Consider the following 115,343-nt stretch of genomic DNA (forward strand, 5'->3'; position numbering starts at 1 on the left):
AGCATCCGTGTTATTTTTATTTATAAATAGAAAAAATAATTTTCAGACAGACCTTTCGTGTCGGTATTGTTCAACTAATGGCAAGTAGCCCGATACATAACTGGGGTATTGAAAACGAAAGCCCGTATCAACAAGCGATTTATTACTAATACGTTTACCCGTTTTTGGTAAAAAGGCTTGAGCATTATCCGGAATATTCGCTGGAACACCCAATAGGTGAGCAATACAGAGTTTGACCTCCCACATGGAAACGGGAGTATGATCTGTCACTTCATAGTGGGCCAACAATGTCTCACCTTGGAACGCACAGTTCGCCAAATGCAGTAACGCTCGCACCACATCATCCCGATGAACCCGATTGGTCCAGCTATTTTTGTCCCAAGACTCAGCCGACATCACTTTTTGTAGCAGACGATAACGACCTGGGCCATAAATACCCGAACAACGTACAGCAACCGAGGGTAATGCTTTTGCCAGTACTTGCTCTGCTTCCAGAATCCATCGTGAAGACGCAGAGTCAGGTCTTTGAGGTTCCGTATGCTCGTCGATCCAATCCCCCTGATTTTGTCCATAGACACTGGTGCTCGACACAAAGAATACTCGCGGCTGAGTCGCACGATACCGTTCTACTATACGAGTTGCCGTCTCGTAATAAGCGGCGCGATAAGCGCTTTCATTATACTCTTGAGGTGTCATGATCAAAAAAATCAGATCCACATCGGGAAACTGTTCATCGCTAAATTGCGTGAGATCACCCGTTATGCCATGGACGCCTGATGGGAAATAGAGGCCCGTACGACGGATCGCACTCACCTGATGGCCTTGCTCCACAAGGGCTGGCGCGATACCCGTCCCTAAATCCCCACATCCGGCGATCAAAATACGTTTCGTTATCATAGAGTCTCCTAAAATAAGCCACACAATTCAAGTAATAAAAGCGCAAACAGGATTAACCGATACACCTTATCAAATTTTGTATTATCATAGTTATTAACAATGAATAGGTTGAGGGATTCGCGATGACATTAACAGAGTTAAAATACGTTGTTATGTTGGCACAGGAAAAGCATTTTGGACATGCTGCTGAAAAATGCTATGTGTCACAACCAACATTAAGTGTTGCAGTGAAAAAATTGGAAGAGGAACTAGGTGCCGCCATTTTTGAGCGTAGCAAAAGCTCTGTGTACATTACACCGCTGGGCGAACAAATTGTCGCGCAAGCAAAACGTGTCTTGGAACAGGCGAATACTATCAAAGAATTAGCCTCATCCGGTCATAACCAGCTAAAAGGCCCGATTAAAGTGGGAGCCATTTTTACCATTGCGCCGTACCTTTTTCCTTTTATGATTCCTACATTGCGCTCTATCACCAATGATATGCCCTTAATCATAGAAGAAGACCTGACGGAAAACCTGCGCCCTAAGCTGCGTAACGGTGAATTAGATGCCATCATCATCGCTTTACCCTTTAGAGAGCCAGATGTGGTAACACAACCTATCTATGAAGAAGAGTTTGTGGTGTTGATGCCTAAAGATCATTCTTGGACAAAATTATCCCACATCCATACCGATCAACTGTCAACCGATAACCTATTGTTGTTAGGTAAAGGTCATTGTTTTAGCGAGCAAGTATTAGAAGCTTGTCCCATGGTCAAAGAAGACGAATTCGGCGAAGGACGTACTATCGTCAACGGTAGTTCCTTGGAAACCATTCGCTACATGGTTGCCTCTGGACTGGGCGTCACTGTGTTACCAAAATCAGCGGTGACCAATATCGATAATAGCCTGCTGGAAATACGCCCTTTTGCGGACCCTGTCCCCAAACGCACCGTAGCACTTGCCTGGCGTGCCAGCTTTCCGCGCCCAAATGCTATTGACGCGGTCAGCCAATCCATTCGTGAAGCCAGCAAAAAACTTGAGCTCTAAGTACGCTTATGATGGATGATCTCGACACGCAAGATGTCAGAGAACTCAAAGGCGTTGGCAATGCAATGGCCGAAAAACTAGCGAAACTGCACCTTAATACGGTGCAGGATTTGCTGTTTCATCTGCCCATTCGCTATCAGGATCGCACTCGCGTGGTGCCTATAGGGCAGTTACGTTTTGGTGATGAAGCCGTTATAGAAGGGGTGGTCACGGGCTGCGAAATCAAAATGGGAAAACGCCGTAGTCTGTTGTGCCGTCTGAAAGACGGAACGGGCTCTTTATGTCTGCGTTTTTTTCATTTCTCTGCAGCGCAAAAGAAACAACTCGAATCGGGGAAAAAAATCCGTTGCTTTGGCGAAGTGCGTCGCGGCAGTACAGGCTTTGAGATGTATCATCCGGAATACAAGCTCGTTGACGAAGGATCAACATATAGTGAGTCAGACCAACTCACTCCCATTTACCCCCTGACAGACGGACTCACACAGCCAAAAATTCGCCAATTATGCGAACAAGCCTTAGCACGCCTAACACCATATAATTTGAAAGAATGGTTACCAGACGAAATTCGCCAGTCATTCAGCCTCCCCAACTTAGCGGACGCCATTCGATTTTTGCACCACCCTACTACCGATGCAAATTTAGAGCAGCTTAAAACGGGAGCGCACCCAGCCCAATATCGCCTGTCGTTTGAAGAATTGATGGCCCATCAATTATCTCTGATCGGAAAGAAGATCAAGGCCAAAGCAGATAAAGCCATTCAAGTCACAGAAAGCGGCACCTTGGCGCAACGCTTGCTCAGTCAGCTCCCCTTTTCGCCGACCAATGCTCAGCAACGCGTCTTTCAAGACATACTGCACGATCTTGCCTCAGGCCACCCTATGTTACGTTTGGTACAAGGAGACGTTGGTTCCGGTAAAACACTGGTGGCCGCCCTAGCAACGGCCGCCGTCGTTCAAGCGGGTTTCCAAGTGGCCATTATGGCGCCAACCGAAATTCTTGCCGAGCAGCATTTAACGAATTTTACTCAATGGTTCGCCCCTCTGGGTTTAAAAGTCGCCTGGATGGCCGGCAAGGTAAAAGGCAAAGCCCGGGAAAGTGAACTGGCTGATATAGCCTCTGGTGCCGCACAAATTGTCGTGGGCACGCATGCCCTATTTCAAGACTGTATCGAATTTGATCGTCTCGCTCTGGCGATTATCGATGAGCAGCACCGTTTTGGTGTGCACCAGCGCATGGCATTACGCGAGAAAGGTCTAAAACAGGGCTTTCAGCCTCATCAATTAATCATGACCGCGACGCCCATTCCTCGTACATTAGCCATGTCGGCCTATGCCGATCTTGACTGTTCCATTATTGATGAATTACCGCCAGGACGTACCCCTGTCAATACCATTGTGGTATCCGATCAACGCCGAAGTGAAGTCATAGAACGCGTCAAACAGGGCTGCCAAGAAGGCAAACAAGCCTATTGGGTATGTACTCTCATAGAAGAATCAGAAGCCTTGCAATGCCAAGCAGCTGAAGACACAGCGATCTTGCTACAAGAACAACTGGGCAATCTAAAAATTGGCTTGGTACACGGTCGCCTCAAGGCACAAGAAAAGGCGGATATTATGGCCCGTTTTAAGGCTGGCGAGCTGCAATTACTCGTCGCAACGACGGTTATTGAAGTGGGCGTAGACGTACCGAATGCCAGTTTAATGGTCATCGAAAACCCAGAACGCCTCGGTTTGGCGCAGCTTCATCAATTACGCGGCCGAGTTGGTCGGGGGCAAGCCGCCAGCCATTGTGTGCTACTTTATAAAGCACCACTTGGTGAACAGGGCAAGGCTCGACTATCGACCATGAGAGAAACCAACGATGGCTTTAAAATTGCCGAGAAAGATTTGGCGTTACGCGGCCCAGGAGAATTACTAGGCACCAGACAAACAGGGTTGTGGGAATTCAAAGTCGCCGATTTACAAAGGGACAAAGCCCTACTCGATGATGTGCAAAAAGCGGCCGTGCAATTACATCAGCGTTACCCAGAGCGCATTCCGCCCATCCTGTCACGCTGGCTGCCTGACCACGCCCGTTATCTGAATGTTTAACGAATATTCACCACCGTGGTATTTTTTACTTCTTCCATCGCAACATAGGTTCGAGACTCTCGAACATGGGGCAAGGTCAGTAAGGTTTCCCCTAACAATTGACGATAAGTATCCATATTAGACACGCGAGCTTTTAATAAATATTCAAAATCCCCCGCAATCAAATGGCACTCTAGAATCTCTGGAATCTCAGAGACCGCCACTTTGAATTCATTAAATCCCTCGGGAGACGTGGTTTTCAGACGAATCTCGACAAATACCAGTAGTCCAGCGTCCACTTTTTTCGGGTCGACTAGAGCACAATAGCCCGTGATGTAGCCATTACGCTCTAAGCGACGTACCCGTTCTAAGCAAGGCGTTGCACTCAGCCCAACTCGGCTGGCAAGTTCAACGTTAGATAAGCGACCATTATCTTGTAATTCTCGCAGTATCTTTTTGTCTAAGCGATCAAGCGGTTTGGTTGAGTTGTCCATTTTGCATGGATCTCCTTACATCACACTAAAGTTTTCTTAAGTCTATCATGGAGATGGCAACTTATGGGAAACGCTTTTTATCAATAGAACAAGAATAAAATACGCGTGCTTTAATGGGAAAGATAACTCTCACGCACCAATAAAGAGCAAAAATAAAAAAACGCACAGTAATGATACATTTTGTATCAGTTTTTGTTTTCCTCATCATTTTTGCGATCTTGCTTGCCCCATAACGAAGCATTTTCAACCTATCCAATTAACAGTATGGAGCACCAAAAAAAGTAAAAAATATGCAAATTTTGTTGGAATACTGTCATTTTATCCTTGACTGGGCCAGTGAAAGAGGCATTCTATACCGTGTAGCAAGCACTTTTCAGGTAAATGTGCTGCTTTTTTTTCGAAAAATATAATTAAATGTTGGCAACTGTTTTGCATAATCCTTACGAAATCTTAGATATTGTAAGTTTTTTGAGAACAACATACTAAAATATGAATATGCCTGGGAGGCGAAAAGATGAAATCGAACGTTGGCAAAATACTCTCAACAGCCGCAATTACTGCAGTCATCAGCACGGGAGCAGCTGCAGGCACACTTGACGATGTGAAAGCGAAGGGTTATCTACAATGCGGCGTAAGCCAAGGTGTACCGGGGTTCTCAAACGCAGACGATAAAGGCAACTGGTCTGGTATTGATGTGGATGCCTGTCGCGCGGTCGCTACTGCTATTTTCAACGACCCTAGCAAAGTAAAATTCACACCGCTTTCCGCTAAAGAACGTTTCACGGCATTGCAATCTGGCGAAATCGATATGCTCTCTCGTAACACTACTTGGACGTTTACTCGTGACGTATCTCTTGGTCTCGATTTCACCGCTATTACCTTTTATGACGGACAAGGCTTTATGGTTCATAAAGAGCTAGGGGTTAAATCCGCAAAAGACCTAGACGGTGCGACCGTCTGTACGCAATCAGGCACCACAACCGAATTAAACATGGCGGACTTTTTCCGTAAAAATAACATGTCTTACGTGCCAGTTATTATCCAAAAGGCAGACGAGGCTGTTGCGGCTTACGACTCAGGCCGTTGTGACGTATTCACCACAGACAAATCTGGCTTAGCCGCTTGGCGTACCAAACTCAAAAACCCAAAAGACAATATCATTCTTCCTGAAACCATTTCTAAAGAGCCTCTAGGCCCTGTGGTTCGCCAAGGTGATGAACAATGGAAAGATTTGGTGACTTGGGTGCTATTTGCACAAGTTAATGCAGAAGAAATGGGCATCAACTCTAAAAACGTTGCTGAAATCAAAAAAACAACGAAAGATCCCGCCATTATGCGTCTGCTAGGTGTTGATAGTGATATGGGTAAAGACCTTGGTCTAAGTGCCGATTGGGCTTATAACGTAATCGCCAAAGTGGGTAACTATGGCGAGGAGTTTGACCGTAACGTGGGTAAAGACTCACCACTTGACCTACCTCGTGGTTTGAACAACCTATGGGACAATGGCGGTATCATGTACGCGCCACCAGTTCGTTAATATAACTCTCTTCGGGTTATTACCCAGCCGCCTAAATCTGCGGCTGGGTGTCTTTCCTCTTTTCCTATACATCTGATGAGCAGTTATTGCCTGAACCAAGATGAATGATATAAAAGATCCTAGTAAAAAAAGCTTTTTGTACGATGCAGGAACACGTTCTCTTGTTTTTCAAGTCGTGCTATTGGCTATCGTTATATACGTTTGCTATTACCTATTTAGTAACCTACAAGCCAACTTAGACAGCCGAGGCATAACCACTGGCTTTGCTTTTTTAAACGAGCCTGCGGGCTTTCCTATTCTTATTCACCTAATTAGTTATACTGAGGCAGATACATACGGACGTGCCTTCCTTGTAGCCTTAATCAATACTTTTGTCATTTCCTTGCTGGGTATTATATTAGCCACCATTATTGGCGTGATAATGGGACTAGCCCGTTTGTCTAGAAACTGGCTAGTCGCCCGCTTGGCAACGGTTTATATTGAAACATTGCGTAATATTCCGCTGCTACTACAAATGTTTTTCTGGTATTTCGCCGTGCTCGCTGCACTGCCTACGCCCAGAAACAGTTATGAATTTGCCGACTTCTTATTGAATAAGCGTGGGATCTATTCTCCCAGTCCGATTACTCAAGAAGGTTTTAGCATCGCAGTAGCAGGGTTTATTGTCTCCATTGTAATCTCTATTGCTTTAATCATCTGGGCCAAAAAACGCCAAACTCGAACGGGGTTATGGTTTCCCGCTTATTGGTCATCTCTTGGCATTATTGTCGTCATTACCTTTTTAGCCTTTGCGGCAGCGGGTTTTCCTTTGGAATTTAACCTGCCTCACAAAACTCGCTTTAACGTTAGTGGTGGCATGGTGTTACCCCCTGAATTTGTCGCAGTATTGGTTGCCTTGTCGACCTATACAGGCTCTTTCATTGCAGAAATAGTTCGTGCTGGTATTTTGTCGGTAAATTGGGGACAAACAGAAGCCGCTCGTTCTCTAGGACTACGCGACAGCTTGACACAGCGGCTCATTGTTTTGCCTCAAGCATTGCGCGTCATCATCCCGCCTTTGACAAGTCAGTACCTAAACTTGGCTAAAAACTCATCATTAGGAGCCGCTATTGCGTATCCTGAATTGGTGTCTGTCGTCATGGGCACCACGCTAAACCAAACTGGCCAAGCGATTGAAACCATCGGCTTATGTATGCTGGTGTACGGTTCATTGAGCTTAAGTATTTCTTTGTTTATGAACTGGTATAACAAAAAAATGTCACTAATTGAGCGCTAGGAGAGGCACACATGGCTATTGAATTTAAACCATCACCCAGCCTCCCACCACCATCCACAGCGGTGGGACCTGTTGCGTGGGTTCGACATAACCTTTTGTCTTCCCCATTGAATATTATTCTGACAATCTTCAGCCTGTACATTCTGTATTTGCTTATTCCACCACTTATCGAATGGGGCGTAATCAATGCCACATGGACTGGCTCATCCAATAAAGCTTGTACTGGCAGCGGAGCCTGTTGGGCGTTTATAAATTCCTACTTTGAACAGTTCATGTATGGCTTTTACCCTTCTGACCAAACATGGCGAGTCAACTTAGCGTTGGTGATTTTGGTACTTTTAGTGGCCATGTTTGCCATTAAAAAAATCAATAGGTTTTACCTGACACTGGTTATTATCCTTCCTTACCCTATCCTAGCTTACTATTTATTTTCTGGAGGTGCGTTTGGTTTAGAGCCTGTCGAAACGGCCAAATGGGGTGGTCTCTTCTTAACCATTCTGCTGGGTGTTATTGGGATTGTGGCATCGTTTCCATTGGGTGCTTTGTTGGCTTTAGGACGTCGCTCTAATATGCCTGTAGCCAAAGCCGTTTGTGTTATCTTTATCGAAACCATTCGTGCTGTCCCATTGATCACCATTTTGTTTATGGCATCGGTGATGATCCCACTCTTTTTGCCTGATGGATTAAACTTTAACAAACTGTTGAGAGTGTTAATCGGTATTGTCCTTTTCTCATCCGCTTATATGGCGGAGGTGATTCGAGGTGGGTTACAAGCCATTCCGAAAGGTCAATATGAAGCTGCAGATGCGATGGGGCTGACCTATTGGCAATCTATGTCGCTCATTATTTTACCCCAGGCTTTAAAATTGGTTATCCCTGGCATCGTCAATACCTTTATTGGTTTATTTAAAGACACAACTCTGGTTTACATCGTGGGTATGTTTGATTTCTTAGGACGTATTCAAGCCGCTAACCACGATACAAATTGGTTGGGCACCACCGTCGAAGGGTATGTTTTCGCTGCTTTCGTTTACTGGGCTTTCTGCTTTGGTATGTCCCGTTACAGCATGGCACTAGAGCGTAAATTAGAAACTGGACATAAGCGGAATTAGTCAAGAATTTGAGGCTTTTATAATGACAGATAGAAATATGGCACTGGCTCAATTGGAGCAAGGCGAACAAGCAATCATTGAGTTTAAAGACGTAAACAAATGGTATGGCGAATTTCATGTGCTAAAAAATATCAACTTTAGCATCAAAAAAGGGGAGCGAATCGTCGTCTGCGGTCCATCGGGATCGGGAAAATCGACAATGACTCGCTGTATTAATCGCCTTGAAGAGCATCAGAAAGGCATCATTACCGTCGATGGTATCGAGATGAATAATAACTTGAAGAACATCGAGACTATTCGTAAAGATGTCGGCATGGTGTTCCAGCATTTTAACTTGTTCCCGCACTTAAGCATTCTTGAAAACCTGACGCTAGCTCCTATTTGGGTACGTAAAATGCCCAAAAAAGAAGCAGAAGAACTGGCCATGCATTATTTGGAACGCGTTAAAATTGCCAACCAAGCATTAAAATACCCAGGGCAACTTTCCGGGGGCCAACAACAGCGTGTGGCGATTGCCCGTGGCCTGTGTATGCAGCCACGCATCATGCTATTTGATGAGCCCACTTCCGCTCTTGACCCAGAAATGATCAAAGAAGTGCTCGATGTTATGGTGAAGTTGGCAGAAGAAGGGATGACCATGGTTTGTGTTACCCATGAAATGGGCTTTGCTAAAACCGTGGCGGATCGCGTGGTCTTTATGGATGCTGGAGAAATTGTGGAGGCCAATGAGCCTCAAGAGTTTTTCAATAATCCACAGCATGACCGTACACAATTATTCCTAAGCCAAATTTTAAACCATTAATATCGGTTCCCCACTAACCGAGCGATTCGGGTTAATCGCCTCATCTTGATGTGCCACCATGACGTTGGGCGCAGTAAGGTGAGGCTTTTTTATGGGCGTTTTCTATGCGACATCACTTCCAAACCTCAATATAATAGCCACGTCACTAATCGAGGTCTTTGAGCGCTACCAGAAACACCAGTGTCGATCAAAGAGCTCTAAACGATTGGCCTAACATGCAACTGAATCATCATCTGACACTTGCCCTGCACTACCGTTGGCAACCCTTAAGACAAATTAACAAACAGCAAATTCCGGCGTCACTTTGGTTTTGGCTCACGACCAGTCAATCCATCACCGCAGAATTGAAAAAAAGAGGCCAACTCACCGTAGAGATCATTGAGGATGGTTGGGGGAAGGCAACACCACGTGAAAAACGTCGACTCAACATGAAGCCACGCGATGCTGCGCGTGTTCGCACGGTATTATTAAAAGTTAATGGACGAACCATTATATACGCTCGCTCCATTATACCAGCCAACGCCTTACGTGGTCATTGGCGACAGGTGAAACATTTGCACAATAAACCATTGGGCGGTTATTTGTTTAAGCATAGGGCCCTTAAACGCAGTCCTATTGAGGTGGCCGCCCTTCCCAAAGGCTTATTTACCAATCACCATACCAAAATCTGGGCAAGACGCTCTGTTTTCCAACAATTTGGCTCTGGTATCTTGGTCAGTGAAGCGTTTTTCGAGACAATGGCATAACATAAAGGCAGTTTCGCCTAATATTGACGACTTAATCAATGGACTCTCATGAACAAGCTTAAAGATTACGCCGATTTAACGCGTTTTAATCGCCCGATTGGCTCCCTACTCTTGCTGTGGCCAACCCTGTGGGCCCTTTGGTTAGCGGCCGATGGCTGGCCACAGTGGCACCTTATTGTCATTTTTGTTCTAGGGGTGTTTAGCATGCGTTCTGCTGGCTGTGTCATCAATGATTATGCCGACCGAAAAGTCGATGGTCACGTTGAGCGCACAAAGAATCGTCCTTTACCATCTGGCCGTGTGTCCGAAAAAGAAGCGCTGGGATTGTTCGCCTTTTTGGTCGCACTGAGCTTTTTGTTGGTGTTGTGTACCGATTTACGAACCATTTTGCTGTCTTTCGTCGGCTTAGGGCTAGCAGCACTGTACCCCTTTATGAAGCGCTACACCCATCTACCCCAGTTATTTCTTGGCTTGGCGTTCTCTTGGGCCATACCCATGGCATACAGCGCCCAAGGTGGAGATCTGCTAGACCCCAAGTTGTGGATGCTGTTTGTAGCAAATTGCTTCTGGACCATTGCCTATGACACCTACTATGCCATGACAGACCGACCCGACGACTTAAAGGTCGGCATTAAATCCACCGCGATCCTTTTCGGCAAATACGATTTACTTGTTATTCTCTGTCTACAAGGTCTAACGTTATCCCTATTGGTCTGGATCGGGATACTGGCCCACCTTAACTGGATCTACTTTGTGTCGCTTATCATCAGTTTGGGATTATTTGGGCTGCAATACCAAAAAGCCAAAGAACGTGACCGACAAGCCTGCTTCCATGCTTTCTTAGATAATAACCGAATTGGTTACTGTATCTTTATTGGCATCGCTGCTAGCTTACTATTTATGTAATATATGGCGAATATGTGACATTTTCATATAACTGTCATACTAAGACGTTTTAATTAAACCGTTCCTGAGATGAGGGTAGATCCTGTGACCGGTAAAAAAGTATTAATCATTGATGATGAGTCTTCCATTCGCGAAATGATCGCCGTCGCCTTAGAAATGGCGGGATACGAATATATGGAAGCAGAAAATAGCCAACAAGCCCACGAAATCATTGTCGACCATCGACCTGATTTGATTCTCTGCGACTGGATGATGCCAGGGAGTAGCGGCATAGAACTGACTCGTCGCCTAAAAAAAGACAGTGCAACAGCGGAAATCCCCGTCATTATGTTGACGGCAAAAAGCGAGGAAGACAACAAAATTCAAGGGCTGGAAGTCGGTGCTGACGATTACATTACCAAGCCCTTCTCGCCACGAGAATTAGTCGCCAGACTGAAAGCGGTGCTACGTCGAGCCACGCCTCAAGGGGTGGATGAGCCAATTGAAATCGAAGGGTTAACCCTTGATCCTATTAGCCAACGCGTTACCATTGACAATAAGCCGCTAGATATGGGGCCGACGGAGTACCGTCTGCTAAAATTTCTCATGACTCACCAAGAAAGAGCCTATTCACGGGCACAATTATTGGATCAGGTATGGGGCGGTAATGTTTATGTGGAAGAACGTACCGTTGATGTGCATATTCGCCGTTTACGAAAAGCCATTGGTAGCAGTCACGACTTTTTGATTCAAACCGTTCGAGGGACTGGCTACCGATTCTCTCCCAAAAGGACTTAGTCATATAATATGAAAGCAGTTTGGCGAAGAGCAATAATTCGCTGGTCTTTAGGGCTTTTGGCCTGCATCGTCATCGGTTTTATCATAAACCACTTACAAGCCGTCGTACTTTTGTTTTTATTGGGAACATTGTATTGGCAGCTGTATCAACTTTACCAATTTCATTATTGGCTACGTCACTCTGGGCGAGGCGCCCCTCCTGAATCGGATGGCATCTGGGGAGATATCTTCGATGTTGTCTACCGTTTGCAGAAAAAACAGCGTAAATCGAAGCGCCGTATGCGCCAAGCTCTGAATCGTATCGAGAATTCTACCGCCGCCCTAAAAGAAGGCGTCATTATGGCCGATAACCAAGGCAACTTAGAGTGGTGGAATAACTCGGCAGGACACTTTTTAGGCCTAATGCGCCCAGTTGATCGAGGGCAGCCCATTACCAATATTGTTCGCAACCCAGAATTTTTTCGTTACTTTACCCAAAAACGTTTTGGAGAACCCCTGGTGATTAAGTCACCGGCCAAAGAGGGCGTTTATTTAGAAGTCCAAACCACCTTGTACGATAAAAATGATCATTTGATTTTTATCCGCGATGTCACAAGACTGCACCTGCTTGAAGAAATGCGCAAAGACTTTGTCGCCAATGCCTCCCATGAGCTAAAAACCCCTTTAACGGTCATTAAAGGTTATTTAGAAACGTTAGAAATGTTCCAAGATTCCCTGCCCGCCAGCATGCAAAAAGGCATCGCAAATATGTCTGAGCAGTCGGAGCGCATGGAACATTTAATCGAAGATTTGTTGCTATTATCGCGTTTAGAAAGCAACGATAAACGAGAAGAAGAACATTGGCATGAGGTGTCTTCTTGGACGGAAGCCATTAAGAAAATTGCGTCACCTCTACTTACTGAAAAACATTCTTTAGACATTGATATTCCAGAAAAAGCACGTCTGTACGGCGCCTACAACGAACTCTACAGTGCGTTTTCTAATTTGGTGGTAAACGCCATCAAGTATTCACCAGATGGCGGTGAAATCAAAGTGAAATGGGAGTCTAATGAATTCAGTGGCGTGTTTTCAGTTGCCGACCACGGCTTAGGCATAGACCCAAGATACATTCCGCGCTTAACGGAGCGATTTTTCCGAGTCGATAAGGGTCGTAGTACCAAAACGGGCGGCACGGGATTAGGCTTAGCCATCGTCAAACATGTGCTCATGCACCATGATGCTAAGTTACAGATTCTTAGCGAACTCAACCGTGGCAGTCGCTTCTCTTGTCATTTCCCTGCCAACCGAGTACGGACGGATGATATTCCAGCGTTTTCTGCAATAGAAAAAAATGTTGAGGATGACAAAGAGCCTATTGCAAAAGACCAATAAACCCCACCCTAACCCTCCCCTTCAATAAGGGGAGGGAACAAGACATTCCTCAGCCCAACCCCTTCCCCTTACAACGGAGCTGGGAGGGAACTGTTTTGCTCCTCCCCCTTGCCAAGGGGGAGGCTGGGAGGGGGTTATAAGGGTTCACTATAAGCTATCAAATAGCTTACTGATAAAGACTTCTTTTTCAGCATCTTGATCAATCAACCCTAAACCAACGGTTAAAAAAGTTGAATCATGTTTCTTCTCAGTGGTAGCGACGGATTGAACATAATAATTTAGGCGATTGACTTTACCCTCAAACTCTAAATCCAAAACCGATTGCCCCAGTACTTGAGGAATCACATCATCGCTTTTTATCAGCATGGTGGCGTCTTGCTTACTAAATTGAATCACCATGCAGCGAAACTGTTTGCCTTCGAAACGCACCATAGTGGGAATTTTCACATCTTTCACTGTGGGGACAGGGGCATCAGGGTTGATAAATTTCGTCGCCTCGACTTTACGAGATGATTTTCCCCCCATTAAAACATCCAATGATGCCGATGCGACACCACCAGCAGGCGAAGCACTTCTAGGTTTTTGCGAGGTCAGCTTGCTTTGCATATTATGCTTTTTGGCGGCGCTCATCACCTTATTCACCAGCTGTTCACTGGAAAACGGTTTCCCCAAATAATCGGTCACACCGGATTTGACCGCCTCCACCACATGGTCTTTATCGCCACGGCTGGTAATCATCACAAAAGGAATATTTTCTTTTTTGTATTCAGGCTGCTCACGGCACCACTGCAAAAGCTCTACCCCAGTCATTTCGGGCATTTCCCAATCACACAGCACCATATCGAACTGACTTTTCGATAGCAATTGTTGGGCCTTGCGGCCATTAACGGCTTCCTCCAATATGGCGGCTGGAAACTCCTTACGCAATGTGCGACGAATTAAATCGCGCGTAAAAGACGCATCATCCACCACCAGTATTTTTATCGACATTCACAAGCCTCTTTCTAGAGCAATCTTACAAGGAAGTGCCATTACCATGCACAGGTTGGAAAACCGAGACCCACAGAAGCGTGGCAGCCAACACAGCAATCGGCATGATCACTAAATTTACAAAAGGAATCGTCAAACAGACCATGACAATACCGCCAAAGGTCCAACACAATAGCGGCTTAGTACGCAACGCCATACGCATGTCATAAAAGGCGACTTTGTTATTGTCAAATGCGTAATCCATGTATTGAAGTGACAACATCCATGCTGAAAATAATAGCAGCAAAACCGGAGCAACGACATTCACCAAGGGGATAAAAGACAACACTATTAACAAAATGAAACGTGGTAAGAAATAGAATAATTTCTGACATTCACGCTGCACACTGCGAGCAATAATAGCAATCACCACTTTCGTGGTCATTTTTTCATCGAACACTTTACCCGTTTGCTTCTCTTCTACCTTCTCCGCCAAGATGGCCATAAAAGGCGACGCCAAAATGTTCACCCCAATAGAAAAACTATAAAACAGCAACACAGCAATAATGGCGGCAAAGATGATATAAAACAGCCAATGCATAAAGGCGAGCCAATGGGGCAAATAGCCCATCGCCATATTAATCAAATCATCAAAGTAATGCAGAGCCACCATGTACAATAACGCCATGAGGATCACATTCGCCACTAAAGGCGCTAAGATAAAAATCCGCAACCCAGGGGAAACAATCAAAGGTAAGGCTTTCAGAAACGCACCGGCGGCTTTAAAAGGCTGTGTAATCACTCTTATTTATTCCTAATCGATCATAATAGCCAAGAGCATAGCATGAGCGGATTATTGGCTCCATGTCATCCGCTTTTCCTTAGTCAGGATCCTCGTAAAACAACTTAAAAAATCATGATTCTCCTTGTCACTTTCACAAAAATGAAGCAAGCCTAACAACCTTTACCTTTATTAGACGCATAACCTGATACGGAATTTCGATTGTGACCTTTTGTAAATTGATTAACTATGAAGGCTGAGCTTAGTTTCGCTCGTCTCATGACTTTATCGTCAACAAGAATAAAAGACCTCACAAAAGCTAACTAATTAAGGTAACGATTATTATGAAGAAGACAAAAACGTTAATCGCCAGCGCCATTCTTGCGGCATCTTTTGGAGCCATGCAAGTATACGCAGCCAATGTGCCTGCGGGTGTTCAACTGGCGAAAAATCAAGTTCTAGTCAAAGGGGGCGAAGGCGAACCTCAAACCATTGATCCACAGAAAGTCTCTGGTACACCGGGATCGCTACGTGACCGTGACCTGTTTGAAGGCTTATACAGTGAAGGTAAAGATGGCGTGTTAGTGCCTGGTGTCGCCGAAAGCTACACAGTTAACAAAGATCACACCGTTTACACCTTCAAATTACGCCATGATGCGAAATGGTCAGACGGCAGCCCTGTTACCGCAGAAGATTTTGTCTTCGGATTTCAGCGTCTTGTCGATCCAAAAACCGCCTCAACCTATTCTTACTATGCCGCATTAGCAGGTATTAAAAACGCACAAAACATCATTGACGGTAAAGATAAAGTATCTTCTTTAGGGGTAAAAGCACTGGATGCCCACACCTTCCAAGTCACCTTGGACCATTCCGTACCGTATTTTGTCAAAATGACCGTAAACTCCTCTCTTTTCCCTGCGCCTAAAAAAGTGGTTGAGAAATGGGGAGACGCTTGGACCAAACCAGAGCATATCGTAAGCAATGGTGCCTATAAACTGGAAAGTTGGGTCGTCAACCAACAAATGGTCTTTGTTCGTAACCACGACTACTGGAACGACAAAAAAACCGTTATCAATAAAGTGGTTGTGTTACCTATTGTCGATGCTGCTGTGGAATACAGCCGTTACATGGCAGGCGATTTGGACATGACATCTAATAGTGGCATTCCAACTAACCGTTACCATGAGTTGTTAAAAACCGTTCCTAACCAGGTAAAAGTTTCTCCTGCTTTGGCGGTTTACTATTACGACTTCAATAATCAAAAGCCACCTTTTAACGACGTGCGTGTTCGTAAAGCCTTGTCTTACGCTATTGACCGTAACATCATCACCAAATATGTAACAGGTACTGGTGAAATCCCTGCTTATTCTTTTACACCACCAGATGTGTCAGGCTTTAAAGCCAAAGAGCCTCAATACGAGAAATGGACCCAAGCAGAACGTAATAAAAAAGCCCAAGAGCTATTAAAAGCAGCAGGCTTCGATAAGAGCCATCCGCTGAATTTCACCTTGCTTTACAACACCAATGAAAACCACAAGAAAATTGCCATCGCAATTTCCGCCATGTGGAAAAAAACCTTGGGCGTCAACGTGACCCTAGATAACCAAGAGTGGAAAACCTTCCTTAACACTCGTCAGCTAGGTAACTACCAAGTAGCCCGTGACGGCTGGTTTGGTGACTATAACGAAGCGTCGACTTTCTTGAGTTTGTTGGACTCTACTTCTAGTCAAAACAATGCTCAATATAAAAACCCAGCGTACGATAAGCTGATGGATGAAGCGGCGAAAGCGAACAACCCAGCGCCTTATTATCAAAAAGCGGAAGACCTAGCAATTGATCAAGACATGGCGGTAGCGCCTATCTATCAATACGTCACTAAGCGCTTGATCAAGCCTTATGTGGGTGGCTACATGCCAAATCTTGAAGACAATATCTATACTCGTGATATGTACATCATCAAGCATTAAGATTGTCTCTTACTTACCCCAGCGCAGTGATGCGCTGGGGTTTATTTCCACTGATGGTTCCCTTGTATTAGCCGCCTAGCGGCGACCTAATCAGGTATTTTTTATGTTCAGATTTATTGTTAAGCGCTTGCTTGAAGCCATTCCAACACTGTGGGCGTTGGTAACACTGTCTTTCTTTTTAATGCGTTTCTCCCCAGGTAGTCCATTTACCTCAGAGCGAGGTATACCAGCGGCGGTATTGGCAAATCTACAAGCCAAGTATCATATGAATGAGCCGTTAATGAATCAATATTTCCATTATCTATGGGATTTATTGCACGGTAATCTGGGTTACTCATTCCGCTTTAGTGACTATACGATTAACCAGTTGATAGCACAGAGCTTCCCCATTTCGGCCGAAATCGGTTTTTGGTCTTTTCTGGTTGCGGTCTCCCTTGGCGTGATATGTGGTGTCTTTGCCGCGCTACGCCAGAACTCTCTTCTCGATTATGGCGTGATGACCTTTGCCAATATCGGAATGGTATTGCCTAACTTTGTGATTGCGCCCTTGTGTATTCTGTTTTTCTCCATTAAACACCATTGGTTACCAGCAGGCGGCTGGAATGGTGGCGCTTGGCAATACTTGATCATGCCTGTCATCGCCATGTCCACCAGCTATATTGCGCAGATAGCCCGTATTACCCGTGGCAGCATGATCGAGACCATGCACTCTCACTTTATTCGTACCGCTCGCGCTAAAGGCTTACCGAAAGCACGTATTGTTATCCAACATGCTCTGCGTCCTGCCATGTTGCCAGTGGTTTCTTATCTTGGGCCCGCGTTTGTCGGTATCGTCACAGGCTCGGTGGTGGTTGATCAATTCTTCGGTACTGGCGGTATCGGCCAAAACTTTGTCAATGGTGCGCTTAACCGCGATTACTCTTTAGTCATGGGCGTGACGATTTTGATCGGTACCTTGACCATTTTGTTTAACGCCATTGTCGACATTCTGTATGTCTTCATTGACCCTAAAATTCGTTATTAGAGCATTTCATTATGATAACCAATAAAGATAAAGTTGCGGCAGTCGAAAAATTTGCCGAACAAGTTGTCGAAGTGGAAGGTCGCAGCTTGTGGCAGGATGCTCGCCGTCGCTTCTTCACTAATAAAGCCGCAGTAATCAGTCTAATAATATTGATAATTATTGCTGCCTTATCCATTTTTGGTCCCCTATTAAGCCGCTGGAACTATGCTGACATCGACTGGAGTGCGTTGTCTGATATCTCTACTCTGGGACGACCCAGTATTGCCAATGGCCATTATTTTGGGACCGACCCCTTAGGGCGCGATATTTTTGTGCGCACCATGCAAGGGGGTCAGATCTCTTTGATGGTCGGGATTTTAGGCAGTTTTGTTGCGGTGATTATCGGCACCCTTTATGGCGCCACATCAGGCTACTTAGGTGGCAAAGTGGACAGCGTAATGATGCGTTTCCTAGAGATTCTAAACTCGTTCCCTTTTATGTTTTTCGTGATCATCTTGATGACGGTATTCGGTCGTAATATTCTGCTGATTTTCGTGGCGATCGGAGCCGTGTCTTGGCTGGATATGGCACGTATTGTCCGTGGTCAAACCCTGAGTTTGAAAAACAAAGAATACATCGAAGCCGCCTACGCTTGTGGGGTGTCAACGCCGAAAATCATTATCCGTCACATCGTGCCAAACGTACTGGGTGTGGTTATCGTTTATGCGACCTTGCTGGTCCCCAACATGATTCTGCTGGAATCTTTTATTAGTTTCTTAGGCCTTGGGGTACAAGAGCCTATGACCAGTTGGGGGGCGTTGATTTCTGAAGGGGCGCCAAACATGGACGTCGCTGTCTGGCAATTAGCCTGGCCCTTGGGCTTCTTGGTGGTCACACTGTTTTGTTTTAACTTCCTAGGCGACGGTTTACGCGACGCTCTAGATCCAAAAGACCGCTAGGAGGATCGTATGACGAAGACTGTGGAGAAAGAAAATATTTTAGAAGTTGATAATCTGCGTGTTAATTTTAAAACACCAGATGGCCTCGTGACGGCTGTCAACGACTTAACATTTAACCTTGCCCAAGGGGAAACGCTGGGCATCGTTGGTGAATCCGGCTCAGGGAAAAGCCAAACGGCGTTTGCCTTGATGGGCCTGCTGGCAGGCAATGGCGTGATTGAAGGCGAAGCCCGCTTTGAAGGGCAAAACATTCTGACCCTTAACGAAAAGGCCATGAATCATATTCGCTCCGAAAAAATTGCCATGATCTTCCAAGATCCAATGACGTCCTTGAATCCTTATATGAAGGTCGGCAAGCAGTTAATGGAAGTGTTGCTTCTGCATAAGGGTATGAACAAGGCGGACGCCTTTGAAGCTTCGGTAAAAATGCTCGATGCGGTAAAAATGCCAGAAGCCCGCAAGCGTATGAATATGTATCCTCACGAGTTTTCAGGCGGCATGCGTCAACGAGTCATGATCGCTATGGCCTTGTTATGCCAGCCAAAATTATTAATCGCCGATGAGCCTACCACAGCATTAGACGTGACGGTGCAAGCGCAAATTTTAACGCTATTGAACGAGCTAAAAGCCGACTTTAACACCTCTATCATTATGATTACCCATGATTTGGGTGTGGTGGCTGGTTTATGTGACAAAGTGTTGGTCATGTATGCTGGTCGTACCATGGAATACGGCCAAACAGAAGATGTGTTCTATCGCCCAACACACCCTTATACAAAAGGGTTATTGGAAGCCATTCCTCGTCTTGATGGCGATGGTGGCGCGCTAGCAACAATCGCAGGTAACCCACCCAACTTACTCAACCTTCCGGCAGGTTGCCCCTTCCAAGAGCGTTGCCTATACGCAGAAGATCGCTGCCGTAAAGAATCGCCTGTTTTGGAAGAATATCAACCTGGGAAATTACGCGCTTGTCACAAACCGGTGAATTGGGAGGTGGCGTCATGAGTACAGCAACTGACAACGTATTAATGGAAGTGAAAGACTTAAAAGTTCACTTCAACATCAAAGCAGACAACGCTTGGCCATGGACGCCAGGACAAGCATTAAAAGCCGTCGATGGTGTCAACCTAACCATTTACGAAGGCGAAACCCTTGGTGTGGTGGGAGAGTCCGGCTGTGGTAAATCCACCCTTGCTCGGGCCCTATTACGTCTTGTGCCCATTACTGATGGTAGCGTGGTTTGGTTAGGACAGGACTTAACCGACCTAGATAAAAAGCAAATGCGAGATAAGCGCCAAGAACTGCAAATGATCTTTCAGGATCCATTGGCGTCGTTAAACCCTCGTATGACGGTTGGAGACATCATCGCTGAGCCGCTACGCACGTTTAAGCCCCATTTGTCTAAGAAAGAAGTCAAAGATCAAGTACGCGCAATCATGGATCGTGTTGGCCTTCTCCCCAACGTGATTAACCGCTACCCACACGAGTTCTCCGGTGGTCAGTGTCAGCGCATCGGCATCGCTCGCGCCTTGATTCTTAAGCCGAAACTTGTGGTGTGTGATGAGCCGGTATCCGCGTTGGATGTGTCCATCCAAGCACAAGTGGTCAATTTGCTAAAAGAGCTACAAGAGGAAATGGGCCTGTCTTTGGTATTCATCGCCCACGATTTAAGTGTGGTAAAGCACATTTCAGACCGTGTCCTTGTGATGTATCTAGGCAACGCGGTGGAGTTGGCAAGCAAGCACTCGCTGTATGACACACCACGCCATCCTTACACCAAAGCTCTATTGTCTGCTGTCCCGGTACCCGATCCGCAACATGAGCGTGGTAAAAAGATCCAGCTACTCGCAGGGGATTTACCCTCACCGATTAATCCGCCTTCGGGCTGTGTTTTCCGTACTCGTTGCCCTCACGCCAATGAAGATTGCGCGAGCCAAAAACCGGTTTTGGAAAACCTGTCCAGCGAACACCAGGCTGCCTGCTTGCGTCTAGCAGAGATTGCCTAACTTGCTCTTAACGGCATAACGAGGCCCTGAAAAAACTGTACTTACGGAGTAGGTGCAGTTTTTTATATTTCCAACCACGATCATGTCTTTAACCCTGACAATGAGCAAGATTACACCCTCTATAAGATTAGGTTTTCATGGAAAACGACACTATGAACCACTATATCTTTAGAATATCTTGACATTGATTTAGAATATAACACTACACTATAAGCTGATCATTCAGCGATGCTTGAATACGTTTTTGCTATCTTTTTGCGATGCTCTTTATGAGGCATCGGGAACGTTGCACGAAGTCGCGAGCAAGATTTTCTAATGAGTACACTCTAAGGGATTTAATATGCGCTTCCTCCTTTTCTTGGTCTGCCTCACAGCCACGTGTTATTTACCAACAGCTGAAGCATTAGAATCCCCAAAAGGCCCTGTCGTGCTATCATTATCTGGCATCCTAGAAAAGACCAATGGCGATCAACAAGCCAATTTCGATATGGCAATGCTTGAAAAACTCCCCCAAAAAAGTTTTACCACCAGCGCCCCTTGGACCAATAAAAAAGATACCTACACAGGCTTTTCCGCTACTGATTTACTCAAACAAGTCGATAGCAAAGGAACTTTATTAAGAATCACAGCCCTTAATCAGTATATTATCGATATCCCTGTGAGCGACTTTGCCAAACATGGCGCCATTTTTGCGATTGAAAAAAATGGTCACCCCATTAGTATTCGGGATTTAGGGCCCATCCTAGTCATCTATCCTTTTGATGATCACCCCAATCTACAAAATGAGGTCTATTATTGGCGCTCCATATGGCAAGCAAGATACATCGAAATCCTCTCAACCCCACAGGACTAATTGCGCATGTTACGCCAATTTAACCGTGAGAAATTGCCCTTTAAAAAGTGGTGCTTACTGAGTTTTATCTCATTGCTTTTCAGCATTGTGTTCTTTGCTGGCGGGATTTTTTTCTATGCTTCCGAAGGCACCAAAGCGACGCAACAGCGCATTTACGAGAGCTCTTTATGGAATGCCTTACAGTTTCAGTTACAATCCTATCGCTTTGTTAATTACCTAATTCAAATCAAACCCTCAGATTTACCTCTTAAAGGCCAAGCATACAATCAATACGAGCTGCTCATGAGTCGGCTTGACTTACTACGAAATGGGGACGTGGGCTACTTGATTCGAGGCATTACTGGCGGAAGAACATTACGACTTCTCAATATCATCACCGGAGAATTAGAACTCATCAGTCTCAACCTGACCAAAGTAGAAAGTGGCGACTTGTCTTACTTAGACGGTATGGTGAATCGCATGCACCATCTCGACAAACAAGTCAACGAACTGACGGTATTGGTCAGCCGAGACACCAATAAATACATCGCAACACAACGGCGTCACCTTGGTGATAACTTACAACATATTCAATGGATGATTGGCGGCTTTTTACTCTCATTAAGTTTGCTTTTAATTTGTTTGATTAAGAGTTACCAACAGTACAAAAAAGCCTTCAAAGAAAACCAGCAATTAACCCAACGGGGTTTGTATATGAAGGAAGAACAAGCCCAAAAACTCGCTATGATAGAACAAGAGATGCGCCCATCTATTCAGGCGTTATCCACCTTATCTGAAAACTTTATCAAAACCGATCATCAGGCTAGCAAGGTGCAAATGTCTAATCATATTAAAGAGTCAAGCCAGCAACTGATGACCACACTCAATATGTTCACCGATATTGCCTTACTGGAAGCAAATAAGCTGGATTTCAAATACACAACGGATAACCTAGAACAGTTTATAGAGAGTCGTGTTCTGTCTATGGCAGCGCAGATTGATAGAAAAGGCTTAAGACTCGCTACGTATGTTGACCCTTTTATTCAATCTACGATTTCATTAGACTTCAAGCGTTTTAATGACATTCTCTCAGCTCTGCTGCAAAATGCCATTACCTATACGCCACAAGGTGGCAGTATCAGTGTCCAAATTCGTCCATCCGATCACGAAACGCCTTCCTCCCAAACGGGCCAACGAATGATGCGCATGGTAGTACAAGACAATGGTATCGGCATGCCAAACAGCATACAAACGGCATTACGTAGCAAAAACCCCTTCTCTCCAAGTAAAGAAGAATCCCCTTTCCATGGGGAAGTTGGCCTTGGTTTGGCTTTTTGCTATAAGCTGGTTGAACATATGCAAGGCGACATTCAATTCACTAGTGAAGCCAACCATGGCAGCGAATTTTGGATCGATATTCCCTATCACCTCACCAGCGATAGCCAACCTCTGCCAATGCCGCCCCAAAGCCATTCCATCAAACGGGCACTACTGTTTGAAACAGACCCCATTTTAACCAACACATTGGTGCTACAACTGTCTAAAATGAATATTGAGGCCATGTTATATGACCCTCAACATTACCCATCAGAAGAGAATTTTGATGTCATCATCGCCCACGGCGATACCCTATCGCAAGAAATGGAAAACGACATTCAACAGTGGGGAGACAGTGGAAAACCCGTACTGTGCGACACATTGACGTCCGCAGAAGAAGAGCAAATTGATGGCAATGGAGAGGCCTTATCCTCGCCATTGACACAAAGCAAACTGGAAAGATTGATTGTACGCTATAGTTAACACACGGCTTCAGAGCAGTCTGCCAACGCAAAACTCAAGGAGTGATGGTGAGTGAAATTGATCAAGATACTTTAAGCACCTTAATTACCATGTTAGATAAAAACATGGTAAATGAGGTACGCCTCGTGTTTGAGAAAGACTGCCAAGAAAAAATGGCTTCACTAGAATCCGCCTGGGTGCAACAAGACCTCGTCACCGTTGCAGAGATCTGCCATGCGCTCAAGTCCTCTTCGGGAAATCTCGCTTTACTTTCCCTGTCAAAAAACTTTGAGACGCTTGAGAAAGACGCGAGAAAAGCCCATACCGAACACTTACCGCTAGCAAATAACCTAAACGCTATCAAAGCCCATGTCAGCAGAGCACTCAGTGAACTCAACACCTACTTTCAGCAGATGCCTTGATCGATATTCGTCTCCAATCCCACTAAAATGACCACTCGAGGTCAGTTGACTCAATAAAAGTCGTGACTAAAGCTTCTAAGCCCTCTTGATCCGCTGGGGAAAAACGTCCGACTTTAGGGCTGTCTATATCAAATACACCGATAAGATCCCCTTCATAAACAATGGGAATCACGATTTCGGACGCTGAAGCGGAATCACAAGCAATATGCCCAGCAAAGGCATGCACATCCTCCACTCGTTGCGTTTTCTGGCTGTGTGCCGCCGCCCCACACACTCCCCGACCAAATGGGATACGGGTACAAGCGACTTTTCCAACATAAGGACCAAGTACCAATTGCTTATCCCGAGCAAAATAAAACCCAGCCCAGTTAAGTTCTGGCAAGGTTTGCATCACAAAAGCAGAAAACTGCGCCGCGTTGCAAATCAAATCCCTTTCGCCACCTAACAAGGACGCTAACTGACTGTTTAGGGTGTCATAAAATACGTCTAATGGGGTGTTTGAATCGATTTCTATCTCAAACATCGTTTTCACCTAGTCCATAAATAAAACCCGATCATAGAGAAAGCGACGCCAAGAGCCAATGATAAAAAAACAAAAAAAAGCCCAGCGGCTTGAACGCTAGGCTTTTCCAATAGAATCTCATCCTTCGTAGACAATCATTCAGATTGCGTTGTGACCTGCTCGTCGATTTTATCCATCGACATATGGCGTACATCAATCCCTTTCACCAAGAAAATAAGATGCTGGCATACATGGCGAGTATGATCACCAATACGCTCTAAAGAACGTAAAATCCAGATCACATGAAAAACCCGTGTAATGCTGCGTGGGTCTTCCATCATGTAGGTCACTAAGGAGCGTAATGCCGTTTTGTATTCCAGGTCCACGGTACGATCTTGCTTAGCCACTTTAACGGCTGCATCAATGTCTAAACGGGCATAGGCATCCAATGTATCATGGATCATTTTCGATACCATGGTGCCGATACGGTTAATCTCGACATAGCCGCGAGGAGATTCCCCTTCATCGATCAACTGCATAGTCAGGTTAGCAATTTTTTTCGCTTCATCACCAATACGTTCAAGCTCGCTCACCGCCTTGCTGATAGACAATATCATACGCAAATCGCCAGCGGCAGGCTGACGCTTAGCGAGGATCCGAGTACATTCTTCATCGATAATGCCGTCTAACTCATTTACCGTCACATCTTTGTTTTTAACGTCTTGAGCGAGCGAGCCATTGCTATCCAAAAAGGCTTGCAGCGAATCCTGTACTTGCTCTTCTACCACACCTCCCATCGTCAGAAAGTGCTGGCGCAAGGTTTCCAGTTCATGATTAAACTGTTGCGAAGTATGATCTGTGGTTAACTCTTTCATAGTATTTATACCCTCCGCCTAGCGTTAGCGGTGTCAGTCAGTTGTTTGCTTACTTGTTTGGTAAACAAGGGGTCGTATCGCCAAAGAAAGTCAGTCGGGTATCGCATACCTTGAGTCTGACGACTCCCTAATGCGTTTTGATATCTTTTCATCAACAGGTTATCAAGACGACTACGGGAGGGTTTGACTGATCGGCACGACCAATCATAACGCATTCCTTTACAAGACTATAAAGTGATCACATGACAAAAATATGACAGCACACTTGCTAACATAAAATTCTCTTGTGAAAACAACCGTATTGCGAAGGAGACAGCTCGAAACAAAACTGCCCATTTAAAAATCAGTTTTTCTGCGTCGCCTGACTTTTTGTCACAGTATCATCTTATCTTCATGACATAAACAACCTTGCTGATGAAGCGAATAGACCTTATTCTCAAGCCATCTATAAATAGTCTTAGGATCATCAAATGAAAGCAATGCAAATCAAGGACTATGGTCCAGCCAGCGACTTAACGCTTAACAACGTCAACCAACCCAGTATTAATGACGATCAAATACTGGTAGAAGTCAGTGCTGCAGGTGTTAACCCTGTTGATACTTATATTCGTTCTGGCACCAATAACTACACAACGACCTTTCCACACACACCAGGTTCTGACGGTGCTGGCACCATTGTACAGCTAGGCCAAAACGTGACAGGCTTTGAGCTGGGGCAACGGGTGTATTTTACCCGTAATCTGACAGGGTCTTCGGCCCAATTTGCGGCCTGTCTACCCTCTCATACCTTCCCTTTAGCCAATGCTTTAAGTTTTGAAGAAGGTGCCTGTATCGGTATTCCCTTTACTACCGCCCACCGTGCTTTGTTTGGTCGAGCTAAAGCGCAGACGGGGTATAAGGTCCTGATTCATGGGGCAACCGGCGCTGTGGGCACCGCCTGCGTGCAATTGGCGCTATTAAACGGCATGGAGGTTTTTGCTAGTGCAGGCACACCTGCAGGGGCAGAGTTATTACGTCAGCTGGGTGTTACCCATGTGATTATGCATAACGAAGAAGGCTACTTAGCCCCTTTCCAAAACCTAGAAAATGGCTTTGACGTGATCATCGAGATGCTCGCCAACCATAACTTATCAGAAGACTTAAAAGCTCTAACCTTAGGAGGTTGCGTAGCGATTGTTGGCAATCGTGGCACCGTCGAGATCAACCCTCGTGACCTGATGGCTCGAGATGCCTCAGTCGTTGGTGTTGCCTTAGCTAATGTAAATCCTGAAGCATTAGCATTGATTGCCTCATCCTTACTGCCACACTTTGAAAGTGGTGAACTCAAACCGGTGATCCGCAAAGTCTATGCCTTAAGCGATTTAGGCCAAGCCCACGAAGATGTCTTGCTTCCAGGCGCCCTTGGTAATCTGGTGGTCAAAGTAAAATCAGGCTTTCATCAATAGTCAGCGGCCTTATCCTTTACATGCCAAAGCGCCTTTGCAGCCCAAGACAAGAGACAATGTGAAGACGCCTTGGCTTTTTAGGCATTCCAATGATGGAGGAATATGAAGTAACTCGTTCCCATTCCGTCTAAAAATGATCCTAACCATTTCGCTGGATAAAAGGGATATCCTTAGAATACCCCTACTCAAGACTCTATAAGACCGCTATACTAAAATATTATTACTCGTATCATAGGTTCGTAATTTTGACTCCTTCTGATTCCGATGTGTTCAGCTTACCTAACGAAGCCGATGCCCATGATCACGATTACCACCAACTGGTTGTGGTCGTGGACGGCAGCACCGACTTCGATATCGAAGGTAACAGCAGAGAACTGCAAACAGGTGGTGGATGTATTCTGCCCTCATCGGATAGTCATGCCTTTGCAGGGCTTGGGGAGAATCGAATCATGGTGGTCAATTTGCCGATTCCACCACAAAAAGCGATTACCGACGAAGAATACGAAATCGTCTCACGTTTGTTCGATAAAGCCGCCTATTTTCAATTAAATCCTCGATTACAAATTCTAGCTTCTGCGCTATCGGGCGAACTTCAACAATACCCAAACGATCCTATTTTAGCCCGCGCCTGCGGCAACACATTATTGAGCGCCATCCGTCACCAACTTAATAACAACAAAGATGTTCGGCAGCGCGGTAACCATCTCGACATTGGTAAGCTGGATCAATTTATTGAGTTGAACTTATCTCGTCGTGTACACATTAATCAATTGGCTAATTTTTGTTTTTTAAGTGTCAGTCAGTTTCACGAACGCTTTAAAGAACGGACAGGCATCACGCCACACCAATACTTAATGCGTAAACGTATAGAGCGCGCACAAAAATTATTGAGCGAAGGCGTTCCCCCCATTCAAACTGCTGAAATGTGCGGTTTTTCTAGCCAAAGTGCGATGACCAACATTTTCTCTCAAACATTAGGGATTACGCCACTGCGTTATCAAAAACAGTTTTCCTAGGGCATGAGAGCCGTACTTTTTTGCCCTGTTTTTGGTCATTGACGACGTATCCCTCTATTTTGCGCTCATTTTCAAGTCTTTTGTAAATTTTAGGGAGATTAGTCGGACTTTCTTATAAAAAAAACCGACTTTTTCGAAAGACAGTTTCTTAGTTCTGTCACTAAAGTGTGTTCACAATCCAGTCGTCCCGTTTCTTGAAAAGTTGAGACCAATAAAAACACCAAAAAACGGGACAGTGCTCTGTAACAACTTACGGTCCAAGCAAGAAAATCGAACTGTTTTTTTGTATTGTCGCGGGAGAATCCGACCATGTTTAAAGCAATTGAAGTGTTAGAACCAACCTTCATTCAGCGGCCACTTAATGAGTTATGGCAACTTATATCCCCTCTTTATAAAGCGGATGAAGAGGCGTGGCTGAATGAATTGTTGCCCTTGGCAAAACCAACTGATATTGAATTAAAAAATTGCACGGATGCAGCGACGCACTTGATTGAGCAAGTTCGTAAAGACGACGACAGCATGTCCATGATCGACGCCTTGTTGTTGGAATACAGCCTTGATACCAAAGAAGGTATCTTGTTGATGTGTCTCGCCGAAGCCCTAATGCGCGTACCCGACAAAGAAACGGCCGATGCCTTTATCAAAGACCGTTTAAGTGTGGCGGATTGGGCATCCCACGCCAAAAACTCAGACTCTTTCTTTGTCAATGCGTCCACTTGGGGACTCTTGCTAACCGGCAAAATCGTCACCATGGATGAAGAAAAAGATGGTAAGCCTGCGAACTTAGTGAATCGCATGATCAACCGTGTGTCCGAACCGGTAATACGTAAAGCGATGAACCAAGCCATGAAAATCATGGGGCACCAATTCGTATTGGGTCGTAGCATTTCAGAAGCCCTTTCTCGTGGTAAAAGCTATCGAGACAAAGGCTACACCTACTCTTTCGACATGTTAGGTGAAGCCGCCTTGACCGCATCGGATGCAGAAAAATACTTACAATCTTATATGCAAGCCATCGAATCCGTTGGCCAGGACACTTACGGAAAAGGCCATCGACCAACGATTTCGATCAAATTGTCAGCCCTTCACCCACGCTACCAAGTGGGTTGTGAAGAACGTGTCATGACAGAGCTGTTTGACAGTGTAAAACGTCTGATTAGCAAAGCTCGTTCACTGAATGTTGGCATCACCATTGATGCAGAAGAAGCCGATCGTCTGGAACTGTCTCTCAAATTGTTCGAAAAACTCTACCGCGATGACGTCACTCAAGGCTGGGGGTTGTTCGGACTAGTGATTCAAGCCTACTCTAAACGTGCCTTACCAGTACTGGCTTGGATTGCAGCCCTAGCGAAAGAGCAAGGTGACCGTATTCCATTGCGTTTAGTAAAAGGCGCTTACTGGGACTCAGAAATTAAACTTTGCCAACAACGTGGCATTAATGGTTACCCTGTTTACACTCGTAAAGAAGCCACCGATGTGTCTTATTTGGCCTGTGCACGCTTCCTACTAAGCAAGCATACCCGAGCGAATATTTTCCCACAGTTTGCCAGCCACAATGCGCACACTATTGCGGCCATCAGCTGCCTAGCAAAAGAGTTAGGAGCAACGAACCAAGAGTTCGAGTTCCAACGTTTGCATGGTATGGGCGACGCCCTTTATAACAGCCTCATCAAAGACAGCGACATTTGCGTGCGTATTTACGCACCTGTTGGTAGCCATAAAGACTTGCTTCCCTACTTGGTTCGTCGCTTATTAGAAAATGGTGCAAACAGCTCTTTCGTTCACCGTTTGGTTGACGCTCGCTGCCCAATTTCCGAATTGGTTGGCCACCCGGTAACCACACTGGAAGGTCGCAAAACTTTGGCAAACCCGTTCATAAAATTACCCATCAATATGTTTGAAGACCGTAAAAACTCCTTCGGTCCAAACATTGAAATCGAATCAGAGTGGCATCCCTTCAAGTCGAAAATCGACACCTTTATGAGCCAAGACACTCAATGGCGCGGCTACCCGATTGTCGGTGGCGAGCCCGTGACTACTGGCCATACACACAGTGTGAAGAGCCCATACAACCACGACGAGACCGCAGGTCAACTTGACTGGGCAGATCAAGCAACCGTCACCAAAGCAATTGACCTTGCTGAAGCCGCTTTTCCCGCTTGGTCCGCTCGTCCTGCGTCGGAGCGCGCGGATTGTCTAGAGAAAATGGCGGACTTGATGGAGGAAAACTACCCAGAGTTGATGGCGCTGTGTCATCGGGAAGCGGGTAAAACCATCCAAGACAGCATCGATGAAGTACGTGAAGCTGCGGATTTTTGCCGCTATTACGCGCAACAAGCACGTAGCCATTTCACAACACCCACCACCTTCACCGACTTTCTTGGCGAAGAGAAAAATGTGCTCTTGAATGGTCGTGGCGTCTTTACCTGCATCAGTCCTTGGAACTTCCCATTGGCAATCTTCACAGGCCAAGTGGTCGCCGCCTTGGTGATGGGCAACACTGTGGTTGCCAAACCCGCAGAGCAAACCAGCTTAATCGCCATTCGTGCCGTTGAAATGCTCCATAAAGCCGGTGTTCCAGGGGACGTGCTACATCTTTTACCGGGCGATGGTGCCTCTGTTGGTGCCCCCATCACCAGCGATAAACGGATTGCTGGTGTCGCATTCACAGGTTCAACTGGTACGGCTCAATTGATCAATCGCACCTTAGCAGGTCGAGGGGTTGCCCCGGTTCCCGTGATCGCCGAAACCGGTGGGCAAAACGCCATGTTAATCGACTCAACTTCGTTACCAGAACAAGTAGTTCGTGATGCGGTTCGCTCTGCTTTTGCTTCTGCTGGACAACGTTGCTCTGCCCTGCGAGTCATGTTTGTTCAAGCAGACATCGCTGATCGTGTCATTCCTATGATCAAGGGGGCGATGGCCGAGCAAAGTGTTGGTTTACCAGCGCTTCACAGTACCGATGTGGGTCCAGTCATTGATAAAAAAGCACAAAAGATGTTGCTCGATCACATAGAACACATGACAAAAGAAGGCAAACTGATTGCTCAATCGACATTGCCAGCGTTTGCGGATAAAGGCACATTCGTTCCGCCGACGGCTTTTGAAATTGCCAGCATTGATCAATTAACCGATGAAAAATTTGGCCCAATCCTTCACGTCGTGCGCTACAAAGCAAAAGACATGGATAAGATCATCGACACCATCAACAACTCAGGTTTTGGTTTAACCATGGGCGTACACAGCCGTAACGAAACCACCTGCGCGCACATTGCCCAACGTGCTCGTGTCGGCAACTTGTACATCAACCGCGACCAAGTAGGCGCCGTTGTTGGCGTACAACCCTTTGGTGGTCAAGGCTTATCTGGTACCGGTCCAAAGGCTGGTGGTCCACACTATCTACAGCGTTTCGCGACTGAACAATATCTTTAAGTCGGCGTATAAGGAGACATGGTAATGACAATCATACAACCTATTCAAATTGATGTCGCTCGAAGCGCCTTTGAAGCTTGGGATTCATTAGGAGTTAATGGCCGCGTTGAGCGCTTAGCTCGCACCATGACCCTATTGCCAGAAGCACAGCGAAAAATGGCAGTTTGGCAACTGAATAATGCCCAACACGAAATTGCAGAAACCCTAGTGATGCCAGGGCCAACAGGGGAAAGAAACGAGCTTTCGACCCAAGGTCGTGGTCCTTTCCTATGCCTGTCGGACTTTGAGACAGACAATGCCAAAGTAGGCTTAGTGGGGCAAATTTTTGCGGCGCTGGTCGCTGGTAACCCGGTTATCACGGTTGGCCTTATGGGCCAGGAAATCATGGATGCCATTCTGGACGCCGTCCCAGAAGGTATTATTCAAAACGTCGCCGAGTCCGCCGTTGATTCATTAATTGAAGCGGATCATCTTGCTGGTGTCGCCATTTTATGCGATGCCGACAAGGCACAGTCTTTGAGTAAACGCTTGGCTGACAAAAGTGGTCTGATTTGCCAATTAGTGGAAGAAACCAATCTAGACACATTAGGTAAAATCGCAACTCCACATTACATTTTGCGTTTTGTGACAGAGCGTGCGGTCTCAATCAACACCACCGCAATCGGTGGTAATGCGACCCTACTGGCACTAGGCAGTATGGAAGAATAAGTCTCAATATAATCCCTGCTATTGAGTTTTTTAAGCCCTCTTTCTCTCTAAAAAAGAGGGCTTTTTTTGTCAAAAAGCAAACGCTAGCTCTGGGATCTTAGCTTAGAGATCCTCTCTCTAGCCCTTTCAAACTCTATGTCATCAACTAAGCTGATGATCTCGTCCACTTGAGACACCCAGTTTGCAGCATCAGGATGCTGTTTCAACCGCAACAGTGAGGATGCCACCTGGAAATCAGAGATCGATAGCAAATACTCGATTTGCTCTAACAACCATTCAATAGAAACCTCTTGTGCTTCAGGAACAGGCGCTTCAGCGTCATCGATAACGGTATAAAGCTTCTCTAGCAAGGTTGATAAGGTCTCACAGACACAATCAAAGAGGTCGATATAAGGGGCCTGATCTTCTAGGCATTTCTCTAGCTGTCGACTCTCTTCCTCCAATTGTGTCGCACCTAAATACGCCGCATTAGACTTAAGCGAGTGAACACAAATTCTTAAATCGTCAAGCTGACCCGATGCCTCAAGCTGCTTGAGCAACACCATATTAGTCAAACCGTCCTGAATGAAGTCCTGAATAATCTGTTTATAGACCTCTTGTCTTCCTGAAATCCTCGGCAAAGCAAGATCCGTGTTCAACCCGACGTCTTGATTGAGACGCGCGATTAGCTCATCAAATACGAGTGAGCTTTGCTGCGACGGTTTCGCAGGCATCACAGTCTCCTCCAGCGTCATATAGCGCGACACCATATCTAGAAGAACCTCAGGATTAATGGGTTTGGACATGTAATCCGTCATACCCGCATCCAGACAACGCTGTCGGTCTTCCAGCCCCGCATTGGCCGTCATCGCAATAATGGGAAGATCCAGATCTGGATAGCTGTGGCGAATGCTGCGAGTGGCCGTAAAGCCATCCATCACTGGCATTTGCAAATCCATTAATAACAGCTGGTGTCTATCAGGGTTCAGCGTTTGCAAGGCCTCTTCACCGTTTGTCGCAATATCAATACCGACATCCAACTCTTCAAGAAAGCTCACAACAATTTGACGATTCAAGGCATTGTCATCAACCAACAACAGCGTTTTACCCGCAAGAGATCGAGATTTGCTGCGTTTATGCTCCACCCTAGCATTAGCACTAGCAGGTAATACACACACCTCAGAAACGGCTTCAACGTCATGCTGCCAAGCACGGCTTTGAGCGCTGCGTTGTAAGGGGATTTGGAAATGGAATGTGGAGCCATGACCCAGTTCACTGTCCAGCCAGATACGGCCATGCATCAAGTCCACCAACTGATGACAAATGGCTAAGCCTAGGCCAGATCCACCATAACGGCGCGTGATCGAGTCATCGACTTGAGTAAAAGGCTGGAATAAGCATGTTTGCTGCTCTAATGTCATCCCCACGCCAGTATCCTGCACACTAAAGCTCAATACTTCTTCACCATCCGCCAAGAGCTGGGGTGACACAGTGATTGTAATGTGCCCCCTGTCGGTAAATTTAATGGCGTTATTCACTAAATTAATCAGCACCTGTTGAATACGCAGTGGGTCACCTAGCAAATCAACAGGGGTTTGATCTGCAATATTTATCTCCAGATTGAGGTGCTTCTCCTGAGCCTTGATGGAGCTCACCATCAAGACATGGTCGATAACCTGCTTAAGAGAGAATGCCGTGGTTTCAATGGTCATTTTCTTGGCTTCAATCTTAGAGTAGTCAAGAATATCGTTGATAATCCCCATCAAGGCTTCGGCCGATACGAGAATATTATCGACAAAACCTCTCTGTTTAGCGCTAAGCGGCGTTTTTTGCGTCAGCTTACCCATCCCAATGATGGCATTCATAGGTGTTCGAATCTCATGACTCATGGTAGCTAAAAACATCGATTTCGCACGATTGGCTTCTTCCGCTTGACGTTTGGCGTAGCTTAATTGTTCCGTACGCTCTGCTACACGTTTTTCAAGGGTGGCATAGACCAAGGCATTGTCGATAGAAATGGCCGCTTGCCCAGCCAAAATAGCCAACACCTGTAAACGCTCTTGCGTAAAGGCCGATGCTACCAAATTGTTTTCAAGATACAAAAGCCCAAGGGCCTTACCCCGCTTCACTATCGGATAACAGAGTACGGATTTAGGCTGATACTTCGCAATATAGGGGTCCTTAACGAAGGAAGCGTTCTGTCGTGCATTATCAATAATCAGAGGGGTTAACGTACGACGAACATAAGAAAAAATAGACGATGGGTAAGCCAAACTAGCACTGTCTGTCAGGGGAATATCTTGTAACACGGTCATTTCCCCTTTATCCAGCTCCCCTTGCGCTTCAATGAGCCATTCACTATTGATGTTTAGCGCCAACATTCCCCGTTGTGCCCCTGCTTCCATAAAAATGGTGCGCATCAATTTGGTTAGAAGATGCTCAAGCACAATCTCTTCCGAAATAATTTGACTGGCTTTGACAACGGATAATAAATCTAGGCTATTCGACGCTGTCGTTAAACTCATCTGAGTGCTGTGAGCATCCACACTTTCTCGGGAACGAACCAACTCAGGAAACGCCAACTCAAGTGCAAGCACTTTGGCTTGCGCGCCCCATCTCATGTAGTTGTGGTGGGCTTCTTTTAAATAAAGTCCTGCAAATTTGCTTTTACCGCGACGCATCCAATAGCGAGCCGCCAGCTCATTTGCTATTCCCGCTTGATGTAAAAAGCCTTGCTTATCAGACTCCTCGATCGCTAAATCAAGTAAATCAACGGCCTGTTTATGCTCACCACGCAAGCGAGCTAATTCAGCACGAATCAGATACACTTTATTGGCAAAGTTATCAGGGTAGTTCGTTGCCCAGTCCGTGAGACGCGAGAGACACACATTGATCTTTGAGATAATAGCGTGCTTTTCTTCCTCGGACTCTTCTTCGTCACACAAAGAAGCCAAGATAAGCCCCTGCATAAAATAATAGTCCGCATTGGTAAACCAACCAAAGGTAGCATCTAAGGTCACAGCGGCTTTCTCAGCCATGTCGCTTCCTTGTTGATAGCGACCAAATAAAAAACATTCCTGCATTTTATTCAGGTAATAGTAGTTCAAACACAAAGCGTGTTTCTGCTGTTCCATATGCTTCACAAACGCATGTTCATTAAAGTCCTCGTCATTCCAGCTTTGTGTTGAATCGCTATGGCCTTGCAATAAAGCGGTATTCCTTTCCAAGATTTCCAATATCTCTAAGGTATTAGGATCGCCGATACTCTCCAAAATGGGACGAATATGCTGGTTTTCCTTTATCACATCTGTAAGGGGAAGCCCGGCTAACTTCATGATTTTTAAAATATGAAACGCGCTGTAGCTGATAAAAATACGGTCCCCCACATCCATACCCGCACTCAATGCTGACTTAAGCAGAGCGATGCTGTCGTGAAGGGAAGCTGACCATGGACTGTTGGTCACAGCAAACATGGTATATACCTTACAACGCAATTTATGGTTATCTGTTTTATCGACTAGGTCGACAGATAACTGTCCAAAGCGATAGCCAGTTTCATAATCCCCGTAAAAAATACTCAGCATAGAGCCATAGCAGGTGTAGCCAAAAGGTGACACATCTGTATTACCATACTGAATAGACAGGGCCACCAGCTTCACCACAGCTAAAGTACTCATGGGTAAGTTGGCGTTAATTGCTGGCCCCCAAATCATCCCCAGCAACTGGCATAACATGCGCTTCTCTGCCGCTTGCATGACAGGCAAGTTGAGCAAAGACTCTACCGTGTTCTGCTCTAGATAAGATTGGATGATCTGCGACTCACTGAGCATGGCTTGCTCGATTTCCTCAGTGTCTGTTGGCCACTCCACTCCCAGTAGCCGAATGGCGTCACACCCCACATCAAGGGCTTCTTGGAAGCGCCCGTGGTTTGCATAAAGCTCAACCTGATGGGCATACACTTCGACCTTTTCCATCACCGTCTTCGATTTTTCCAATAAGAGCGCACAATATTGATGGCCCGCCTCAACATTGCCGCACAGCAACTCCACTTCGGCACATTCTTTATAACAGGACAAGGTCAGTGGGTAATAATCTTCCCACCCCTTGTGCTCAAGAATAGCAATGGCGGATTGAATGTAGTGCAATGCATGCTCGTAGGCATTGGCTTTTTTAGCTCGTTGCGAAGCCAGTAAGTTAAGCTCGGCTAACTCTCGCCGTTTCTCTTCGTCTTCGAGTAATGCGAGAGCCAAATTCAAGTGATTGACTATGCTAAAAAGACTTTCGCTAAGTTGGAAAATCCCCTCTTGCTGCTGGAAGGCCAAACCAATTGTCAGGTGGCATACCTGACGCTCAGCATCCGGCAACATGTAGTAAGCCGCTTGCTGAACCTGATCGTGCAGAAATTTATAGCACGATACCCCAAGTTCGGATAATGATGTCTGCGTTGACGCATCCAATTGGACAACTAAACCCTGATCGAGAATCTCTGCAAGCAAATCTGCAGTTTGCTCAGAAGTTTGATCTGTGAGTAAAGACAGAATGTTGGTATCAAATCGATTACCGATACAAGCAGCCGTTTTCAGCAACGCTTGCGCATCCAGCGAAAGATGCTCGATTTTTCGTACCATGAGGTCCACAATATGATCGGCCACATCGAGGCGTTCTATTTGCTTTTGATCCCAATGCCATAAGCCTTGCTGTGAATCAAAATAGATCAAGCCTTCACTGCTTAGTTCCCCTAAAAACTGCTTTAGAAAGAATGGATTACCCAGTGTTTTACCATAGCAAAGCGCCGCTAAGTGCGCTTGTTGCTCATCGTCCCGATGCACACTATCTCGAACTAAGGCGTCGACATCTTGCTCTGTGAGTGGCAGTAACTTCAGCTCATTCACGTTGGCATAATTCTCTCTAAGCTCTTTTATCATCAAAGACAGAGGATGCGTCACGCCAACCTCATTATCTCGATAGGCTCCAATCACCAAAAAATGGTGGGCAGTGCTGCTGGTGATCAGACTGTTTATCAATCGAAGAGAAGCGCTGTCCGCCCATTGCAGATCGTCAAAAAAGAGGGTTAACGGATGGTCTTGTGAACAAAATAACTGAATGAATTTTGGGAAGATCAAATTAAAACGGCTTTGCGACTCCATGGCCGACAACTCGATCAACTTTGGCTGCTCACCGATAATTAACTCAAAGCTCGGCGCCAGATCGGTAATAACACGGCCATTTTCTCCCAGCACACTCAGTAGTTGGGTGCGCCAGTAGTCAATACTCTCCTCTTCTTTCGCGAGCAACAGATGCGCAAGCTGTTGGCAGGCTTGCTTCAGGGCCGAATACGGCACATCGCGATTAAACTGATCAAATTTACCAGAAACAAAAAAACCGAGATGGGTTTGTGACGCTTGTTTGGCTTGTTCAACCAAAGACGATTTCCCGACTCCAGAGTACCCCGAGACAAGAAACAGCTCACCACTACCAGAAATACTTTTCTCAACAACCGCATCAAGGTAGGCGATATCTTTCTCCCTGCCATAGAGTTTTTCGGGCACCTGAAACTGGGGAAACAAATCCTTCTGGGCTAATGGAAAAGGCTCAATCTCACCCGTTGTTTGTAGCTGTTGTAAACAATAGGCAATATCGCATCCCAAACCACGTGCGCTTTGATAGCGTTCTTCAATGCTTTTGGAAAGGAGTTTTAAAATGATGTCTGAAACCACTTGTGGAATACGCGGGTCGACTTGATTAGGGGGTATCGGGGAAATGGCTAGATGACTATGAATCAATTCAATAGGATCATGATGGGTAAACGGTGGCTCCCCCGTCAAACACGCGTATAAAGTGGCTCCCAGAGAATAAAAGTCTGAGCGATAATCAAGCATGCGGTTCATACGCCCCGTTTGCTCTGGGGAAATATAGCCTAAAGAACCCGACAAACTAAATACAGGAATCGCCTTGTCTATCGCGGAGGACAACTCCTTGGCAATACCAAAATCAATCAGGCAACACTCACCGGTTTCTCGGTTGCAAATCACGTTGTTTGGATTGATATCACCATGAACAACCTGTGCTTGATGAATCGCCTCCAAGGTATTCGACAGTTGATAGGTCAACTGAAGCGTTTCTTCTAACTTCAGTGGCGCGGACTGTAATATTTGAGCAATACTTTCGCCACCAATGTCTTCCATAACTAAAAACAATGAGTGCCCCAGTTTTTCTAGAGACAGCACACGACAAATACCGTCAATATGGGACAAACGTTGCTGCAGAAGAAACTCTTCTCGAAAACAATTCAACTGCTCGACGCTTGGAAACTCCTGCTTTAGTAATTTGATGATGACAGGGAGAGCATCTCGGTTTCTCACCCCACGCAGCACTAACGAGTGTCTGCCATCAAACAATAAAGACTGAGTTGTATACCCAGGAACTAAGATCATTGTTTATTCCCACCCTACATCATTCAAGACACAGTAACACACTTTCAAAGGCGCTTATTTCATCTACATCTATTAACAGTATTGTTGCTAAATCAGAATTATGTACATTTTAAATACAAAATATGCTTTTTGCTGATAACTTACGAACATCTAAATAAACTTTTATTACAATAAAAAGTACAATTAAAAATTCAATTGCCAGAATTGGACAGCACATCAAATACGTACGGTTTGATATAATCAAGCCTATTGTTTTGAGGGTGACAATGCGTTTTCCCACGATCGAATAAAACGTTTTTTCTTCGACTGGTCCAGATACACCATCAAGGCAGGCCCTAATGGAATGGGATGAAAGTTAATGGTCTGTTTAGTTGACAGTAATCTATCCGTCAAAGGATCAAGGCTCGGGTATAAGGCAATCAACTCACTTTTATCCGCCATCACCTGTTGCCCATGTTTAGAAATAAGGTAATGCACAAAAGAGCGAGCGTTTTCAACATGCTTCGCCGCCTTGCTGATATACGCTACCCGACTGACCACTAAGGTATAATCTTCAGGGATCACGACACCAATTCTTGGATCATGTTTTGCTCTCGCCAGGGAGTAAGAGCCAAGCATGTTATAGCCAAGTACAAGCTTATTACTGGCAATATCATCCAATATCTGCGATGTACAGCAGTACACTTGCGTAATCGTTCTGCCAAGGCTTTCCTGCAAACGCCCACTAATGCTTGACGCCACTTCATCTTGTGTGGCAATCAGATAGCCCAAAGCCGAGCGTCGCACATCATAAGACCCGACTTTATGAGTGTAAAAAGCATCATTACTGCGCATAGAAAGCGCAAGAGATTCATGGGTACGAGGGATGGTTTTCCCTTTAAAAGCCTGTTTGTTATACACAAAGACAATGGGTTCGTAGGTAAAACCAACGGCCTCGTTACGCCACTTGGCCCAATCAGGCAAAGCCTCTAACGCGGAATCTTTAATCGGCTGAGCATAGCCATCATTGACCAGACGAACTTGCAAATCCATTGAAGAGCTGATCACCACATCTGGCTGCTGGTCTAAGGGCAGTTTTTTAATAGTCTGATAGAGCTGTAGTGTATTAAACTCATGGTAATTCACCTGAACATCAGGGTGACGCGCTCGATAATCGTCTAACAACGGCTTAATCGCCCGCAGGTCAGTGGCACTGTATATATCAAGTGCATTTGAGTTGCTTTTAGGGGCAGCAAACAAAGCAGATGAAAACACAATCCATAAGCCTATAAAGTAGTATCGCATTAGCTTTCCCCTACTCTTAACTGGACGCGGGCTCTTAAGCCCCCTAATGGACTGTCTTCTAGAAAGAAACGTCCTTCGTGGGATTCCACAACACTGCTAACAATCGCCAACCCTAAACCAGACCCTTCTTTGCGTGTGGTTAATCGCTTAAAGCGCTGCACAGCTTGTTCTCGTTGCGCTTGTGGAATCCCCGGTCCCTGATCATCGATGATGACATTCACATGGCCCGCCTCTTGCGTGAGACTCACGTCAATTTGGTTTTTTGCTGGACCATAGACAAGGGAGTTCTCTAGCAAATTCCTAAACGCTTCTTTCAACGCAATCCAATCCCCTTGAACCGAGCCTATCCTCCCATCACAATGATAAGAAAACTCAATCTCAGTATGGGCATAATCTCGAACACATTCCGTTAACAGCTGCTTGACCAAAGACTCCATGTTCACATCCTCAACTATTCTGGTATCACCGCGATGCACCACCATGGCATGGGAAAGTAGTTGATTCGTTAAGCGGGTAAGACGTAGATGCTCCTCTCGAATTCGACCAAGATGAGCCGGCAGCTGACTCAGATCTTGACTCTGGCTGGCGATGTCTAACTGGGCTTGTGTCGCGCTTTGTACTGTACGGATTTGATGGCTTGCATCAGCAATAAAGGTTTTCATCCCGTCTAGATTTGACGCCAGTCTAGTTTGATATTCATTGATGGCATCCACTAATGGTGCCACCTCCTGTATTGACGTTTTGTCTAACGGGGTTTCTGAGAAAGACGTTTGTGTAAAAAGCGACTTTGATATGGTGCTGAGTGGCTCTAATGCGCGATTAATCGACCACCATAAGACAAACAAAACCAACAGCATAATGCCCAATAGGGTAGCCAAGCTACGGACTAAAATATCATTTCTCATCTGATCTCGGGCGTTGAGGGTTTGCCCTAGATACACACTCACCCACCCCGATACTTCAGGTTCTGACAGCCATTTACGCTGCATGACCACTCTAATGTGTTCAGATAAATAATTGGCGTCATAGAATAGTGTCCGCTCTTTACCAAGTGATTGATTGGGCAAAGGAAAATTTTCATAACCTGTGATGAAGTTGCCTTGCGGTCCTTGCACACGATAAAACACCTTATCCTCACTGCTGAGTTGCATCATTTCAAATGATGCGTAAGGAATGTCTATATCGACATTGGCCCCAGTGACATGCACCCCTTCCAACATTGATAAACTGGCACTTCTTAACAGACGATCATAGGAGTAATTCGCCGCTTGCTTGGCATAGTGCCAAGCCCCAATGCTCAGCAAAACAAAAACGACCAACAGCAAAAGGGCGCTACGTACCAACATACGTCGACGCAAGGAGTAGCTTGTACTAATCGTCGACATGGGCGAGATAGCCAAGGCCACGAATGGTTTTGATGATGAGAGAAGAGTTAGCCAGTTGTTTTCTTAAACGAGTCAACGTTTGCTCAATTGCATTGGGCGTATAGGCCTCGTTGAAATCATAAAGTCGGTTAGAGATATCGTCTTTGGTTAACACTCGATCTAGATTTTTCAAAAACAATTCTAGCAACTGTCTCTCTCGCTGGCGTAACTCCAAAAGGCGACCATTCACTGTGGCCGAGTGCGTCGCCAAATCGTAAACCAAATTTCCACATAGAATATCGTTACTGGCTTTACCTCTTTCACGACGGTATAGAGCCCGACAGCGAGCGGCTAATTCGCGAAAATCAAACGGCTTCGCCAAATAATCATCCGCACCAAAATCCAATGCACTGACACGATCGTCTATTTCTGTGCGCGCCGTTAATACCAATACCGGAATGCGATTACCGTTTGCTCGTAAACTTTGTAGCAGTTGAAAACCACTGGCCCCGGGCAAATTAATGTCGAGGATCAATAAGTCAAACGACTCTAACGAGACACTGCTTCTCGCCTTCTCTACCGAGTTTACCCAGTCCAAGGGGTGGCCTTCATTATGAAAATACACTTGGATGGATTGGGCAAGACTATCATTGTCTTCAATTAACAGCATCCGCATAACGATATCCTTAATAAATGACACATTATTATACCATGTCAGGAAGATGTCAGCTTTATGGTGTATTTTTTAAAAATATGTTCTCAAAGAGACATACAACAAAAACAATAATGCTATACCGGAGACACTCTATGAAAGCACGTATCGCCACATTATTACTAGCGAGCGGATTGACACTTGCCTCAGCAGCCCACGCATTCGAACCCAATAAACCCAGCTGTATTGCCCCAGCCAAGCCTGGCGGTGGCTTTGATCTAACCTGTCGTATTCTGTCTACAGGCTTTGCCAAAGCTGGAATCACCAAAATACCAATGGCCGTAACCTTTATGCCTGGGGGTGTTGGTGCAGTTGCCTATAACTACATCAACGCAACGGACCCCGATGATCCCAATAAATTGGTCGCTTTTAGCTCTGGTTCATTACTGAATATTGCCCAAGGCAAATTTGGCCGCAACTTAGATGAAAATGATGCACGTTGGGTCGGCACCGCTGGTGTGGATTATGGTGCCATTATGGTTCGCGCTGATGCGCCTTGGAACACACTGGGCGAATTGGTAGATGCCATTAAAAAAGACCCAAGTAAATTCGTCCTTGGTGCAGGGGGAGGTGTTGGCAGCCAAGACTGGATGAAAGCCGCCATTCTGATGAAGTCCTCAGGTGTTGACCCTAAGAAAATGCGTTACGTCGCATACGAAGGGGGTGGTGAAGCATTGGCCGCCCTTTTAGGTGGGCATATTAAGGTCTACCCAGGTGATGTTGGCGAAATGAAAGGCTTGGTGGAATCAGGCAAGGTAAAAGTCTTGGCGATCATGTCACCTGAACGCCTCAAAGGTGAATTTTCGAACTACCCAACGGCCATAGAGCAAGGCTATGATGCAGAATGGACCATTATTCGTGGTTATTACTTAGGGCCTAAAGTATCCGATGAAGCCTATAACTACTGGTCCGATCAATTTCAGAAAGCCTACAACGACCCTGCCTTCGAAAAAACAGTAGTCGATCAAAACCTCGTTCCTTTCAACATGTCAGGTAAAACACTAGATAGTTACATTAAAGAACGTGTTGGTTATATGCGTGGCTTAGCCAAAGAAGCGGGCTTAATTAACTAGTGAATTGAGGCGATAACATGCTATATGACCGCATTTTTGCGGGTGCATTTTTGGTACTGTCTGGGCTAATTGCCTGGACAACTTACCATTTTAATGTCCCGTTTCAGTATGAACCCTTGGGGCCAAAAGCCTTTCCCCTTATTTTATCCGGCATTGCAGCACTATGCAGTGTTTGGCTGTTTATCAAGCCGAGTCAAAATACTTGGCACCCCACCAAAGAAGTATGGGTAAAAATCCTTTCAGGGTTAGGCATTATGGTGCTTTACGCTGCACTGTTTGAAAAAGCAGGATTTATTATTTCAACCACATTTGTTGGCACCATTTTTAGCTGGTTGTTTGGTGAAAAGCTCCTTAAAGCCTTCCTGTACGCCCTCGTTCTCAGTCTTATTAGCTATTTTTTATTAGCAGACTTAATGCAACTTAATGTCCCTGTCGGCATTCTATTCGGAGAGTAATGATGGACGTTTTCCATTACTTAGCACTCGGGTTTTCTGTTGCCCTCACCCCACTCAACTTAGGGTTAGTATTAGCTGGCTGTTTCATCGGTACCCTAATCGGCTCACTACCGGGAATTGGCCCCATCAATGGCGTGGCCATTTTATTACCTTTAGCCTATTCCGTTGGCTTGCCGCCTGAATCGGCGCTGATTCTTCTCGCTGGTGTGTATTACGGTGCAGAATACGGTGGCCGTATTTCCAGCATCTTACTCAACGTTCCTGGAGATGCCGGAGCCATTATGACCACTTTAGATGGCTACCCGATGGCCAAACGAGGAGAAGGGGGACGAGCGCTGGCACTCTCTGCAGTTTCCTCATTCTTTGGTAGCATGGGCGCGCTGCTTCTTATGGTGATTTTTGCCCCATTACTGAGTAAATTGGCCATTCAATTTGGTCCATCTGAGTATGTATGGTTGATGATTTTCGCCTTTACCTGTTTGGCGACGATGGTCGGTAAACGCCCCATCAAAACCGTAGTTGGTGTGGTCATCGGCTTGTTACTAGCGACCGTGGGCATCGACTCTGGCACAGGTATTTTGCGTTTTACCATGGGTATCCCCAATTTGTTTGATGGGGTCGACTTTTTGGTTGTTGTGATTGGTATGTTTGCCATTAGTGAAGTGTTAATACTGTTAGAAAGCTGGGCTCGCAATGATTTAAAACTCACGCCTGTTGGCAAAAGCTTTGTCTCTTTTGCCGACCTAATGGCCGTGAAATGGGTCATTTTCCGCTCCACGATTTCTGGTTTTCTCATCGGCGTACTGCCTGGTACCGGCGCTTCCATTGCTAGTGCTGTGGCTTATGGTACAGAGAAACGTTTTGCCGAAGGCAAAGAAGAACACTTCGGACAAGGTGATATTCGTGGCCTAGCGGCACCAGAAGCCGCCAATAATGCCTCGGCGGCAGGTTCTATGGTGCCGATGTTAACATTGGGAATTCCAGGCAGTGGCACAACGGCTATTTTATTGGGCGCCCTATTGATGTTCAACATCACCCCAGGTCCTCTGTTGTTTGAACAACAACCTAATATTGCCTGGGGACTCATTGCATCTATGTTTATTGGTAACATCGCCTTATTGGTGATGAATTTACCACTCATTGGTTTGTTCGTTCGTCTGCTTTCGATTAAACAATCTTACCTTGTACCCGTGATTGTGATGTTAACCTTTGTCGGTATCTACTCCATTCACGGTGACACCTTTGATCTGTTTTTTATGATTGTGTTAGGCGTTTTTGCCTTCATTTTACGTAAATTAGGGTTTTCATTGGCGCCTGTGATTCTTGGGCTCGTACTGGGTAAAGTCTTAGAGGAAAACCTTCGACGGGCTCTTTCTATCAGTGGAGGTGATTGGTTTATTTTATTCGATGGTGCCATTACTTATGTGTTGGCCATTGCCACCGTATTAGCCATTGTCCTTCCGAAAGTCATGAAGTTAAGAAAAAAATAACCCTTATTCCTTCTGCACCAGTTCAAGCTATTGCAAAAAAACGCCCCATTAGATACATCAATCTAATGGGGCGTTTTAATAGAGTATAGCTTTCTAAATACTGTGTGAGGCCTATGCCTTGTCAGTAGATTAATAGTTTGTTTTATAGTCCCACGACATACGCTGTCCGGTTTCAGAAGACTGCTCCGCAAGACACAAACCATAGATTAATTGACAGGCCTGATCCATAGACACTGGGGCGCTTCCTTTCCCTAGAATAGCCTCTCTTAGCTGCGCATAGAAGGCACCATAATCCCCATGGACTGAGGATTCAGCGATGACTTCAATATCATCTTGTGAGCGCGCTAAAAAGCGCGTCAGCGTCTGTTGTGCCCCTTGAGAAGGATACTCTCCATGCCATGGCATTTGTCCTGACCGTAACGCTGGCTCTTGTGGATCTAACCCAACACATTGCCAACTACCTTGAGTAAATCGGCCATTGAAGCGGCGCATCTCTCCGGCCTCATAGGGTGTCGCCCCCAAGCGAATACGTTTACCAGGATAACCTAATTCAATTTCAAACCAGTCGTGGGTTTTTCCATTCTCTCGTAAGGTATCAATACTGGCATGCAGCCATTTTGGCGCTCCGAGCAGCGCTAACATTTGATCTAATAAGTGCGACCCTAAATCCCATAATACACCTGTAGCAGGACCTGGCTGCTCTCGCCAACGATCTTGTACCACTGGGCGAAAACGGTCAAAGCGCGAATCCAAATGCTTCAGCTCGCCCATTTCACCACTGTCAATTAATGCTTTTAAACGTTGGAAATCCCCATCAAAACGGCGATTTTGATACACGCAAAACACCACCCCCTGTTGTTTTGCAATGCGACACAGATACTCTATTTGTTGAATACTAGTGACGGATGGCTTCTCCAATAAAACATGCTTACCACTTTCTAAAGCCAGTTTAGCTTGCTCAAAGTGCAATTTATCGGGCGTGGTAATGACTACCAAATCAATGCTCGGTGTATGGCACATTTCCATGACCGATTGTAAGACGACGGCATTCGGTAAAACGGCATGAACGGCCTCGACCTTAGAACTGCATACATGAGTCATTTCCATATGCGGGTCATTCATCACAAAAGGGGTATGAAATACTTGTCCGGATAAACCAAACCCAATTAAGCCAACCTTGATTGTCATAAACGCCCACTCCTCATCTGCTATAAGTTCATAGATAAATAATAGTTTGAACTCAAACCATTTTGCAAGTTTTAATGGCAACTCAAAGGAAGTTCCAAGAAAGCACGATAAAAAAATCGCTTCAACACTTCTTTATTTATCGCACTTGCTCTTGGGTAAAATGATCACTTAAAGCTTGCGACCGAGCTGTTTTTCCACCTGTCGCTTTTCCCATTCAGGGCCGAACCACTTAATCACGTTAAACACGCGTAAGCCATGAAAAGCCAAGCCCACTCCCCATCCCAACATGGACCAAGCCGCCCAAATATAGGAAGGATTAGTAAACAAATTGATGGCAAACAATATGGGAATGATTATGCAATACTGAGTGAGGTGTATATAAAAACCTCTCATTTTCTGTACTCGATAAAATGCCAAGCGCTCCTCGACACTAATGGTATGATCGGAAATGGTATGAACGGATTTTTCCTCTCTATCTTGTGTGGTCATATCGGTATCTCCTTGCAGTTCTGTTATAGGAAGTTCAAAAACAGCTGCTAAAGATTTCAACGATTCAAGTCCTGGATTTTGACCCTTTTCGATACGTTGAATCGTTCTGATACTCAATCCACTCAGTTGAGAAAGCTGGTCTTGCGACCAGCCCCTTTGAAGTCTAAGTTTTTTTACGATCATTCTCATTATCCCTACATGCTGTTTTCTTAATGAGCACTTAGCCTATTAAAAACGACACGGGTGCGTGACGACATATCACCGACACCAATATGACACTATTTAAAAATCAATCACTTATACACGAATAAAGACCTTTGCATGGGATCTTGAGTGCATTATAAGACCTCCAATTTCGCAAAGGACAACACCAACCATTTACTGCCTTCATCATCAAAATTAACCTGCACACGGGCTTGTGGCCCTTGTCCTTCATAGTTAATTACTAAGCCTTCACCAAACACAGGATGCTTAACACGATCCCCCATGCTGACGTTCACTTCTGGCGCTTTAAAATTATTCAAAACCGTACTGTTTTGCAAACGGGCTTTTTCCGTTTGATAATCGGGTCGCTGCATGGAGACGGGACGACTCACTTGTGAGCGAAGGCGAACTTCTTCCAAACACTGTGGTGGGATCTCTTTGATAAAACGCGACGGACTATTAAAAGATTCGCTACCAAACAAACGACGGGATTCCGCGTAGGTAATGTAGAGTTTCTTCATGGCACGGGTGATGCCCACGTAGCAAAGGCGTCGCTCTTCCTCAAGACGTCCAGGCTCTTCAAACGACATTTTGCTGGGAAATAAGTTTTCCTCCACGCCCGTTAGAAACACCAATGGGAATTCCAGTCCTTTCGCAGAGTGCAGTGTCATCAACTGAACCGCATCTTGGTACTCATCCGCTTGCGCATCACCAGCATCCAATACCGCTTGATCAAGGAAAGCCATCAATGGCGAGCTAAAGGCTTCGTCTTCGGGGTTCCAACTAAACCCTCCGGCAGCACCAATCAACTCTTTTAAGTTCTCGACTCGCGCCTCGCCCTTCTCTCCTTTCTCTTTTTCATGGAAAGGAATCAGGCCGGCATCGTTAATAATTTGCTCAAAGATGTCACCTAAGCTTAAATCCGGTTGTTGAACGGTGGTCATCAGATCATCAATGATTTGTTGGAAGCCTTTAATGGCGTTGGTCGCTCTTGCCGGCATGATGGATTGATCAACAATAAGTTGAGCCGCTTGCCACATGGAGCAGCCTTGATCCCGTGCCATTTCCCGCAGTGTACTGATACTGCGCTCGCCAATACCGCGAGGCGGCACATTAATCACCCGCTCCATGGCACCATCGTCATTTGGATCCAGCGCCAATCGGGCGTAAGCCAAGGCATTTTTAATCTCTAAACGGTCATAGAATCTGTGCCCACCATAAATTCGATAAGCAATCTGTTCCCTAACTAAGCATTCCTCAATCACCCGAGACTGGGCATTAGAACGATATAGAATCGCCATCTCTTTCAACCCGGCGCCTTCATCACGCCACTTTTTGATAATACCGATAATAAACCGAGCCTCGTCCTGCTCGTTAAATCCCGCGTAGAGGGAAATCGGCTCACCATCACCACTGTCTGTCCAGAGTTCTTTACCTAAACGATCATCGTTGTTTTTAATCAAACCATTAGCCGCATTCAGTATGTGGCCAGTGGAACGATAGTTTTGCTCTAAGCGAATGGTTTGAACGTCCTTAAAGTGCTTAGTGAAGTTATGAATGTTTTCAATTTTCGCTCCACGCCAACCATAGATAGACTGGTCATCATCCCCCACGGCGGTAATTGTCCCTTGATCGCCCACCATAACGCGTAGCCAAGCATATTGAATGGTATTGGTGTCTTGAAACTCGTCCACCAACACATGACGAAAACGCTCTTGATAATGGCGCAACAAAGGCGGATTAGTGAGCATCAGCTCGTGAGCACGCAATAGCAACTCACCAAAGTCCAACATGCCCAAACGTTCACAGGCCTCCTCATAATGGTAATACAGCTCTCGCATACCTTTAGAGAAAGGGTCGTGACTATCAGGCACATGGGCAGCACGTCGGCCTTCATCTTTTTGCCCATTGATAAACCAACACACCTGTTTAGGCGGCCAGCGCGTATCATCGATATTCATCTCTCGCATAATACGTTTTACCAAGCGTAGCTGGTCATCGCTGTCCATAATCTGGAAGTTTTCTTTGAGACCCGCATCACGCCAATGGGCGCGCAACAGACGATGGGCCAGACCGTGAAACGTCCCCACCCACATACCTTGGGGAGGAACGCCCACCAGCTCTTCAATTCGCCCTTGCATCTCACGCGCGGCTTTGTTGGTAAACGTCACCGCCATAATACTGTAGGGCGACAGTTGGTAAGCATGCATCAACCAAGCGATACGATGCACCAAGACGCGTGTTTTGCCGGACCCCGCTCCCGCTAGCACAAGGCTATTTTGCAATGGCGCAGCCACTGCATCACGCTGTTTATCATTTAACGAGTCGAGGATAAAAGAAACATCCATTGCATTCCGCCGTATTAATTTAATGTGTTTGTCATAAAAACGCGTTAAAAAGAGGTTGATTTTTGATCGATATGCGTTTTTTATAAACCTGAAACAAGTTGTCTGTCTATTTTGACTTTTTTCATCCATTGATGACAGTGATCAATCACATTGAGTGTCATCGAGATTAGCCAGAAGGGTATAACAATGAGTAATTTTTCTGAAACCTTGACTGAAGTAAAAACCGACATTCTTCATGCTTCGATCAGTTTGGAGAATGAAAAAAAAGAACGCAACCAAAAGGAAGACAGCATTCGCATGCTCAAAGCACGCCGGGCTATCGAGAAACACCTTGAGGAAAAACGTTTACACCACGCCATCTCAAATGGCTGGGATGAATAATACACTCAGAAACAAAGACACGCGCTTATATACCGACTATACAAGCGTATAAGAGTAAAAAACGATTTTAATTAGGCGCTAACCGCCTTAAGTGTTGTTGTGCGCCTTTTTAACGACTCTACTAGGTCTACACATGGAACATGGCAGTCTTTTGTCCAACAAAAAGTCTCTTCTCATTAACATAAATCAACATAAGTCCCCTACTTTCTATAGGGCCATTCCGTGTCTTCTTATAGCGGTTACTTCCTCGTTGGAGTACCATATGCAACTGAATTATGATCTTTTTCTAATCACTACATAATAAGAGACCTTTGAACGAAGACAGGAGTCAAGCCAAGACACGGCAAAAATAGATCAAAATGATAAGGTTACCGTTTATAAATCAGTACTTTATGTCTATTTTTTACTATATATTGGTAAAACCAGCCGTCGCGCAAACGTCTCAATAAGTAAAATAACCCTTTTGGGGAGTCACTATGTTTGAACACATCCAAGCTGCGCCATCCGATCCTATTCTCGGCCTGAATGACGCTTTCCGCAACGATCCAAACCCCAAGAAAATCAATTTAGGCGTCGGTGTATACAAGGACGAACAAGGCACAACACCTATTTTAAAATCCGTTAAACAAGCCGAAGAACGCTTGTTAAACCAAGAAACCAGCAAGAGCTATCTTAGCATCGAAGGGTCACAAGCTTACCGAGAGGCTGTACAAACGCTTTTATTTGGTGGGGACAGTCAGATCATCAGTAAACAACTGGCCCAAACGGTTCAAACCCCTGGTGGTACTGGTGCACTAAGGGTAGCTGCCGAGTTTGTACGTAAACATCTACCCGACGCAACCATCTGGGTCAGTAACCCAACTTGGGCAAATCACCAAGCGGTTTTTCAATCCGTTAACTTAGAAGTAGGTAGCTACGCTTATTACGATGTGGATACCAAGTCCTTAGACTTTGAATCCATGCTCGCCAGTTTATCCCAAGTACCCGCTGGCGATGTGGTTCTCTTTCATGCTTGCTGCCATAACCCGACAGGCATCGACCCCACTCCAGAGCAGTGGTATCAATTAGCGAAGCTGTGTAGCAAACAAGGCTTTTTGCCGTTATTCGATTTTGCTTACCAGGGCTTTGGGGCAGGTCTTGAAGAAGATGCGCAGGGGTTGCGTACTTTCTTAAATTACGTACCGGAAATGCTGATTGCCAATTCCTTCTCAAAAAACTTCGGTTTGTACAATGAACGAGTCGGCGCCTTGACCATTGTGAGTGATAATGCAGATCAAGCACTGGCCGCTTTTACACAAATTAAACGTGCTGTTCGTACTAACTACTCCAACCCACCCTCTCACGGTTCAGCCATTGTTGCCGAGATTTTAAATTCGAAAGAACTACGTAGCTTGTGGGAAATGGAGCTCAAAAGTATGCGTTCTCGTATCCACGAAATGCGCAGCTTATTTGTGAATACACTGCGAGCGAAAGGCGTTGATCAAGACTTCTCCTTTATCTCCAAACAAAACGGCATGTTCTCGTTTTCTGGCTTGAACCCAGAACAAGTGTCGCGTCTACGCAAAGAGTTTTCTATCTACATTGTGGGATCTGGTCGCATCAACGTGGCTGGTATGACTCATGAAAATATGGAGCCTCTTTGCGAGGCCATTGCAGAAATTCTTAAAAGCTAATTAAGCTTAAAGGCAAGTAAAACCACCATAATGGTGGTTTTACTTGCCTCATTGCTATGACTCTCCTAAAAATCCAAACTCAACAGGACTTTGAGCATAAAAAATGGAGACACCTTCTTCTTTAACTTTATTGAATAGCTTCTCCGCCTCTTCTTCCGTGACGATCATTGACACTTCTACGGGCTGATCACTTAATTCAAAGAAATGGCTCGAATGGATCTTTCCTTTATGTCCAATACCTTCAGAACCAATAATGCTTGTCCCTCCTCTTAGTCCAAGCTCTTTAGCCTGATTCAGTATCCATTCAGACACCAATTGTCCTTTATGATGACGACTTTGCTGTGTAAAAAATGTAATCTGATACCCTTTCATAATGAATTACCTTTAACCATCAATTGATAAAAATACTTGTGATTGGCCAGATAGCTATATTGATCGTAGCCAAAACATGGTAGCAATTCCTAAAAGGGTCATAACCAAACATCCTATGACATGAATAGCAATTGCACCGCAAGCCCATAATATTCGCCCCTCTTGAAACAAGGTTATAACCTCCGCAGAGAAAGTCGAAAAGGTAGTAAGAGCCCCTAGAAAGCCTGTAATAATCAAGAGTCGCCACTCTGGTGGAAGCGATGTCTGCTGACCAAAAAAAGTAATAGCAAGACCAATTAGGTACCCACCAACTAAATTTGCGATCAACGTCCCGGGTGGTAACGTGGGGAAAAGAGAATTAAATTGATTACCTAAAAACCAGCGCAATAGCGCACCACAAGAGGCACCTATACATACCGATAAAATAGAAAAAAACATAGAACTGAGACTCTAATTTAATGTAAAAATAACGAGCCTAGATTAAGAAATTGCAGACATATCTACGTCTCCTGTCTCCAGGTTCGATGCGTAGACATCATTAGCTTTGAATGACTTCAAAGCGGTTAGAGGAGGAATGTCATCTCCTTTTCTTTAAATTAACAAATTTTTTAAAACTCTACAAGCATTCGTTAAGAGCACTATCCAGCACAGCAACAGGCTGGTAACCTTGAATGCTTTCTTTGTCACTTAGCGAAATGGGATTAATAAATGACGGCCACTTTACTTTACTGTTATGACCCTATGTGTAGCTGGTGTTGGGGGTTTCGTCCGACGTGGAACAGACTACAAAAAGCCTTACAACCACTGATCGATGAGAAGAAACTGACCATCCAACCCATGTTAGGTGGGTTAGCAGCTGACTCAGATAACCCCATGTCTGAGGAAATGAAGACCAAATTGGAAAATACATGGCAACGAATCCAAACCGACTTAGGCACCGACTTTAACTTTGACTTTTGGCGAGTCAACCAACCACGTCGCTCAACTTATCCCGCATGCCGAGCCTGTCTGGTTGCAAGGGATGCCGGATCGGAAGATGAAATGTACCATGCTATTCAACAAGCCTATTACCTTCAGGCGAAAAATCCATCCAATATAGAGACGTTGGTTGAGTGTGCGGAGCACATCGGCTTAAAAGCGGAAGGTTTTCTGAAAGCCATGGACCATATCAAGTCAGAAGGTCTATTAGAAAAAGAAATCGACCAAGCAAGACAACTTGGCTTAAACTCCTTCCCTTCATTAGCCGTTTTAAAAGGCGATCAACTCACCTCCATCCCTTTGGATTATCAAGACCCTCTAACCATGTTAACGGCTATTAAAAAAGCGCTGTCATAGCGCTTTTTTACCACAGAGAACGACATTCTCTTCTATCCGCAATGTGTCTTATTCCTTACTTTAAAAACATTTTATATACGCAATTGATAAAAAACGCATAAAATAAGCAGATTATTATTTTATAGCACCGTTGACGCACTCAATGTCAGCAGGTTAATAGGAAAACACTCTGCCCTATGAAGAGCCCCCACAAAGATTTGCCTCGTTCTACCATCAGCCTAAGCGCTTATATCAAGAATGGTTTTAGAACAAAGCGCAGCACCTCAAGTTTTATTATTATAGCGGCCTTGTTAAATGCCATTCTTTATAACTGGCCCCTGCTGTCTTTTTCCATCAACAACCTTGATGGTTTGACACTCAATAGCCTACATACCATCTTCACGGTATTTGTCGTTATTTATTTGGAAACTGCGCTCGCTCTTTATCTGCTGTTTTTGATATCAAGACGACTTGGAAAAACCCTTTGCGTGATACTGGCGTTAGCCAACTCATTAGCCGTGTATTTTGTCGTGACCTATAACGTCATTTTAGGCACCTCCATGATGGGCAATGTGTTTAATACCAAGTTTTCTGAAGCGTCTCCCTTTTTAAGCGGCAAGATGTTCATCTATTTTGTGGTATTGGGCATGATTCCTGCTTGGCTCATCATTCGAACATCGGTGCTAAAAACCTCTCGATTACGCTTATTTCTCCACCTTATCCTTACCATCGTTATCAGTGTCACTTGGGTTTGGTTTTCGGGTAGTACATGGCTGTGGGTGGACAAACATGCCAAACAACTGGGTGGCATAACCATGCCCTGGTCTTATGTGGGAAACTCTATTCGTTTTCAAATCCAAAAAGACGAAGAGAATGTCGAACAAACACCACTCCCCAATGCTACCTTCCGTTCGAATAAAAAAACGGTCGTCGTGCTAGTGATTGGCGAGTCCGCACGGGCAGAAGATTTTTCCCTATACGGTTATAAAAGACCAACGAACCCGTTACTCAGTAATTCAGACGTTATTACCCTAAAAAATGCGACCTCTTGTGCGACCTATACCACCGCTTCAGTGAAATGTATCCTGTCGTACACCAACACAAGTAACCTCTTTGGAAAGAACTTCGAGCCTTTGCCCAGTTACTTACAACGGCAAGGCATCGATGTGTTTTGGCGCAGTCACAACTGGGGCGAGCCACCACTGAAAATAGCCAGTTATATAAACGCCAAAGACTTAGAAAAAAACTGTGAAGGCGATGAATGTGATTACGATGGTGTCCTGTTAAGTCATTTAGCCGAGCAAATCAAAGCATCGAAAAAGCAAAAGATCTTTGTTGTTTTACACCAAAGCGGCAGCCACGGACCCACTTATTACCTCAAATACCCAAAAGCATTTGAAGTGTTTAAACCGGTCTGCCGTTCCGTTGAACTGAGCAATTGTACTCATCAAGAATTGGTCAACGCTTACGATAATACTATCTTATACAACGACCATTTTTTGGATCAATTACGAACCATTTTGAAGGGTCTTAATACCGCGAGTGCGTTTCTTTATGTGTCTGATCATGGGGAGTCGCTAGGAGAAGATGGTGTCTATTTGCATGGCACCCCTTACTCCATTGCGCCGAAGCAACAATATACCATTCCTTTCTTGGTTTGGATGTCACAGGACTTTATCAAGCAGCAGCATATTTCTGTCAATAAGCTAAAAGCCAGAGCAAAAACAACTCAAGACAATGTCTTTCATAGTGTGATGGGGGCATTTGATATGAGAAGCCCTATTTATAATAAAGACTTAGATATATTTGCTAAGGCAAAAACACCCTAGTTTAGCCAACAACTAGCCCCCTTAGTTCAGCAACACCACCAGACAAGTCAGGCTTGTCTGGTGAGTGGATAAGCAGAGACGTTTTTCCCGTTGCTTTCCCCTTTTAAAGAGCCTGTTCAAGGGCTTGAATCACTTTCTCCACTTCATCCGCCTGGGTGTAGTGAACAAATGATAAGCGTACTACACCTGTATTTGGATCCACCTTCATCGCTTCTAACAAACGCACCGCATAGAAGTGCCCAGCACCGCAAATAATGCCTTGATCAACCAATTTCTGGGCTAGCGCTTGAGGTGTTTGACCAACGGGAATAACCGACACAGTAGCGGCTCTTTTATCAGGGTCGAGCGGCCCTACCAACGCCAGCTTTGGATGTAGTGATACATAACTAAGCAAACGGGCCAATAGAGCGTGCTCGTGAGCGTGTAGTAAGTCTCTTACCCGCTGAGCTTTTTCTGAAAGGGTGCCCGTTGTCGAAAAATGATGATCATGAAGTGCTTCAAAATAGTCTACAACACCTCGGCTAGCCGCCACTTGAGCATGATCTGGTCCCGCTGGTACAAACCATTTATTTTTCAAGGCTGAGTTAAAATAATGGCCTTGATTCCCTAGCTTTTCGGCCATCTCAGAGCGGATTACCATGGCGCCAAGATGGGGCCCAAAAGTTTTATAAAGAGAGAACAAATAAATATCGGCGCCCAACGCGCTAACATCAGGCAGGCCATGACCCGCATAGGACACTCCATCGACGACCGTCCAAACTCCCGCTTCTCTGGCTTGGTCGCAAATGGCTTTGACCGGATTAATATGAGCGACCACATTAGAGCAATGGGTAAAGGCTAACAGCTTCGTCCGCTCCGACAATAAATCAGGCAAATCGGCTATATCCAATAACCCTGTGTCTGGGTTCACTTGCCATTCTTTAATCACCAAGCCATGGGCCTCTAGCCTGTGCCATACGCCGATGTTCGCTTCATGATCTTGGTTGGTGACAATGATTTCATCCCCTTCGCCCAATATCTTAGCGAACGCTTGAGCCAACACATAAGTATTTTGTGACGTCGAAGGCCCTAAGTGCAATTCATCAGTTGCCACGTTGAGAAACGACGCTAAACGCTGATAAGCCTCATCCATTTGTGCGCCCGCTTTTTGCGACGCAGGATGCAGGTGATAGGGCTGTAATTTGGTCTGACGATAATATTGATTAAGGTGATCAATTACAGCTTGGCAAGCATAGGAGCCACCAGCATTGTCAAAGAATGCCTGCCCAGCCAATGAAGACTCTTGAAATGCAGGAAACTGAGCGCGAACAAATTCCAAATCTAACGACGGCATATCACTTCTCTCCATATAAAACGCTTAACTTACCCTTAAAAAAGCAAGTAACCAGACTCAGAGTATAAAGAATAAGCCACACAAGTTGTTTGCTATTTAACCAAAACTTTCCTAATGTAATACAAGATTTTTGTGTGAATACAATAAAATATGAAAGAAATTATCTTAGATCGAACAGACTACAACATAATCAAAGCATTGGAACAAAATGGCCGTATCAGCAATACACAACTTGCTCAAACCATTAATTTATCGCAATCACAATGCTTAAGACGACTACGTCAATTAGAAGAAATGGACATTATTAGCGGTTACCAAGCCCATATAAACTACCAAAAATTGGGCTATAGTGTGATGGCTTGGACACTCGTCACCGTCAGTAAAGAAGAGCCGAATGCCCGGGACGATGTCATGGAATTTTTACAGCAGCAAAACGCTGCCATTGGTGTATACGGCGTCACGGGCGATGTGGACTTAATGGTAGAAATTTGCGCGAAAGACATGACCCAATTCACTGATTTAGTGGTGAAGCAAATCTATGCCCATGCCAATGTAATCAGTACCAAATCTTATATTCGCTTAGACACAGCCAAACAAAACAGCAGCCCTCTAGGACGCCCTTAAAGCCGATAAATGGTTAGAGACCTTTGCACGATGTCACGAGCGACGCCAAGACGCGGCAAAAACAGACCAGAAAGCGGAGTTTATCGCGATAAATGAGCATTTTGAGTCTGTTTTTAACAAAGTATTGGCAAGCGCAGTAGTCGTGCAAAAGTCTCGGTTAGCCAAAGTCATGGTTAATCAGATCTAACATGGGGTTATACAATGGGTCTTTCGACGCATCTCGGCGTACTTTTTGCGGCGTTTTTTCGGTATTCCCTTCTTGGTCATCGGTTAGAATGGCTGGTGCCTTTTCCGTCTGCTCGTGGTTCGTAGAGATTTCGTCTGTCACCAACTCAACCCCCGTTTCTTCCATCATTGCTTCCAAAAGCTCTTCTGACTCAACAGGCGCTAGCGGTTCAACATCGGGAGAGTCGCTTTCAGCACTGTCTGATTCAATGGTATTTGATTCCAAGATATCTGAGTCAACTTCTGCTTGATGATCTATTACGGCTTCTTCGTCCTTTTCTTCTAGAGCAGAATCATCGACTAGGACATTTGTTTGTTTTTTAACCGATTCTTCGACAGTCGTTTCTTCACTTATCTCCTTATCAAGAGACGTCACTGTCTTAAGAGATAAACGTTCGGCGAGTTTTTTTGCTAAGGGCTCAACATCATCCAAGGTGGTATTAATGGCTAACCAATGATTGGCATCCGGCTCATGACTCACTAACTCACCCGGTACAATGGCATGACGAAAGCTTGCCAATAAAGCCGTCATATCATCTTGACCCAGCGGTGTCTCCAAACGTAGCCACAGCCCCATGCCCCCTTTACTGGGCGCAAAACAGGCTTGATCATTTAGATGGGTCTCAAGATGCGCCTTAATTCGTTCTGAATTCGCCCAAACTTGTCGTGCTCGACGTCGTAACGAACGTTTACCCGTGGATTCTAAAGCATCACTCAGCGCCTGTTGCTGAACATTACTTAACGCCATATCTGCCGATAAAAATCCCCCTTCCAGCAGAGTGCTATGGCGACCTGGCAGGCACCAACTGGCGGATCGATCCACCCCTTTGGTTTCTACCCCTCCGATGTAGACAATGTGGTCCGATGAATCGAGGGATTTATACGTCATAACCGATCCCGCACGGTGGGCCAAATGAGAACACAAATCCCACTCAATGGTGGGTAATTGCAGTTCATCAATAATGGCTAACCATCGACGCAAACTTAAATTGCTGATGCTTTGCCCTGCAGGAAAGGCAAACTGACCAGGCAGTACCAATAACTTGATGGCTTCTTCTTTAAAACAGCGAATAACAAGATCCAAATCGACACCCCGCTCTCCCGACGCAATGCTGATCACCTTGCGGCCCAAGCTTTGCAACGTAGAAGGAAGGCGCGGGTCACAGGGTGTGATCACCAATACAACATCCTCTCGCTGTGTTAACGACAACACCGCATTCGAGAACATCGCCAAAGGGGAGCGACCTAGCCATAATTGTGAAGCATGGCTTTTGATACCCAATCCATTAAGATGATCACTTACCGCCTCTCTTACCGCTAGGTGACCTTTACCCAATACCGGAAAATCCACCTCTTCCGTACGAGTGTTAGGGGCTAAAAACTCATCACTTTGATCGACCAAAGCTCCACGATGGGCCAGACAAGACCAAGCCATTTTGGCGCCAAGATTATCCAGCTTTCGCAGCGCCTCTCCAGGCATTAATAAGGCCGGTTTCGCTTCACTTCGATGACAAACAAAATACCCTGATTTCGGCCGTGACTCGATCCAACCATCCTCAGCTAATAACTCATAGCCATGGATAATGGTATTCAAACTCAGTTTTAATTGCTTCGATAACACTCGCAAAGAGGGCATACGGTCACCAGGTGATAGAGCATCCTGCGACATTTGATCTAAAAACCAATCCACTACCCCTTTATATAAAAAATCCGCCACCGCTTTGTACCTTCTCTGTGTATTTGTTTATCATCTGTTATCAAAGAGTAAGCGGGATTGAGAAAAAGGCAAGCAAAACGGCATTTTTTCTAAGCGAGTAAGGCGTTATTATTAGGTTTGAAACATTTAAGCAAAGTGGGTGTATCACCCTTTACGATAACGAACAACAAACAGTAGATCCTCTATGGCTTTTGACCCCCATTCCCTGCGTCAAGACTTTCCTATTTTGTCACAACAGGCTTATGACCACCCACTGGTGTATCTTGATAACGCAGCGACCACACAAAAACCATTAAGCGTGCTGGATGCCATTCAGGATTACTATCGCTCTTTTAATGCGAACGTCCATCGGGGAGCGCATTATTTAAGTGACAAAGCCACCACGCGTTTTGAACAAGCGCGTGATACCGTCGCGGACTTTATAAATGCGCCAGAGCAAAGCCACATCATCTGGAGTAAAGGCACCACAGAAGCCATCAATATGGTGGCCTACGGTCTTGAACATCTGCTCGAAAAAGGCGATGAAATTCTTATTACCAGCTTAGAACACCACGCAAACCTCGTCCCTTGGCAGCAATTGGCCTTTCGTACAGGGGCTCGTTTACGAGTTTTACCCTTAACATCCGAAGGCGAATGGGAAGACGAATACGCAAGTTATTTTACCGATCGCACACGTATTTTTGCGGCCACTCAAGTGTCTAATGCCATCGGTGTTCACACCCCCTTGCAAGCAATGTTAACGCAAGCTAAACAGCACAACGCCTTTACCTTGGTTGATGGCGCTCAAGCCGTGGCACATTATCCTATCGATGTACAAGCACTAGACTGCGACTTCTATGTGTTCTCAGGTCACAAAATGTATGGGCCAACCGGCATTGGGGTGTTATACGGAAAAGCCCACGCCCTAGAGGTATTAATTCCCTATCAAACGGGTGGGGAAATGGTGCAACATGTGACCTATCAATCAACACAATTCAATACACTCCCTTATCGATTGGAAGCCGGAACCCCTCACATTGAAGGTGCCATAGGACTGGCCGCCGCTTGTAAGTTTCTCACTCAACAAGATCGCCATGCCTTACTTGCTTGGGAGCAATCTCTGGCTCATCACGTTTACACTCGCCTTCATAAAGAAAGCCAAGTAGCTATTTATTCTCCAGAAACACACACGACTCTAGTCTCGTTAAGTGTGCCCAATATCCATACTTTAGATTTAAATGCCTACCTAGATAGCCAAGGTATCGCCGTGCGTGCAGGCAGCCACTGCGCCCACCCGCTGATGGCACAATTAGGAGTGGCAGGAACGTTACGCGCCTCCTTTGCCTGTTATAATACCCTAGAAGAAGCTGACCGCTTCTGTGATGTTCTCCTAGAAGCCATAGACTTACTAACTGATGAATAGCAATGACTGACTTACCTCTCTACAACAGCATAAAACAGCAGCTGCGAGCCTGCCGCAGTAAAGAAGAAACCTTCAAAGCCTTGGTCGCCTTGAGTAAACGTTTAACCCGCTTAACCGCTGAAGAGAAAACCGAAGAGAATAGAGTAAAAGGCTGCGAAAGTGCCGTCTGGCTGATTATTGATAACAAGGATGATACCTCCTCTATCAAAGCAGACAGCGACACCAAACTTATGCGCGGCGTACTGGTAGCGATACTGAGTTTAGTACAAGGAAAAACGAAGACGGAAAGGCAAAAAATGGATTTGAAAGCTGAACTGGAATCACTGAATTTAGGTAGCTATCTTACTCAATCAAGAGCGAATGGGATATTAGCGATAATAGAAAAAATCAAGAAATGAGCGCCATCCTAGCGCTATCACGTAAAATGATATACCTTCCGATAGTGTTTTTTTCTCCACTTCAATGCCCCAAGGACAATCACCAGACCGATAGGAAAGCACCCAAAGGATCCTACTATCATCAGGTACATGCCCAATAGTTTTTTTGAGGTATAAAGAAGAGCTGCACCAATAAAGGCTACGAACAGCAGCAACAGCATGATCCAAGCAATCACATTAGGCACCATATAATATGGTGCCAACGAAGCTAAAAAAGCATACCCAGTTATCAGTGAATTTAGACATAGACCCATCCAAACGATCCACATAACCTTCCTCCATAATGCTCAGTTAACTAATAAACGAAAAACTGAATGTCATTATGAAAACAATAATACAGCGGTGGATAGAAGGCATGACAATAATAATTGTAACTTTTTGTTAATGAATATTTAAAAATAAACTCCTAACGGGTCTAAAATAACTTTTTATTATAAACAAGAAGCCAATTTTTTATATTATTTTTTACTATATATAATCTACATCTTGAGACGGCCTGCTAAAAACTCAATAAAAACAGTTTAACATCGCTAGTATCGCCACAATAAAATTCTCTCTTTAAAAATAGTAAGCAATTGAAAATAAAGGGGAAATAAAAATTTCTTAATGTTTTTTGCTCTCGCTAAGGGGGACATAGTGACTGTAACAGCTGTATATTGATTACTTTACAAACAATGGAGCCAATTAAAGATGAAGTCACATCTGATTCAAACTCATATGAAATAAGCGGATATTTTGAAAAATAGTATGAATAGGAGAAAATTGAATAGAATTAAGACTATTTGTGCAAAAAATAAGAATGTAGTAAAAAGTAAACAATCTTTTTTCTTTTCATGTAAAAGATAGTGAATATTATCAATTAAATAGAGAGTTTTTAACAAAAGTATAACAATCCATTAGCAAACAGAAGACAGCCCAGGCACCTATAAAACCTTTTCGTCTTCCTAAAACACAATCTGTTAGAAAACTAAAATATCCTTAGTCCACATCAATCACAACAGAAGACATATAGCGCTCAAATTCGGCTCTTATAGTGTCCTCACCTGCGGGAGTTAACCAGAAGCGAACAATAACAAGCTGTCTTTCTTTACCATCAATAGAGTAGTTCACGACCCAAGCTCGTTTCTGCTCTTCAATGCGCACCACACTGTCATAAGGTATCGATTTTTCCGCCACCATTTTGGAGGGTTTAATCGTAAAAAGATCATCCTTAAACACAACATAGGGCGTGTTTTGCCAATATTTCGCCGTCATATAACGAGATACCAACAAAAATAGCACTGGCAGCAATACAAAGTAATTATTCATGTAAGCGCACACTGCTAGCAAAGGAATACAAGACATCAACGCATAACGAAGGATTCGAAATGAGATATTCGCGCCTCGTTCGCCGTAAATAATCGTCTCTTTGTGATCTGCATTCATTGAATCTACCACCTTATTTCCTCTTTTTTATAGTGCTTAAAAAATTCTCTTAATGTTCAACGTCAAATAGCCCAGCTCTTTGGCAGTCATCTAAAAAGGCTTCTTTGAGAAAATTCATCTCTGAATATAAGAACTTTAAAGCTTTGTATCGCAGTGTTGTGAGTAAGCCACCGACAAGCTTATCCGAGAAAGCAATTTGCATTTTTTACAAATTGCTTCCTTTGGGTAACTCACCAGCCACCACTATTTGCCGTTTAACAGTAAGCCCTCTATCAATTCGCCTTCTGCGCCAGTTTTTCCAACACCCGACTGACAGCCACAAAACCAAAAGTGGCTGTGACAACCGTGCTAGCACCAAAGCCCGTATCGCAGTTCATTTTGGTTTCGCTATCGCCTTTTTGACGTTGCTCGCACACAGTACCATCCAGCTGCGGGTATTTCAGTTGCTCCAATGAATACACACATTCAATATCAAAGCGACGCTTAAGATTACGTGAGAAGTTATAGTGGCGACGTAGAAAGTTACGCAGCTTGGCCGCCAGCGGGTCTTGCTCGGTGCGGGATAAATCGGCAATACGAATTTGCGTTGGATCAGTTTGACCACCAGCTCCACCCACTGTAATGATCTTGTGCTTATTACGTTTACACCAAGCGATAAGTGCTGCTTTAGGCTTTAAACTATCAATAGCATCCACAATATAGTCAAACTTCTCGGACAGTAGCTCAGGGATGTTGTCAGGCGTGATAAAGTCTTCAATGCAGGTTACTTGGCATTCAGGGTTAATCAGTTTTATACGCTCTTCCATAGCATCCACTTTAGGCTTGCCTATATTGCCATCGAGGGCATGGATTTGACGATTGGTATTGGTAACACACACATCGTCCATATCGATCAGCGTAATATGACCAATGCCAGAGCGAGCCAGAGCTTCTGCTGCCCAGGAACCCACCCCACCAATACCGATAACACACACCTTCGCCTTAGCAAAGACGTCGTAAGCGGCATCGCCATACAAACGGCGAATGCCACCAAACCGTTGATCGTTTGACAATTTTCTCTCCTCGCAGGTAGAACGTCCTGCGCTTTTTCTTTCAATACGTGTATTCTGTTACTCGATATGATGTCTTCACACTAACAACCATTCAACATTGACCAACTGTAAGCGATATGATCGAGCAAAACCTTGAACAACTAGGCCTAACACCAAGAGAATCTCTACTGTACCAAACCCTATTAAAACTGGGCCCCTCTTCTATCCGCGATATTGCCGAACACAGCGGTATTAACCGAGGTACCGCCTACGAATCCCTTAAGCAATTACAAAGCAAAGGAGTCGTCAGTTATTTCCCTAAAGGGAAAAGGCGCTTTTTTACGGCGGAAGATCCAGAGATTTTACTCAGCCTTGCGGAAGATCGGCGTCATCGTTTAGATAAAACCATTGAAACCCTCAAAACCACCATCATTCCTAACTTACATCAGCAACAGCCTGAATATCATCACACTAACGTACGCTATTATGAAGGGGACGATGGCATCGAATGGGTATTGCGCGATATTCTAAACGTCGTGTCGCAACAAGACCACAAAGAATATTGTGTGTTTTCCTCCAAACCGATTCGACCTTACTTATATCGCCCTTTTCCTAACTATACAAAACAGCGAGTGAAACTGGGTATCAATGTAAAAGTGATTGCCCTAGGAGAAGGGGGAGAAGAGGCGGAACTATCACAACGAAAATGGATAAAAACCGAAGGCTCCGTGGATGCCAGCTACATTGCGATCTATCCACCAAAATGTGCCATCATCTCTCTTGTCAGCAAGAACTTTCCATCGGCCGTAGTTTTAGAATCCAAAGACATCGCCAGCGCCCAACAAATTATCTTTGATACCCTTTGGAAGATGCTCTAGGTATCTGGTCAGTTACACTCTTTTACATAAAGGTGATTTTCCGCTACCATCAGACAATCAAAAACACTTACTCTAGGGACCTTTCTGAAAAAGGATTTTTTTATGTTATCGCCAAGTGAACGAAGAGCTGCCTACCCACAAGCCCTATCCAGCCAACAGGCTCAAAGACTGCAATCCACCATGCTTCGAAATAAATATGAGCTATATATTATTTCATTATATGAAATGGATAAAATCATTGAGTCCGCCATGAAATCAGGCAAAAAAATTTCCGAAGACCTTTGGAAAAAAGTTAAATGGGTTGCTGAAAAATCAGCAAACTACTACGCCACTAGTGAAGACATAATCACTGTCACTAAAATTGTTGGGGAACTTGGTGGAATAGCGGCTAAAGTACAAATTAGAAACTATAAAGGTAAACCTCATATTATATTTAAGGGCAATCCTGAACTTCGAAAAACCTTATCTAAAAGGGTCTATAAACTAAAAGACGCGAGGATAGTAAAACTTGGTTTAGGGCGCGCTCCTTTAATAAATGGTATTAAAGAAGGAGGGATACTAACGATTTATCTCGTTACCGCTTATAGAGTCTTAGACTACTTTCTGACAGATAATATGACATTAACACAGTTAGTCGGCACACTTGCAACAGATATTGTGAAAATTGGTATAGCAACTGGGTTATCAATTGGAGCAGCTATGTATGCAACAGGTGCAGTATTATTTTCAAGTTTTGCAATAGGACCGTTGATTGCAGTAATTATTGTTGGAGCAGCTACGTCTTATTTTTTGGATAAATTTGACTCTGATTTTCACATTACAAAGCAAGTAATAGAGGCAATTGATAATACAGTAAAATCAATACATAAAAACACTAACAACTTAAAAAGAAACGTTAGTAGAGCAATAGAAAGTGAAAAAAGAGATGCGCTCAATTTCATCAATAGAAATTTTAATCACATAATATATCAAGGTGAAAAGATTTTATTTCGAGAAATAACAAAAAGAATAGACAATATTTTCTCCATGTATCCAAAACTTTGATAGTGATTACATATTATGAATTCAGAATTTAAAAAAAATATTATATATAAATTTTTTGGCCCTCTCTGTTTTTTATTATTAGGAGTAGTATCATTATTTTTCTTTATCCAAAGTATATGTAGTTTATTCACTACAGGAAACAATGATTTTGTTTTAGTAAATCAAGGATCTTACTATATGTTTGGGGTATCTATTTTTTCGTTGTTCTTTTCATTGAGTGAACTATGGCATCAATGGATTGTAAAGGGACCTATTAATGGTATCTGGATAAAAATAGTACCTAAAGTCATTATATTAAGCCTTATAATAACTCTTTTATTACCACATATTATTTATTACTTTGCAGATCATTATCTAGTCAATCATGGTTACCAAGTTTGTGAGGCCGCATCGAGAAGTTGGCTTTATATCCATAAAATCGTTTATGTTCATCCACCCCAAGCATGCTATAAGACACTTGTCTTCCCTTAGGAAGAAGCATAAAAAAAGATATAAAAAAAGCAGCCATTCGGCTGCTTTTTTGATTTCAGATTCCAGCACGTGCCTTTTATTTATGACGGAACTGCTGGATAGTACGCAAGCGCGCGACGGCTTCTGCCAATTCCGCTGTTGCACGAGAATAATCGACGTCTGGTTTTTGGTTCGCTAAAAGCTCTTGCGCATGTTGCTTCGCTTTTAGTGCCGCTTCCTCGTCAAGATCTCTTGCACGAATAGCTGTGTTAGCCAAAACGGTAATGCTGTGTGGTTGAACTTCTAAGAAGCCACCAGACACGAAGATAAACTCTTCATCACCATTTTCTTTAACCACATGAACAGGACCTGGTTGCAACGTTGTCAGCAATGGAGAATGCCCTGGCATAATGCCTAAGCCACCATAGCTGCCTGCAGCCGAAAGAGACTTAACGGCTCCGCTAAAGATCTCTTGCTCAGCGCTTACGATATCGCAGTGTACTGCTGTGATAGCCATAAGTTGCCTCTCTTAGTCAGGCTCAGTAAGAACGCAGTGCGTCCTTACTATGCGTGATGGTTAAAGTTTTTTAGCTTTCTCGACGGCTTCGTCGATGCTACCAATCATGTAGAACGCTTGTTCTGGCAAGTCATCAAACTCACCCTCTAGAATGCCTTTGAAACCACGGATTGTGTCTTTCAAAGAAACATATTTACCTGGTGCGCCGGTAAAGACTTCTGCAACGAAGAAAGGTTGAGACAAGAAGCGTTGGATTTTACGAGAACGGTTAACCGTTTGCTTATCTTCTTCAGATAACTCGTCCATACCCAAGATCGCGATGATGTCTTTCAATTCTTTATAACGTTGCAATACCATCTGTACGCCACGTGCTACGTCGTAGTGCTCTTGACCGATAACTAATGGGTCAAGCTGACGAGACGTACTGTCTAGAGGATCGATCGCAGGGTAGATACCCAAAGAAGCGATGTCACGAGACAATACAACCGTTGCGTCCAAGTGAGAGAAGGTTGTTGCTGGCGATGGGTCAGTCAAGTCATCCGCAGGGACGTATACCGCTTGAACAGAGGTAATAGACCCTGTCTTAGTAGAGGTGATACGTTCTTGAAGAACACCCATTTCTTCCGCAAGCGTCGGCTGATAACCTACCGCTGATGGCATACGACCTAGCAATGCAGATACTTCGGTACCAGCAAGCGTATAACGGTAGATGTTATCGACGAAGAAAAGTACGTCACGACCTTCATCACGGAATTTTTCCGCCATGGTCAAGCCTGTCAAAGCAACACGTAGACGGTTACCTGGTGGCTCGTTCATTTGGCCGTATACGAGAGATACTTTATCGATTACGTTCGAGTCAGTCATCTCATGGTAGAAGTCGTTACCCTCACGAGTACGCTCACCAACACCGGCGAATACAGAGTAACCACTGTGCTCGATGGCGATGTTACGGATAAGCTCCATCATGTTTACGGTTTTACCTACACCGGCACCACCGAACAGACCAACTTTACCACCTTTCGCGAATGGACAGACAAGATCGATTACCTTGATACCTGTTTCCAACAATTCGCTGCTAGCAGACTGCTCGTCGTAAGAAGGCGCTTGACGGTGAATAGACCAACGCTCTTCTTCACCGATAGGGCCTTTTTCATCAATTGGATTACCTAGAACGTCCATAATACGTCCTAGTGTTTTGGTACCTACAGGGACCGATACTGGGTGACCAGTGTTATCCACTGTCAAACCACGTTTCATACCATCTGTAGAGCCCATGGCGATGGTACGAACAACACCGTCGCCTAGTTGCTGTTGAACTTCTAACACCAACTCTTTCCCCTCGATAGTGAGGGCGTCGTATACTTTTGGCACATTGTCACGTGGGAATTCCACGTCGATGACCGCACCGATAATCTGTACGATTTGTCCGCTACTCATGTTCGGATCCTCTTAATACCTAAATACCTTAAACCGCTGCCGCGCCGCCAACTATCTCAGAAATTTCCTGAGTAATCGCTGCTTGACGAGCCTTGTTGTACACCAACTGCAATTCATCAATGATATCGCCTGCGTTGTCGGTTGCGTTTTTCATGGCAATCATTCGAGCGGCCTGTTCACACGCAATGTTTTCAACAACCGCTTGATATACCTGAGACTCTATGTAACGAACCAATAACTCGTTCAAAATATCAACGGCTTCCGGCTCATAAATGTAATCCCAATGGTGCTTTAACTCTGTATTCTCTTCTGGTTGCAATGGCAAAAGTTGATCAACCTTGGGTTTCTGAGTCATGGTATTCACGAACTCATTAGAAACCACATACAAACGGTCAAGACGACCTTCGTCAAATGCATCTAGCATTACTTTTACACTACCAACTAGATCGTCAGCTTTAGGTGTATCACCTAACCCTGTAAAAGCGGCTGCTACGTTTCCGCCGTAGTTACGGAAGAATGAAACCGCTTTAGAACCAATTGCACAGATATCAACCTGAACACCGGAATCAGAAAACTGCTTCATTTCTTTTAGTGCGGCTTTGAACACGTTAACGTTCAAACCACCACATAAACCACGATCAGAAGAGACTACGATATAACCAACACGCTTCGCCTCACGCTCGATAAGGTAACGGTGTTTATACTCAGGATTCGCGTTGGCCAAATGACCAACGACTTGGCGAATTCGTTCCGCATACGGACGAGAAGCGGCCATACGATCCTGAGCTTTACGCGTCTTACTGGCGGCTACTTTTTCCATAGCACGAGTAATTTTACGCGTATTGTTAATGCTCGAAATCTGAGTACGTATCTCTTTTCCGACTGCCATAATAGAACTGCCCTTGTGAGAATGTTATTTCACAAACTGCAAAGTAACATTGGTGATGGACTAAGCGAAGAGCCTATCACCAAGCTTATTACCAAGTTTGTGTCGCTTTAAACTTCTCGATTGCCGCTTTAAATGTCGCTTCAATCTCGCCGTTAAAATTGCCTGTTTTGTTGATGTCAGCCATTAGTTCAGCATGTTCGCTGTTCATGTAGCTAATCAACGCACTTTCAAAACTCGCAATCTTGCTTGTTTCAACATCCACAAGGTAGCCATCATTGGCAGCGTAAAGGACAATACCCATATCCGCTACAGGCATAGGAGAGAACTGCTTTTGCTTCATCAGTTCAGTAACCTGTTTACCATGTTCTAGCTGCTTACGAGTTGCTTCGTCTAAGTCAGATGCGAACTGAGCAAACGCTGCCAATTCACGGTACTGAGCTAAGGCCAGACGAATACCACCGCCTAGTTTCTTAACGATCTTAGTCTGTGCTGCACCACCAACACGAGAAACGGAAATACCCGCGTTCATCGCTGGACGAATACCCGCATTAAACAAGTTCGTTTCCAAGAAAATCTGACCATCTGTGATGGAGATTACGTTGGTTGGTACGAAAGCAGATACGTCACCACCTTGTGTTTCAATGATAGGCAATGCCGTCAAAGAACCCGTCTTACCTTTTACTTCACCGTTGGTGAATTTTTCAACGTAATCAACGCTAACACGAGATGCACGTTCTAGAAGACGAGAGTGGAGGTAGAATACGTCACCAGGGTACGCTTCACGACCTGGTGGACGACGAAGTAGTAACGAAATCTGACGGTAAGCCCAAGCTTGTTTTGTCAAATCATCGTATACGATCAATGCGTCTTCACCGCGATCACGGAAGTATTCACCCATAGTACAACCTGTGTACGGTGCTAAATACAACATTGCTGCAGGATCAGAAGCTCCCGCCACAACTACCGTGGTGTATGCCATTGCGCCTGCTTCTTCAAGCTTACGAACAACGTTAGCGATAGTCGATTGTTTTTGACCAATCGCAACGTACACACACTTAATGCCGCTGTCTTTTTGCGCGATGATGGTGTCGATTGCCAGTGCTGTTTTACCCACTTGGCGGTCACCGATGATCAACTCACGCTGACCACGACCAACCGGAACCATGGAGTCAACCGCCTTGTAACCTGTTTGGATAGGCTGATCAACACCTTGACGAGCGATAACGCCTGGCGCGACTTTTTCGACTTTATCTGTCATTTTTGCATTGAGCGCACCTTTGCCGTCGATTGGGCTACCCAACGCGTCAACAACACGACCAAGCAATTCAGGACCCACTGGAACTTCCAGAATACGACCTGTACATTTTACTTTTTGACCTTCTACAAGGTCTTGGTATTGACCCAGTACTACCGCACCTACAGAGTCACGCTCTAGGTTCAAGGCCATACCGAAAATACCACCAGGGAATTCGATCATTTCCCCGTACATAACATCTGCCAAACCGTGAATCAGAACGATACCGTCTGCCACGCTGACAATTGTGCCCTCATTTTGGGCATCTGAAGAGACATCAAGGTTCTCGATGCGCTTCTTGATAATCTCGCTGATCTCAGATGGATTCAGTTGCTGCATGCTACATTCCTCAACCCTGGTTTCAATTTAAGAAACACTAGGAGTTTATCGCCTCGGCCAGTTTCGTCAATTTACCACGAACTGAGCCGTCGATGATTAAGTCACTGGTACGGATAACCACGCCACCAATCAGGCTTGCGTCTGTTTCGTTAGTTAAGTTGATCTTACGATCCAACTTCTTCGCTAACGAATCGGCTAATGTTTGTGCTTGTTCTGCTGACAACTCAAAAGCAGACGTCAACTTAACATCGACGGCTTTTTCATAATTCAGTTTGAACTGTTGAAATAACTCAGAAATCGCAGGTAACAAGAGTAAACGCTTGTTTTCTGCAAGGTTAAGCAAAAATGCTTTACCTTGTTCAGTGGTTATTTCTTCACAAACCTGTGCCAGAGCGCTCGCTTTCTCTTGCGCACTAAAAGCAGGGTTTCCAAGTGCTGTTTTAAGCTTCGGTTGTTTTGTAACAGTAGCTAATATGCTCAGCATATTAGCCCATTCTGTAACATGACCTTGCTCACGAGCGACTTCAAAAGCTGCTTTGGCGTATGGCCGCGCGACGGTTTTAAGTTCAGCCATTAGATCCTCGCTTAAAGCTCTTTGGCGAGCTGTTCAACGATCTCGCTGTGTGCTTTTTCGTCAATAGTGGCGCCTAAAATTTTCTCGGCACCGGCAAAAGCAAGAGCAGAAACTTGTGCACGCAATGCTTCTTTGGCACGCACAACATCTTGCTCTATTTCAGCCTGAGCCGCTTCGCGAAGACGCTTGCCATCAGCAATTGCTTGCTCTTTCGACTCATCGATCAATTGGTTAGCACGTTTGTTAGCTTGTTCGATAATCTGGGCGGCATGTTCCTTGCTTTCACGTAACGTTTGAGCGGCTTTTTCTTCAGCCAACTCTAACTCACGTGCTGCTTGGTTTGCTGCTTCAAAACTATCCGCAATCTTTTTCTTACGCTCTTCGAGCGCTTGCATTATAGGTGGCCATACATATTTCATGCAGAAGGCGATAAAAATCACAAAAGCGATTGCTTGGCCTATAATGGTTGCATTGATATTCATGCCTGTACCTCGTATGTTTGTCCGCTAATGGGGGATTAAAATCTTAACCAGCCACGGCGAACAGAACGTACATAGCCAAGCCGACTGCGATCATAGGAACCGCGTCAACCAAACTCATTACGATGAAGAACTGTGTACGCAATAAAGGAATTAATTCTGGCTGACGAGCAGCCCCTTCCAAATATTTACCACCTAGAATACCGATACCAATTGCCGCACCTAGAGCACCTAGGCCTAACATTAGAGCACCAGCAATAAACAACAACGATTGTTCCATTTTTCTCTCCTATAAACTCAACGTAAAGTACAAATAAAAACCTAAATTAGTGATGTTTCTGATGAGCCATATCCAAGTAAACAATGGTCAACATCATGAAGACATAAGCTTGCAATGCAATAATTAAAATGTGGAAAATAGCCCAGCCAATCTGTAACAGGCCGCTAAGAGGACCAAGGATCCATCCAGCACCGAACATGATTGCAAGCAAGATAAAGATCATTTCGCCAGCATAGATGTTACCAAATAGACGTAATGACAATGAAACAGGTTTGGAGATCAGTGATACCAATTCCAATACCAAGTTAATTGGGAATAACCATTTAGGGAACGGCTGGAACGCTAACTCACCTAAGAACCCGCCCAATCCTTTTACTTTGATGCCGTAAAAGACCATTAAAGCAAATACAACCAGTGCCATAGCAGACGTCGCATTGGGATCCGTTGTCGGAACCGCTTTAAAGAAAACATGGTGAGGATCCGCACCAAATACGTGTTCGCCAACGAACACCGCAATTTGAGGTATTAAATCAACCATCACATCGTCTACAAGGTTCATCAGAAAAACCCAGACAAAAATGGTCAATGCAAGAGGAGCAACAAGAGGGTTACGGCCAGTAAAGGAGCTACGAACGTTCTCATCGACAAATTCGACAATCCATTCAGCAAAATTGACTAAGCCAGAAGGCACGCCAGATGTTGCTTTCTTCGCAGCACGACGGAAAAACCACATCATCAATACGCCAAGAAGAACAGACATCCCAATGGTATCAACATTGATTGCCCAAAATCCCATATTGGCAGCTTCCTGAGCAGTGTGAGCAAAGCCCCAAGAGCCATCAGCATGCTGCCCAAAAGTCAGGTTCTGTAAGTGATGTTTGATGTAACCTGAAGAACTAATTGTTTCACTCGCCATTTACTAAACCTCAAATTCTTCTAAGCAATTGTTCAATTTTTATGTAAAAAAAATAACACAGCTTGTGTTATTACAAAGCTCGCCAATAAAGTAAAGGCTGTTAGTTTCAACAGCCCGAATCCTAATGCAAACATGGCGAGGGTCCAACACCACCTCTCAATCATGCAGCGGTATACTTTATTTAAATCTTTTCTTGGATCCGATTTGTCTGCTTTTGCAGCGCGAATAAGATGCCATTTCTGCAACAGCGCATTTCCTATGGCAATTGAGCCGCCAAAAATCGCCGCCAGCGCGTTTTCTGTCCCTTGCACCCCATAAAACAATGCGGCCAATACGGCTAAGACTAATACCTGAGTAACCAGTAGCTTATTGATAAGCGTCGTATTTAATCTTCTATCCATCAGGCTTTAGCACCATTCGCAGTGAGTCGTTGCAATTGCACCATGATGAGACAAACATGCGCCATTATAGTTCGATAACCAATAGGGTCAATCTTTAATTATTGCTTACACTAACCTTACATTTGTACCAAAGCGTTAAGACATATGAATTCATGTCACAAACATTAAGGATAAGTAAATGCACAATTAAAATCCGACGCATTATATGGGTAATACAAACGATGATCAACTTAAACCGCTGTCAAAAAACACTCACTGATTAAGAAGTTCTGGCAATCTTGCGGACGATAATCGGGCCAATTTATTTTTTCGAGAACAGTTCACTTATCAATAACTCAAGGTGTTCAGGGTTACGATATTCGATCACCACCTTACCTTTTCCTTTTGCTGAAGGCTGAATTTTGACGGAAGCATTGATTTTTTGGCTAATTCTTTCTGCTTCAGCACTCAAGTCAGGAAGCTCAGGAGCGGCGTTATCTTCTTTAATAGGCGATTGATAATTTTTGACTAAGCGTTCGGTTTCACGCACTGATAAGGACTTTGTAACAACTTGTGAAGCGGCTTGAATTTGTTTGTCTTGCTCTAGAGGCAATAACGCTCTAGCGTGCCCCATTTCAATATCGCCATGCTCTAATAAGCGACGAACTTCTGGCGACAAACCAAGTAAGCGGAGTAAATTGGCGACCGTAGAGCGTGATTTGCCCACTGTATCAGCTACTTCTTGTTGAGTCAGATGAAAGTCTTCAATCAAACGTTGCAACGCTAACGCCTCTTCAACAGGGTTGAGGTCTTCACGTTGGATGTTCTCAATGAGGGCAAGCACCACGGCATCGGAATCTTCTACATGACGAATAATAACCGGGACTTGAGTTAACTCAGCTAATTTGGCAGCACGCCAGCGACGTTCACCAGCGATAATTTCATACTGGTTAGTACCGTTGGGGCGTACCACAATAGGCTGCATAATGCCTTGGTTACGAATTGATATTGCCAATTCATCCAAGTGTGCAGGGTTCATATCACGACGAGGTTGGAATTTGCCCTTAGAAAGCCATTCAACCGGTAAATAAGTCAGGCCTTTGATGGCTTCGCTGTGCTCAGATAACTCAACACTATCGGTCGGCGCTTTTTGTGGTGCCAGTAAAGCGTCCAGACCACGACCTAAGCCTCTTTTTTTCATCGTCATGTTTTAACCCTAATTGAAATCAGATCTTACTTGTCTTTGCGCATTATCACGCAGAGCGTTTACGGATAAATTCACCTGCTAAGGCAAGGTAAGCAATGGCACCACGGGACTCTTTTTCATAATGTAAAACAGGCAGTCCATAACTTGGCGCTTCAGCAAGGCGTATATTACGAGGTATCACCGTATCATACACCTTAGAACCGAAATGTTTTTGTAATTGACCCGATACATCATGGGTCAAACTAGGGCGAGGATCATACATGGTTCGCAGAATCCCCTCAATTTCTAGTGACGGATTTAAGGCATGGGTAATACGGTCAATGGTTTGCAATAACGCCGTCAACCCTTCTAGGGCATAATATTCACATTGAACCGGAATTAACACCCCTTGGGAAGCGGCCAACGCATTGACAGTTAACATGTTCAGCGCCGGTGGGCAATCAAGCAGGATAAAATCAAAGTCATTATCTACTTCATACAGCCCCGCTCTTAAACGCGTTTCCTTACTGGGCAAGTCCAACAAAGCCACTTCTGCCCCAGTTAAATCCCCATTGGCGGGCAACACCCAATATTTACCAGGATTAGCCGTCTCTTCCATGACGGGCTTCATCACTTCTTTAACGCCATGGGTTCCCACTAAAACATCAAAGACACTCGTATCAAGCTCTTCTTTAATGAGTCCGCTGCCTGTCGTGGCGTTCCCCTGGGGATCAAGGTCGATTAAAAGCACACGTCGCTTCATCGCGGCCAATGAGGCGGCGAGGTTTACACAGGTCGTGGTTTTACCCACTCCCCCTTTTTGATTCGTGACTGCGATTATTCTCGCCATGCTATTATCCTTTACGCACCATAATGACCATATGACGTTCCGCCTGAATATTCGGTACATTCAGTGATTTAATGTCAACAACTTCCACTTCAGAAGGCAAATTAGCAAGCTCTTTATCTGGGTGTACCCCTTTCATAGCTAAAAAATTACCTGTGTCCTTAGGTAGTGGTAAGGTCCAGTTTATCATGTCTTGTAATGAGGCAAAGGCTCGTGAAATAACATGATCGTACTCACCTTGATGAGCGTGTTTTTCAACTCGCTCATTAGCAACTGTAACATTATCAATGCCCAGCTCCATTTTTACCTGAGTTAAAAAACGGGTTTTTTTGCCATTACTGTCTAGTAAAGTAAAGTGCTTTTCAGGGTAACAAATAGCAAGCACCATACCAGGTAACCCAGGTCCTGTCCCTACATCAATAATACGTTCACCTTTAATAAAAGGCAGTGTGGCCAGACTGTCTAATAAATGCAATGAGATCATTTGATCAACATCACGGATTGCCGTGAGGTTGTATGCCTTATTCCATTTTTGCAACATGGCAAGGTAGTCTACTAGAGTCTGAATGGTCTTATCAGATAAATGGGCGCCCATTTGTTGGGCGCCTTTTTGAATGGCAGCAAAATGTGTCACAGTCGAATCCAATTAATCGGCGTTATCGGCTGTAGATTCTAGGCACTTTTGCGTGTAATCGCACGTTTTTTCAAGTGAATTAATAGTAAGGACACCGCAGCGGGGGTCACACCTTGGATGCGTGACGCCGCAGCAAGCGTGGCAGGTCGTGCCTGAGTCAGCTTTTGCTTAATTTCATTGGACAGACCTTCCATCCTAGAATAATCCAAATCTTCCGGTAACGGCGTGTTCTCTTGACGACGCAAACGTTCAATATCTTCCGCTTGACGGGAAATATAACCTGCGTATTTCACAGCAATCTGAACTTGTTCGGACACTTGTTCATCAACCGCATCGGCAGGTGCATTTTTCAGATGAGCAATGTCGGCATACACCACCCCTGGACGCTTCAATAAATCCAACAAACTGTACTCATGAGAAATTGGCGTTTCCAATTTTGGATTAATAACTTCAGCCTCAGGAGAATTGGGTACAATCCAGTTGGATTTAAGACGCTGAGTTTCCAATTCGATGGCTTCACGTTTTTTACAAAAAGCCGCCCAACGCTCATCCGATACCAAACCAAGTTCACGACCTTTTTCAGTTAAACGCATATCCGCGTTGTCTTCACGAAGAATCAAACGATACTCCGCACGGCTGGTAAACATACGATAGGGTTCTTTTGTTCCCATTGAAATCAGATCATCAACAAGCACGCCTAAATAAGCTTCGTCACGACGAGGTGTCCAAGCTTCTTTGTCTTGTGCTAATAAAGCAGCGTTTAAGCCCGCCAATAAACCTTGAGCGCCCGCTTCCTCGTAACCCGTTGTGCCATTAATCTGCCCAGCAAAGAACAAACCAGGCATGTGCTTGGTTTCTAAGGAATATTTCAAGTCTTGTGGATTGAAGTAATCGTATTCAATCGCATAACCTGGGCGAATGATATGCGCATTCTCCATACCTTTCATGGAACGGACCAATTCAATTTGTACGTCAAATGGCAAAGAAGTAGAAATGCCATTCGGATACAACTCGTGGGTCGTTAAGCCTTCCGGTTCAATGAAGATCTGATGGGAGTTTTTATCCGCAAAGCGCACAATTTTATCTTCAATAGAGGGACAGTAACGTGGCCCAACCCCTTCAATCACTCCGGTATACATAGGCGAACGATCCATACCTGCACGAATGATATCGTGGGTGCGTTCATTGGTATGGGTAATAAAGCAATTGATTTGACGTGGATGCATTGAGCGATCGCCCATATAAGACATCACAGGCGTTATATCATCACCAGGTTGTTCTTGCATTTGGCTAAAGTCGACCGAGCGCGCATCTATTCGTGGGGGTGTCCCCGTTTTAAGACGGTCTACTCGAAATGGCAAAGCACGCAATTTTTCTGCTAAGCCAATGGATGGAGGATCACCAGCACGACCACCAGAATGGTTTTGTAAACCAACATGAATGACGCCTCCTAAAAAAGTGCCCGCTGTCAACACAACGGTTTTACTATTAAAACGAATGCCCGTTTGCGTAATGACACCCCGAACCGCACCATTTTCAACAATCAGATCTTCGGCTGATTGTTGGAATAACCAAAGATTTTCTTGGTTTTCCAATTGATAACGAATGGCTGCTTTATAAAGAATACGGTCAGCTTGAGCACGCGTGGCTCGAACAGCAGGCCCCTTGCGAGAGTTCAATGTACGAAACTGAATACCCGCTTTATCAGTAGCAAGTGCCATCGCGCCATCCAAAGCATCAATTTCTTTTACTAGGTGCGACTTCCCAATACCACCAATGGCTGGGTTACAGGACATTTGTCCTAATGTTTCAATGTTGTGTGACAATAAAAGTGTTTTCACACCCATACGAGCTGCTGCTAAAGCGGCTTCTGTGCCGGCATGACCACCACCAACCACAATCACATCAAAGCGACTTGGGAAATCCACGGGAACCTCGGTATTGCTAATAAATAAATGACTAATGAATAAAAAACGAACAGATTCGATAAGGTGGCCTAGTATATCGGCTAATTTTGAAAAAGAAAGAGAGATAAACGACTATCCCCCGGTCATCAATATTAATAAAATCATTATGTATATAGGGTTTTTATGTTAGTTATGTTTATATAGAACCTCTATTTTTGTTAACAACCCATAAAAATCTTTATATTTCATTTAGTTATAGAATTCACATCTTGTTGATGTATGGTCTACTTACCTGTGATATGAACAGACTGAACTTGTGAATAACTTGAGTACTTATACACTAGCGTCTTTTTCTTTCTGTGTTGTTAAAAACTGTGCAAAACTTCTTATTTATCTATCACCATAGTTATCAACAGTTTGAAAAAATGTATTTTTGAATTATTTTTATCTGTTTTTAAAGGTTTTTTTATAGTAGTCCACAGGGTGTTTTTGGCCTGTTAGTAAAAAATAGTCCACAAGCGAAAAAAAGAAAAAAATTTTAACTTTCACATTTGCTCAAAAAAATAATGTGAATAATTTTGCTGTCAATAGGTTGACATGGGATAAGTTTGAGCTGTGTATAAAGTTTTTAACGGACCAAAATATTGAAATTGTGGGTAACTTCGTCATTTTCGCAAGCGCCTGTTAATGACTTGGTTGGTAGGGTAAGCAGGAGAAGCATCAATTAATAAGAAACAAGGCCAAAAAAAAGCGCCAACTAGGCGCTTTTTGACTATAAGACGTTATAAAGCTAGATGTTAAGCGCTTTTCAGGCTTTGCATATCAATGATAAAGCGATATTTCACATCGCCTTTTTTCATACGTTGATAAGCTTCATTGATGTCTTGGATGTTGATCATCTCCGCATCACACTCAATCTGGTGTTCAGCACAGAAATTCAACATTTCTTGTGTTTCGGCGATTCCACCAATTAACGACCCCGTAAGGATACGTCGCTTCATGACCAAGTTTCCAGCATGAACCGGTGGTTCAACAGGTTCAATAAGACCGACAAGAATGTGTGTGCCGTCGACTTTTAAGACATTGAGATAAGGGTTGAGATCGTGCTGTACTGGGATGGTATCCAACAAATAGTCAAACGTCAGCGCAGCGGCTTTCATTTGCTCTTCATCGGTTGACACAATGACGTGATCGGCACCTTGTTTTTTTGCTTCGGCGATTTTGCTTTCGGAGCGAGTAAAAATGGTGACTTCAGCACCGAAGGCTTTGGCAAATTTCACCCCCATGTGACCCAAGCCACCCATGCCCAAGACCCCTACTTTATCCCCTGCTTTGATGCCATTATGACGAAGTGGTGAATAAGTGGTGATGCCTGCGCATAATAAAGGGGCTGCTTTACTTAGCTCTAAGGTTTCTGGAATGGACAAAACGAACTTTTCTCGTACTACAATGTGGTCAGAATAACCGCCATAAGTGAGTGTGCCATCAATTAAATCATGGCCACCGTAGGTACCCACAGCGCCATTATCACAATATTGTTCCAGGTCTGCGGCACAATGGGCACAATGCTGACAAGAATCGACCATACAGCCTACTCCGACAATGTCGCCTATTTTATATTGGCTCACTTTATTGCCGACTGCCGTGACTTTGCCGATGATTTCATGACCTGGTACGACAGGGTATTCACTTGGTCCCCAATCACTTTCAACGGTATGAATATCTGAGTGACAAACACCGCAGTAAAGAATATCAATATTCACATCATCTTCACGTAATGTGCGTCGTTCAAAAGTAAAAGGTGCTAAAGGTGTCGTTGCGGATGTCGCAGCATAAGCTTTTGCTTGACTCATTACTTAACTCCTAATCTGTTAGTGAATGTCTTAATGTGCTCTCAGTGTAGGGTAAATAGAGGAGATTATTGTTATGCAATTCTGGTAGTATTTTGCCTATTCCTACAAAAAGGCCGAACTCTTTATTTCCTACACAATGTTTGCCCGATATCTTATATAAGTGACCCGAAATGATGATAACTCCAGAAAAACAGAGCAATTTAGTGGATTTACTGCGACCTATTGCCTCTTTGGAAGGCGTTAGAAGCAGCCTTATTGATCAGGTGCGTTTGATAAAATGCTCTAGAACGATTCCTCGTAGCCCCCTGATGTATCAACCGAGTTTGACCATCATCGCGCAAGGAAAAAAAATAGGATATATAGGAGAGCGAGAGATTCATTACAATTCGGGACATTACTTAGTACAGACCCTGCCTTTGCCTTTTGAATGCGAAACCTTTGCTACCGAAGATGAACCCCTATTAGGCTTATCCATCCATATTGATCCTGCTATGTTAGCAGAGCTGGTAGTGGATCCTGTGGAAATCGACCCTCACAAAAATGCCTCTTGTTCGCCTATGGCGTCTGTGGCCATGAGTAGTGGAATGCAAGAAGCTGTTATACGGCTTGTACGTGCGCTACACGATGAAACCACGGCAAAAATTATGGGGACTAGCCGAGTGAGAGAAGTGATTTTTGAAGCATTACAAAGCTCTCAAGGAGATGCCATTCGGGCGCTGGTAGCCAATCAAGGATTGTTCTCTCGTATTGTATTGGCGCTCAAGCAAATGCATACCGAGCTGGATCAGGAAATACGGGTTGAGCAATTGGCAGAAAATGCCAATATGAGTGCGTCGAGCTTTCACCACCATTTTAAAAGCATAACGGGTTCTTCCCCTTTGCAATATTTAAAACGTTTACGCCTTCTCAAGGCGCAAATGTTGCTAAATCAGGGGATATTGGGGGTTGGACAGGTGTCTTTCGAAGTGGGCTATAAGAGTGTTCATCAATTTAGTCGCGACTATAAACGCTACTTTGGAGCGTCTCCTACCAAAGATAAATTAAGAGAAAATGCAGTGGTGTAAAAGAGATATGGGTCAATCGGATTCTTAATGGTTGAATTAACTTTCTTGAATTTAATAGACGAGTGGTCTAAATTAATAGCTATGACACTCAATTACTAGGAATAAGAATGTGCTCCACACTCTAGATGAATCTAAATCCAGTACTGACTTAGTAAATAAGCCTCGTCGCGGGAGGCCTAAAAAGTCATCATCAGATTCTCAGGATACTCGGGAAGCCTTGTTACGGGCTGGTATGTTGATATTGACGGAATCTGGTTTTACCCGCAGTGGTATTGAGCCAATTCTAAAATCGATTGGCGTACCCAAGGGATCTTTTTACCACTACTTCTCTAGTAAAGAGGCCTTTGGATTGGCCGTTTTAGAGCGTTACCGACGCTATTTTGAAGCGAAACTAGATGGCTTTTTACTGGATGAGGCATTTTCTCCCCTAGAACGATTACAACGTTTCGCCAAGGACGCTCAGGATGGCATTGTCCGTCATAAGTTTAAGCGTGGCTGTTTAGTGGGGAATTTAGAACAAGAATCTAGCCTATTGTCTGAATTGTTTCGAGAACAATTGCAAGCGACCTATCAAAGCTGGCAGGCGCGGGTAGCTGAGTGTTTATTAGAAAGCCAAAAGCAAGGTGAAATGGATTTACAAGTCAGTATTGAACAGACGTCTCAAGCATTTTGGATTGGTTGGGAAGGTGCGGTTCATCGGGCTAGGTTGATAAAAAGCATTCAACCCTTGAGCCTGTTTATGGCATTTTTTATCAAAGCAATTCAATCTAAAACGTATTAAAAATATCAACCAAGTATCAATACTTGGTTTTTTTGTTATTTAATTAGACGATCAGTCTAAATTTGGAGGGTTTATGTTTAAAGGCTTATTGATCACGCAAGAAGACAAGAAAAACTTGGCATCCATCGTTGAGCTAAATGAAGATCAGTTACCCGAGGGTGATGTTCTAGTCGATGTTCACTACAGTACGATAAATTATAAAGACGGTATGGCGATCACTGGAAAGGGTCCCATTATCCGTTCCTTTCCAATGGTGCCGGGGATTGATCTGGTTGGACAAGTCATGAAAAGCGATTCTCCGCGCTTTTCCAAAGGGGATTTTGTCATTCTCAATGGTTTTGGTGTTGGTGAAAAGCATTGGGGAGGTTTATCAGAAAAAGCCCGTTTAAAAAGTGATTGGCTAATCCCACTTCCTAAGACCATTGAAGCCAAACACGCTATGGCCATTGGTACGGCCGGTTACACTGCCATGCTGTCTGTACTCGCGTTGGAAAAACAGGGAGTAACGCCGGAGTCTGGAGAAGTTTTAGTCACTGGTGCAAATGGCGGGGTTGGCAGCTTTGCGATTCGTCTATTAAGTCGTTTGGGGTATCGCGTGTTAGCCTCCACAGGTCGAATGGCAGAAAGTGACTATCTAAGAAGCTTAGGTGCGAATGAAATCATTGATCGGGATTATCTGTCTGAACTAGGAAAGCCGCTGCAAAAAGAACGTTGGGCTGGTGCGATCGATTGTGTTGGCAGTCATACGCTAGCGAACGTGTGTGCCAGTACCCAATATGGTGGTGTGGTAACCGCCTGTGGCCTTGCTCAAGGTATGGATTTTCCAGCTTCGGTTGCCCCGTTTATTTTACGCGGCATTAAATTAATTGGTATTGATAGTGTCATGCGTCCACTTGAAGATCGTATCGAGGCATGGGAACGTTTGGGTGAACTATTAAAACCGGAAGACTTCGCGACGATTAGCCATGAGATTACCCTCGATGAGGTGGTTGAAACGGCCCATGCTCTAATGAATGGCAAGGTTCGTGGCCGTATTGTTGTGAATCTGAAACCCTAGATTTAATAGCTGTTACCTGCCCTACTATAAATTGTTCCAGTTGGAGCGGTTTATAGTAGGATACTTCCCATTGCTCCCGTTTTGGACAACTCGCACAAGGTGTGGTAGCTGACGCAAGCCAATGCTTTTTTACGAGTGGTTTTTGCTTCTCCAGAGTTCGCTAGTGTTTTTACCTCTTTTTAATATTTATTGGTCGTTTACATTAGCCGACTTTTTGGCCTACCCGAAAGCAAAAATGACCGTGGGATAGGGAGTATCACACTATTTTTAGATTCATTTAGAAGATGGCTTTTATTTATTATAAATCATTTATATGTTGTACTAGATGATCGATAAATGATCTGCATTTAAGACGAACACGGTGGTCTCCTGTAAAAACAACACTGATATCCTGTTTAGGAAGACTCCAGTCTGGAAATAAATGAACAAAATCCCCGTCTGTTAATTCTTTTTTGATTATCCATTCGGGTAATATGGCGATACCCAGGTTGGATTTCACCATAGATTTTATAGATATTGATGAGTTAGTACTAAATTTTGCGGTAGCATTCACTTTGAACTCATGATTATCTTTATTATGAAAAGTCCATTGTGTCGGATTTTTTAGATTACTGTTAGCAATCCAGTGGGCTGAGTTAACATCCTCTAATGAAGTAAGAGGGTTTTTTAGTAGCCACTGTGAAGAAGCCACCATAATAATATTATAATGGGCGATCTTTCGACTTTTTAAAGACGAATCATGCAATGTACCCAACCTAACCGCTAAATCAATCTGCTCATTGACTAATTTATTTAATGAAGAATCTGCATGAAAACTAATTGTAATATCTGGGTGAGATTGACAGAAATCAGCAATAATAGGTATTAAGAACACCTCTCCAAATTCGACAGTGGAAGAAATTCTTAAATTTCCAGTGAGAGAATGATGCTTCTCAACAACATTTTCTAATGATGTCTGAATATTTGAAAATGTCTCTTTAAAATCGTTATAGAGTAATTCACCCGCTTCAGTCATCACAAAGCCTCTGGAGTTTCTGATTAATAGTGGAACTTTCAGAGAGTCTTCTAAGGATTTGATATGGATGCTGACCATCGCTTTGCTGATGAATAGTCGATCCGCCGCTTTGGAGAATGAGCCACTTTCAACGACAGTGATGAAAATATGGATACGTTTTAGATTGTTAAACATACATTGTTAAATCTCATTAAACTTAGTGTTTAGTCTAAACAGCTCGTCACCCTCCGTCAAACTCTATAGTATTCCGGCCATAAAATTTTTGTCAGAGGTTGCTCATGGTTTATCGCTACCGAATTGCTCTCATTTTTTTGATCGGTTTTTTTATTGACTGTATAAATATATTTATGTCAGCAATTTCTCTTCCTGATATTGCCAGAGAATTATCTGTATCAGCGTCTAGTATTGTTTGGGTTGCAAATAGTTATATTCTTGGCCTGACACTGATTATTCCTATTAGTAATTGGTTGGCCAGTCAATTTGGCGCTCGATTAACCATTGTAGCATCCATGCTTATATTTTCATTGGGTGCATTATTAGCTGGTACAGCAAATGAGTTTTATTCTTTAGTCACTTTTCGTTTTATTCAAGGCGTGGGTGGTGGCCTGCTTATTCCCGTTGGTCAAGCTCTCACCTTTAATTTATTTAAAAATAAAGAACGAGCAAAAATATCAACACTTGTTATGGCGGTCGCTTTGATTGCTCCCGCTATCTCACCGACTATTGGTGGTATCATTGTTGACAATGCTTCTTGGCGTTGGGTATTTTTATGCAATATTCCTTTTAGTTTATTAACGGCTTTATTAGCCCTACTATGGATTCGCTCTGAGGAAACGAAGGTAAAACGCCCTGACCTAAAGGGGCTAATGTTGGTTAGTATTTCATTGGCCACAATACTCATAGGGCTTTCTCTTTACGCCGATGCTGGTTCAAAACTGAAGTCATTATTGTTTCTTATCATCGGCTTTGTTTTTGCTATGGTTTACTTGAAGTACTATCAGGATAAGTCTGACCCCATTCTTGATCTCAAAATGCTGCATAATATTCATATGCGATTTTCTGTACTGATTTACCATGCGGTTCCTGGTGTCTTCACAGGAGTGAACCTATTGAGTATATTTTTTCTTCAAGATGAGCTGTGTTGGTCGGCGGAGCAAACTGGATCATTGATGATACTTTATGCGACAGGGTCATTTTTTGCCATGGTAATGGGTGGCCGACTCTATAATCGTATTGGTGCACAGCCATTATTTCTATCTGGTTTATTATTACACTCCTCTGGGATCGCGGTTCTCTCTTTAGCGGGAAATAATCTCACACTGCCATTATTGATTATCGCCTACCTATTGATGGGCATGGGAGGAGGAATAAGTGCCAATACAGCCCAGACAACGGCGATGATGGATTTTGACGAAGAGCAACTTACTCGAGCCAGTACTATCTGGAATCTGAATCGTCAGATGTCCTTCAGTATCGGTGCTGCTTTTTTCACATTAGTTTTTAACTTGTTGCAACAGTACACCACGGATATGTCAGCCTACCAACTGACATTTTTAATAGCCTCAGTTGTTGGGCTTAGCCCCTTGCTACTGATTAAAAAACTCACCCAGAAAAAGGACTCGTTATGTTATCCGAAAGAGAGTTAGTCGCGCATCACAGCGTTATCGAGCTTCATCAATGGATTCAAGATGTATTTACTGGTGATTCAAAGCACTCTATGTCTCTAGAGAAACTACTGAATAGCTTCAGCCCGACTTTTTCCATGGTCCCAGTTTCTGGGAATCTTGTCGGTCTACAACAGGTTGAAGCGCTATTTCGGCAGAACATAGGAAGTCGCCCATCCTTGTCCATTACAATTGAGCAATGTGAAACGCTATTAGAAACACAAGACAGCATTGTTATACGCTATCGTGAAGTACATCAGGAAGAAGATAAAGGTTCTTCTCGCTGGTCCGTAGTGATTATTGATATGCATAGCGGTAATCCGCTATGGCGATATCTACAAGAAACGGCTGAGGCGTTGTAAAGAATGAGTCTATATCAGATAAGCTGTATTCGAGACATCGGACAGTCTATTCGGGAAATCACTGTTTATAATCAAGAGGCAGTAGTGAATCCGAGCCCAGGAGCTCATTTCAAATGGTATATCCCTGAACTTTGCTCATGGCGACATTATTCTTGTGTCCTCCTTCCATCACAAGAAAAAGAGTTAACTTTTGCAATGAAGCTAAATCCTGAATCTCCTAGCAGTCAGTATTTGATGTCACTAAGAGAAGGAGAATATGTTGAAATGGAAGGTCCTTTCAATCATTTTCCTGAAAAAATTGCATCAAAAAATGGCCGTAATATAGTGATTGCTGGAGGTATTGGAATAACACCACTTGTTGGTATTGCATGTCATATTAATAAGTCTGCAGGAAACGTTGATTTTCATTATTTCTCTACGAATATGCAACAAGCTATTTATGCGCCAGAGTTAGCTGAGTTATTTGGAGAAAGATTATTTCTTCATACTAAGGATAGTCCTAGTATTTCTCTATCTAAACTACTTGGTAAACTGACACTTTCTGATCGAATTCATCTTTGTGGTCCTCCACGTTTACTAAAAGCAGTATTTGAGTACTGCGATAATGAACAGTTTCCACGCAATAACATTGCTTTTGAGCTATTTACACCCTCATCATCTTCGAAAGGTGAAAAGGAGCCAAGCTATGAAGTTGAAGCTGTTCAATCTGGCATTATTTTTCGGGTTTTACCTGATCAAACCCTCCTAGATGCCTTGGAAAAAGCAGGGCTAGACCCTTTATATGACTGTCGTCGAGGAGAATGTGGGCTTTGTGCTCTTCAAGTTATCGAGGGGGAGATTGACCATCGTGATTTTATAATGACGAAGCAGGAAGCTGAATTAGGTCAGGTAATTTATCCTTGTGTATCTCGAGCAAAAGGGATGCGTCTTAAACTTGAAATATGAAAATAAAATTATGACTAAACCAGTATTATTCAATGGTGGAGAAGTTCACAGATCCGTTTATCTTGACGAAGAAATCTTTTCTGAAGAGCAGGAAAAAATATTTAGTAAAAGTTGGCTTTATTTATGTCATGCCAGCCAGATCCCTAACTCTGGTGATTATTTTACCACAGAAATTGCTTCTCAGCCCCTTGTGGCAATTCGGCAGAGTAGTGGTGAAGTGAAGGTGTTGTATAATAGATGCCCTCATAAAGGAGTGAAAGTTCTCAGTGAAAAATCAGGAAACTGTGGCCGTTTTTTACGCTGTCCCTATCATGCGTGGACATTCCGAACTTCTGGTGAACTACTGAGTATTCCAGTGAAAAAAGAGTACGAGTCATGCACTTTTGCTAATTGTGAAGCTAACGCAGGAATGAAGCTAGTTGCTTGTGTTCAGAATTATCGGGACTTTATTTTTATACGCTTGAGTGAGTCTGGATTACCATTTGATATTTTCTTTGGTAACTCCCTGTCGACGCTGGACAACATGGTTGAACGATCTCCTTATGGGAAACTTCGTATTGTTGGAAAAGCGTTACGTCATCGACATCGTTGCAATTGGAAAATGGTCATGGACAATCAGACTGATACTTGCCATCCAATGGTTGCCCATGAGTCATCTGCTGGCGAAGCAATAAAACTTTGGTCAGAGACTCAAGAAGGTCAAGCTAAACCTCCTATGGTCGTTGAGTTATTTTCCCCTTTTATGTCGTCTCATGCCTTCTTTGCTGACATGGGAATTCGTATTTGGCCTAATGGACATGGACATACTGGTGTAAGTAACTCAATACACAGCGACTACTCTGAAATTTCAGGGTACTGGGAAAGTATGATTGAAACTTATGGTGAAGCTCGCACTAAGCAAATCCTAGGTGATACTAGGCACAACACCGTATATTTTCCTAATTTGATGGTTAAAGGCCCTATTCAATCATTAAGAGTTATCCGACCTATTTCAGCGAGCGAGACTGTTGTTGAATCATGGATTTTTGAATTGGAAGGTGCGCCTAAGGAAATGTTAGAGCGTACCGTACAGTATAACAATTTAATTAATTCGCCATGTTCTATGGTGGCTCATGATGATGTGGAGATGTATGAACGTGCAATGGAAGGACTAAAAAGTCAAGCAAGTCTGTGGGTTAATATTGCTCGTCTTTATCAGCCAGGGGAAAGTTGGGAGGAAACCAAAGAAACCGTCGGTACTAGTGAAATAGCAATGCGTAACTTCTATTCAATGTGGCAGTCAATGATGGAGGAAGAAAATGCGTAACAATATTATCCATCATTTAGAAGATTTAGTATATTTAGAGTCAAAATTACTTGATGAACAGCGCTATGAGGAATGGTTAGGACTATTAGACGATAGTTTTACCTCTTGGATTCCTCTTACTCATAACCAGGTAGATCCTCTCTACGAACCCTCTTTGTTATATGAAGATCGTTTTATTACTCAGTTACGTATAAAGAGACTGAATAACTCTCGCAGTTTCTCACAACAACCTCGTAGCCGTTCTCAGCATCTCTTACAGCGACCAGAAATTATTATCGAAGAAAATAATAGCGCTGCAAATAGCCTATGCCAGTTAATTTATACCGAAAGTCGGGGTGAGCAAGAATGGAGTTATGCTGCACGTCTAGAACACTCGTTTTTGTTAATAGGGAGTAATTGGAAAATTGTTAGCAAAAAAACGGTACTACTTAGCCTTGGGAAACCTCTAGACAGCTTACAATTGATTATCTGAATACACTATGATGATTACTGAAAATTTCATCTATTAACCTACTTTTTGGCTATCCCAAGAAGAAAAAAAGCTCGCTACCCGAAAGCCAAAGTAACAGTAGGCTAAGTAACCTACCCAATAGGTACAGTCTAACAGACTGCACTATTGGGTTTTAGGGGGCAACCTTATTTTGATGTGTTCTTTTTCGGTGGCGTTGCGGAGGGTAAATCGCTCACATTCCAGCCGCCGCCTAGAGCGACGATCAATTTTACGCTGTTGATGAGTTGGGATTTGATGATATTCAATTCATTCTGTTGTTGGCTCAAGCTGGTGGCTTCTGTCGTTGCGACATTTAAGTAATCGATCATGCCGGAGTTAAATTGATTATAGGTTACCCTCGCTGATTCCTTGGCAGATGCGGTGGCTTGTTTTTGCACGGCCATTTCCTCGTTTAGCCCGTGTATGGCCACCAGATAATCCTCCACTTCTTGGAAGGCACTCAGTACGGTTTGTCGATAATTGGCGACACTGGCGTTATAAGCGGCTTTTGCTTGGCGAACTTTCGCTTTCGTGGCCCCGAAGTCGAAGATATTGCCACTCAGAGAAGGCCCAATCGACCAAACTCTTGAAGGCAATTCGAACAGGTCACTCAAGGTGGAGTTTTCAACCCCTGCGCTGGCTGATAAGGTTAAATCGGGATAATACCCGGCAATGGCAACGCCGACGGCGGCGTTCGCAGCGGCCACATTACGCTCTGCATAGGCAATATCGGGTCGACGTTGTAACAACGCAGAGGGAAGCTCGGTAGGGATCTTGGGCAAATGATAGGTCAACGGCTCAGCAGGCAGTGAAAACGCTGCGGGTGGTTTGCCAATTAATACCGCGATAGCGTGTTCATACTGGGCCCGTTGCCATTTGAGATTAATCATAGAAACCTGAGTGGTGTGTAATTGGGTTTGCGCTTGGGCCAAAGAGGAACGAGAAATGTTCCCTGCTTTGTATTGATTGTTAACGACTTTTAGATATTGGGTATAGTTTTCTATGTTGCGTTGGTAAAGCGCTATTTGCTCGTCCATCACTCGTAATTGAAAATAATCTTGCGCCAAACTGGATTGCGCACTGAGGGTCGCATTGGCGAGTTGAGCGGCACTTGCCATGGCGCTGGCACGATCTTCTTCACGAGTACGGCGTAATTTTCCCCATAGATCCAGTTCCCAGCTGGCACTGCCCTTCGCAGAGAAGCTATTACTGGTTTGGCTTTGTGTACCAGAACGTGTAGCACTCGCTGAGCCGCTGATTGATGGGTACAGATTGGCGCCTGCTTGTTCGGCAACGGCTTTGGCCTTTTCGTATTGAGCCGCATATTCGGCGACGTTTTGGTTGTTTATCTGTACTTGGGCGAGCAGTTTAGACAACACTGGGTCTTGATAGACTTTCCACCAAGCACCTTTGGGCTCTTGGTCTAGTGGTGTTGCCTTTTGCCAACCTTTGGCTTCTTTAAATGGTGGACTTTGTGGGGCGCTTGGTCGTTTATAATCCGGCCCAACCACCGCGCACCCACTGAGTATCGTAGCGAATAGACTGATACACAAATATTGAATGATTCGATTATTCATCATGATCCATTGTTATCATTGGTTATAGAGGGGTCGCTGGCCGACCAATCTTCCTGGCGAATATAACGTGACCAAAACCGCCGAGTCCCTTGGCTAATCTTTTCCATATAGAGATAAACTACAGGGGTGGTATACAGCGTCAGCAATTGGCTGACCACCAAACCACCACAGATCGCAATGCCTAACGGACTGCGTAAATCCGCATCACCACCCTGCCCAACGGCCATTGGTAAGGCACCAAAAAACGCAGCAAACGATGTCATTAAAATCGGTCGAAAACGCTTTAGGCAGGCTTCTCGAATGGCCTGTTCTGATGACAGATTTTGCTTTCGTTGGGCATCCAACGCAAAATCTATCATCATAATGGCGTTCTTTTTCACTATGCCGATCAACAGCAAAATCCCAATCAGGGCGACGATGGTCAGCTGCGTATTGGTGATTTGCATGAGTAGCAAGGCCCCAAGACCTGCCGAGGGTAAGGTTGATAAAATGGTGAGTGGATGAGCAAAGCTTTCATAAAGCATACCAAGGACAAGATACACCGTAATCAGGGCGGCCAAGATTAACCAAGGAATATTGTTGGCAAAATGGATCGAAAATTTAGCATCCCCTGCGTAGTTTGCCACAATGCTGCTTGGCATGGCTAATTTGGCTATTTCCAGTTTAATGGCTTGTTGTGCCTGTTCTAACGTGACCCCATCCGCCGTATTAAACGCGATGGTAACCGTGGCGGACAAATCTTGGTGCGAGACGGATAAAGCCGCGTTTCCGCTTTCCAGCGTGGTAAATGCGCTGATAGGGACAATATTGCCCTTATTTGTCACGATGCTCATGGATTTTAAAACATCACTGTTGCTGGTGTAATCCTTGGTTAACCCCATGACGACATGATATTGGTTTGTATCTTGGTACATCGTGGCAATCTGGCGTTGGCTAAACGCATTATTTAATAGGGTATCCAAATCTTTGACCGAGACACCAAGGCGTTTCGCCGCATCGCGGTTAATAACGATGCGAACTTCTTGGCCACCCTCTTCTAAATCCGAATCGACCCCACTAAGCTCTGGCAAATGACTTAATGCCGTTTGGACTTTGGGTGCCCATTTGCGTAGTAGGTTTAAATCGTCTGATTGGAGACTTAATTGATAGCTGGCATTGGCACTGCGTCCACTAATATGAAGGTCACTCGCGGCGCGTAAAAATAGCCTTCCCCCAGCCATACTTTGGGATTTTTGGTAGAGACGGTTAGCGACTTGCGCGGCGGTTGCCTGTCGTTCATCAAGTGGCTTGAGTCGCACGAAAAAACGGCCTAAATTTTGACCGCCACGGCGTGAACTACTGATGGAGCTCATCACACTGGCAACAGCGGGATCGGAAAGAATCATCTTAGTATATTGGCGTAGCCTGGGTTCCATGGCGTCAAAGGAGGTGTTTTGATCCGCGCGTAAGGCACCGTAGAGAATGCCAGTGTCCTGTTCTGGAAAAAAGCCCTTTTGAATGCTGCCGTACAAGTGGACATTCAATGCAATGGTCGCAATCAGCGTCAACAGGGTGATGCGCTTGTGTCTTAGTACAACATCCAAAGACACTTTGTAACCTTTATTGAGCAGGTCGAAGGCGCTTTCAATCCCAATATAGAGGCGGTTTTTAGGGCGGTTTTGTGCTTGACGACGTAATAAGCGCGAGCACAACATGGGCGTGAGTGTCACGGAGACTAACATTGAGATCAACAGTGACACCGTCAAGGTAACGGCGAACTCTCGTAGTAGCTGACCAATAATATCGCCCATAAAGAGCAATGGATTAAACACCGCCACCAAAGAGACGGTCATCGCCAGCACGGTAAAGCCGACTTCCTTCGCGCCTCGCAACGAGGCTCTGACAGGCCCATAGCCCTCTTCCAAGTGGCGGGATATATTTTCCAGTACCACAATGGCGTCGTCCACGACGAAGCCCGTGGAGACGATGAGAGCCATCAATGAGAAGTTATCTAAACTGTACCCAAGCAAATACATCACTGCAAAGGTACCTAATAAAGAAACGGGTAATGCCATTGCTGGAATAAACAAAGCTCGGCCATTACGTAAAAAGACGAACACCACGGCAATGACTAAAGCCATGGCAATCAATAAGGTGCGTTCTGTTTCATGTAAGGCGGAACGCACCGTAGGAGAACGGTCTAGGGTAATGTGCAATTGCGCATCACCTGGGAGGAGCTTTTTAAATACAGGCAATTGCGCTTTTATGCCATCAATGGTGGACAGCATGTTCTCGCCAGAAGCTAGCGTGACACGAATATTAACGGAGGGCTGATTATTGTAGTAGGCGACGTTGTACTGGTTTTCCACCCCTTCTTTGACCTCAGCAACATCGGATAAATGGATGGCGGCCCCATTTTGATAGTGAATAACGATGTTTTTAAACGCTTTGGCGTGCAGTAATTGATCATTGCTGTTGACCATCAGGGTGTTTTTATCGCCTTGAATCACCCCTTTGGGTCCATGATTGGTGGCGGCCACAATGGCTTTACGGACGGTATCCAAGGAAATGCCGTAATGGGTCAAGGCTTGAGGATGAAGGTTGATGCGTACCGCTGGTGAGGAGCTGCCTGATAGCGTCACGTCCCCCACCCCATTGACTTGTGCGATCCGTGGCTCTAACTGATTGCTGGCAAAATCATACAAAACACTGGCGGGAATCGACTTTGAGGTCAGTGACATCATTAAAATAGGCGCCGCCGCTGGATTGATTTTACGGTAGGTTGGCAAGGAGGTCATGGCACTGGGCAATAAGCTTTGCGAGGCATTGATGGCCGCTTGGACATCCCTTGCGGCACCATTAATATCACGCTTACCGTCAAACACAAGCACGATGGAGGTAGAGCCTAACGTACTGGATGAGGTCATTTCATTGACCCCTGAAATTTGCCCTAATGCTCGCTCCAGTGGCGTGGCGACGGTGGCGGCCATAGTTTCTGGGCTGGCACCGGACACATTCGCACTGACTACAATGACCGGAATCGACATGGCGGGCAGGCTGGAGACTGGCAACCATTGAAACCCTAAAACGCCCAATAACATCAATGCCATGGTGATTAACCATGTTGCGACCGGACGAAAAATAAATGTCTTTGATAGGTTCATCGTTGCGCTCGTTGTCGACGACGTTTTAAGAGCCGATCAAAGAACAGGTAGATGACGGGGGTGGAAAATAAAGTCAGCAATTGACTTAAAATCAGTCCTCCAACGATAACCAACCCCATTGGTTGGCGTAGCTCTGCACCAGAGCCCTGGGCTAACATCAATGGTAAGGCACCAAATAAGGCGGCCATGGTGGTCATTAAAATGGGACGAAAGCGTAACAAACAGGCTTGATGAATGGCATCACGAGGGCTCAGATGCTGTGTTTTTTCTGCTTCCAAGGCAAAATCGATCATCATAATGGCGTTCTTCTTCACAATACCGATCAGCAAGATGACGCCGATTAAGGCAATCAAACTGAATTCCGTGCCATTCATTAATAAAGCCAAAAAGGCACCGACGGCGGCGGTTGGTAGTGTGGATAGAATGGTTATCGGATGGATAAAACTCTCATAAAGAATGCCCAATACCACATACATGGTCAGCAAAGCCGCGAGAATCAGCCATAAGGTGTTTTTCGTCGAGTGACTAAAAGCCGCAGCGGAACCTTGGTATTTTAAGGTGATGCTGGCGGGCATGTTTATCTTACTAATGGTGTTGCTAATGGCTTGTTGTGCTTGTTCTATGGAATAACCGTCGACCACATCAAACGACAGTGTCACCGCCGGAATCTGATCAAGTCGGGCTTTCATTAATGAGCCTGTTCTTTGGCTGATCGTGGCCACGTCGGTTAAACGCACCATGGGGGTAACCCCTGAGCCGGTGGTAGATTTACCGGCCAGATAAATATCATTTAAGGTCGAGACGGCTTGATCTTTATTGGCCGGTACCTCCAAGACAACACGGTATTGGTTGGATTGGGTAAAGATCGTTGAGATCAAACGCTGTCCAAACGCGTTATATAAGGCCGTGTCTACATCGGCGACGGTGATGCCATAGCGTGCTGCCACATCACGATGAATCGTGACGTAGCTCACGAGACCTTGATCTTGTAAGTTACTGACAACTTTGGTTAAAGCGGGCTGCTCTTTTAGGGCATTGACCAATTTTGGTGTCCAAATGGCCAGTTGTCGGCTGTCTGTATCGTCCAATGTCATTTGATATTGGCTGGGGGTGACCTGATCGTCCACCGTCAAATCTTGTTGTGATTGCAAATACAGCTCTATACCTGGTACATCAGCGACTTCTTGATTCAGTCGTTTAATAATGGCTGGGGCGCGGTCACTACGCTCATCAAAGGGTTTTAAGTTAATCTGTAACCTTCCTTGGTTTAAGGTTTCATTCTGTCCATCTACACCAATACTGGAGGTAATGCTTTGTACATCAGGGTCTTTTAACAGCTGCTTGATGACCCTCTCTTGTCTCTTACCCATTTCCGTAAAAGAGACACTGTCCGAGGCGATGGTAATGCCACGTATCGTGCCAGTGTCCTGATCGGGGAAAAAGCCCTTAGGGAGGGCAATGTAGAGTCCTATGGTGAGCAGCAAGATACCGACGATTGCCAATAAAGCCGTTGTTTGATGATTCAATACCTTGGTTAAGTAGCCATTGTAAATGGAGACAACCTGATCGAAGACTTGCCCTCCCTTTTTATAGAAGCGGCTTTGCTTCTCTTCTGGTATGCGGCGTAGCAAATAAGCACACAGCATGGGGGTTAAGGTCAAAGAAATGATCATCGAGACCAAGATCGAGACTGACAAGGTGATGGCAAACTCACGGAACAGTCGACCGACCACATCGCTCATAAAAAGCAGCGGAATCAGTACGGCGATCAGCGAAAAGGTCAGCGAAATAATCGTAAAGGCGATTTGCTTTGAGCCTTTGAGCGCGGCTTGAAAGGGGGATTCACCTTCTTCTAGGTGCCGTGAAATGTTCTCCACCACCACAATAGCATCATCAATAACAAAGCCTGTTGCGATGGTCAGGGCCATCAAGCTTAAATTGTTAATGCTAAAGCCTGCTAAATACATGACGCCAAAGGTGCCAATTAGTGACAATGGTACCGCAATACTGGGAATTAATGTGGCCGCGAGATTGCGCAAGAATAAAAATGTCACCATCACCACCAAAGCAATGGACAGCATTAACTCAAATGTAACGTCATGGATCGATGAGCGAATGGTTTGTGTGCGATCAGACAAAATCGATAGTTTAATGCTGCCGGGTAGCAATGCTTGCAGTGCTGGTAAGCGGCGTTTAATACTATCCACCACCTCAATGACGTTAGCTCCAGGCTGACGTTGCACTTGGATGATGATGGCGGGCTTACCATTTGCTGTGGCCGATATATATTGGTTTTCGCTGCCGGAAATAACTTTGGCAACGTCTTTTAAGCGCAAGGGCGCGCCATTTTCGTATTTTAAAATGAGGTTAGCGTATTCATTGGCATTTCGTAATTGGTCATTAGCATCAATGCTGATGGAGTGGTATTTACCATTAAAGCCTCCTTTTGAGCCATTCACATTGCTGGCGTTAATCAGTGTATAGATATCTTCCAGTGTGAGCTGGTGGGCGGCTAAAGCTTTAGAATTGGCCTGAATACGAATCGCTGCTTGGTGGCCTCCAGCCAAGGTAACCAATCCAACCCCAGAGACTTGTGACAACTTAAGGGCCACTCGGGAGTTAATCCAATCCTGTACCTTGGTTAACGGTAGAGTGTCGGAAGTGGCAGCAATCGTTAGTACGGAACCGTCTGCCGGGTTCACTTTCTTGTAAGTGGGTGGATAGGGTAAATCTTTGGGCAAGAGACTGTTAGCCGAGTTAATGGCCGCTTGGACTTCCTGTTCGGCGATATCCAAGGACAACGACAGGTTGAACTTCAGGGTGATCACCGAGGCCCCGCCTGAGCTGGTGGAATACATCTGGCTGAGACCGGACATTTCCCCCAGTTGGCGCTCTAAAGGTGCCGTCACGGCAATCGCCATGACCTCTGGACTGGCACCTGGGTACAAGGTTTTGACTTGAATAGTGGGATAGTCTACTTCTGGCAATGCTGAAACAGGCAATAAGGTATAGGCGAACAAGCCCGACAATAATACCCCAACCATCAATAAGATGGTGGCAACCGGTCGCTCAATAAAGAGACGAGATGGGTTCATTGAACATCCTTGCTTGATGCGATAATTTTCACTGTGCTGCCATCGCTTAAATTATCGATGCCCGTGGTGACTAATTTATCACCTGCTTGGACGCCGGATAAAATGACTACCCAATCGACACCATCTACGGGGCCTGCCTCTACCATGTGCTTTTTCACCTTATTATCAGGTCCAATGACAAAAACAAAGTCACCATTGTCATTAAGCTGCAACGCCGCCTTAGGTATAACGATGGCGTGTTTTAGCTCCTTAACCTGTAAGCGAACATTCACAAACTGATTAGGATAAAGGGCTTCATTGTCATTGCTGAAAAGCGCTTTTAATTTGATTGTCCCTGTATCGCTATCAATGCTGTTGCTGATGTTGGTCAGCTTGCCCGTTGCCAGCGTCTTGGCACCTGTTTGATCAAACAAAGTAACGGGAAACTCTTGGTGACGACGTAACCCTTGCAACACTTCCTGCAGATGCTGTTGAGGAATACTGAAGGTCGCGGTGATCGGATTGGTTTGCGTGATGGTGGTGATGGCCGTGGAATCACTGCTGATCAAGTTTCCTTGATCCACTTCTAACAGACCAATATAGCCGCTAATAGGCGCTTTGATTTTTGCGTATGCAATATTCAGTTTTGCCGATATTATTTGCGCTTTAGCGGTGGCGACAATGCCTTCATATTGACCAACCGTGGCCATTTGTTCTTGTACATCTTGTACCGAAATAGAATTTTCTTTAGCGAGTTTTTGATAACGTGCCAAGGTGGTTTTTGCGTTGTGTAGCAGGGCTTCGTTCTGTGCCAAGGCGCCTTCGTTTTGTGCTAAGGTCGCCTGATAACTGCGATCATCAATTTGTGCAATGAGTTCGCCTTGTTTAACGTACTGGCCTTCTTGAAAGTACACCTTCTTTAATTCACCAGTGACTCGACTGGTGACCGTTACTGACGCATTGGCTTTTACAGTACCTAATGCATTCAAATACACGGCAACATCCGCCTGTTTTGCCACGCCTGCGTAAACGGGTGTGGTTCTATTACCACCAAAATGGTGGCCTGCTTTGCCCGCCTTTTTCCCTGAGCCTCCCTCATGGGAGTCTGATTGAGATGTTTTTTTATCCGGCGTTTGCAGATAGTGCCAGCCATACCAACCTCCTGCCACCACGATAGCAATCAGGAGCGTTAACAAGAGTCGAAATTTGATGCTAGAACGAGTCGTCATTTTCTATTAAACAGCCATGTTAGAGTGATGATTCTTAACTATAAGGTAGGTTAGATTACTGAGCTGGGTCTCGTTCTTATCGTGACAATCCCAATTATCTTTAAGAAAGCAGTGTATGGATTATATAAATATCGACAATATTTTTTACCTTTATTTACATAAGAATGAGCAGTATATCGATGGAACCTTCATGTAATGGAGGGCAAATATGAAGGGTCATACGAATGAGGCTCTGAGTCTTTGTCGTGTTGCTCTTCAGTAACTGTTTGTTGCTATTTAGTAACACCATGTGACTCTTTAGTAACTAAAACAGTTTTCTGAATTCAAATATTATGTTATAACCTAACAACTATTTGACACATCACATCAGATTTTTAAAATTGTTAGGAGAAATTCATGTCACTAAGCCGTCTGGTATCAGGAGTGTTTGCGCTAAGCGTTTGCTTAGTCAGTAGTTATGCGCTTGCTGCCCCTATTCATATCGTTGCTGCAGAGAACTTTTATGCGGATGTCGCTAAGCAAGTTGGCGGCGATCATGTAGAAGTATCGAGTATTCTGTCCAATCCGGATGATAATCCGCACCTTTTCGAAGTCAGCCCGAAAGTCGCTCGTTCTATTTCCAACGCGAAGATCGCAATTTACAGTGGCATTGGCTACGATGACTGGATGGCTAAACTGCTGGCTGGCCATGACAATTTAGTCAAAATCGATGTGGCCAGTATGACGGGCCATCAAGATGGGGATAACCCACATATCTGGTATGATCCACACACTATGTTGTTGCTGGCTTTAGCGATTAAACAGGAGCTCAGCCAACTGGATCCTGCTCACAAAGCCGCCTATCAGCATAACTGGCAAGCGTTTGTTAAATCTATACACCCTATCTGGCAGCGTATTGATACCTTGCGTCAGAAATACGCGGGAACAGAAGTGACAGCGACTGAGCCAGTATTTGGCTACATGTTCGCAGAACTGGGTTTTAAAGTGCGTAACCTCGGATTCCAAATGGCCGTCATGAACGATACTGATCCATCGGCGAGTCAAATAAAAGCTCTGCACAACGATCTGACTGAGCACAAAGTGGCTTTCTTACTTTATAATGACCAAGTGACTGACCCCATGACAGATCAGTTAAAGGCGCTTGCGGAAAAACATAAAGTTGCTATCGTTGGGGCCACTGAAACAATGCCTAAAGGCACTCACTATCAAAACTGGATTAATCAAGAGTTGACTGGGGTGCAAAACGTACTTGAGAAATAAATGACAAAATTGATTATTTCTGCAACGGACCTAAGCGTCAGCTTAGGTCCTCGCTTGCTGTTTGAATGTGATGAGCTTGCCATAGAACAAGGTGCTTTTGTCGGCTTACTGGGCGGTAATGGCGTGGGTAAGACGACTTTTTTACGAACCCTGCTAGGGTTGCAAAAAGCACAGTACACCACTTTGAATATTATGGATGCTCCCTGTAAACGAGGCTCCTCGTCCATTAGTTATCTACCTCAGCTCAAAGCCCATAGTAGCCGACTTGCGTTATGTGCGCAGTCCCTGTTTGAAACCTGGCGACCACGGAACATAAGCGCTAAAGAATGGCAACGCCGCATCGACAATGCCATTGTCCAAGTCAACGCGCAAAAGATTGCTTCGCAACCTATGGACACCCTATCAGGTGGTGAATATCAGCGTTTAATGCTGGCACAAGCCCTACTGAATGAGCCAAAGTTGTTATTACTGGATGAGCCACTGGTGGGGCTTGACCCGAGTCGACAATACCAATTGGTGGAACTGATTCTCCACTTACAGCAACATCTAGGTATGACCATCGTTTGTTCTACCCATGAATTGAACCCCTTTATTAATCATTTTACTGAGGTTTTGTTGATTCATGAGCAGAAATTACGACAGGGAAAAGCCACAGAACTCCTTACCAGCCAAACTCTAAGTGAGCTGTACCATTGTCACCTTGATGTGGTAATGCACCATGGTCGTCAACATTTAATTGCCCATCCGGATTCTGATTTATATGTTTGAATATTCATTCATGCAAAACGCTTGGTTAGCCACCATTGTTATTTCTTTGTTGGCTGGGCCTATCGGCTATTTTTTAGTATTACGAGGTCAAAGTTTTGCGGGTCACGCCTTGGCGCACCTTGGTTTCACCGGTGCTAGCGCGTCTATTTTCTTGGGTGTCACCCCTTTTTCAGGCGCGCTGATTGCCACGGTGATGGGAGGGGTTGCCATTGGTTATCTGGGCAATCGATTAGAACACCGTGATGTTGTCATTGGTATCGTCCTGACGATGGCATTGGGGATTGGTTTATTGGCCTTGCATTTTTATACGCAATTCGCGACCCAAGCCAATAGCCTGCTATTTGGTAATATATTGGCCGTTAGCCATAGCATGGTGATTCGCTTGGCAATCCTCAGTGCGCTATGTGGAGGAGCCTTTTTGCTGTTAGCGCGTCCCTTGTTGCTGACCACCTTACAGCCTGATATCGCCGAAAGCCGAGGTTACTCTGTTGGTCGTTACAGCATTGTATTCTTTATTATCTGTGCTTTGGTAACGGCCGCCTGTAGCCAAATTGTTGGGGCATTGTTGGTATTTACCCTCATGATCGCCCCAGGGGCCGCCGCATTGCAGTTAAGCAGTCATCTAAAGCGAGGCTTAATTCTGAGCGCCATATTGGCGTTAGTGTACGGGCTAGGTGGTATTACCATTTCTTATTATAGTGATTGGCCTGTGAGCTTTACGATTACTTCCTTGAGCTGCTTGGGTTACGCATTAGCTCGACTGTACCGCTCGAAAAAACACCAGTAACGGCTGCGTTTTTTTGTGTGCTAAAACACAGTTTCGCTTGATCCTTTCACTGTCTATTTTGTATATTGATTGACCAGAGGCCGTTATTCCAACATCGTGTAGCGGCCTTTGACAGATAACCCCATCAAACAGCAAACCGTGCGGATCTGGCGCAGGATATCCCCTTTGGGTTGTCAAGACCTTTCCCCGCATCAGTGACACTGGCATTAGTCAGGATGTAATTGACCTTTTATGAAATCGCCTTTTACCGGTATGTTCCGGTCTCTTCGCAATGTAAATTATCGGATTTGGTTCATTGGCGCTCTTATCTCCAACAGTGGTACTTGGATACAGCGAACGGCACAAGACTGGCTGGTATTAACGGAGCTGACAAAACACGATGCATCGGCCCTTGGTTGGGTCATGGCCTGCCAGTACGGACCTCAGATTTTGCTGTTACCTTGGACAGGCTCAGCTGCTGACTATTTTAATAAACGTAAGTTATTGATGGTAACGCAGTTAACCATGGGCGCCTTATCCCTGCTGCTGGGCGTGCTGACGTTAACGGGGATGATCACACTGTGGCAAGTGTATATTTTTGCGGTTTTATTTGGTTCTGCGGCGGCATTCGATGCGCCTGCACGGCATTCTTTTGTTGGGGACGTGGTCAATGAAGAGGATCTTCACAACGCCGTAGCGCTTAACTCTACCTCCTTTAACTCAGCACGTATGATTGGCCCCGCCATTTCTGGTTTGATTATCGCCGCCACCAATACTGGCTGGGCGTTTGTGATCAACGGTGTGTCCTTCTTTGCGGTATTAGTGTCATTGTTCTTTTTACGGGTGAGCGAACTGAATTCTGGGACGGATGATAAACGAGTAAAAGGTACCTTTAGCGAAGGATTACGCTATATGTGGCAGCGTCCAGACCTGAAAGCCATTCTCCTAATGTTGTTATTAGTGGCGACATTTGGGCTCAATTTTCCGATCTTTATTTCCACCATGGCGGTGAGCGAGTTTCATTCCAGTGCACAAGGCTATGGACTGCTGATGTCCTTTATGGCGATTGGTACCGTATCGGGGGCCTTGCTTAGCGCACGCCGAGAAAAACCTCGTTTTACCCTGTTATTAAGCAGTGCCTTCGCCTTTGGCATTAGCTGCTTTCTTGCGTCACTGGCATCGAACTACTGGTTTTTTGCCGCCGCGTTAGTCGTTACGGGTATTTCCGCCCTCACCTTCACCAACTCTGTGACGAGCTTAATACAACTGAGTACAGAGCGCCGTATGCGGGGGCGAATGATGGCTTTACGAGTCAGTATTGCCCTTGGCAGCTCCGTAGTCGGTGGCCCTCTTGTGGGATCTGTAGCCCATATTTTTGGCCCGCGCTGGGCCCTAGGCATAGGTGCTGCCTCAGGTTTTGCGGCGGCTTTCGTAGCCCTTTATGTCTTGTATCGGGAAAAACGGCGTCAGACGATGTGATGGGTTTTACTCTTTTAGCCCTCGACACTAGCCCTCAAAACTTCCACCGTATTCTTTCGGAACAAGATCCGTCTCTTCTTCGCCAGTGCGGATAAGGTTGACCATCATTTGCGCGGCCAATGATGGTGGTTGAGCGATGGATGCGGCTCCTGCTTCTTGTTCTTTTGAGGTGTTTAGGCCGGATTTCACCGCACCATAGAACTCGGTCGCTGTCATGAAGGGGTGTAGCAAAGATACGCTGATGTCTGCATCCGCTAGCTCAAGCCGTGCCACTTTTGAGATCATGTTGAGTGCTGACTTTGAGCTCGTATAAGCGGCTGAACCTGGGTAAGTCGCTAGGGTCGCACCCGAGCTAACATTGATGATGCATCCGGCTCCTTGTTTGCGCATAAGGGGGATCACCGCTTGCATCATAATCAGTGGCGCAACTGTATTTATATTTAGCAGTTCTCGAAAATCTTCAATGCCGATGTCTTCAATCGCGGCATATAGCCCCTGCCCCGCATTGTTGATCAAAACATCGATTCGACCGTATTTCTCTTGCGCGATTTGGACTGCCTTTTGAACCTCGACTGGATTGGTGACGTCGCAGGGTAAAGCCAGAACATCATCCTCCAGCTCTCTCGCTAAATCGTCGAGCCGATCTTGGCGCCTCGCTAATAACACAGCACGAGCACCAGCTTGCACGACCGCACGGGCTGTTGCTTCACCAATACCGGATGAAGCTCCTGTAATGAGGACGACTGAATTTTTAATGTCCATAGCGTATTTCCTTTCTGAAAAGACGTGAAGTTGTGAAAATAAACAAAAATGTACTCTAGAGAGTCCATTAACGTGTCCATTGAAGAGTCCAACTGGACCGTCACTATTTATAACAAGGTGCCTACACTATCGCGTGTCTATTTCAGTCTATAAAATGCACATTTCTGCTTAATACGTTGATACTCAATACAAGCTATGCTAGAAAGAATGATATGAATAACCCCCTTGAAAAACTAAAATCGCTTGTCGAGAAACGTGCGAAATCCGTTCTTACCCAAACACAGATACCTCGTTTGGATATTCTCAGGGTTTGCCAACCGACCGAGCTTTTTCCTGAGATCTATCAACCCCTGATTAGCCTGATCCTGCAAGGGAGCAAAAGGATTGTCATCGGCGATCAAGTCGTCAACTATCGTGCGGGACAAAGCTTTATTACCTCCGTTGAGCTACCCGTGATTGGCGAAGTCGTAGAATCGAGTCCGACTTCTCCCTATCTGGCTTTACGCCTATCTCTCGACCGAGCTTTAGTCACAGAGATTTTGTGTAATATGGATAGCCCTTCGAGCCTGTCTGAGACGAGAGGTTTCTGCATTGACCAAGTGAGTGAGGATCTTGCTGATGCATGGTTCAGGATGGTTCGCCTTAGCGATCACCCGGATGATATCGCCTTAATCGCACCTCTAATCGAATGTGAGATTCTTTATCGAATGCTGCGCGGCCCACAAGGTGCGGTGCTCAGACAAATAGCCGGTATCGATGATCGTTTTTACCAAATCAGGAATGCTATTACATGGATTCGCAAACACTACGCGACGGCATTCCGAGTGGAGGAGCTTGCGGCGACAGTGAATATGAGTCCTTCCGCTTTTCATCGACGTTTCAAGGCGACGGTTGGCTTGTCACCTCTTCAGTATCAAAAGCAGATTAGATTATATGAAGCTCGCAGAATGCTCTTCACTGAACTTGGAGGTGTCGCCGCTGTCGCTTTATCGGTTGGTTATGAGAGCCTGTCACAATTCAGTCGTGAATACTCTCGGTTGTTTGGCGCGCCCCCTGCTCGCGACATCAGAACGCTTCGCCAAGATGCTCGAGGGGGACTACCTAAAGAATTCTATGGTTGAGAGATTACTTGCCATTTTTTTGTCATGATGAAGCTGCGAAGTAGCGACTTCCAATAACGCAGAGAGGTTGATTGAATGACTGATAACATCCCCCTTGCTCCTCAAGGCGAGTTTGTTCTTTTTACCAGTGCGGACGGTCAAGCCCGCGTTGAGTGTCGTTTTGAGTCCGATACCTTGTGGCTTTCTCAAGCGGTAATGGCTGAACTCTATGATAAAGATGTTCGCACGATTAATGAGCATCTAGTCAACATATATAATGAAGGTGAGCTTGTACAAAACGCAACCATCCGGAAATTCCGGATAGTTCGATTAGAAGGAACCCGCCAAGTTTCTCGTGAAATAGACCACTATAATATCGATGCAATTCTGGCGGTTGGCTACAGGGTTCGTTCGCAACGTGGTACACAGTTTCGCCAATGGGCGACACAAGTCCTGAAAGAGTATCTTATCAAGGGCTTTGCCATGGATGACGAGCGTCTAAAAAACCCGCCTGTTGGCTACTCTGCAGTTCCAGATTACTTTGACGAAATGCTGGAACGTATCCGCGATATTCGAGCCAGTGAGCGGCGTGTTTATCTGCGGGTGAAAGAAATCTTTACCATGGCTGCTGATTACGAGCCATCTAATCAAGAGACTACTCGCTTCTTCCAAATTATTCAGAACAAACTGCATTACGCCTGTACGCATATGACGGCCGCTGAACTTATTGCCAGTCGTGTGGATGCCAGTAAACCGGACATGGGCCTGACCAGCTATAAAGGCGATGAGGTCCGCAAGACTGACGTCACCATAGCAAAGAACTATTTGCATGAAGATGAAATTAAAGAGCTCAATCGCATTGTCAATATGTGGCTCGATTATGCCGAAGATCAAGCGCTGCGCCGTAAGCAAGTATTCTTGCAAGACTGGGCCGATAAGCTGGACCAGTTTTTAAGTTTTAATGATCGGGACATTTTAAGTGGTGCTGGAAAAATCTCCAAAAAGGACGCAGATGAGAAGGCAAAATTGGCGTTTGATAATTTCGAAGAGCAGCGTCGTCGTTTGAAAGAAGTCGAAGGTGAAAAAACTAATATTGCCGCGCTTAAAACGATGGTGAAAAAAGACAAATAGCTGTCATATCAAGGTATGCGCTCCAAAATGCTTTTCTGGATCATATATGTCGTAAGAATCGACAAAACCCTTAAAATCACTCCCAGTTCAGAAAGGCTCAAAAACATGTCCTAGTAAGTCGTTGCTGGTGGAGGCGCTAGTAGTTCCCCCTGCGCTCTAGAAACGAAGTTGTTCATTACCTGCTTTTATGAAGCGGCTAGCTGGTTAAGTGCTTCGATATGACGACGGCGGGCGATAAACCCGCCTTATTGGGCTAAGTCGTCAAGGCCTTACCAGGGCACACTGTTCCCAAATCTATCTAGATATTTTAGTCCGGGTTTATGGATCTGAGCGAGCAGTACATTGACAATATCCGGCACCGTTTCCTCTAGGGTAAAGGGGGCTTGATCGCCTCCCAGGCCTGTACGGATCCAGCCTGGGGCCATCAGTACTATGGATCTGGCTGTGTTCTGCTCCCGGACGGAAAAGCTTTTCACCAGCATATTAAGGGCGGCTTTACTGGCTCGATAGACTTCCCGCATACCCTTTTGGTTGTTGCTGATACTCCCTTGTCCGGAAGACATAACACCAATCAGGCCATCAGTCAGTAATAGATCCTCAAAGGCTTCAAGAACCCGCATGGGACCTAGGACATTGGTCAACATTACTTGGTTAAATTCTTCTGTGCTGACTTTGCCGATAGCAATCATCTGATCCTTAGTGGTCGTGCCCGCATTGCAATACAGCATGTCTAGCCTTTGCCCAGCAAGGCGTTCATGCAGAGTATGGATTTGTTCCTGGGAGGTAATATCCAAAGTTTCGATCCTAACTTGGTCCGGATATCGTTTGGCTAGGTCATGCAATAAGCTAGGCTTGTTGTTGTCTCGTACTGTACCTATTACGTTCCAATTTTTGGATACAAACTCTTCGGCCATGGCATAACCTAAGCCCCGGGAAGCACCGATAATCAAAAGGGTTTTTGCTTGAGTTTTCATAGTGATTTTCCTTTATTTGGCAGAAAGAATCACTATAGGAGGCGATGGATCATTGCGGAAGACGCATGGGTTGCACATATAACCTGCATACTATGCACTATGAGACTTTTGCACGACGACTGCGCTTGCCAATACTTTGTTAAAAACAGGCTCAAAATGCTCATTTATAGCTATAAACTCCGCTTTCTCGTCTGTTTTTGCCGCGTTTTGGCGTCGCTTTTGACATCGTGCAAAGGTCTCACTATATTAATTTTATTGAAGTCTATTCGCTGTAGCCCGTTGAATTAGAGGATGTTTCTGCCACTAATGGGGATAACCAATTCTACTTCCCAATACAGAAAGACCCAAAAATACGCCCTAAAAGATCGTCGCTGGTGAAGGCACCAGTGATTTCGCTAAGGGCTTGTTGGGCTTCTTTGAGGTCTTCTGCTAGCAATTCCCCTGCTCCATAACCGTTAAGTTGTTCGTTGCCAGCGTCTAGGAAGCGGTTAGCTTTGTTAAGCGCTTCGATGTGACGACGACGGGCGATAAAACCGCCTTCATTGGTGCTGTCGAAGCCCATAACGGCTTTTAAGTGGTTTGTTAGGTCATTGACGCCCTCACCTGTTTTCGCGGATAGAGAGATCACAGGGACGTCTGAGACGATTTCCATTCCTGTTCCTTCTTGAGTTAAGTCGACTTTATTACGTACTAAAGTCAGGTGTTTCGTATCGCCAAGCTTTTCCATGAATTCGGGCCAGATTTCGTTAGGGTCTTTGCTATCGATGGATTGGCTATCGACCATCATGAGGATGCGATCGGCTTTGGCGATTTCATCCCAAGCACGTTGAATACCAATGCGCTCGACTTCGTCTGGGCTGTCACGAAGACCGGCGGTGTCGATGATGTGCAGTGGCATGCCATCAAGATGAATATGCTCCCGTAGTACGTCCCGTGTGGTGCCTTCGATGCTGGTTACAATGGCAGATTCTTTGCCTGACAAAGCGTTAAGTAAGCTGGATTTGCCTGCATTAGGACGGCCTGCGATCACCACGCTCATGCCTTCACGAATTAAAGCCCCTTGATTAGCTTCTTGTAGCACAGCTTTGAGTTTAGCTTGAATCTCAGCCAGTTCACTGGCGACTTTGCCGTCACCGATAAAGTCGATTTCTTCTTCGGGAAAATCGATGGCGGCTTCCACGTAAATACGCAGATGAATCAAGGATTCCACCAGTTCGTCTACGCGTTTTGAGAATGCTCCTTGTAATGAACGCAGCGCGCATTTAGCGGCTTGTTTAGAGGAGCTGTCGATCAGGTCGGCAATGGCTTCGGCTTGGGTTAAGTCCATCTTGTCGTTCATAAAGGCACGTTCGGAGAACTCACCAGGGCGGGCAAGACGAGCGCCCAAGGCGACACAGTGAGTTAATAACATGTCCATGATGACAGGGCCGCCATGGCCTTGTAATTCGAAAACGTCTTCACCTGTGAAGGAGTTTGGTCCTGGAAAGTATAAGGCGATGCCTTCGTCAAGTTGCTCGTTCTGCGCATCTTTAAAGGGGACGTAATGGGCGTAGCGAGGTTTTGGGTCAAATCCGACGATCTGTTTCGCAATGGTTAGGCTTTTGGGGCCTGATAAACGAATGATGCCAACGCCGCCACGGCCTGGTGCGGTCGCTTGCGCTACGATGGTGTCTTGGTCAATGGCGTATTGAAAGTCGGTCATAATAAAACTCGGTACGGTTTACGTCGGAAAATAGAAAAGACAAGAATAATGCCATTGTCCATTAGCCGTAGAGTGATGGCAATCTAAACGTAAAAAAGGCCTCCCGAGGGAAGCCTTTTTTGTCTCATTTTTGTGCAATTGCTTTTCGAATGGGTCGATTAACCCTCTCGTTCGATTCGCTTGGTAATAATGTACTGCTGCAAGATCGACAAGCTGTTGTTGGTTACCCAGTAAAGGACAAGACCCGCTGGGAACCACAAGAAGAAGAAGGTAAAGGCAATTGGCATTAGCTTCATGATCTTCGCTTGCATTGGGTCTGGCGGAGTTGGGTTCAACATTTGCTGACCGAACATACTTAGACCCATCAAAATTGGCAGGATAAAGTATGGGTCCATGACAGATAAGTCATGAATCCAGAAGATAAACGGAGCATGACGTAGCTGTACCGATTCCATCAATACCCAGTACAAAGACAAGAAAACGGGCATTTGCACTAAGATTGGCAAACAACCACCCAGCGGGTTGATCTTCTCTTTTTTGTACAGCGCCATCATGGCTTGCGACATCTTCTGACGATCGTCTCCATACTGCTCTTTTAGTTTGGCGATTTCCGGTGCAAACTTGCGCATTTTCGCCATAGAGCGATAACTTGCTGCTGACAGTTTGAAGAACACCAATTTTACACAGCATACGATAAGAATGATCGAGAAGCCCCAGTTGCCCACAACGGAATGGATAAAGGACAACAAGCTAAAGATCGGTTTCGCCAAGAACCATAACCAGCCGTAATCAACCGTAAGATCAAGGTTTGGCGCGGTTGCTTCAAGATGTTTCTCGAGTTTTGGACCAACATAGAAGGTGGAGCTTAAGGTGTCTTTTTTACCTGGCTCGACGACGACCTGTGGGCCAACAAAGCCGATTAGGTTAAAGTCACCATTGGTACGTGCTTGCAGTGTGAAATTCTGACCCTGTTCAGGCACCCATGCGGTCACAAAGTAGTGTTGTAACAGCGCTACCCAGCCTTTATCCGCCGTGACTTTGACAGGATCTTCTTTCATTTTTTCGAAAGAGACTTTGCTGTATTTGGTATCGTTATCAGAAATGGCACCGCCTAAGTATGGATGTAAGCCCATATTAGTGGATTGACTTGGATCCGGTGAATTATCACGTTTGATTTGGCCAAATAGATTACCACGCCATACTTTGTCCGTGGTGTTATCAATGGTCATCATCTCTTTAATGCGATAATTACCTTTGGTGAAACGGAAGGTTTTGGTGTATTTCACCCCGTTCGCACCTGTGTAATAAAGGTTCACATTTAAAGCGTCTTGGCCTTTTTCAAGGGTATAAGACGTTTTTTCTGTTGTGTAAACAGGACGTCCTTTCGGTGAGGCATCCGGTCCATCCGGTCCGATCAACCCACTTTGTGTGACGTAGACATGTTCGGGCGTGTCTTCAAGAATTACAAAAGGGGCGGGTTTGCCCAGTACTTTTGTGTATTTCAGCAGAGCGGCACCGACTATATCACCACCAACAGGGTTAATATCGACACTTAGCGTATCCGTTGTAACGTGGATGAGCTTACCGGGTGCAACTTTCGTTACATTGTCTGGTATCTTGCTACTGTCCGCATTCGCATTGTGATGAGCGTTTGGTAAATCAGTTTCTGACTCTGATTGCTTGATTGTTTCAGCAGTTTGCTGAGTTGTTTGAGCTGCGCTTTGCTTGGACTGAGGACCATAATCTTGGTTCCACTGTAAAAACAGTAGATAGCCAGTGATAAAAAGCGCACCCCATAAAAAGTAACGTCTGAAATCCATGGTATTCAACTAATTTGTTTGGTTGGACAATGGGTTCGCAGAACCCTTTTAAAAAACACGCGCTATTAAACCAGCCTTTGACGGTTTTTTCAGCTTATTTCTGTGTTGAGTGCGTGCGTTTTTGGTTTGAGGTCGTTTTTTTCGACTTCTTCGCCAATTGATCCCAAGCTTTAGCTAAGCGTTTATGCAGCGTTGGGTTATCTAACTCTTTGATTCCCTGACGAGATAAAAAGATGATATCCATACCAGCTAATAAGGTTTGGTTATGGCGAAAGGAATCGCGTACCAAACGTTTGATACGATTCCGGCCTACCGCACGTTTGTCCGTTTTCTTGGCCACAATCAGACCCAAGCGAGCTTGATCATCTTCTCGTTTACGTGCCAATAAAAGGAATTCGCCTGCGAAGACTTTGGAGGAGGTGTCGTTAAAGACAGATTGATAATCCTCGGCATTCAGTAATCTGACATGCCGAGGAAAACAATATTCGGTCATCAGCGTGCTTATGCGCTTAGAGCCTTACGACCGCGAGCACGACGACGAGCGATCACTTGACGTCCGCCTTTAGTTGCCATACGAGCACGGAAGCCATGGTTGCGTTTGCGTTTTAGAACGCTAGGTTGAAAAGTTCTTTTCATGTTAATTCTCTCACTGAATGCAGTGTTTGAGTTTTGAGGGTTAGCATTCGCCAAGCCTCGACAATTGATACGAAATCAGGGCGCGGATTTTAGAGCCTTTCGCCAATGAATTCAATGATTACCCACCATCTATTGTTAAAAAATTAACCACACATTTGATTAACCTTTTACTCACAAGCTTGTACATCTTTAGTGGATAAAAATATTTTATCCTTAAAAAGTTATGCACATAAGCTAAAGTAAATCTAATTATGTGTATAACTATCAAATAGTTACTAACATTTAAGGTTGTGCAAAACCTTTCAGACAAGGTGCGGTTAATATGTGTATAAGTAGTTGTTTTATGCACATCAAGAGTCGTTTACCTACAGGTGTGCATAACCTTGACTGTTATCAACAATCATGACGTATCTTGAAGCGTTTTGGATTTTTTTCTATTTATATGTGGATAACTTGCTGTGAGAAAGGTAAAATCCGCTTCTTATCTGTCACTCAATCAGGGAGTACGCCTAAAGTGTCTTTGGAGCATTGGAATCTTTGTCTGCAGCGCTTGCAGGAGGAGTTTTCCACATCGCAGTTCAATACTTGGATTCGTCCATTGCAGGCAGAAATAACGCCCAATGGGGAATTATGCCTTCGCGCGCCGAATCGCTTTGTGTTGGATTGGGTGAGTAACAAATATCAAACGCGTATTAAAGAACTCTTATCTGAGTTTGCTGGGAGTGATCCTGCGGCCACCTTACGCTTTGCGGTAAAAGAACAGAACTTCGCTCAGGTGAATCAAGCACCACCGCCCCCTCCTACTCCCGTTGAACCTGTATCCAGTCCATTAAATAATGATGTGGCGAATGAGTCTGGCTATCGTCCAGGTTTTGGTTTGATGGATGGTGAACAGAGCCAACATGCGGATTTGGAATTTGAAGCGCCACTAACCTTATCGGATACAGGCTTACGCGAAAGCGATTTAGAGCCGTACGAGCAAGGTCAGTTACCCCTTACTCCTCCTAATCGTAAAGTGGAAGTGGAAGGCGGTATCAATCATGGGGCGAATCTGAATAACTCTTTTACCTTTGACAACTTCGTTGAAGGGAAATCTAACCAATTGGCTCATGCGGCCGCGTTACAAGTCGCTGAAAACCCTGGCGGTGCGTACAACCCCCTCTTTATATACGGTGGCGTTGGTTTGGGTAAAACCCACTTAATGCAAGCGGTGGGAACCAAGCTAATGCACCACAATCCGAATGCGAAGGTTGTGTATCTGCATTCAGAGCGGTTTGTGGCGGATATGGTCAAGGCATTACAGCTGAACGCTATTAACGACTTTAAACGCTATTACCGCTCAGTCGATGCATTACTGATTGACGATATTCAGTTTTTTGCGGGTAAAGATCGTACTCAAGAAGAGTTTTTTCACACCTTCAATGCCTTATTGGAAGGAGGTCAACAGATGATTCTCACCTGTGACCGTTATCCAAAAGAGATTCAAGGGCTAGAAGATCGTCTTAAGTCACGCTTTGGCTGGGGATTGACGGTGGCGATTGAGCCGCCGGAATTAGAAACACGCGTGGCGATTTTGATGCGTAAAGCGGACGAAAGCGGCGTGAAGTTATCTTACGAATCGGCTTTCTTTATTGCTCAGAAGATTCGTTCTAATGTGCGAGAATTAGAAGGCGCATTAAAACGTGTCATTGCCAACTCGCATTTTACGGGTCGAGCGATCACACCCGATTTCGTAAGAGAGTCATTAAAAGATCTTTTGGCCTTGCAAGACAAGTTGGTGAACATTGATAATATCCAACGCATCGTGGCTGAGTACTACAAGATCAAAATCAGCGATTTGTTGTCAAAACGTCGCAGCCGGTCTGTGGCCCGTCCTCGTCAGGTGGCCATGTCTTTAGCGAAAGAACTGACAAACCATAGTCTGCCAGAAATTGGCGATGCCTTTGGTGGTCGCGATCATACGACAGCACTGCACGCGATTCGTAAGATCAAAGAACTTCAAGACACGGATTCGGATATCCGTGAAGACTACAAACAATTGATGCGAATTTTGACGACCTGATGGTCTAAGACTTTGATTTAACGGGGAAAATAATGAAATTTTCAGTTGTCCGAGAGACACTTCTTAAGCCACTCCAACTGGTGGCAGGCGTTGTAGAGCGCAAACAGACTATGCCTGTTTTGGCCAATGTGTTGGTCGAAGTCAAAGATCAAACCTTGACGCTGACTGGCTCTGACTCGGAAGTAGAATTGATTGGTCATGTGACCTTGGACGAATGCGAAGAAGGTCGCATTACCGTACCAGCTCGTAAGCTAATGGACATTTGTAAGAGCTTGCCCGATAGTGCGGTGATTGAATTTACTTTGGATGATCAAAAAGCCGTCATTCGTTCGGGCCGTTCTCGTTTTAGCTTGTCCACCTTACCCGCCGATGAATTCCCGAACATTAAAGACATGCAAGGTGAATTGACCGTTTCTGTGGCGCAAAACAAAGTACGTCGTTTGATTGAGCGCACAGGGTTTGCCATGGCCAACCAAGATGTACGTTATTACTTAAACGGCATGTTGTTTGAAGTAGCAGATGGTCAGCTTCGTGCGGTCTCAACCGATGGTCACCGTTTGGCAACGGCGGTGGAAGACGCTCAAGTCAGTGGCGATCTCACTCAAGTGATTGTACCTCGTAAAGGCGTGTTGGAATTGAACCGTTTGCTAAACGACAGCGATGACACGGTTGAATTAACAATTGGTACCAACCACATTCGCGCTCGTGTGGCGGAATACGTTTTCACTTCGAAATTGGTTGATGGCAAGTTTCCAGATTATCATCGGGTTATTCCACAAAAGAACGAAAAAATTGTCATTGCTGATCGTTCGGAATTGCGCCAAGTCTTCTTGCGAGCCTCGATTTTGTCGAATGAAAAATACCGTGGTGTGCGTTTGATTTTATCGAATGGCATGTTGCAAGTGTATGCAAACAACCCTGAGCAGGAAGAGGCGGAAGAGTCCGTTTTGGTGCAATATCAGGGCGATAAACTGGAAGTCGGCTTCAATGTGGGTTACTTGCTAGACGTTTTGGGCGTGTTAGATTCGCAAGAAGTGCGTTTGTCACTCAGTGATTCCAACACCAGCAGTGCTTTGATCGAGGAAGCCCAAAGCCATGCAGCACAATACGTTGTGATGCCTATGCGTTTGTAATTCACCCCGTGATTCCTCGCACTGAAACCTGCTTGCCTTGGCAAGCAGGTTGTCTTTTCTTAACGTTAGGTTAGTCCTATGCCGCTGGTTCGTTTGGACATCTCTCATGTTCGTAACCTCGCGAGTGTGCGTTTTGAGCCCTCTTCTCAAGTGAATATTATTCTCGGTGAGAATGGTAGCGGCAAAACTTCTGTCTTAGAAGCCATCCATCTACTCTCGTTTGGGCGCTCTTTCCGTAGCCACAAACACAAAACCTACATTCAGCATGAACAAGATTCTTGCCTCGTGTTTGCGCAACTTCACAATGAGCATGGCCGCCCTACGCCCATTGGTTTACAGCGCCATCGCGATGGTCAAATCGAGGTGCGTATCCAAGGAGAACGGGCGCAGTCGGTCATCGAACTGGCTGAGCGTCTTCCTGTACAGCTGATTAACCCTGATGCTTTTCGATTATTAGAGGGATCTCCTAGTGTTCGACGCCAATTTATTGACTGGGGCGTGTTCCATTTTGATGTCGGTTTTATTCGTGCGTGGCGAGGTTGGCAAAAAGCATTAAAACAGCGGAATACCTTGCTCAGACGTGGTAAAATCTCACCAAGTTTACTGGCGGCTTTCGATCAGGAATTAATCCGTCTTGGTGAGCAAGTTAATGGGGCTCGTAAAGCTTATGTCGAGCGCTTAACTCCATACTTTTTGCAGGTATTGTCGGTATTAAATGCCGAGTTGGCCGTGAGTTTGCAGTTCTACCAAGGCTGGGACTCACAAAAGACGCTGCAAATGGCTGTGGAGTCGGGGCGTGAGCGCGACATTGAGTTGGGGTATACCCACACAGGCCCACAAAGAGCGGATTTACGAGTGAAGAGTGCCAGCGGAGACGCTGTCGATACACTCTCCCGTGGCCAGCAAAAGCTGGTTGTTTCAGCGTTGAAAATTGCTCAAGGGCAATTGCTGATCGAAATGGGTCGGCCACTGGTGTTTTTAGTGGATGATTTACCCGCAGAGTTGGATGCCAACCATCGACAGAAATTGTGTCGTTTGTTGGAATCGTTAAACAGTCAAATTTTTATTACCAGTGTCGGACCAGATACCACGGATTTTACGTGGGCCGACACCACAGACGTTCGTCACTTTTCTATGAATAACGGCGAATTGTCCTTATCGAGCAAAGGTTTTCAGGAGAGTTAAATGAGTGAAAATAATTACGATTCGTCCAGTATCAAGGTGCTCAAAGGGCTTGATGCCGTTCGTAAACGTCCCGGTATGTACATCGGTGACACGGACGATGGTACGGGTCTGCACCACATGGTGTTCGAAGTGGTTGATAACTCCATCGATGAAGCCTTGGCGGGCCATTGTGACACCATCACAGTACTGATTCATCCCGACGAATCGATTTCTGTGTCGGATAATGGTCGTGGTATTCCGGTTGATATGCACGAAGAAGAAGGTGTCTCGGCTGCCGAAGTCATCATGACGGTTCTCCATGCTGGTGGTAAGTTTGACGATAACTCATACAAAGTGTCTGGTGGTCTTCACGGCGTGGGGGTTTCGGTTGTCAACGCCCTATCCGAAGAGCTGACGTTAACCATTCGTAAAAACGGCAAAGTCTACGAGCAACATTACAAACATGGTGTACCACAAGCGCCTCTTGCGATCATTGGAGACTCGGATGGCAAGGGTACGACGGTTCACTTTAAGCCTTCTGCTGACACCTTTACTAATATCCTGTTCCACTATGACATCTTGGCAAAACGCCTACGTGAATTGTCCTTCTTAAACTCTGGTGTGGCCATCAAATTGAAAGATGAGCGCTCTGGTAAAGAAGAATTCTTCAACTACGAAGGTGGACTACGCTCTTTTGTTGAACATTTGAACACCAATAAAACACCGATCAACGATATCTTCCACTTTATCTGCCAGCGTGATGACCTAGAAGACGGCATCGCCGTAGAAGTGGCGCTACAGTGGAACGAAGGTTTCCAAGAAAACATCTACTGTTACACCAACAACATCCCACAACGTGATGGTGGTACTCACTTAGCGGGCTTCCGTGGCGCCTTGACGCGTACCTTGAACAACTTTATCGAATCTGAAGGTCTGGCGAAGAAACAAAAAGTCGCCACTACGGGGGATGACTGCCGTGAAGGCTTAACGGCCATTGTATCGGTAAAAGTACCTGATCCGAAGTTCTCCTCTCAGACCAAAGACAAGCTTGTTTCGTCCGAAGTAAAAACCGCTGTTGAACAGGAAATGAGTAAGCGCTTTTCTGAATACTTGTTAGAGAAGCCAAACGAAGCAAAAATCATCGTCAACAAGATGATTGATGCCGCCCGTGCCCGTGAAGCGGCACGTCGTGCTCGTGATATGACTCGTCGTAAAGGCGCCCTAGACATTGCTGGTTTGCCAGGTAAATTGGCAGACTGTCAGGAGAAAGACCCAGCGCTTTCTGAAATCTACCTAGTGGAGGGTGACTCTGCGGGGGGGTCGGCCAAGCAAGGGCGTGATCGTCGTACCCAAGCGATTTTGCCGCTGAAAGGGAAAATTCTGAACGTTGAGAAAGCCCGTTTTGACAAAATGTTGTCCTCTGCCGAAGTGGGCACCCTGATTACCGCCTTGGGTTGCGGCATTGGGCGCGACGAATTTAACGCTGATAAATTACGCTACCACAGCATCGTTATCATGACCGATGCCGACGTGGATGGTTCGCACATTCGTACCCTGCTGTTGACCTTCTTTTTCCGTCAAATGCCTGAAATCATCGAACGTGGTCATATCTTTATTGCCCAGCCACCTTTGTTTAAGATCAAACGTGGTAAGCAAGAGCAATACATCAAAGATGAAGCGGCCATGGAACAATACTTGATTGAAGTGGCGTTAGATGGCGCGCACATGCACGTGAATGAAGAAGCGCCAGGGATTCAAGGTGAACACCTGACTAAACTGGTGCGTGATTACATTAAAATCGAAGCCGATATTGATCGCTTGGCTCGTGTGTATCCAAAAGATGTGATGGGTAAGCTTCTGTACTGTAAAGCTCTCACTCAAGAGGATCTCACCAACGAAGAAACAGTGATGGAATGGGTTGAAGCCATTCGTAACCAAATGCCATTGGATGCTCGTACTGGCTTCCGTTTTGACTTCTCCGTTGAGAAGGACACTGAACGTAACTTGTTCTTGCCTGTGGTGGATATCATGTCCCATGGTGTGTCTAACCGTTACCGTTTTGAGGCGCCTTTCTTCAGCTCACCAGAATACAAACGTATTGTCGCCATGTCTGAAACTGTGGCGGAATTGTTTGGTGAAGAATCCTTCATTCAACGGGGTGAGCGTCGCGAAAAAGTATCCACCATCAGTGATATGAAGGCGTGGCTGATGAAAGAAGCGTCTCGTGGTTTAACCACACAGCGCTATAAAGGATTGGGTGAGATGAACGCCGATCAGCTTTGGGAAACCACCATGGACCCAGATGCCCGTCGTATGTTGCGTGTTACCATCGACGACGCCGTCGCTGCTGACCAAATGTTCACTACCCTAATGGGTGATGAAGTAGAACCACGTCGTAACTTTATCCAAGACAACGCCTTAAGCGTTGCTAACTTGGATGTTTAAGGTTTAATCCATTAGTAAAAGCAAAGCCCCTGTTTC

The 115,343-nt window shown here is 44.9% G+C and carries 96 protein-coding genes, 1 pseudogene and 1 riboswitch; of the genes and pseudogenes, 52 read left to right on the plus strand and 45 right to left on the minus strand.

Features of this window, described 5'->3' with window-relative positions:
- Positions 1–42: 42 nt before the first annotated feature.
- Complete coding sequence (locus JHD45_RS10575) at positions 43–897, minus strand: NAD-dependent epimerase/dehydratase family protein (protein WP_199476491.1); 855 nt, start codon at positions 895–897, stop codon at positions 43–45.
- Positions 898–1,019: 122 nt separating this feature from the next.
- On the opposite strand from JHD45_RS10575, the gene JHD45_RS10580 reads away from it, so the two are divergent.
- Entirely contained in the window at positions 1,020–1,925 is a 906-nt protein-coding gene (locus JHD45_RS10580; protein WP_199476492.1) for a hydrogen peroxide-inducible genes activator, read from the plus strand.
- A gap of 8 nt (positions 1,926–1,933) precedes the next feature.
- Positions 1,934–4,015: an ATP-dependent DNA helicase RecG gene (recG, locus tag JHD45_RS10585; protein ID WP_199476493.1), complete on the plus strand. Its 2,082-nt coding sequence runs from the start codon at positions 1,934–1,936 to the stop codon at positions 4,013–4,015.
- Here the strand turns inward: recG and lrp are convergent.
- Complete coding sequence (lrp, locus tag JHD45_RS10590) at positions 4,012–4,488, minus strand: leucine-responsive transcriptional regulator Lrp (protein WP_199476494.1); 477 nt, start codon at positions 4,486–4,488, stop codon at positions 4,012–4,014. The two genes, recG and lrp, sit on opposite strands and share 4 nt — an antisense overlap.
- Before the next feature lie 514 nt (positions 4,489–5,002).
- On the opposite strand from lrp, the gene JHD45_RS10595 reads away from it, so the two are divergent.
- The 8 genes from JHD45_RS10595 to phoR all read left to right on the plus strand — a co-directional run bounded on the left by JHD45_RS10595 (position 5,003) and on the right by phoR (position 13,015).
- On the plus strand, positions 5,003–6,025 hold the full coding sequence (locus JHD45_RS10595; RefSeq protein WP_199476495.1) for an amino acid ABC transporter substrate-binding protein: 1,023 nt from the start codon (positions 5,003–5,005) through the stop codon (positions 6,023–6,025).
- A 100-nt stretch (positions 6,026–6,125) separates the two neighbouring features.
- Positions 6,126–7,301 carry an amino acid ABC transporter permease gene (locus JHD45_RS10600; protein WP_199476496.1) on the plus strand — a complete coding sequence of 392 codons (1,176 nt, stop codon included), beginning with the start codon at positions 6,126–6,128 and terminating at the stop codon, positions 7,299–7,301.
- 11 nt (positions 7,302–7,312) lie between these two features.
- On the plus strand, positions 7,313–8,413 hold the full coding sequence (locus JHD45_RS10605) for an amino acid ABC transporter permease (protein WP_199476497.1): 1,101 nt from the start codon (positions 7,313–7,315) through the stop codon (positions 8,411–8,413).
- 22 nt (positions 8,414–8,435) lie between these two features.
- Positions 8,436–9,215 carry an amino acid ABC transporter ATP-binding protein gene (locus JHD45_RS10610; protein ID WP_325097286.1) on the plus strand — a complete coding sequence of 260 codons (780 nt, stop codon included), beginning with the start codon at positions 8,436–8,438 and terminating at the stop codon, positions 9,213–9,215.
- A gap of 215 nt (positions 9,216–9,430) precedes the next feature.
- Positions 9,431–9,961 (plus strand): chorismate--pyruvate lyase family protein, encoded by a 531-nt coding sequence (locus tag JHD45_RS10615; protein ID WP_199476498.1) that lies wholly within the window; start codon positions 9,431–9,433, stop codon positions 9,959–9,961.
- A 48-nt stretch (positions 9,962–10,009) separates the two neighbouring features.
- Positions 10,010–10,867, plus strand: a complete 858-nt coding sequence (gene ubiA, locus JHD45_RS10620) for a 4-hydroxybenzoate octaprenyltransferase (protein WP_199476499.1) — start codon at positions 10,010–10,012, stop codon at positions 10,865–10,867.
- 84 nt (positions 10,868–10,951) lie between these two features.
- A complete protein-coding gene (phoB, locus tag JHD45_RS10625; protein ID WP_067012923.1) occupies positions 10,952–11,644 on the plus strand; it encodes a phosphate regulon transcriptional regulator PhoB in 693 nt (230 codons plus the stop codon).
- Positions 11,645–11,653: 9 nt separating this feature from the next.
- Entirely contained in the window at positions 11,654–13,015 is a 1,362-nt protein-coding gene (gene phoR / locus JHD45_RS10630; RefSeq protein ID WP_199476500.1) for a phosphate regulon sensor histidine kinase PhoR, read from the plus strand.
- Positions 13,016–13,162: 147 nt separating this feature from the next.
- Here phoR and JHD45_RS10635 read toward each other — a convergent pair whose 3' ends face one another.
- Both JHD45_RS10635 and cysZ read right to left on the minus strand, forming a co-directional pair.
- Positions 13,163–14,005 carry a response regulator gene (locus JHD45_RS10635; protein WP_199476501.1) on the minus strand — a complete coding sequence of 281 codons (843 nt, stop codon included), beginning with the start codon at positions 14,003–14,005 and terminating at the stop codon, positions 13,163–13,165.
- 25 nt (positions 14,006–14,030) lie between these two features.
- The gene (gene cysZ, locus JHD45_RS10640) at positions 14,031–14,786 is read right to left on the minus strand and encodes a sulfate transporter CysZ (RefSeq protein ID WP_199476502.1); all 756 of its coding nucleotides are present in this window, start codon (positions 14,784–14,786) and stop codon (positions 14,031–14,033) included.
- A gap of 323 nt (positions 14,787–15,109) precedes the next feature.
- Here cysZ and JHD45_RS10645 point away from each other — a divergent pair, with 323 nt between their 5' ends.
- From JHD45_RS10645 to JHD45_RS10680, 8 genes are all read left to right on the plus strand, one after another.
- Positions 15,110–16,732, plus strand: coding sequence for an ABC transporter substrate-binding protein (locus tag JHD45_RS10645; protein ID WP_199476503.1), 1,623 nt, complete (start codon positions 15,110–15,112; stop codon positions 16,730–16,732).
- 103 nt (positions 16,733–16,835) lie between these two features.
- A complete protein-coding gene (oppB, locus tag JHD45_RS10650) occupies positions 16,836–17,756 on the plus strand; it encodes an oligopeptide ABC transporter permease OppB (protein WP_199476504.1) in 921 nt (306 codons plus the stop codon).
- An 11-nt stretch (positions 17,757–17,767) separates the two neighbouring features.
- Positions 17,768–18,694 (plus strand): oligopeptide ABC transporter permease OppC, encoded by a 927-nt coding sequence (oppC, locus tag JHD45_RS10655; protein WP_199476505.1) that lies wholly within the window; start codon positions 17,768–17,770, stop codon positions 18,692–18,694.
- A gap of 9 nt (positions 18,695–18,703) precedes the next feature.
- Entirely contained in the window at positions 18,704–19,699 is a 996-nt protein-coding gene (gene oppD / locus JHD45_RS10660) for an oligopeptide ABC transporter ATP-binding protein OppD (protein ID WP_199476506.1), read from the plus strand.
- Positions 19,696–20,700, plus strand: coding sequence for a murein tripeptide/oligopeptide ABC transporter ATP binding protein OppF (gene oppF, locus JHD45_RS10665; RefSeq protein ID WP_199476507.1), 1,005 nt, complete (start codon positions 19,696–19,698; stop codon positions 20,698–20,700). The genes oppD and oppF overlap by 4 nt, the downstream gene beginning before the upstream one ends.
- 340 nt (positions 20,701–21,040) lie before the next feature.
- Positions 21,041–21,553, plus strand: coding sequence for a hypothetical protein (locus tag JHD45_RS10670; RefSeq protein ID WP_199476508.1), 513 nt, complete (start codon positions 21,041–21,043; stop codon positions 21,551–21,553).
- Positions 21,554–21,559: 6 nt separating this feature from the next.
- A complete protein-coding gene (locus tag JHD45_RS10675) occupies positions 21,560–23,332 on the plus strand; it encodes a sensor histidine kinase (protein ID WP_199476509.1) in 1,773 nt (590 codons plus the stop codon).
- Between the two features lie 47 nt (positions 23,333–23,379).
- Positions 23,380–23,733: an Hpt domain-containing protein gene (locus JHD45_RS10680; RefSeq protein WP_199476510.1), complete on the plus strand. Its 354-nt coding sequence runs from the start codon at positions 23,380–23,382 to the stop codon at positions 23,731–23,733.
- 22 nt (positions 23,734–23,755) lie between these two features.
- Here JHD45_RS10680 and JHD45_RS10685 read toward each other — a convergent pair whose 3' ends face one another.
- Both JHD45_RS10685 and phoU read right to left on the minus strand, forming a co-directional pair.
- The gene (locus tag JHD45_RS10685; RefSeq protein WP_199476511.1) at positions 23,756–24,256 is read right to left on the minus strand and encodes a GAF domain-containing protein; all 501 of its coding nucleotides are present in this window, start codon (positions 24,254–24,256) and stop codon (positions 23,756–23,758) included.
- A 134-nt stretch (positions 24,257–24,390) separates the two neighbouring features.
- The gene (gene phoU / locus JHD45_RS10690; RefSeq protein ID WP_199476512.1) at positions 24,391–25,110 is read right to left on the minus strand and encodes a phosphate signaling complex protein PhoU; all 720 of its coding nucleotides are present in this window, start codon (positions 25,108–25,110) and stop codon (positions 24,391–24,393) included.
- 470 nt (positions 25,111–25,580) lie between these two features.
- Between phoU and JHD45_RS10695 the strand changes: the two genes are divergently transcribed.
- From JHD45_RS10695 to JHD45_RS10710, 4 genes are all read left to right on the plus strand, one after another.
- Positions 25,581–26,555, plus strand: coding sequence for an NADPH:quinone reductase (locus JHD45_RS10695; RefSeq protein WP_199476513.1), 975 nt, complete (start codon positions 25,581–25,583; stop codon positions 26,553–26,555).
- A 245-nt stretch (positions 26,556–26,800) separates the two neighbouring features.
- On the plus strand, positions 26,801–27,571 hold the full coding sequence (locus JHD45_RS10700) for an AraC family transcriptional regulator (protein ID WP_199476514.1): 771 nt from the start codon (positions 26,801–26,803) through the stop codon (positions 27,569–27,571).
- 309 nt (positions 27,572–27,880) lie between these two features.
- Positions 27,881–31,003: a bifunctional proline dehydrogenase/L-glutamate gamma-semialdehyde dehydrogenase PutA gene (putA, locus tag JHD45_RS10705; RefSeq protein WP_199476515.1), complete on the plus strand. Its 3,123-nt coding sequence runs from the start codon at positions 27,881–27,883 to the stop codon at positions 31,001–31,003.
- Positions 31,004–31,027: 24 nt separating this feature from the next.
- Entirely contained in the window at positions 31,028–31,711 is a 684-nt protein-coding gene (locus JHD45_RS10710; RefSeq protein WP_199476516.1) for a 1-pyrroline-5-carboxylate dehydrogenase, read from the plus strand.
- An 83-nt stretch (positions 31,712–31,794) separates the two neighbouring features.
- Here JHD45_RS10710 and JHD45_RS10715 read toward each other — a convergent pair whose 3' ends face one another.
- The 4 genes from JHD45_RS10715 to JHD45_RS10730 all read right to left on the minus strand — a co-directional run bounded on the left by JHD45_RS10715 (position 31,795) and on the right by JHD45_RS10730 (position 41,448).
- Entirely contained in the window at positions 31,795–38,124 is a 6,330-nt protein-coding gene (locus JHD45_RS10715; protein ID WP_199476517.1) for an AAA family ATPase, read from the minus strand.
- Between the two features lie 246 nt (positions 38,125–38,370).
- A complete protein-coding gene (locus JHD45_RS10720) occupies positions 38,371–39,408 on the minus strand; it encodes an ABC transporter substrate-binding protein (RefSeq protein WP_199476518.1) in 1,038 nt (345 codons plus the stop codon).
- Positions 39,408–40,793 carry a sensor histidine kinase gene (locus tag JHD45_RS10725; protein WP_199476519.1) on the minus strand — a complete coding sequence of 462 codons (1,386 nt, stop codon included), beginning with the start codon at positions 40,791–40,793 and terminating at the stop codon, positions 39,408–39,410. Before JHD45_RS10725 ends, JHD45_RS10720 begins: the two co-directional genes overlap by 1 nt.
- On the minus strand, positions 40,780–41,448 hold the full coding sequence (locus JHD45_RS10730; RefSeq protein ID WP_199476520.1) for a response regulator transcription factor: 669 nt from the start codon (positions 41,446–41,448) through the stop codon (positions 40,780–40,782). The genes JHD45_RS10725 and JHD45_RS10730 overlap by 14 nt, the downstream gene beginning before the upstream one ends.
- A gap of 131 nt (positions 41,449–41,579) precedes the next feature.
- On the opposite strand from JHD45_RS10730, the gene JHD45_RS10735 reads away from it, so the two are divergent.
- Genes JHD45_RS10735 through JHD45_RS10745 form a run of 3 tightly spaced genes read left to right on the plus strand, consistent with a single transcriptional unit; the run spans position 41,580 to position 44,502 of the window.
- Positions 41,580–42,557, plus strand: a complete 978-nt coding sequence (locus JHD45_RS10735; protein ID WP_067340610.1) for a Bug family tripartite tricarboxylate transporter substrate binding protein — start codon at positions 41,580–41,582, stop codon at positions 42,555–42,557.
- Positions 42,558–42,574: 17 nt separating this feature from the next.
- Entirely contained in the window at positions 42,575–43,012 is a 438-nt protein-coding gene (locus tag JHD45_RS10740) for a tripartite tricarboxylate transporter TctB family protein (RefSeq protein WP_199476521.1), read from the plus strand.
- A gap of 2 nt (positions 43,013–43,014) precedes the next feature.
- The gene (locus JHD45_RS10745) at positions 43,015–44,502 is read left to right on the plus strand and encodes a tripartite tricarboxylate transporter permease (RefSeq protein ID WP_199476616.1); all 1,488 of its coding nucleotides are present in this window, start codon (positions 43,015–43,017) and stop codon (positions 44,500–44,502) included.
- 129 nt (positions 44,503–44,631) lie between these two features.
- Here the strand turns inward: JHD45_RS10745 and JHD45_RS10750 are convergent, their stop codons facing one another.
- The 4 genes and pseudogenes from JHD45_RS10750 to uvrD all read right to left on the minus strand — a co-directional run bounded on the left by JHD45_RS10750 (position 44,632) and on the right by uvrD (position 48,731).
- On the minus strand, positions 44,632–45,690 hold the full coding sequence (locus JHD45_RS10750) for a Gfo/Idh/MocA family oxidoreductase (protein WP_199476522.1): 1,059 nt from the start codon (positions 45,688–45,690) through the stop codon (positions 44,632–44,634).
- A gap of 168 nt (positions 45,691–45,858) precedes the next feature.
- Positions 45,859–46,179 carry a 2TM domain-containing protein gene (locus JHD45_RS22270; protein ID WP_233407770.1) on the minus strand — a complete coding sequence of 107 codons (321 nt, stop codon included), beginning with the start codon at positions 46,177–46,179 and terminating at the stop codon, positions 45,859–45,861.
- 75 nt (positions 46,180–46,254) lie between these two features.
- Positions 46,255–46,368: pseudogene (locus tag JHD45_RS22275) on the minus strand (helix-turn-helix domain-containing protein); the annotation flags it as partial.
- Between the two features lie 149 nt (positions 46,369–46,517).
- Entirely contained in the window at positions 46,518–48,731 is a 2,214-nt protein-coding gene (gene uvrD / locus JHD45_RS10760; RefSeq protein WP_199476524.1) for a DNA helicase II, read from the minus strand.
- Positions 48,732–48,917: 186 nt separating this feature from the next.
- Here uvrD and JHD45_RS10765 point away from each other — a divergent pair, with 186 nt between their 5' ends.
- Both JHD45_RS10765 and JHD45_RS10770 read left to right on the plus strand, forming a co-directional pair.
- On the plus strand, positions 48,918–49,112 hold the full coding sequence (locus JHD45_RS10765; RefSeq protein ID WP_199476525.1) for a PA3496 family putative envelope integrity protein: 195 nt from the start codon (positions 48,918–48,920) through the stop codon (positions 49,110–49,112).
- 476 nt (positions 49,113–49,588) lie between these two features.
- On the plus strand, positions 49,589–50,785 hold the full coding sequence (locus tag JHD45_RS10770; RefSeq protein WP_199476526.1) for an amino acid aminotransferase: 1,197 nt from the start codon (positions 49,589–49,591) through the stop codon (positions 50,783–50,785).
- Positions 50,786–50,839: 54 nt separating this feature from the next.
- Here the strand turns inward: JHD45_RS10770 and JHD45_RS10775 are convergent, their stop codons facing one another.
- Positions 50,840–51,157 (minus strand): DUF190 domain-containing protein, encoded by a 318-nt coding sequence (locus tag JHD45_RS10775; RefSeq protein ID WP_199476527.1) that lies wholly within the window; start codon positions 51,155–51,157, stop codon positions 50,840–50,842.
- A 54-nt stretch (positions 51,158–51,211) separates the two neighbouring features.
- Positions 51,212–51,595, minus strand: a complete 384-nt coding sequence (gene crcB, locus JHD45_RS10780; protein ID WP_199476528.1) for a fluoride efflux transporter CrcB — start codon at positions 51,593–51,595, stop codon at positions 51,212–51,214.
- Between the two features lie 84 nt (positions 51,596–51,679).
- Positions 51,680–51,751: riboswitch (Fluoride riboswitch) on the minus strand.
- Between the two features lie 114 nt (positions 51,752–51,865).
- Here crcB and JHD45_RS10785 point away from each other — a divergent pair.
- Both JHD45_RS10785 and eptA read left to right on the plus strand, forming a co-directional pair.
- Entirely contained in the window at positions 51,866–52,492 is a 627-nt protein-coding gene (locus JHD45_RS10785) for a DsbA family protein (protein ID WP_199476529.1), read from the plus strand.
- A gap of 176 nt (positions 52,493–52,668) precedes the next feature.
- On the plus strand, positions 52,669–54,300 hold the full coding sequence (gene eptA, locus JHD45_RS10790; protein ID WP_199476530.1) for a phosphoethanolamine--lipid A transferase EptA: 1,632 nt from the start codon (positions 52,669–52,671) through the stop codon (positions 54,298–54,300).
- A gap of 103 nt (positions 54,301–54,403) precedes the next feature.
- On the opposite strand, the gene JHD45_RS10795 is transcribed toward eptA, so the two are convergent.
- Positions 54,404–55,633 carry an aminotransferase class V-fold PLP-dependent enzyme gene (locus JHD45_RS10795; RefSeq protein ID WP_199476531.1) on the minus strand — a complete coding sequence of 410 codons (1,230 nt, stop codon included), beginning with the start codon at positions 55,631–55,633 and terminating at the stop codon, positions 54,404–54,406.
- A 150-nt stretch (positions 55,634–55,783) separates the two neighbouring features.
- Here JHD45_RS10795 and JHD45_RS10800 point away from each other — a divergent pair, with 150 nt between their 5' ends.
- Positions 55,784–56,257, plus strand: a complete 474-nt coding sequence (locus tag JHD45_RS10800; RefSeq protein ID WP_199476532.1) for an Lrp/AsnC family transcriptional regulator — start codon at positions 55,784–55,786, stop codon at positions 56,255–56,257.
- A gap of 157 nt (positions 56,258–56,414) precedes the next feature.
- Here the strand turns inward: JHD45_RS10800 and JHD45_RS10805 are convergent, their stop codons facing one another.
- Entirely contained in the window at positions 56,415–58,199 is a 1,785-nt protein-coding gene (locus tag JHD45_RS10805) for a GntR family transcriptional regulator (protein ID WP_199476533.1), read from the minus strand.
- Positions 58,200–58,383: 184 nt separating this feature from the next.
- On the opposite strand from JHD45_RS10805, the gene JHD45_RS10810 reads away from it, so the two are divergent.
- Positions 58,384–59,601, plus strand: a complete 1,218-nt coding sequence (locus JHD45_RS10810; protein WP_199476534.1) for an aminotransferase class V-fold PLP-dependent enzyme — start codon at positions 58,384–58,386, stop codon at positions 59,599–59,601.
- 2 nt (positions 59,602–59,603) lie between these two features.
- Positions 59,604–59,999 carry a SufE family protein gene (locus JHD45_RS10815; protein ID WP_199476535.1) on the plus strand — a complete coding sequence of 132 codons (396 nt, stop codon included), beginning with the start codon at positions 59,604–59,606 and terminating at the stop codon, positions 59,997–59,999.
- A gap of 1,017 nt (positions 60,000–61,016) precedes the next feature.
- Here the strand turns inward: JHD45_RS10815 and JHD45_RS10820 are convergent.
- Both JHD45_RS10820 and tcdA read right to left on the minus strand, forming a co-directional pair.
- Positions 61,017–61,463, minus strand: coding sequence for a hypothetical protein (locus tag JHD45_RS10820; protein WP_199476536.1), 447 nt, complete (start codon positions 61,461–61,463; stop codon positions 61,017–61,019).
- Positions 61,464–61,735: 272 nt separating this feature from the next.
- A complete protein-coding gene (gene tcdA / locus JHD45_RS10825; protein WP_199476537.1) occupies positions 61,736–62,515 on the minus strand; it encodes a tRNA cyclic N6-threonylcarbamoyladenosine(37) synthase TcdA in 780 nt (259 codons plus the stop codon).
- Positions 62,516–62,631: 116 nt separating this feature from the next.
- Between tcdA and JHD45_RS10830 the strand changes: the two genes are divergently transcribed.
- Together JHD45_RS10830 and JHD45_RS10835 are read left to right on the plus strand one after the other, a co-directional pair.
- On the plus strand, positions 62,632–63,372 hold the full coding sequence (locus JHD45_RS10830) for a TrmB family transcriptional regulator (protein WP_199476538.1): 741 nt from the start codon (positions 62,632–62,634) through the stop codon (positions 63,370–63,372).
- Positions 63,373–63,474: 102 nt separating this feature from the next.
- A complete protein-coding gene (locus JHD45_RS10835) occupies positions 63,475–64,416 on the plus strand; it encodes a hypothetical protein (protein WP_199476539.1) in 942 nt (313 codons plus the stop codon).
- A gap of 547 nt (positions 64,417–64,963) precedes the next feature.
- Here the strand turns inward: JHD45_RS10835 and JHD45_RS10840 are convergent.
- The 14 genes from JHD45_RS10840 to JHD45_RS10905 form a co-directional block, all read right to left on the minus strand.
- Positions 64,964–65,383, minus strand: a complete 420-nt coding sequence (locus JHD45_RS10840; protein WP_199476540.1) for a F0F1 ATP synthase subunit epsilon — start codon at positions 65,381–65,383, stop codon at positions 64,964–64,966.
- 60 nt (positions 65,384–65,443) lie between these two features.
- On the minus strand, positions 65,444–66,820 hold the full coding sequence (gene atpD, locus JHD45_RS10845) for a F0F1 ATP synthase subunit beta (RefSeq protein ID WP_199476541.1): 1,377 nt from the start codon (positions 66,818–66,820) through the stop codon (positions 65,444–65,446).
- Between the two features lie 28 nt (positions 66,821–66,848).
- Complete coding sequence (atpG, locus tag JHD45_RS10850) at positions 66,849–67,709, minus strand: F0F1 ATP synthase subunit gamma (protein WP_199476542.1); 861 nt, start codon at positions 67,707–67,709, stop codon at positions 66,849–66,851.
- Between the two features lie 88 nt (positions 67,710–67,797).
- On the minus strand, positions 67,798–69,342 hold the full coding sequence (gene atpA, locus JHD45_RS10855) for a F0F1 ATP synthase subunit alpha (protein ID WP_199476543.1): 1,545 nt from the start codon (positions 69,340–69,342) through the stop codon (positions 67,798–67,800).
- A 37-nt stretch (positions 69,343–69,379) separates the two neighbouring features.
- The gene (locus tag JHD45_RS10860) at positions 69,380–69,916 is read right to left on the minus strand and encodes a F0F1 ATP synthase subunit delta (RefSeq protein WP_199476544.1); all 537 of its coding nucleotides are present in this window, start codon (positions 69,914–69,916) and stop codon (positions 69,380–69,382) included.
- An 11-nt stretch (positions 69,917–69,927) separates the two neighbouring features.
- Positions 69,928–70,398: a F0F1 ATP synthase subunit B gene (locus JHD45_RS10865; RefSeq protein WP_199476545.1), complete on the minus strand. Its 471-nt coding sequence runs from the start codon at positions 70,396–70,398 to the stop codon at positions 69,928–69,930.
- Positions 70,399–70,441: 43 nt separating this feature from the next.
- A complete protein-coding gene (gene atpE / locus JHD45_RS10870) occupies positions 70,442–70,675 on the minus strand; it encodes a F0F1 ATP synthase subunit C (RefSeq protein ID WP_067011741.1) in 234 nt (77 codons plus the stop codon).
- A 46-nt stretch (positions 70,676–70,721) separates the two neighbouring features.
- On the minus strand, positions 70,722–71,591 hold the full coding sequence (gene atpB / locus JHD45_RS10875; RefSeq protein WP_199476546.1) for a F0F1 ATP synthase subunit A: 870 nt from the start codon (positions 71,589–71,591) through the stop codon (positions 70,722–70,724).
- 32 nt (positions 71,592–71,623) lie between these two features.
- Positions 71,624–71,992, minus strand: coding sequence for an ATP synthase subunit I (locus tag JHD45_RS10880; RefSeq protein ID WP_199476547.1), 369 nt, complete (start codon positions 71,990–71,992; stop codon positions 71,624–71,626).
- A gap of 301 nt (positions 71,993–72,293) precedes the next feature.
- The gene (locus JHD45_RS10885; RefSeq protein WP_199476548.1) at positions 72,294–73,178 is read right to left on the minus strand and encodes a ParB/RepB/Spo0J family partition protein; all 885 of its coding nucleotides are present in this window, start codon (positions 73,176–73,178) and stop codon (positions 72,294–72,296) included.
- Between the two features lie 46 nt (positions 73,179–73,224).
- On the minus strand, positions 73,225–74,007 hold the full coding sequence (locus JHD45_RS10890; protein ID WP_199476549.1) for a ParA family protein: 783 nt from the start codon (positions 74,005–74,007) through the stop codon (positions 73,225–73,227).
- Between the two features lie 4 nt (positions 74,008–74,011).
- Positions 74,012–74,638 carry a 16S rRNA (guanine(527)-N(7))-methyltransferase RsmG gene (gene rsmG / locus JHD45_RS10895; RefSeq protein WP_199476550.1) on the minus strand — a complete coding sequence of 209 codons (627 nt, stop codon included), beginning with the start codon at positions 74,636–74,638 and terminating at the stop codon, positions 74,012–74,014.
- Between the two features lie 38 nt (positions 74,639–74,676).
- On the minus strand, positions 74,677–76,566 hold the full coding sequence (gene mnmG, locus JHD45_RS10900) for a tRNA uridine-5-carboxymethylaminomethyl(34) synthesis enzyme MnmG (protein ID WP_199476551.1): 1,890 nt from the start codon (positions 76,564–76,566) through the stop codon (positions 74,677–74,679).
- A gap of 776 nt (positions 76,567–77,342) precedes the next feature.
- Positions 77,343–78,398 carry an NAD(P)-dependent alcohol dehydrogenase gene (locus JHD45_RS10905; RefSeq protein ID WP_199476552.1) on the minus strand — a complete coding sequence of 352 codons (1,056 nt, stop codon included), beginning with the start codon at positions 78,396–78,398 and terminating at the stop codon, positions 77,343–77,345.
- 170 nt (positions 78,399–78,568) lie between these two features.
- Between JHD45_RS10905 and JHD45_RS10910 the strand changes: the two genes are divergently transcribed.
- The 3 genes from JHD45_RS10910 to JHD45_RS10920 all read left to right on the plus strand — a co-directional run bounded on the left by JHD45_RS10910 (position 78,569) and on the right by JHD45_RS10920 (position 81,300).
- A complete protein-coding gene (locus tag JHD45_RS10910) occupies positions 78,569–79,462 on the plus strand; it encodes an AraC family transcriptional regulator (protein WP_233407764.1) in 894 nt (297 codons plus the stop codon).
- Positions 79,463–79,571: 109 nt separating this feature from the next.
- Complete coding sequence (locus JHD45_RS10915; RefSeq protein ID WP_199476553.1) at positions 79,572–80,243, plus strand: TetR/AcrR family transcriptional regulator; 672 nt, start codon at positions 79,572–79,574, stop codon at positions 80,241–80,243.
- Positions 80,244–80,316: 73 nt separating this feature from the next.
- Positions 80,317–81,300 (plus strand): MDR family oxidoreductase, encoded by a 984-nt coding sequence (locus tag JHD45_RS10920; protein ID WP_199476554.1) that lies wholly within the window; start codon positions 80,317–80,319, stop codon positions 81,298–81,300.
- Positions 81,301–81,598: 298 nt separating this feature from the next.
- Here the strand turns inward: JHD45_RS10920 and JHD45_RS10925 are convergent, their stop codons facing one another.
- A complete protein-coding gene (locus JHD45_RS10925) occupies positions 81,599–82,489 on the minus strand; it encodes a LysR family transcriptional regulator (protein WP_199476555.1) in 891 nt (296 codons plus the stop codon).
- A gap of 104 nt (positions 82,490–82,593) precedes the next feature.
- Between JHD45_RS10925 and JHD45_RS10930 the strand changes: the two genes are divergently transcribed.
- Genes JHD45_RS10930 through JHD45_RS10950 form a run of 5 tightly spaced genes read left to right on the plus strand, consistent with a single transcriptional unit; the run spans position 82,594 to position 87,064 of the window.
- The gene (locus JHD45_RS10930; protein ID WP_267905967.1) at positions 82,594–83,961 is read left to right on the plus strand and encodes an MFS transporter; all 1,368 of its coding nucleotides are present in this window, start codon (positions 82,594–82,596) and stop codon (positions 83,959–83,961) included.
- Positions 83,940–84,341 carry a hypothetical protein gene (locus JHD45_RS10935; RefSeq protein ID WP_199476557.1) on the plus strand — a complete coding sequence of 134 codons (402 nt, stop codon included), beginning with the start codon at positions 83,940–83,942 and terminating at the stop codon, positions 84,339–84,341. Before JHD45_RS10930 ends, JHD45_RS10935 begins: the two co-directional genes overlap by 22 nt.
- A 3-nt stretch (positions 84,342–84,344) precedes the next feature.
- Positions 84,345–85,286, plus strand: a complete 942-nt coding sequence (locus JHD45_RS10940) for a flavin reductase family protein (protein ID WP_199476558.1) — start codon at positions 84,345–84,347, stop codon at positions 85,284–85,286.
- A gap of 10 nt (positions 85,287–85,296) precedes the next feature.
- A complete protein-coding gene (locus tag JHD45_RS10945) occupies positions 85,297–86,592 on the plus strand; it encodes an aromatic ring-hydroxylating dioxygenase subunit alpha (RefSeq protein ID WP_233407765.1) in 1,296 nt (431 codons plus the stop codon).
- Positions 86,585–87,064 (plus strand): aromatic-ring-hydroxylating dioxygenase subunit beta, encoded by a 480-nt coding sequence (locus JHD45_RS10950; RefSeq protein ID WP_199476560.1) that lies wholly within the window; start codon positions 86,585–86,587, stop codon positions 87,062–87,064. The genes JHD45_RS10945 and JHD45_RS10950 overlap by 8 nt, the downstream gene beginning before the upstream one ends.
- Before the next feature lie 164 nt (positions 87,065–87,228).
- Here JHD45_RS10950 and JHD45_RS10955 read toward each other — a convergent pair whose 3' ends face one another.
- Genes JHD45_RS10955 through JHD45_RS10970 form a run of 4 tightly spaced genes read right to left on the minus strand, consistent with a single transcriptional unit; the run spans position 87,229 to position 96,105 of the window.
- The gene (locus JHD45_RS10955; RefSeq protein ID WP_199476561.1) at positions 87,229–88,662 is read right to left on the minus strand and encodes an efflux transporter outer membrane subunit; all 1,434 of its coding nucleotides are present in this window, start codon (positions 88,660–88,662) and stop codon (positions 87,229–87,231) included.
- Positions 88,659–91,802: an efflux RND transporter permease subunit gene (locus tag JHD45_RS10960; RefSeq protein WP_199476562.1), complete on the minus strand. Its 3,144-nt coding sequence runs from the start codon at positions 91,800–91,802 to the stop codon at positions 88,659–88,661. The genes JHD45_RS10955 and JHD45_RS10960 overlap by 4 nt, the downstream gene beginning before the upstream one ends.
- A complete protein-coding gene (locus JHD45_RS10965) occupies positions 91,799–94,897 on the minus strand; it encodes an efflux RND transporter permease subunit (protein ID WP_199476563.1) in 3,099 nt (1,032 codons plus the stop codon). The genes JHD45_RS10960 and JHD45_RS10965 overlap by 4 nt, the downstream gene beginning before the upstream one ends.
- Complete coding sequence (locus tag JHD45_RS10970; protein WP_199476564.1) at positions 94,894–96,105, minus strand: MdtA/MuxA family multidrug efflux RND transporter periplasmic adaptor subunit; 1,212 nt, start codon at positions 96,103–96,105, stop codon at positions 94,894–94,896. The genes JHD45_RS10965 and JHD45_RS10970 overlap by 4 nt, the downstream gene beginning before the upstream one ends.
- 396 nt (positions 96,106–96,501) lie before the next feature.
- On the opposite strand from JHD45_RS10970, the gene JHD45_RS10975 reads away from it, so the two are divergent.
- The 4 genes from JHD45_RS10975 (at position 96,502) to JHD45_RS10990 (ending at position 100,378) form a co-directional block, all read left to right on the plus strand.
- Entirely contained in the window at positions 96,502–97,365 is an 864-nt protein-coding gene (locus tag JHD45_RS10975; RefSeq protein ID WP_199476565.1) for a metal ABC transporter solute-binding protein, Zn/Mn family, read from the plus strand.
- Positions 97,366–98,133: an ATP-binding cassette domain-containing protein gene (locus JHD45_RS10980; protein WP_199476566.1), complete on the plus strand. Its 768-nt coding sequence runs from the start codon at positions 97,366–97,368 to the stop codon at positions 98,131–98,133.
- Positions 98,126–98,920 (plus strand): metal ABC transporter permease, encoded by a 795-nt coding sequence (locus JHD45_RS10985; protein WP_199476567.1) that lies wholly within the window; start codon positions 98,126–98,128, stop codon positions 98,918–98,920. Before JHD45_RS10980 ends, JHD45_RS10985 begins: the two co-directional genes overlap by 8 nt.
- Positions 98,921–99,151: 231 nt before the next feature.
- The gene (locus JHD45_RS10990) at positions 99,152–100,378 is read left to right on the plus strand and encodes an MFS transporter (RefSeq protein ID WP_199476568.1); all 1,227 of its coding nucleotides are present in this window, start codon (positions 99,152–99,154) and stop codon (positions 100,376–100,378) included.
- Between the two features lie 27 nt (positions 100,379–100,405).
- On the opposite strand, the gene JHD45_RS10995 is transcribed toward JHD45_RS10990, so the two are convergent.
- Positions 100,406–101,140, minus strand: coding sequence for an SDR family oxidoreductase (locus JHD45_RS10995; protein WP_199476569.1), 735 nt, complete (start codon positions 101,138–101,140; stop codon positions 100,406–100,408).
- 212 nt (positions 101,141–101,352) lie between these two features.
- On the opposite strand from JHD45_RS10995, the gene JHD45_RS11000 reads away from it, so the two are divergent.
- Complete coding sequence (locus tag JHD45_RS11000; RefSeq protein ID WP_233407766.1) at positions 101,353–102,261, plus strand: AraC family transcriptional regulator; 909 nt, start codon at positions 101,353–101,355, stop codon at positions 102,259–102,261.
- A 75-nt stretch (positions 102,262–102,336) separates the two neighbouring features.
- A complete protein-coding gene (locus JHD45_RS11005) occupies positions 102,337–103,371 on the plus strand; it encodes a virulence RhuM family protein (RefSeq protein WP_199476570.1) in 1,035 nt (344 codons plus the stop codon).
- Between the two features lie 269 nt (positions 103,372–103,640).
- On the opposite strand, the gene JHD45_RS11010 is transcribed toward JHD45_RS11005, so the two are convergent.
- From JHD45_RS11010 to rpmH, 5 genes are all read right to left on the minus strand, one after another.
- Positions 103,641–104,345: an SDR family NAD(P)-dependent oxidoreductase gene (locus tag JHD45_RS11010; protein WP_199476571.1), complete on the minus strand. Its 705-nt coding sequence runs from the start codon at positions 104,343–104,345 to the stop codon at positions 103,641–103,643.
- Positions 104,346–104,667: 322 nt separating this feature from the next.
- The gene (gene mnmE / locus JHD45_RS11015; protein ID WP_199476572.1) at positions 104,668–106,047 is read right to left on the minus strand and encodes a tRNA uridine-5-carboxymethylaminomethyl(34) synthesis GTPase MnmE; all 1,380 of its coding nucleotides are present in this window, start codon (positions 106,045–106,047) and stop codon (positions 104,668–104,670) included.
- A 158-nt stretch (positions 106,048–106,205) separates the two neighbouring features.
- Positions 106,206–107,867, minus strand: a complete 1,662-nt coding sequence (gene yidC / locus JHD45_RS11020) for a membrane protein insertase YidC (protein ID WP_199476573.1) — start codon at positions 107,865–107,867, stop codon at positions 106,206–106,208.
- A 94-nt stretch (positions 107,868–107,961) separates the two neighbouring features.
- Positions 107,962–108,360 (minus strand): ribonuclease P protein component, encoded by a 399-nt coding sequence (gene rnpA, locus JHD45_RS11025; protein WP_199476574.1) that lies wholly within the window; start codon positions 108,358–108,360, stop codon positions 107,962–107,964.
- An 8-nt stretch (positions 108,361–108,368) separates the two neighbouring features.
- Complete coding sequence (gene rpmH / locus JHD45_RS11030; protein WP_013663328.1) at positions 108,369–108,503, minus strand: 50S ribosomal protein L34; 135 nt, start codon at positions 108,501–108,503, stop codon at positions 108,369–108,371.
- A 514-nt stretch (positions 108,504–109,017) separates the two neighbouring features.
- Between rpmH and dnaA the strand changes: the two genes are divergently transcribed.
- From dnaA to gyrB, 4 genes are all read left to right on the plus strand, one after another.
- Positions 109,018–110,565, plus strand: coding sequence for a chromosomal replication initiator protein DnaA (gene dnaA / locus JHD45_RS11035; protein ID WP_199476575.1), 1,548 nt, complete (start codon positions 109,018–109,020; stop codon positions 110,563–110,565).
- 32 nt (positions 110,566–110,597) lie between these two features.
- Entirely contained in the window at positions 110,598–111,698 is a 1,101-nt protein-coding gene (dnaN, locus tag JHD45_RS11040) for a DNA polymerase III subunit beta (protein WP_067011793.1), read from the plus strand.
- Positions 111,699–111,776: 78 nt separating this feature from the next.
- Positions 111,777–112,883, plus strand: a complete 1,107-nt coding sequence (recF, locus tag JHD45_RS11045; protein WP_199476576.1) for a DNA replication/repair protein RecF — start codon at positions 111,777–111,779, stop codon at positions 112,881–112,883.
- A complete protein-coding gene (gene gyrB / locus JHD45_RS11050) occupies positions 112,884–115,307 on the plus strand; it encodes a DNA topoisomerase (ATP-hydrolyzing) subunit B (RefSeq protein ID WP_199476577.1) in 2,424 nt (807 codons plus the stop codon).
- The last annotated feature ends 36 nt before the right edge of the window (positions 115,308–115,343 follow it).

This window comes from Marinomonas spartinae (assembly GCF_016461715.1).
Lineage (GTDB): Bacteria > Pseudomonadota > Gammaproteobacteria > Pseudomonadales > Marinomonadaceae > Marinomonas > Marinomonas spartinae_A.

Excerpts from the sequence above, each read along its gene's own strand:
- JHD45_RS10730 (WP_199476520.1), bottom strand. The coding sequence starts at position 41,448 with ATGCGGATGCTGTTAATTGAAGACAATGATAGTCTTGCCCAATCCATC.
- JHD45_RS10935 (WP_199476557.1), top strand. The coding sequence starts at position 83,940 with ATGTTATCCGAAAGAGAGTTAGTCGCGCATCACAGCGTTATCGAGCTT.
- JHD45_RS10605 (WP_199476497.1), top strand. The coding sequence starts at position 7,313 with ATGGCTATTGAATTTAAACCATCACCCAGCCTCCCACCACCATCCACA.
- JHD45_RS10865 (WP_199476545.1), bottom strand. The coding sequence starts at position 70,398 with ATGAATATCAATGCAACCATTATAGGCCAAGCAATCGCTTTTGTGATT.
- JHD45_RS10970 (WP_199476564.1), bottom strand. The coding sequence starts at position 96,105 with ATGACGACTCGTTCTAGCATCAAATTTCGACTCTTGTTAACGCTCCTG.
- JHD45_RS10905 (WP_199476552.1), bottom strand. The coding sequence starts at position 78,398 with ATGAGTCAAGCAAAAGCTTATGCTGCGACATCCGCAACGACACCTTTA.
- ubiA (WP_199476499.1), top strand. The coding sequence starts at position 10,010 with ATGAACAAGCTTAAAGATTACGCCGATTTAACGCGTTTTAATCGCCCG.
- JHD45_RS10740 (WP_199476521.1), top strand. The coding sequence starts at position 42,575 with ATGCTATATGACCGCATTTTTGCGGGTGCATTTTTGGTACTGTCTGGG.
- crcB (WP_199476528.1), bottom strand. The coding sequence starts at position 51,595 with ATGTTTTTTTCTATTTTATCGGTATGTATAGGTGCCTCTTGTGGTGCG.
- JHD45_RS10945 (WP_233407765.1), top strand. The coding sequence starts at position 85,297 with ATGACTAAACCAGTATTATTCAATGGTGGAGAAGTTCACAGATCCGTT.
- oppC (WP_199476505.1), top strand. The coding sequence starts at position 17,768 with ATGATAACCAATAAAGATAAAGTTGCGGCAGTCGAAAAATTTGCCGAA.
- JHD45_RS10580 (WP_199476492.1), top strand. The coding sequence starts at position 1,020 with ATGACATTAACAGAGTTAAAATACGTTGTTATGTTGGCACAGGAAAAG.
- rnpA (WP_199476574.1), bottom strand. The coding sequence starts at position 108,360 with ATGACCGAATATTGTTTTCCTCGGCATGTCAGATTACTGAATGCCGAG.
- dnaN (WP_067011793.1), top strand. The coding sequence starts at position 110,598 with ATGAAATTTTCAGTTGTCCGAGAGACACTTCTTAAGCCACTCCAACTG.
- JHD45_RS10860 (WP_199476544.1), bottom strand. The coding sequence starts at position 69,916 with ATGGCTGAACTTAAAACCGTCGCGCGGCCATACGCCAAAGCAGCTTTT.
- JHD45_RS10815 (WP_199476535.1), top strand. The coding sequence starts at position 59,604 with ATGACTGACTTACCTCTCTACAACAGCATAAAACAGCAGCTGCGAGCC.
- putA (WP_199476515.1), top strand. The coding sequence starts at position 27,881 with ATGTTTAAAGCAATTGAAGTGTTAGAACCAACCTTCATTCAGCGGCCA.
- lrp (WP_199476494.1), bottom strand. The coding sequence starts at position 4,488 with ATGGACAACTCAACCAAACCGCTTGATCGCTTAGACAAAAAGATACTG.
- oppD (WP_199476506.1), top strand. The coding sequence starts at position 18,704 with ATGACGAAGACTGTGGAGAAAGAAAATATTTTAGAAGTTGATAATCTG.
- JHD45_RS10960 (WP_199476562.1), bottom strand. The coding sequence starts at position 91,802 with ATGAACCTATCAAAGACATTTATTTTTCGTCCGGTCGCAACATGGTTA.
- JHD45_RS10715 (WP_199476517.1), bottom strand. The coding sequence starts at position 38,124 with ATGATCTTAGTTCCTGGGTATACAACTCAGTCTTTATTGTTTGATGGC.
- JHD45_RS10920 (WP_199476554.1), top strand. The coding sequence starts at position 80,317 with ATGTTTAAAGGCTTATTGATCACGCAAGAAGACAAGAAAAACTTGGCA.
- JHD45_RS10975 (WP_199476565.1), top strand. The coding sequence starts at position 96,502 with ATGTCACTAAGCCGTCTGGTATCAGGAGTGTTTGCGCTAAGCGTTTGC.
- JHD45_RS10685 (WP_199476511.1), bottom strand. The coding sequence starts at position 24,256 with ATGTTTGAGATAGAAATCGATTCAAACACCCCATTAGACGTATTTTAT.
- JHD45_RS10950 (WP_199476560.1), top strand. The coding sequence starts at position 86,585 with ATGCGTAACAATATTATCCATCATTTAGAAGATTTAGTATATTTAGAG.
- JHD45_RS10990 (WP_199476568.1), top strand. The coding sequence starts at position 99,152 with ATGAAATCGCCTTTTACCGGTATGTTCCGGTCTCTTCGCAATGTAAAT.
- JHD45_RS10995 (WP_199476569.1), bottom strand. The coding sequence starts at position 101,140 with ATGGACATTAAAAATTCAGTCGTCCTCATTACAGGAGCTTCATCCGGT.
- atpE (WP_067011741.1), bottom strand. The coding sequence starts at position 70,675 with ATGGAACAATCGTTGTTGTTTATTGCTGGTGCTCTAATGTTAGGCCTA.
- phoU (WP_199476512.1), bottom strand. The coding sequence starts at position 25,110 with ATGAAAGAGTTAACCACAGATCATACTTCGCAACAGTTTAATCATGAA.
- JHD45_RS10735 (WP_067340610.1), top strand. The coding sequence starts at position 41,580 with ATGAAAGCACGTATCGCCACATTATTACTAGCGAGCGGATTGACACTT.
- JHD45_RS10820 (WP_199476536.1), bottom strand. The coding sequence starts at position 61,463 with ATGAATGCAGATCACAAAGAGACGATTATTTACGGCGAACGAGGCGCG.
- JHD45_RS10775 (WP_199476527.1), bottom strand. The coding sequence starts at position 51,157 with ATGAAAGGGTATCAGATTACATTTTTTACACAGCAAAGTCGTCATCAT.
- JHD45_RS10885 (WP_199476548.1), bottom strand. The coding sequence starts at position 73,178 with ATGACGATGAAAAAAAGAGGCTTAGGTCGTGGTCTGGACGCTTTACTG.
- uvrD (WP_199476524.1), bottom strand. The coding sequence starts at position 48,731 with ATGGATGTTTCTTTTATCCTCGACTCGTTAAATGATAAACAGCGTGAT.
- phoR (WP_199476500.1), top strand. The coding sequence starts at position 11,654 with ATGAAAGCAGTTTGGCGAAGAGCAATAATTCGCTGGTCTTTAGGGCTT.
- eptA (WP_199476530.1), top strand. The coding sequence starts at position 52,669 with ATGAAGAGCCCCCACAAAGATTTGCCTCGTTCTACCATCAGCCTAAGC.
- atpG (WP_199476542.1), bottom strand. The coding sequence starts at position 67,709 with ATGGCAGTCGGAAAAGAGATACGTACTCAGATTTCGAGCATTAACAAT.
- rpmH (WP_013663328.1), bottom strand. The coding sequence starts at position 108,503 with ATGAAAAGAACTTTTCAACCTAGCGTTCTAAAACGCAAACGCAACCAT.
- JHD45_RS10965 (WP_199476563.1), bottom strand. The coding sequence starts at position 94,897 with ATGAACCCATCTCGTCTCTTTATTGAGCGACCGGTTGCCACCATCTTA.
- JHD45_RS22270 (WP_233407770.1), bottom strand. The coding sequence starts at position 46,179 with ATGACCACACAAGATAGAGAGGAAAAATCCGTTCATACCATTTCCGAT.
- JHD45_RS10720 (WP_199476518.1), bottom strand. The coding sequence starts at position 39,408 with ATGCGATACTACTTTATAGGCTTATGGATTGTGTTTTCATCTGCTTTG.
- JHD45_RS10770 (WP_199476526.1), top strand. The coding sequence starts at position 49,589 with ATGTTTGAACACATCCAAGCTGCGCCATCCGATCCTATTCTCGGCCTG.
- JHD45_RS10710 (WP_199476516.1), top strand. The coding sequence starts at position 31,028 with ATGACAATCATACAACCTATTCAAATTGATGTCGCTCGAAGCGCCTTT.
- JHD45_RS10595 (WP_199476495.1), top strand. The coding sequence starts at position 5,003 with ATGAAATCGAACGTTGGCAAAATACTCTCAACAGCCGCAATTACTGCA.
- JHD45_RS10600 (WP_199476496.1), top strand. The coding sequence starts at position 6,126 with ATGAATGATATAAAAGATCCTAGTAAAAAAAGCTTTTTGTACGATGCA.
- oppB (WP_199476504.1), top strand. The coding sequence starts at position 16,836 with ATGTTCAGATTTATTGTTAAGCGCTTGCTTGAAGCCATTCCAACACTG.
- JHD45_RS10635 (WP_199476501.1), bottom strand. The coding sequence starts at position 14,005 with ATGTCGATAAAAATACTGGTGGTGGATGATGCGTCTTTTACGCGCGAT.
- JHD45_RS10725 (WP_199476519.1), bottom strand. The coding sequence starts at position 40,793 with ATGTCGACGATTAGTACAAGCTACTCCTTGCGTCGACGTATGTTGGTA.
- JHD45_RS10910 (WP_233407764.1), top strand. The coding sequence starts at position 78,569 with ATGATGATAACTCCAGAAAAACAGAGCAATTTAGTGGATTTACTGCGA.
- JHD45_RS10830 (WP_199476538.1), top strand. The coding sequence starts at position 62,632 with ATGATCGAGCAAAACCTTGAACAACTAGGCCTAACACCAAGAGAATCT.
- JHD45_RS10750 (WP_199476522.1), bottom strand. The coding sequence starts at position 45,690 with ATGACAATCAAGGTTGGCTTAATTGGGTTTGGTTTATCCGGACAAGTA.
- JHD45_RS10745 (WP_199476616.1), top strand. The coding sequence starts at position 43,015 with ATGGACGTTTTCCATTACTTAGCACTCGGGTTTTCTGTTGCCCTCACC.
- yidC (WP_199476573.1), bottom strand. The coding sequence starts at position 107,867 with ATGGATTTCAGACGTTACTTTTTATGGGGTGCGCTTTTTATCACTGGC.
- JHD45_RS10955 (WP_199476561.1), bottom strand. The coding sequence starts at position 88,662 with ATGATGAATAATCGAATCATTCAATATTTGTGTATCAGTCTATTCGCT.
- JHD45_RS10810 (WP_199476534.1), top strand. The coding sequence starts at position 58,384 with ATGGCTTTTGACCCCCATTCCCTGCGTCAAGACTTTCCTATTTTGTCA.
- JHD45_RS10645 (WP_199476503.1), top strand. The coding sequence starts at position 15,110 with ATGAAGAAGACAAAAACGTTAATCGCCAGCGCCATTCTTGCGGCATCT.
- JHD45_RS10615 (WP_199476498.1), top strand. The coding sequence starts at position 9,431 with ATGCAACTGAATCATCATCTGACACTTGCCCTGCACTACCGTTGGCAA.
- JHD45_RS10675 (WP_199476509.1), top strand. The coding sequence starts at position 21,560 with ATGTTACGCCAATTTAACCGTGAGAAATTGCCCTTTAAAAAGTGGTGC.
- JHD45_RS10695 (WP_199476513.1), top strand. The coding sequence starts at position 25,581 with ATGAAAGCAATGCAAATCAAGGACTATGGTCCAGCCAGCGACTTAACG.
- JHD45_RS10785 (WP_199476529.1), top strand. The coding sequence starts at position 51,866 with ATGACGGCCACTTTACTTTACTGTTATGACCCTATGTGTAGCTGGTGT.
- JHD45_RS10795 (WP_199476531.1), bottom strand. The coding sequence starts at position 55,633 with ATGCCGTCGTTAGATTTGGAATTTGTTCGCGCTCAGTTTCCTGCATTT.
- JHD45_RS11010 (WP_199476571.1), bottom strand. The coding sequence starts at position 104,345 with ATGAAAACTCAAGCAAAAACCCTTTTGATTATCGGTGCTTCCCGGGGC.
- JHD45_RS10800 (WP_199476532.1), top strand. The coding sequence starts at position 55,784 with ATGAAAGAAATTATCTTAGATCGAACAGACTACAACATAATCAAAGCA.
- JHD45_RS10670 (WP_199476508.1), top strand. The coding sequence starts at position 21,041 with ATGCGCTTCCTCCTTTTCTTGGTCTGCCTCACAGCCACGTGTTATTTA.
- JHD45_RS10835 (WP_199476539.1), top strand. The coding sequence starts at position 63,475 with ATGTTATCGCCAAGTGAACGAAGAGCTGCCTACCCACAAGCCCTATCC.
- recG (WP_199476493.1), top strand. The coding sequence starts at position 1,934 with ATGATGGATGATCTCGACACGCAAGATGTCAGAGAACTCAAAGGCGTT.
- JHD45_RS10840 (WP_199476540.1), bottom strand. The coding sequence starts at position 65,383 with ATGGCTATCACAGCAGTACACTGCGATATCGTAAGCGCTGAGCAAGAG.
- mnmE (WP_199476572.1), bottom strand. The coding sequence starts at position 106,047 with ATGACCGACTTTCAATACGCCATTGACCAAGACACCATCGTAGCGCAA.
- atpA (WP_199476543.1), bottom strand. The coding sequence starts at position 69,342 with ATGCAGCAACTGAATCCATCTGAGATCAGCGAGATTATCAAGAAGCGC.
- atpB (WP_199476546.1), bottom strand. The coding sequence starts at position 71,591 with ATGGCGAGTGAAACAATTAGTTCTTCAGGTTACATCAAACATCACTTA.
- gyrB (WP_199476577.1), top strand. The coding sequence starts at position 112,884 with ATGAGTGAAAATAATTACGATTCGTCCAGTATCAAGGTGCTCAAAGGG.
- JHD45_RS10890 (WP_199476549.1), bottom strand. The coding sequence starts at position 74,007 with ATGGCGAGAATAATCGCAGTCACGAATCAAAAAGGGGGAGTGGGTAAA.
- atpD (WP_199476541.1), bottom strand. The coding sequence starts at position 66,820 with ATGAGTAGCGGACAAATCGTACAGATTATCGGTGCGGTCATCGACGTG.
- recF (WP_199476576.1), top strand. The coding sequence starts at position 111,777 with ATGCCGCTGGTTCGTTTGGACATCTCTCATGTTCGTAACCTCGCGAGT.
- JHD45_RS10930 (WP_267905967.1), top strand. The coding sequence starts at position 82,594 with ATGGTTTATCGCTACCGAATTGCTCTCATTTTTTTGATCGGTTTTTTT.
- JHD45_RS10880 (WP_199476547.1), bottom strand. The coding sequence starts at position 71,992 with ATGGATAGAAGATTAAATACGACGCTTATCAATAAGCTACTGGTTACT.
- JHD45_RS10610 (WP_325097286.1), top strand. The coding sequence starts at position 8,436 with ATGACAGATAGAAATATGGCACTGGCTCAATTGGAGCAAGGCGAACAA.
- JHD45_RS11000 (WP_233407766.1), top strand. The coding sequence starts at position 101,353 with ATGAATAACCCCCTTGAAAAACTAAAATCGCTTGTCGAGAAACGTGCG.
- JHD45_RS10765 (WP_199476525.1), top strand. The coding sequence starts at position 48,918 with ATGAGTAATTTTTCTGAAACCTTGACTGAAGTAAAAACCGACATTCTT.
- JHD45_RS10985 (WP_199476567.1), top strand. The coding sequence starts at position 98,126 with ATGTTTGAATATTCATTCATGCAAAACGCTTGGTTAGCCACCATTGTT.
- JHD45_RS11005 (WP_199476570.1), top strand. The coding sequence starts at position 102,337 with ATGACTGATAACATCCCCCTTGCTCCTCAAGGCGAGTTTGTTCTTTTT.
- JHD45_RS10940 (WP_199476558.1), top strand. The coding sequence starts at position 84,345 with ATGAGTCTATATCAGATAAGCTGTATTCGAGACATCGGACAGTCTATT.
- JHD45_RS10575 (WP_199476491.1), bottom strand. The coding sequence starts at position 897 with ATGATAACGAAACGTATTTTGATCGCCGGATGTGGGGATTTAGGGACG.
- JHD45_RS10925 (WP_199476555.1), bottom strand. The coding sequence starts at position 82,489 with ATGTTTAACAATCTAAAACGTATCCATATTTTCATCACTGTCGTTGAA.
- JHD45_RS10980 (WP_199476566.1), top strand. The coding sequence starts at position 97,366 with ATGACAAAATTGATTATTTCTGCAACGGACCTAAGCGTCAGCTTAGGT.
- oppF (WP_199476507.1), top strand. The coding sequence starts at position 19,696 with ATGAGTACAGCAACTGACAACGTATTAATGGAAGTGAAAGACTTAAAA.